Below are 112,631 nucleotides of genomic sequence, written 5' to 3'. Positions count from 1 at the left end.
CCAGGTCGTTGTAGCACGGCGTCAGGCCAGCCTGGGCGTTGCTCTGGTAACCCAGGTCGCTCATGCGCAGGCTGGTGGCGTACGGCAGGTACAGGGTGTCGGCGTCCAGCACTTCCAGCTGATGCGAGCGACCACGCAGGAAACCCGCGTCCAGGGCCGGCGAGGCGCCGAACAGGTACATCAGCAGCCAGCTGTAGCGGCGGAAGTTGCGGATCAGCGCGATATAGGCCGTGGACTGGTAGTCACGGTCGGTACCCACGTAGCCTTCGGCTTCCTTGAGCAACGGCCAGAGGTCTTCCGGCAGGGAAAAGTTGTAGTGGATCCCGGCGATGCACTGCATGGTCTTGCCGTACCGCAGGGCCAGGCCCTTGCGATACACGTACTTGAGCTGTCCGATGTTGGAGGTGCCGTAGTAGGCAATCGGAATATCTTCCTCGGCCGGCAACGGGCACGGCATCGATGGACTCCACAGGTACTCGTTGCCGAGCTTGCTGTAGGCAAAGCGATGGATCTTGTCGAGGCTGCTCAGGGTATCGGCCGGGTTGGGCAACGCCGGTGTGATGAACTCAAGCAGCGACTCGGAATAGTCGGTGGTGATCTGTTCGTGGGTCAGTGCAGCGCCCAGCGCCTCGGGATGCGGCGTTTGTGCCAGTCGGCCTTCACCGGTGACGCGCAGGCATTCGCGCTCGATGCCGTGCAGGCATTGCTCGAGCAAAGAGAGGTGTTCGTGCTTGCCGAGCAGGGCCAGGCGGCGGTTGAGAAGTTCGCTCAAGTTGGATTCCTTCACGCGTCAGTCGCCCCAATATGGGGGTGGGCAGGACGGTCTACAAGGGTGAAGTGGAAACTGGCGTTATCGCCTGGTTTTCGAGCCGGATTGACCCACTCTGAAAGAGCCGCCTTCGTCCCTGAATCTGGCTATCGCGCACGAGGAAAAGTTCGGCGCAACTTTCGAAGCGCCGAAATTAACTCAAATCGATGACAGGGAGCTATAGGACAGCGAAGGTGCCTTGTGCTTTTGCGACCAGTTTTTCGTCCTGGTACACGTCCGCCTCGACCACCAGCGTACGCCGACCGGGGTGAATCACCCGGGCAGTGCACAGCACATCGCCGTCGGAAACGGCGCGGATGTAGTTGATCTTGCATTCAATGGTCGCGCTTTGCTGGTCGAAACCATGGGAGCTGGAACAGGCCAGCCCCATGGCAATGTCCACCAGGCTGAAGATCGCCCCGCCATGGAGCTTGCCAGCGCGGTTGCGCAACTGCGGCTCCAGGGTCATGGCCACCTCTGCAACCCCGGTTTCCAGGCGTTGCAGGCGGCAGCCAATGAGTTCGCTGAAAGCGCTGTGGGTCAAGCCGGCTGGCAGTTCCATTAACGTTTCTTCAGTTGTTTGGCGTTGGCGAACAGCGAGGCCATGGCGTTATTGGCCGGGGCTGGCGCGGCGGTTTCCTTGCGGGGTGCACTGCCTTGGGACTGGCGTGGCGCCGAGCCTGGGCGGGCGCCGCGGGCACCGTCGATTTTCTCGCCCGGGGTGTCGCTCATGCGCATCGACAGGCCGACGCGTTTGCGCGGGATGTCGACTTCCATGACCTTGACCTTGACCACGTCACCGGCTTTTACCGCTTCGCGCGGGTCCTTGATGAACTTCTCCGAAAGCGCGGAGATGTGCACCAAACCGTCCTGATGCACGCCGATATCCACAAACGCGCCAAAGTTGGTCACGTTGGTCACCACACCTTCGAGGATCATCCCCAGTTGCAGGTCCTTGAGGTCTTCGACGCCGTCCTGGAACTCGGCTGTCTTGAACTCGGGACGCGGGTCGCGGCCCGGTTTTTCCAGCTCTTGCAGGATGTCGGTGATGGTCGGCACGCCGAAGGTTTCGTCGGTGTACTTTTTCGGGTCCAGGCGCTTGAGGAACGCGGCGTCGCCGATCAGCGAGCGGATGTCACGGTCGGTTTCAGCGGCGATGCGTTGTACCAGCGGGTAGGCTTCCGGGTGGACGGCCGAGGAGTCCAGCGGGTTGTCGCCGTTCATGACGCGCAGGAAGCCGGCGGCTTGTTCGAAGGTTTTTTCGCCAAGGCGTGCGACTTTTTTCAGCGCTGCACGGGTCTTGAACGCACCGTTTTCGTCGCGGTGGGTCACGATGTTCTGTGCCAGGGTGGCGTTAAGGCCGGAAATTCGGGCCAACAGCGCTACCGATGCGGTGTTCACATCCACACCGACCTTGTTCACGCAGTCTTCCACTACTGCATCCAGGCCGCGTGCCAGTTTCAGCTGCGATACGTCGTGCTGGTACTGGCCGACGCCGATGGATTTCGGATCGATCTTCACCAGTTCGGCCAATGGATCCTGCAGGCGGCGAGCGATGGACACGGCGCCACGGATCGACACGTCGAGGTCCGGAAATTCCTTGGAAGCCAGTTCAGACGCGGAGTACACCGAAGCGCCGGCCTCGGAGACCATCACCTTGGTCATCTGCATGCCTGGGTATTTTTTGATCAGCTCGGCGGCCAGCTTGTCGGTTTCACGGCTGGCGGTGCCGTTGCCGATGGCGATCAGGTCCACTGAGTGCTTGGCGCATAAGGCGGCCAGGATCGCGATGGTCTGGTCCCACTTGTTGTGTGGCACGTGGGGGTAAACCGTGGCGTGATCCAGCAGCTTGCCGGTGGCGTCGACCACGGCAACCTTGCAGCCGGTACGCAAGCCCGGGTCGAGGCCCAGGGTGGCGCGTGGGCCGGCTGGCGCGGCCAGCAGCAGGTCGTGCAGGTTGTGGGCGAACACGCTGATGGCTTCGGTCTCGGCGCCGTCGCGCAGCTCGCCCAGCAAGTCGGTTTCCAGGTGGGTGTAGAGCTTGACCTTCCAGGTCCAGCGCACGACTTCACTGAGCCACTTGTCCGCAGGACGGTTCTGATTCTGGATGCCGAATTGTTGACCGATCATGCCTTCGCACGGGTGCATGGTGCCGGGCAGCTCGTCGCCGACCTTCAGTGCGGAGCTCAGGATGCCTTCGTTGCGACCGCGGAAAATCGCGAGGGCGCGGTGGGACGGCATGCTTTTCAGCGGCTCGTCGTGTTCGAAGTAATCGCGGAACTTGGCGCCTTCCTCTTCCTTGCCGGCGATCACGCGGGCACTGAGGGTGGCTTCCTGCTTCAGGTAATTGCGCAGTTTTTCCAGCAGGTTGGCGTCTTCCGCGAAGCGCTCCATGAGGATGTACTTGGCGCCTTCGAGGGCGGCCTTGACGTCGGCCACGCCTTTTTCGGCATCGACAAAACGTGCAGCTTCGGTTTCCGGGGCCAGGGACGGGTCGTTGAACAGACCGTCGGCCAGCTCGCCGAGGCCGGCTTCCAGGGCGATCTGGCCCTTGGTGCGGCGCTTCTGCTTGTACGGCAGGTACAAGTCTTCGAGGCGGGTCTTGGTGTCGGCGAGCTTGATGTCGCGTTCCAGTTGCGGGGTCAGCTTGCCTTGCTCTTCGATGCTGGCGAGGATGCTGATACGCCGTTCGTCGAGTTCTCGCAGGTAGCGCAGGCGCTCTTCCAGATGCCGCAACTGGATATCATCGAGGCTGCCGGTGACTTCTTTACGGTAACGGGCGATGAAGGGCACTGTGGAGCCTTCATCCAGTAGAGCGACGGCCGCTTCGACCTGTTGTGGGCGTACACCGAGTTCCTCGGCGATGCGGCTGTTGATGCTGTCCATAAAACCACCTGAAATTCTGAAAGCAGGCTCGCAGGCCCGGAAAACAAGGCTTGCGAGGCTGGTTGAGCGGCCCGACTGGCGCCGCTGCCTGGGTCAAGAGGCAGCCTATTGACCCTCGAAATCGAAAAAATCACTACAAGCGGGTGAAAAAAATCCCCTGGCAGTAAACGGCAACGAACTGACGTTGCCCTGCACAAAGGCGCCGCATTATAACCAGCGTTCCGCCCTTGGGGGGATTGCGGCCAAGGTTGTAGGGCGCGGGTTCGCTGGCGGTAGAGGAAAAATCTGCTAACAATGCACACGGTGCGTATAACGGCAGCTACGCCATAATGCGCGCCGAGATAAGAGGAGCATCTAATGAGCAGCACTGCACAAACTGCTGAAGGCGAAAAAATTCTCATCGTTGATGACGATCCGGGGCTGAGCAGCCTGCTGGAGCGTTTCTTCAACTCCAAGGGCTATCGCGCACGCGCGGTGCCAAACACCGAACAGATGGACCGCCTGTTGGGACGTGAAGTCTTCAACCTGGTGGTGCTGGACCTGATGCTGCCCGGCGAAGACGGCCTGACCGCCTGCAAACGCCTGCGCGGCGCCAACAATCAGATCCCGATCATCATGCTGACCGCCAAGGGCGATGAGCTGAGCCGTATCAAGGGCCTGGAACTGGGCGCCGACGATTACCTGGCCAAGCCGTTCAACCCGGACGAGCTGATGGCGCGGGTCAAGGCCGTACTGCGCCGCCAGGCTGCCCCGGTACCGGGTGCTCCAGGCAGCGAAGACGAAAGCGTGACCTTCGGCGACTACGAGCTGTCATTGGCCACCCGTGAGCTCAAGCGTGGCGATGAAGTGCACATGTTGACCACCGGCGAATTCGCCGTGCTCAAGGCGTTGGTGATGAACGCGCGCCAGCCGCTTACCCGCGACAAGCTGATGAACCTGGCCCGCGGCCGCGAATGGGACGCCCTGGAGCGCTCCATCGACGTACAAATCTCCCGTCTGCGCCGGATGATCGAACCCGATCCATCCAAGCCGCGTTATATCCAGACGGTGTGGGGCGTGGGTTACGTGTTTGTGCCGGATGGCACTGCAACCAAGTGACCGATGATTTGCAGAAGCGGGCTTGCCGGTGATGACTCGATAAGAGTCAGCCGGTTGCCCGGCGTTTGCAATTCTGCGAGCCTCGCTCGCTCCTGCAAGGTGTCTAGCTGTCTTCTATGAAAACCCCGTTGTGGTTCCCGCAAAGTTTCTTCTCACGCACCCTTTGGCTGGTGCTCATCGTCGTACTGTTTTCCAAGGCCCTGACACTGGTTTATCTGTTGATGAACGAAGACGTGCTGGTGGACCGGCAGTACAGCCACGGTGTCGCCCTGACCTTGCGCGCCTACTGGGCCGCAGACCCCGAGAACCGCGAGAAGATCGCCAAGGCCGCTACCCTGGTCCGGGTCGCGGGTGCGGGTGTGCCCGAGGGCGAGCAACATTGGCCCTACAGCGAAATCTACCAACGCCAGATGCAGGCCGAACTGGGTGAAGACACCGAGGTGCGGCTACGCATGCATGTATCACCGGCGCTCTGGGTGCGGGCCCCAAGCCTGGGCGAGGACTGGCTGAAGGTGCCGCTGTATCCGCATCCATTGCGGGGGCAGAAGATCTGGAACGTGTTGGGCTGGTTCCTGGCGATTGGTTTGCTTTCCACCGCGTCTGCCTGGATTTTCGTGCGCCAGCTCAATCAGCCGCTCAAACGCCTGGTGTTTGCGGCACGCCAGCTTGGTCAGGGCCGTAGCGTGCGGCTGCCCATCAGCGACACGCCGAGTGAAATGACCGAGGTGTACAGCGCGTTCAACCAGATGGCCGAGGATGTCGAACAGGCGGGGCGCGAGCGCGAGCTGATGCTGGCGGGGGTGTCCCATGACCTGCGCACGCCATTGACGCGTTTGCGGCTTTCCCTGGAACTGATGGGCAACCACACCGACCTTACCGACGACATGGTTCGAGACATCGAGGACATGGACGCGATTCTCGACCAGTTCCTCGCGTTCATCCGCGATGGCCGGGACGAGGTGGTGGAAGAGGTCGACCTGACGGACCTGGTGCGTGAGGTGGTGGCGCCCTACAACCAGAACGGTGAGCAGGTGCGCATGCGCCTGGAGCCGATCCAGCCGTTCGCGTTGCGTCGGGTCTCAATGAAACGCTTGCTGAACAACCTGATTGGCAACGCCCTGCATCACGCCGGTTCCGATGTGGAAGTGGCGGCCTACGTTTCCGGGGATACCAGTGCGCCATACGTGGTGCTGAGTGTCATGGATCGTGGCGCCGGTATCGATCCGGCAGAGCTGGAAGGCATCTTCAACCCGTTCACCCGTGGTGATCGTGCCAGGGGTGGCAAAGGCACGGGCCTGGGGCTGGCGATTGTGCGGCGGATTGCTTCGATGCATGGCGGCAATGTCGAATTGCGTAACCGGCCGGATGGCGGTTTGGAAGCACGGGTGCGTTTGCCGTTGGGGCTGATGTTGCCTAGGGACGCGGTCTAAATGTGGGAGCGGGCTTGCTCGCGAAGGCGGTGGGTCAGTCCATAGAAATGTTGACTGATCCACCGCCTTCGCGAGCAAGCCCGCTCCCACACTGGTTTTGCGGTGCTTTACAGGTTGGGAGTCCTCAACCTTTGCCTTTGGTCCTGGTCATATTCGGCCCACCACTCTTCTCCAGATGCTGAATGATGATCCCCGCCACATCCTTGCCGGTGGTGGTCTCAATCCCTTCCAGGCCCGGTGACGAGTTCACCTCCATCACCAGTGGCCCGTGATTGGAACGCAAGATATCCACACCCGCCACGCTCAACCCCATGACCTTGGCTGCCCGCAGTGCGGTCATGCGTTCTTCCGGGGTGATCTTGATCAGACTGGCACTTCCGCCACGGTGCAGGTTGGACCGAAACTCACCCGGCTTGGCCTGGCGCTTCATCGCGGCAATCACCTTGTCGCCCACCACGAAGCAGCGGATATCCGCACCGCCAGCTTCCTTGATGTACTCCTGCACCATGATGTTCTGCTTGAGGCCCATAAACGCCTCGATCACCGATTCGGCCGCTGTCGCGGTTTCACACAGCACTACGCCGATACCCTGGGTGCCTTCCAGTACCTTGATCACCAGCGGTGCACCGTTGACCATCTCGATCAGGTCGGGGATGTCATCCGGGGAGTGTGCAAAGCCGGTGACCGGCAAACCAATGCCACGGCGCGACAGCAGCTGCAGCGAACGCAGTTTGTCCCGCGAACGGGCGATCGCCACCGATTCATTGAGGGGAGAGACCCCCATCATTTCAAACTGGCGCAGCACTGCGCAGCCATAGAACGTTACCGAAGCACCGATACGCGGGATCACCGCATCGAAGCCTTCCAGCGGTTTGCCCCGGTAGTGGATCTGCGGCTTATGACTGGCAATGTTCATATAGGCGCGCAACGTATCGATCACCACCATCTCATGGCCACGTTCGGTGCCGGCCTCGACCAGGCGACGGGTGGAATACAGACGCGGGTTACGCGACAGCACAGCGATCTTCATGCAGCACCTGTGGCAGAGGTAGTAGAGACCGGGAACACCGGCTTGTCTTGAACGTATTTGACGCCGGGACTGACCACCAGTTGGCCGTCAATCAGGGCCTTGGAGCCCAGCAACAGGCGGTAACGCATGGCCTTGCGGCAGGCGAGGGTGAATTCTACCCGCCATACCCGATCGCCCAGGGCCAGGGTGGTGCTGATCACATACCGCACCTGGGCCTGGCCATTGGAGCTTTTAATGGTTTTCATCGCCACCAGCGGCGCTTCGCAGCGTCGGTGACGCAGTTGCACCACGCTGCCCAGGTGCGCGGTGAAGCGCACCCACTTTGCACCGTCGCGCTCAAATGGCTCGATCTCGGTCGCATGCAGGCTTGAGGTACTGGCGCCGGTGTCGATCTTGGCGCGCAGGCCTGCCACTCCCAAGTCGGGAAGTGCCACCCACTCACGCAGACCCACAACGGTCAAATGGTCAAATGTCTTCAATATGAATAACCAGCAATTAATTCGCCCAGGCCTCGGGTGATACCTTGGCCAGGGCTTTGAATGCAGGCTTGGCGAACCAGTAGCCTTGCATCAGGAAAATTCCACAGTCGGCGAGAAAGTCTCGTTCGCCGGCACTTTCGATGCCTTCGGCGATGACAGTAACGCCCAACTGCTCACAGATTGTGACAATCCCCCGGACGATCACCTGACGGACACGATCACGGTCGACATCGCGGATCAGCGCCATGTCGAGTTTGATCAGGTCAGGTTGGAAATCGGCCAGCAGATTCAGCCCCGAATAGCCCGCCCCGAAATCGTCGATGGCGGTCTTGAAGCCGAATTCGCGGTATTCACGCAGAATATTCGTCAAATGGCGATAGTTATCTACGTGCTCGCTTTCCAGTGTTTCGAAAATCAGGCGGTCCAGCGGAAAATTGTGCGCGCGAGCTGCCTCCAGGGTGCTGCGAATGCAAAGTTCCGGCCGATACACCGCGTTGGGCATGAAGTTGATTGAAAGGTGCGTCTGCATGCCCAGTGTCGAGGCGGTGGCAATCGCCTTGGTGCGGCATTGCTGGTCGAAACGGTAGCGATTGCTGTCGTTGACTTGATCCAGCACCGACAACGCGCCCTCACCGTTGACCCCGCGCACCAGGGCTTCATGGGCAAAGATCGACTGGTCCCGCAGGTCCACGATAGGCTGATACGCAAAATCAAACTCAAAACCCAGCGGTTCACTTTGCTGGCAACCCGCACAGCCTTGTTTGGGTGAGGTGAGTGAAACAGGAAAGTCGGTCACACGTTAACCTCGCGAAAACAGGATACTGCCTGGCGTATCTTAGGTGAGGTGAAGGGTTTATGCGTTGAAGGGGTTCAACGGTAAAGTTGCGACATTTTTCAGAGCGAGGAATTCAAGTGGCTCAGAAGCAGGAAGAGGAAGAAAAAGTCCGTTTGGACAAGTGGTTGTGGGCGGCGCGCTTCTTCAAGACCCGCGCCCTGGCCAAAGCGGCCATCGAGAGTGGCAAGGTGCATTGGCGCGGTGAGCGTTGCAAGCCCGGCAAGGAGCCGCGCATCGGCGATGAGTTCCAGATCCGTGCCGGGTTTGATGAGCGAACCGTCGTGGTCCAGGCGCTTTCAATTGTGCGAAAAGGCGCTCCCGAGGCGCAGGCGTTGTATACCGAAACCGAAGCCAGCATCGCCAAGCGCGAAAACGCGGCGGCCATGCGCAAGGCGGGCTCCCTGGGCATGACCACCGACGGCAAGCCGAGCAAGAAACAGCGGCGCGACCTGTTCAAGTTTCGCGGCAGTGGCAATGATGATTAACCGGCAGACTGCAGGAGCCAGGCCGGCTCCTGCAACTTCAACTCAAACGCTGCGAATCACGCTCAAGCGATTAACCAGCGGCACTCGCTGAAACCACTCAAACACCGGTCCCGTCAGCCGCAACAGCCCCCCTGAAACTTTCGCCGCAAAGGGCGTGTAGTAACCCCAACCCAGCGCCAACAGCGCCAGCAATACCCCGCCGATATAGTCGTCCTGCCCCCAATGCGCGCCGGCCACCAGCCGCGGCATCATGAACAGCAGCGCCAGGCCCCAGATCACCAGGACGTGCCCGAGGCGCTTGGCGAACACGCTCATGAACATCCCCCAGATCAACAACACCGAAGCATGATCCCCCGGGAAGCTCTGGCTGGAGCGGTCCTTCAATTCCCACGTTTTCTCAAGGCCTGGAAAATAGTCGCTCATCTGAATCGCCCCGCTGATCACCATCGACGGGCTATGGTGTTGCCAGCCCATCTGCGCTGCCAGCTTGGAAAACAGCATGCGGATAAACAACAACAGCAGCAGAATGCCCAGGAATCCAAAAAACGCCTGGCGCACTTCAATCGCCTTGAACACCCAGTCGCCGCGGATCAACAGCGCCAGCAGAATCACCCCCACCACGGCATCAAACGGGCGCAAACTGGCCACCGCCCACACATGCAACCACGCCTGGCTGCTCGCCAAGGGGTCGTTGAGCAGATGAAACAGCCACTCGTCGAAAACCACACAGAGCGCCTGGCCCGCTGGCCAGAGCCAAAAACACAGCAGCCCCACAGCGAATAAATTGCACAGGGCCAATCGCCCGAGGTTCCACCTGGCTTGGAACAAACCCGGATTGTTCATAAACTGTTTCCTCTTTGCTTTAAAGCGCTTCGTTTTCCTGAAGAAGGCCGCACCAAAATGGTGCTAAAGCGTGTAATTCTATAAACGTTGTCATCTTTTTGTCATCAATTCAGATACCCAGACCTATGACTGATCTACCGGATACCGACTTCACCCAACGCTTCATCTTCGACGACAGCGACGCCCGTGGCGAACTGGTCGCCCTGGAGCGCAGCTATGCCGAAGTCCTCGCCAAGCACCCCTATCCGGAGCCGGTCGCGCAATTGCTCGGCGAGCTGATGGCGGCTGCCTCGCTGCTGGTGGGCACCCTGAAGTTCGATGGCTTGCTGATCCTGCAGGCCCGTTCCGAAGGCCCGATCCCGCTGCTGATGATCGAATGCTCCAGCGAGCGTGAAATCCGTGGCCTGGCCCGATACGACGCGGACCGGATCGCTCCCGATGCCACCCTGGCTGACCTGATGCCTGACGGCGTGCTGGCACTGACCGTCGACCCGACTGAAGGCCAGCGTTACCAGGGCATCGTCGACCTCGACGGCGAAACCCTGTCCGACTGCTTCACCAACTATTTCGTGATGTCCCAGCAAGTCGGCACCCGCTTCTGGCTGAACGCCGACGGCAAGCGCGCCCGTGGCCTGTTGCTGCAACAATTGCCGGCCGACCGTATCAAGGATGAAGAAGACCGTGCCGACAGCTGGGCCCATATCACCGCCCTGGCCGGTACCTTGAAAGCCGAAGAACTGCTGGGCCTGGACAACGAAACCATCCTGCACCGCCTCTACCACGAAGAGGCCGTGCGCCTGTTCGACGTGCAATCCCTGCACTTCCACTGCAGTTGCTCCCGCGAGCGTTCGGCCACTGCCCTGGTCAGCCTGGGTCTGGAAGATGCGCAGGCCCTGGTGGTGGAACACGGTGGCAACATCGAGATCGACTGCCAGTTCTGCAACCAGCGCTACCTGTTCGACGCCGCCGATATTGCTCAATTATTCGCCGGCGCGGGCGTAGACACCCCTTCAGGCACCCGCCACTAAAACGTTTAAGCACAGGTAAATCACCTGACAAACGCCGGATTTCCGCCGTTCTGACCGGAGGGCCCTACTCTTTTTGGGCTTTTCTGGCATAATCCGGCCCACTTTTTTCGCGGTAGTAGTGCGCAACTTTCTACTACAAAACGTTTGGAGCACTCGGCCACTGGCCGACGGGGAACCTCATGACGCAAGCCAATAACGCCGTATACACCGATCTGAGTGTTGACGATCTGGTCAAAGAAGCCCTGCAGCGCGGTGAAGGCGTGCTTGCCGATACCGGCGCGCTGGTCGTAGAAACCGGTCATCGTACCGGCCGTTCGCCAGTCGACCGCTTCATTGTTGAAGAGCCTTCCACCCAGGCTGCCATTGCCTGGGGCCCGATCAACCGCAAGTTCCCGGCCGACAAGTTCGATGCCCTGTGGGCTCGCGTCGAGGCATTCAACAACGCGCAAGAGCATTTCGTTTCCCACGTTCACGTAGGGGCTGCAGAAGACCACTACCTGGCCGTGAAAATGACCACCCAGACTGCCTGGCAGAACCTGTTCGGTCGTTGCCTGTTCATCAATCCGGCCCAGTACAACCCCGCCGGTCGTGAAGAGTGGCAAGTGCTCAACGTAGCCAACTTCGAATGCGTGCCAGAGCGTGACGGCACCAACTCCGACGGTTGCGTGATCCTTAACTTTGCCCAGAAAAAAGTGCTGATCGCCGGCATGCGTTACGCCGGTGAGATGAAAAAAGCCATGTTCTCGGTGCAGAACTTCCTGCTGCCGGCCTCCGACGTACTGCCGATGCACTGCGCCGCCAACATCGGCGAAGCAGGCGACGTGACCCTGTTCTTCGGCCTGTCGGGCACGGGTAAAACCACCCTGTCCGCCGACGAAAGCCGCTACCTGATCGGCGACGACGAACACGGCTGGGGCGAAGGCGTTGTGTTCAACATCGAAGGCGGTTGCTATGCCAAGTGCATCGACCTGTCCGAGAAGAACGAGCCGGTTATCTGGAAAGCCATCAAGCACGGCGCCGTGCTGGAAAACGTCGTCATCGATGACGCCAAGCACGCCGACTACGCTGACGTCAGCCTGACCCAGAACAGCCGCGCCGCCTACCCGCTGGAACACGTTGCCAAGCGCTCCGAGAAAAACTTCGGTGGCGAGCCAAACGCCGTGATCTTCCTGACCTGCGACCTGACCGGCGTACTGCCGCCAGTCTCGATCCTCAGCGAAGAACAAGCGGCCTACCACTTCCTGTCCGGTTACACCGCACTGGTGGGCTCGACCGAAATGGGTTCGGGCGCCGGCATCAAGTCGACCTTCTCCACCTGCTTCGGCGCACCGTTCTTCCCGCGCCCGGCTGGCGAATACGCAGAACTGCTGATCAAGCGCATCCGCGGCTTCGGCTCCAAGGTTTACCTGGTCAACACCGGCTGGACCGGCGGCGGCTACGGCGTTGGCAAGCGCTTCAACATCCCGACCACCCGTGGCGTGATTGCAGCGATCCAGAGCGGTGCGTTGATTGGTGCCGAGACCGAGCACCTCGACACCATCAACCTGGACGTGCCATTGGCTGTACCGGGCGTCGAGACTGGCCTGCTGAACCCACGTAACACCTGGGCTGACAAGGCTGCTTACGATGAAGCCGCCAAGGCGCTGGCGGGTCTGTTCGTTGAGAACTTCAAGAAGTTTGAAGTGAGCGATGCGATCAAGGCTGCGGGTCCGAAGTTGTAAGATTCGGCCGTTGTGAAAAAGCCGCCCCTTGTGGGCGGCTTTTTTGTGGGCGAAGAATTAGTCGACGAGGTGCAATACCACAGCTCCGACCAACACCAGCACCACACCGGTTATTTGCACTGCCGACAGTCGTTCCTTGAAAAATACAAACCCCAGGATCGCGGCGATCCCGCCGGATAAGGTACTGATCACGGTCACTACCGAAACCGATCCCGCCATTGCACCCCACGAGAATGCCGAGAATCCACCCAGGTTCATCACGCTCGCGCCGGTCAGCGTTGCACAGTTTTTCAGCGGTGGGATTTTCAGGCCGTCTTTGACTTTGAGCACCATCAACACCAATACGCATAGCCCTACCAGGTAACCCAGCCAAAGCATCGTGACCGGTCCAAGCGTCGGCAGGGTGTAACGACCCTGCACCCAAAAACTGGTGCCGTAGAGCAACGCTGCGAGCATCGCGTAGCCGATCGAGCTGCTGGAGTTGTTGTGAGGCACGCCGTTGTCCTTGTGGATACTGGAAAGGATCACACCCACCACGCACAGGGCGATGCAGCCGAGCTGGCTCAGGCTGATGTGTTCGCCGCTGGCCCATGACAGCAAAGTAGTCACCACGCCGTAGGACGTCACCAGAGGCGCGACGATGGCCGCTTTGCCCAGAGCGAAGGCCTTGGACAGTGCGAGGGCGCCGGAGACGGTCAGCAGGGCTGCTGCGGCGCCCAGGAGCCAGACACTCAAAGGCGCCGCGAGGGATTTGACGAGGAAGGCCGGGAATATGACCAGCAGCAGGGTCATGATCAGGAAGCCCAGGGCCTGGCCGAAGTACACCGCGCGTTTGACGCCGACGGCTCGGGCGTTGAGGCCGACGAGGAAGTCCGTGCCGCCCCAGAGCAGGGCGGCCAGCAGGCCCATTAGTACGTCCATGTAAGGTCCTTGTTATTTTTTGAAGGCTGCGGTGTATCGGCTTATAGGTGTGTTGACTGTCCCGGCCTCATCGCGGACAAGCCCGGGTCCTACAGTTGATCTTCAGCGCGTTTGGGGTTTGTGTTCGCTCAGGTTTTCCAGGGTTTGGGTGTCCCAGCGTTGGGTCTTGATTGCGAGGTATAGCATGCCGACGGTCAGCGGGATTTTGTCGCCGCGGCCTTTGGCACGGTGTTTCAGGAAGACGTCGAAGGCGGGAGGTTGGAAGTAACGATAAGCGTCGAAGTCGTTCAGGTCTACGGCGAAGTCTTGTTCCAGCGCTTCCATGAATTGATTGGCTTCGGCGCCGTCGCAACCCAGGTCCAGGTTGATGGCCGTTTCAAGGCGCAGCGTCTTATGTTCAGGCAGGCCAATTTCTTCATGCAGCAGTTGCAAGAGCTGTTGCATGGCAAGGTCTTCAGGAAAGTTGGGGGCCAGGTTCATGGTGGTTACGCGTGAGTGGGCAGGGCGACTGACTTTATCGATCGAACCATGATCCTTCAAACGAAACAGTTCAAATGTGGGAGCCGGGCTTGCCCGCGATGGCGGTGTGTCAGTGGTAGAAGTGTTTTCTGACACACCGCTATCGCAGGCAAGCCAGCTCCCACATTTTTAGCTGTGTGGTTGCTCGGGTGGTGTTCGCTTGACGGCGGCTAGCGCGGGGTACTGATACACCGCTCGAAAATCGCCTCCAACCCCCGGTAATCACACGCCACCGCGTCGATATTCGCCAGTATCCACGCCGCGTTCTTCACCAGCCACCAATTCACCGAAAACCCGGCGTTGACGATGATCTGCTCGAACAGAATCCGCTGCGCCCGGCCGTTCCCTTCGCGAAACGGGTGGATCACGTTGAGGTCGCCATAGGCCTCGGCAATTTGCGTCACCAACTCTGCCTGCGTCACCCCGACAAACCAGTTGGCCTGCGCCATGTGCTGGATGATCTTGCTCGCCTCAGGCGGGATACGCTCCGGTGTGCAGAACAGCGTGTCGCCTTTCTGGATGTTGACCGTACGCAGTTCCCCGGCCCATTCGTAGATGTCCCCGAACAGGGTGCGGTGGATGTGTTGCAGGCGTTCAAGGTCGTAGGGCGGCGGATACAGCGGAAGGCTGCCGACGGCAATTTCAGACAATTCCCGTTCGGCCTGATGCAGGCGTTCTTCGTCGAACAAATCGAGGCGGTTGCGCAGGACGCTGCTACCGGGGTAGCAGTACGGGTCCTGGCCCACACCATATTTGTCGAGCATCAGCGTGGGGTGTTGCGGTACTTGGCGAGGACGGCTTCGCGGGTCGGCAGGGGTTTGTCGACATCGGCGGGCTGGGTGTCGAACCCCTCCAGGCGCAGGCTGGCCAGGTAGTTGGAACGGCGGATCTTGTGGTAGTGATCCTGCTTTTGCTCAAACGTCAGTTCGGCCATGACAGCGTCCTCTCGGTGCGAAGCTTGATTGTAGCGCAATGAGTTTCGAGATGCGTCCTGCGTAAAGGTGGAACGTTTCTTACGGGTGCCTACTCCACTTCCCAGGCTGTGTATCATCCAGACTCTTTTTTCCTTGCGACCTTTCTCGATTCGCTGAATGCGCTGGTCTATGTTTTGGGCTCGTTCAGCGGTCAATGGAGTGACAGCTTATGCACAACACCCTCCAACAGGTCTTTGGTTATCCACAGTTTCGTTTGGGCCAGGAGGCGGTGGTCAGTGCCGTGCTGGCCGGTCGTTCGGCGGCGGCGATTTTCCCCACCGGTTCCGGCAAGTCCCTGTGTTATCAACTTTCCGCCGTGTTGCTGCCGCACCTGACGCTGGTGGTGTCGCCGTTGCTGGCGCTGATGCAGGACCAGTTGGGTTTCCTGCAGCGCCACGGTATCTCGGCGGGCAGCATCGACTCGGCCCAGAGCCGCGATGATGCCAATGACGTCATGGCCCGGGCGCGTTCGGGCGAGCTGAAGATCCTGATGGTTTCCGTGGAGCGCTTGAAGAACGAGCGCTTTCGCAACTTCCTGCAAAGCGTGCCGATCTCGCTGCTGGTGGTGGATGAGGCTCACTGTATTTCCGAATGGGGCCATAACTTTCGCCCGGACTACCTGAAGCTGCCGGATTACCAACGCCAGTTCCGCATCCCCCAGGCGCTGCTGCTGACCGCCACGGCGACGCCCAAGGTGATCGCTGACATGCAGGCCAAGTTCGCCATTGCACCTGACGATGTGATCACCACCGGGTTCTACCGCTCCAACCTCAACCTGCTGGTTGAGCCCGTCAGTGGCCAGGACAAGCGACGACGGCTGGTGACGTGGATGCAGGAGCGAGCCAATCAGCCAAGCATCGTCTACGTCACGCTGCAAAAAACCGCGGAGCAGATTGCCGAGCATTTGAATCGCAATGGAATCCAGGCCGAGGCTTATCACGCGGGCCTGGCTCACGATAAGCGGGAAGCCATTCAGAAGCGATTCATGGGCGGGCAGTCCAACTGCATCGTCGCCACCATTGCCTTCGGCATGGGCATCGACAAAAGCGATATCCGCAACGTGGTGCACTTCGACCTGCCCAAATCCATCGAGAACTACAGCCAGGAAATCGGCCGTGCCGGGCGTGATGGGCAGCCGTCTGAGTGTCTGGTTCTGGCCAACCGCGACAGCCTGAATATCCTGGAAAACTTTGTGTACGGCGATACGCCGGAACAGGAAGGTATTCGCCGAGTCCTGGAGGAAATACAGGCGGTCCGAGCCGATGGACAGTGGGAGTTTATGCTCCGGTCACTGTCGGACCACAGCAACATCCGTGAACTACCGCTGAAGACCTTGCTCGTGCAGCTTGAGCTCAAGGGTGTGATCGCGCCGCGCTATGCGTTTTACGCCGAATACCGCTTCAAGTATTTGATTGAACCAGAGGCATTGCTGGCGCGTTTTACCGGCGAGCGGCAGCAGTTTGTCGCAGCGATTATCGAGGTCTGCAAACGGGCGAAAACCTGGGCGACGGTGGACTTCGACGCGCTGTATCAACAGCACCAGGCCGAGCGCAGCCGGGTGGTGAAGGCCCTGGATTACTTTCAGGAACAAGGCCTGATCGAGATGGAAAGCCGGCAGATGACCGAGGTCTACGCCCTGCTGAATACCGACTTCGATCCACAGGCGCTGAGCACGGAGTTATACACAGGCTTCAAGCAGCATGAGGTGACGGAGGTGGCACGGATTCACGCCATGCTGGATCTGTTCGCGACACAGGAGTGCCTGGGTTACCGCCTGGCGCATTACTTCGGTGATGAAAACGCGCCCCGGCAGTGCGGGCACTGCTCGGTATGCCACGGTAACGTCGCCCACTTGCCGGCGCCGCCGAGCTTGCCGCCGCTTGTGGATAAAAACTTTCTCGCGCTTTGCGGCGAATTTATCCACAGCCACCATGAGTACAGCGGCGACTTGCCAAGCGCGGAGCGGCTGACACGGTTTTTATGCGGTCTCAGCGTGCCGTTGTTTACCAAGCTGAAGGCACGAGGGATTCCAGGTTTCGCGGTACTGGAGGAGTATCCCTATGCAGAGGTTCGTGAATGGGCGGAGGCAGGGTTGGAGGCACTCTGATTTCCGGTCTGGAAGGTCGCGCTTTCCCTTCCAGTGGCAGACGCCGCCGACAGTCGGACCGTGCCCGCAGGTGAGAAGGTTTGATGCTCCACTTCTTCTGCAAAGGAATTGCCCATGGCTTTTGGATTTTCTCGTGGTGTTGTCCCCGGTGTCTTGCTGCTCGCCGGGTTGCTGGTCGCACAAGGCACGCTGGCCTCGGTCATCCCGTTGAGCGTGAATGACTGTCGGCAGATGCAGCTTCGCCACACCATCACCGCCACCAATCCGTTGCCCTGCGCCCGCCTGGCGCGGGTGACGTTCAGCTACGTGGACTTTGGCGGAGTGCTGCATAACAACGGGCAGCTAGTGGTGTTGGATGCCATCGCGCCCCATGTGGAGGAAATCTTCAGGCAGTTGCTGCAACGTCGGTTCCCGGTGCATCAGGCGGTCAGGCTGGAAACCTATCGAGGCAATGACAAGGTCTCGATGGCCCGCAACAATACCAGTGGTTTTAATGGGCGACAGGTCAGTGGCGCTTCGGGGTGGTCGCTGCACGCCTACGGCGCCGCAATTGACCTTAACCCTCTGCAAAACCCATTCGTTTTGTTCGGGCGTAACCCGCGAGGTGAATTCACCGGCCAGGCCACTGTTGAGCCCAAGGCAAGTACCGCGACTGCCGTTAATCGCCTGGATGCTCGCCCCGGCAAGCCGGCGCGCCCGGGGCGGGCGGAAGAGGTGATTGACCTGTTTGCCGAACACGGCTTTTTGACCTGGGGTGGCTATTGGGATTTTCCGCTGGATTACCAACATTTCCAGATCGGCCGGCGTTCGTTCGTGGAGTATCTGGCGCGTGTTACGCCACAGCAGGCCAGCGCCGCAGTCGAGGCCTATATCAGCGCCTATCACCAGTGCCTGCAGCAATCGGCCGAGACGGATCAAACACTCAGGCGTATGGCGTGCGTCCAGCAAACGATTGAGCAAAGCCCAACCTAGGCTTGCGGGTCATGCTTGAACCCAGTATCAAGAGAGCCTCTTCTTGCCCGGGTTTTACCGATGACCAACGCCATGCCACAACGCGCCGATTACCGCCACTTCCAGCCGATCATCACGCGCTGGCACGACAACGATGTATATGGCCATGTGAATAACGTCACCTACTACAGCTTCTTCGACACGGCGGTGAATACCTACCTGATCGAGCAGGGCGGGTTGGATATTCATGATGGCGAAGTGGTTGGGTTTGTGGTGAGTTCGGCGTGCGACTATTTCGCCTCGATTGCCTTTCCGGACCGCATTGAGATCGGCCTGCGGGTGGGCAAGTTGGGCAACAGTTCGGTGCAGTATGAGCTGGCGGTGTTCAAGGCGGGAGAAGACGATGCCTGCGCAGCGGGGAGGTTTGTGCATGTGTTTGTGGATCGGGCGTCGAACCAGCCGGTGGCGATTCCGGGGATATTGCGCGACGCGTTACAGCGATTGGTGGTCTGAATACGATCTGCGAAACAATGAAAATCAAATGTGGGAGCGGCGGTGCGACGATTCGACTTGCTCGCGAAGGCGGCGGATCAGCCAATACATCCGGCGACTGACCCAGCGCTTTCGCGAGCAAGTCGAATCGTCGCACCGCCGCTCCCACATTAAATCCGCTGTGTTCTTTCGATTCGCGTGTTACCGGTGGTGGCGATAGTGATGCTTGTTCTTGCGATGCCCATAAGCATGGCCGCGCCCGCGATGGTCGTCGCGGTCATAGCGGCGGTTATCGCGCCCGCGGTAACGACGATCATCGTCATCGCTCTTGTTGCCCATGTAGTTGCCCAGCGCGCCACCAGCGCCACCGCCGGCGGCTGCGCCGATCAGGCTGCCGGTGCTGCCGCCGACACTGCGGCCTACAACGTTACCGCCGGCTGCGCCCAATGCGCCGCCAATGGCAGCTTCGCCGCGGCTGCGCTTGTCTGCGCCGACCGCACTGCCGCCTGCGCCGCCAAGAGCCGCACCGATGGCTGAACCGGTGTTACCGCCCAGTTGCTGACCTACGACCGAACCTAGAACCCCGCCCAATGCGCCGCCCACACCGGCTTCGGTGGTGCCACCGGCCATGGCTGCGCCACTGACCAGGCCAAGGGACAACAAGAGAATCGAGGAGAACTTCATAGAGGAACCTCAAGAGGATGACGGCGCGATCCTGAGGTTGTATCGAGACGGTGACAATCGAAACCCGACCAGTGGTATGAGTTGTATACAATTCTCTAAGTTGCTGTTTTTTATGGGGAACTTAAGTTGTATTTGCGAGTCTTTAGTTACTTCGGAACGGCCGCTTTTATGCAAAAGCGGCCTTTTTTGTGCCTGTAAAAAACTCGGGTGCTGTCTGTGGCGAGGGAGCTTGCTCCCGTTGGGTTGCGCAGCGGCCGCAAAATTTCTACGGGCGCTACGCACCCGAACGGGAGCAAGCTCCCTCGCCACAATGAGGTGTCGCTTAGGCCGACTTCGCCATGATCAAGCCGGTTGCACTCGCTGCTTCCAGGCGGATCGCCACAAACTTCGAGGTTGGCGTATGGCTGCCATCCCCAGTGCTTTCCAGCGGCACCAGCGGATTCACTTCCGGGTAATAAGCCGCAGCCTGGCCCGCCGGAATATCAAACGCCAGCAAGGTAAAGCCCTTCACCCGGCGCTCACGGCCGTCATCCCAGATCGACACGATATCGGCCTTCTGCCCCGGCTTGAAGCCCAGGCGGATGATGTCGGCTTCGTTGACGAACAACACATCCCGCTGGCCCTTGACCCCGCGATAGCGGTCGTCCAGGCCATAAATCGTGGTGTTGTACTGATCGTGGGAGCGCATCGACTGCATGATCAGGTCTGGCAATTGCCCGGTGTTGCGGGTGCGTTCGTGCACCAGGTCCTTGGGCAGGATATTCGGGCGGAAGTTGGCACGGCCCGACGGGGTGTTCCAGCGACGTGCACCGGCCGAGTTGCCCAGGTAGAAACCGCCCGGGTTTTTCAGGCGTTCGTTGAAGTCCTTGAAGCCTGGAATGGTGTCGGCGATCAGGTCGCGAATGCGGTCGTAATCGGCCACCAGCCAGTTCCAGTCCACCGGCTTACTGCCCAATGTAGCGGCGGCAATGCCCGCCAGAATCGCAGGCTCGGATTTCATCTGTTTCGACAATGGCTGCAGCTGGCCGTTGGAGGCATGGACCATGCTGAAGGAGTCTTCCACGGTCACCGCTTGCGGGCCTTCGGCCTGGATGTCGATGTCGGTACGGCCCAGGCACGGCAGGATCAACGCGTCCTTGCCGTGCATCAGGTGGCTGCGGTTGAGCTTGGTGCTGATCTGTACGGTCAGGTCGCAATTGCGCAGTGCTTCAAAGGTGCGCGGGCTGTCCGGCGTGGCTTGGGCAAAGTTGCCACCCAGGCCGATAAATACCTTGGAGCGGCCTTCGAGCATGGCGTGAATTGCTTCCACCACGTTGTGGCCATTGTCCCGCGGTACCTGGAACTGGAAGCGACGCTCCAGGGAGTCGAGGAACGCCACCGGTGGCCGTTCGTTGATGCCCATGGTGCGGTCGCCCTGCACGTTACTGTGGCCACGCACCGGGCACAGGCCTGCGCCCGGGCGGCCGATGTTGCCGCGCAGCAGCATCAGGTTGGCGATTTCCTGGATGGTCGGCACCGAGTGGCGATGTTGGGTGATGCCCATCGCCCAGCACATGATCACGTTCTTGCCTTTGGCGTACATGCGCGCCGCTTGCTCGATCTCCACCAGGGTCAGGCCGGACTGCTCGACGATCTCATCCCATGAGGTGTCGTCGATCTTGCCCAGGTAATCCAGCACGTTGGCGGTGTGTTCATTAAGGAAGTCGTGGTCGAACACGGCCTCTTTGCCTTCGGCTTGGGCCTGGCGTTCCCACAGCAGCAGGAATTTGGCCATGCCCCGTAGAATGGCCATGTCGCCACCCAGCGCCGGGCGGAAGTAGGCTGTGTTGGTTGGCTTGTCACCGTTGGTGAGCATTTCCAGCGGGTGTTGCGGGTGCTGGAAACGTTCCAGGCCACGCTCTTTCAGCGGGTTGATGCACACCACCTGGGCGCCGCGTTTTACCGCTTCGCGCAGTGGCTCCAGCATGCGTGGGTGGTTGGTGCCGGGGTTCTGGCCCCAGACGAAAATCGCGTCTGCATGCTCGAAGTCATCGAAGGTTACGGTGCCTTTGCCCACGCCCACGCTTTGCGCCAGGGCGACGCCGCTGGCTTCGTGGCACATGTTCGAGCAGTCCGGGAAGTTGTTGGTGCCGTAGGCACGCACGAACAGTTGATACAGATAAGCCGCCTCGTTGCTGGCCCGGCCCGAGGTATAGAACTCGGCCATGTCCGGGTTTGGCAGCGCATTGAGGTGCTTGCCGATCAGGTCGAAAGCCGACTCCCAACTGATGGGTTTGTAGCGATCGGTTTCGGCGTCATAGCTCATCGGCTCGGTCAGGCGGCCCTGATATTCCAGCCAGTAGTCGCTCTGCTCCAGCAGCGCGCTGACGCTGTGCTTGGCGAAGAAGGCCGCATCGACCCGGCGCTTGGTGGCTTCCCAGTTGACTGCCTTGGCGCCGTTCTCGCAGAACTTGACCATGCCGCTTTCCGGCGAATCACCCCAGGCGCAGCCCGGGCAGTCGAAGCCGCCGTTCTGGTTGGTCTTGAGCATCATGCGGATGTTTTTCAGCGCGTTGTCGCTGGTCAGCCAGGCTTGCGCCACGCTGATCAGTGCGCCCCAGCCACCGGCCGGGCCTTTGTAGGGCTTGTAGCGCGGGGTAGGTTTGTCGTCGGCTTGATGATGAGTGCTCACGCTTGATTCTCCATCGCAGGGCTATAGACCCGCGGCGCACTTTTCTGCGGCAGGTGGATGAGATTGAGGTTGTGCCGGCGGGCCCATTGCAGCGCCAGGCCGGTGGGCGACGACAGGCTGACCAGGGTCTGGATGCCAGCGCGCAATACTTTCTGGATCAGTTCGAGGCTGCAGCGACTGGTAACAATCGCCAGGCCACCGTCGGTCGGGATCTTTTGGCGGATCAACGCGCCGATCAGCTTGTCGAGGGCGTTATGCCGGCCGATGTCTTCACGGCCCAGCAGCAATTCGCCCTGATTGTTCATGAACACTGCCGCGTGCACCGCGCCGCTGTACTGGCCCAACGGTTGGAACGCGCTGATGCGCTGGCGCAGGCCGTCCAGCCATTCGGCGGGCGGCAGGGGCGCGCCGGGCAGCACCTTGAGGTCGGGCAGCGCTTGCTCCACGGCTTCTACGCCGCACAGTCCACAGCCGCTGGTGCCAGCCAGTTGCCGGCGCTGCTGCTTCATATTCCAGAAGGCGCGGCTGGAAATCTGCACCTGGGCGTATTGGGTCGAACCCGAGCCGCTGATTTTCAGGTCATAAATGTCGCTAACGTCTTCGATAATGCCGCTACCGATGCTGAAGCCGACAATGAAGTCTTCAAGGTCGGTCGGCGTTACCAGCATCACCGCCTGGCTGATGTCGTTATAAGCAATCGCCAACGCCACTTCCTCGGCGAGCGCGGTGCTGGCCGATTCGGTGTGTTCGAGATTACAAAACTGGTAGCTCTGGCTGGCGGCGGGCGCGGGCGTTTCGAGGGCGGGCGCCGCGCAGACTGGGCGCTGGGCGTTCATTGGGCATTACCACCGGAAGTATTCAGCTGTAAGACTAGGCGCGACAAAGGGTCGCGTCTAATCGTCAGTACTGATCTACCGATAGATGACGTCGATCAAGGTTCGAGCAGCGATTTCTGGTACAGCGCAAAACAGGCTTCTGCCAGCGCGGAGCGGGGCGCACTGCGGCGCATGATCAGCCCCAGGCGGGCCAGCGTGTGAGCGTCTTCAATGGGTTGCAGGCGCAGGTGCTCGGTGAGGGCATCGAGGCCGCCGTCCAGTGGCATCACCGCGCAACACAGGCCGCCGTGCACAGCTTGTAACAATTGATGGACGGCATCGGTCTGCAACAGCGGCTGCGGGTTGAGGCCACGGCTGTGGAAGTTGTGGTCGATGGACTGGCGAAAGTGCATGCCGCTGGTGAGCATGCCCAACGGCAGTTCGATCAGCGCTTCCCAGCTCAACGGCTTGTCACCGAAGCTGAAGAACCGTTGGTCGTACAGCAGGCCCATGCGGGTTTCGCCTAGGGCCAGGGAGTCGAAACGCTCGGCGTCCAGGCGTTCGAGGTACGACACGCCGAGGTCCAGGCGATTGCTCGCCAGTTGTTCGAGGATTTGCTCGGAGCTTAACGCGGACAACTCAAAGCGCAGGCTCGGGTGTTCCTTGTGCAGCTTCTGCATCAATGCCAGTGGATCGAAACTCGACAACGGCACCACCCCCAGGCGCAAGGTACCCACCAGGTTGCCGCGACAAGCAGCGGCCTCGGCTTGCAAACCGTCATAGGCCGCCAGCACCGTGCGCGCCCAGGCCAGCACGCGTTCGCCGGGGGCGGTAAAGCCTTCGAAGCGCTGGCCGCGATTGACCAGCGGCAGCTGCAGCTCTTCTTCCAGGCTGCGCAGGCGCATCGACAGGGTCGGCTGGGTAATGTGGCAGCGCGCCGCCGCCTGGCCGAAGTGACGGGTTTCGTCGAGGGCGATGAGGAATTTCAGCTGTTTGATGTCCATCTTCGCTCCGGGCTTATTCCAATGCGGTGGGATTCTAGCGTGTTTGGGTCTTTGGTCAGGCTGGAACCCAATTCTGTAGGACTGGTCTAGTCTTTGGCATCTGGAAATTAAATCCCAAGGAGAGCGCACCATGAGTATTTTTAGCTTTGTTAAGGAAGCGGGCGAGAAGCTGATTGATCTGTTGACGCCGGGTAATGCCAACGCGAGCGAGCAGTTAAAGGATCACGTGGCCAAGGTCGGGTTGGGTAACCCCAATGTGCAAACCACCGTCGACGGTGACAAGGTGACCGTGACAGGTGAAGTCGCCAGCCAGGAAGAGAAAGAGAAGATATTGCTGGCGCTGGGCAACATCGCCGGCGTTGCGAGTGTTGATGACCAGATCACTGTTTCCGGTCCGGTTGTCGCTGCCGCCCGCTTTGTAGTGGTGAAAAAGGGCGACACCCTGAGTGCGATTTCGCTGGCGGTGTATGGCAACGCCAACCAGTACAACAAAATCTTCGAGGCCAACAAGCCGCTGCTGTCCCATCCGGACAAAATCTACCCAGGGCAGACGCTGCGTATTCCTGAGTAATACGCGGACCAAATGTGGGAGCGGGCTTGCTCGCGAAAGCGGTGGATCAGTCAATATATTCAGTGGCTGAAACACCGTATTCGCGAGCAAGCCCGCTCCCCCATTGGATCTTCAGCGTTGTTACAAACCTACGATCAATTCCCGGTAATCCCCAACCGCTGCAAACTCCGCCGTGTCCTTGGGCCCCTTCCGGCTGTCCGGTTCCTTCACCGCCAGCAAGTGCCCCACGCCAAAGGCCCGGGCGCTGCGCAGGATTGGCAAGGTGTCGTCGATAAACAGGCTGCGGGCCGGGTCGAAGGCGATGTCGGCGTGCAGGGCGTCCCAGAACTGTGGGTTTTCCTTGGCAAAACCATAATCATGGGAACTGATCAGTCGCTCGAAATAAGGCGCCAACTCGATGCGTTCTAGCTTCAACGACAGCGAATCCCGATGGGCGTTGGTGATCAGGATCACCCGCTTGCCGGCCTGTTTGATCGCCGCCAGGAACGTATCGGCATCCGGGCGCAAGGCGATCAGGTGCGCGGTTTCCAGCTTGAGTTCGCGCACCGGGATCTTGAGTTCGGCGCTCCAGAAATCCAGGCAATACCATTGCAACTGTCCGGCGTTACGCTCGAACAGTGGTTGCAACTCCATCTCGGCCATGGCCCGGCTCACACCATGCAACTCGGCATAGCGCTGGGGCAGGTGCTCCATCCAGAAATGGTTGTCGAAGTGCAGGTCGAGCAAGGTGCCGTCCATGTCCAGCAGGACGGTGTCGATGGCGTGCCAGGGCAATGGAGGCATAAAGAACACTCATGTAAGAAAAGATATCCGACACAGACAATCGGAAAAGCCACGGTATAGTAACCCGATCACGCCAAGGAGCCGCTCATGCGCCAGAAACCCACCGTCCTCGCCCGCGAAATAGTCGCCAGTAGCCGTTTGTTCCGCGTGGAGGAAGTGCAATTGCGCTTTTCCAATGGCGTGGAGCGGACCTACGAGCGCCTGGTGGGCAGGGGGGCCGGTTATGGCGCGGTGATGATTGTGGCGATGATCGACTCGGACCATGCGTTGCTGATCGAAGAATATTGCGGCGGCACCGACGAGTATGAGCTGTCACTGCCCAAGGGCTTGATCGAACCGGGCGAAGACGTGTTGGCGGCAGCAGACCGTGAGCTCAAGGAAGAAGCCGGTTTTGGCGCCCGACAGTTGGAACACATCACCGAGCTGTCGCTGTCCCCCGGCTACATGAGCCAGAAAATCCAGGTGGTGCTGGCCACCGAACTGTATGAAGAACGCCTGGAAGGCGACGAGCCGGAGCCCATGCGTGTCGACCGGGTCAACCTGCGGGAGCTCTCGCAGTTGGCGCAGAACGAGCAGTTCAGCGAGGGCCGTGCCTTGGCGGCGCTGTATCTGGTGCGCGACCTGTTGACTCAACGCGGGGCGTTCCAGCCATGAGCGAACTGTTCCTGGGTCACCCGTTTATTGCCCCCGTGATCGAATTGGCCCGCCAGGCCGGTGAAGTCATCCTGCCGTATTGGCGCGCCGATGTTGCCGTGACCACCAAGACCGATGATTCACCGGTCACCGCCGCCGATCTGGCTGCCCATCACTTGATCCTCGCCGGGCTTACTGCCCTGGACCCGAGCATTCCGGTGCTCTCGGAGGAAGACGCCGACATTGACCAGAGCGTGCGTGCCGGTTGGCAGCGCTGGTGGCTGGTGGACCCGCTGGATGGCACCAAGGAGTTCATCTCCGGCAGCGAGGAGTTCACCGTCAACATTGCCTTGATCGAAAAAGGCCGCGTGGTGTTCGGCGTAGTGTCGATGCCCACCAGCGGTCGGTGCTACTTCGGTGGTGCCGGTCTGGGTGCCTGGCGTTCCGATGTGGGCGCTGCGCCCAAGCAAATCCAGGTGCGCCAGACACCGGCGACGGGTGAAGCGTTTACCGTGGTTGCCAGTCGTCGCCACACGAGCCCTGAACAGGACCGCTTGCTCGCTGGCTTGAGCGCCGGATTGGGTGAGTTGAAGCTGGCGAATATCGGCAGTTCATTGAAGTTTTGCCTGTTGGCCGAAGGCAGCGCCGATTGCTACCCGCGTCTGGCGCCGACCTCGCAGTGGGACACCGCCGCGGCGCAGGGCGTACTGGAAGGGGCGGGCGGTGAAGTGCTGGAATTGAATGGGCAGCCGTTCAGTTATCCGGCGCGGGAATCGCTGTTGAATCCGTTCTTTTTGGCACTGCCGGCCAAGGCTGAATGGCGTGAGCGGTTGCTGACTCTGGCCCGTTCTTAAACACAGCGCCGATCAAAAGTGTGGGAGCGGGCTTGCTCGCGAAGGCAGTGTGTCAGTCACCAGATGTATTGGCTGATCCACCGCTTTCGCGAGCAAGCCCGCTCCCACATTTGTTATGTGTGCAGGACGTACTGCCCGGTAAAGGCCACGGCTCGCTCTTCACTGCCCTCGTTGACGATCCATGTCTCCAGCGCCAAGCGCGCCCGGCCATACCGTTTATAGGTTGCCAAAAACCGCTTCCACACCTTGTCATCCGGTGCCTGGCAAATCGCCGTCGCATCGGTAGTCACCGGCAGCGGATAACTGATCTGCCCTTCCTGAATCACGATGTGCCCGTCTTCGATCCCTTCCTCACGCAACTGCAAATGCAACCAACCCCAACCCGCAAGCACGGCGCCGCAATACAGGCTGCCACCAAACATGGTGCTCTTGTGGTTGATGTTGGCGTCCAGCGGCAAGTGCAGTTGCAGTCGCCGGTCCTGCCAGTCGATAACCTTGAGGCCCATTTCCCGGGTCAAGGGAATGTCGTGGTGAAGGATCGACTCCAGGTAACGGCTATCGCGACTCATGGTGGCCTCGTGGCAGGTGGAAAAGGGTCATTCGTCGTCAGCGTGACTGTTGCCGCTGTCAGCGAAATTCAGTCCGTGCTTGCGCAGTTTGTCGTGCAGGGTTTTACGCGGCACACCGAGGGCTTCGGCAAGACTGCGCATGGAGTTGTGGGTGCGTGCCAGCTCTGCGGCGATCAGGCTTTTTTCAAACTGCTCAACCTGTTCGCTCAAACCCCCGGGCGTGCTGGTCAGGAGACTGGCTGAAGGGCTGTCCGAGGTGCTGTCCAGCGCCAGCTCAAGGCCCAGGGCGAAACGCTCGGCGGCGTTTTGCAGCTCGCGCACATTGCCCGGCCAGCTGTGACGCAGCAGCAGCGCGCGTTGCCCCGGTTGCAGCTCTTTCATCGGTAGCCCATGACGGGTGCTGGCTTCGTCTGCAAAGTGCTGGAACAGCATCAACGCATCCTCGCCCCGCTCACGCAGCGGCGGAATGCGCAACGGCGCGACGTTGAGGCGGTAATACAAGTCGGCCCGGAATCGCCCCTGGTCGGCAGCTTGGCGCAGGTCTTCCTTGGTGGCGGCGATGATGCGGATATCCAGCGGGATCAGCTGATTGCCGCCAAGACGTTCCACCACGCGCTCCTGCAACAGTCGCAGCAGCTTGACCTGCACATCCAGGCTCATGCTTTCGATTTCGTCGAGAAACAGCGTGCCGCCATTGGCGAATTCGAATTTGCCGATGCGCCGCTTCTGGGCGCCGGTGAAGGCACCTGGCTCATGGCCAAACAACTCGCTTTCCACCACCGACTCGGCCAGTGCGCCGGCGTTGATCGCCACAAACGGGCCGGTGCGCCGGTTCGACAGATCGTGCAGCGCACGGGCCACCACCTCTTTGCCGGCGCCGGTCTCGCCGAGGATCAACACGTCAGCCTTGGTCGCCGCCAAAGCACCAATCTGTTCGCGCAGGCGCAGCATTTGCGGGGAGTGCCCCACCAAGCGGGTGCTCAATTGTTGGCGGTCGCTCAAGGCCAGGCGCAGGCTGCGGTTGTCCAGCACCAAACGGCGCAAGGCCAAGGCACGGCGCACGCTGTCGAGCAGGGCGTCGCTGGCGAAAGGTTTTTCCAGGAAGTCATAGGCGCCGGTACGCATCGCTTGCACCGCCAGTGGCACGTCGCCGTGGCCGGTAATCAGCAGCACCGGCAGTTCCGGGTCCTGGGCGTGGAGCTCCCTCAACAGTTCCAGGCCGTCCATGCCGGGCATGCGGATGTCGCTCACCACAACCCCCGGCCAGTCCCGGGACAGGCGCGCGGTCAAGCCTTGGGCTTCGCCGAGAGTCAGGACCTTCAGCCCGGCCAGGTCCAGGGTCTGGCACAGGGCCTGACGCAGGTGTGGATCATCGTCGATCAACACCACCTGAATCTGGTTATCGATACTCATACACTGCGGTCCTCGGACGGTTGCAGACTGACACCCGGTGCTCCGGCGCGCAGTTTCAAGGTTAACAGCGCGCCGCCTTCCTTGTGGTTGGCGAACAACAGTTCACCGCCAAAGGCGCGCATCAGGGTGTCGCAGATCGCCAGGCCCAACCCCAGGCCCTGGGTGCGGGTCTTGGTGGTGTAGAAGGGCTCGCTGGCGCGGCCCAAGGCTTCCATACAGAACCCCGGGCCGTTGTCGCGAATGTACAGGTTGACGCCCTGTTCGGTGGTTTGGGCACTCAACCAGAGTTTGCGCGGCGGGCCTTTTTCGGTCAGGGCGTCCAAAGCGTTGGCCAGTAGGTTGCCCAGCACCTGGCGCAGGCGGGTTTCGCCGGCTGCGACCCACAAGGTGGCTTCGGGCAAATCGCGGATCAACTCGACTTCCATGGACCGCCTGCGCTTGGCCAGCAGCGCCAGGGCATCGTCCAGGGCCGGTTGCAGGGCCACACTTTCCGGTGCGTGGCGGTCGCGTCGGGCGAAGGCGCGCAAGTGGGCGATGATCGAGGCCATGCGCCCGGTCAACTCGCTGATCAGCTTGAGGTTGCCACGGGCGTCGTCGGTGCGTTGGTGGTCCAGCAGGATCCCGGCGTTTTCCGCGTAGCTGCGAATCGCCGCCAGGGGCTGGTTGAGTTCATGGCTGATACTCGCCGACATGGTACCCAGCGCCGACAATTTGCCGGCCTGCACCAAGTCATCCTGGGCGCGCACCAGTTCCTGCTGGGCATGTTCACGTTCCAGCACTTCCTGTTTCAAGCGCCGGTTGAGGCCTTCCAGGTCGCTGGTCCGCTCGATCACGCGCATCTCCAGCTCGCGACGGGCCTTGGCTTCGAAGGCGATGCGTTCCAGGTAGTGACGACGGCGCTGCATTATCAGGCCGAGCAACAGCATCAGCACCAGCAGGGCGGCGCCACCCACCGCGACCACGGTACGCACCGGGCGGCTGATCAAGGTACGGGGCGCGAGAATCTCGACTTTCCAGCCGGTTTCGGCGATGTCCGTGGATTGGCGCACCCACGCCGTCGGGCTGAGGCTCAGCGGCTGCGGGTCGCGGGTCGGATAGGGCTGGATGGCGATGATGGCGCGGCGTTCTTCGTCCGTCAGCGGCCGGGTGGCGCGGAATCGCCATTGCGGGCGCGAGGTGAGGATCACCACGCCGTTATGGTCGGTCACCAGCAGTTGTTCCGGTGTGTTGCCCCACAGGCTTTCGGTGTGGTCCAGGTCGACCTTGACCACCAGCACGCCGATGATCCTGTCGCCATTGCGCACGGCGGCGGCGAAGAAGTAGCCGCGCTTGGCCGAGGTGGTACCCAGTCCGAAGAAGCGTCCCAGGCGCCCGGCCATGGCTTCGCTGAAGTACGGGCGAAAGGAAAAATTACGCCCGACGAAGCTGTCCTGCTTGTCCCAGTTGGACGCGGCGAGGGTCTTGCCGGTGGTGTCCATCAGGTACATCACTTCCACCCCGGCCTGGGCGGCGACGTCCTTGAGCAGGTGGTTGGCGTTGACCAGGTTGGTGCTGACCTGGGGCGCATCGATGGCGGTGCGCAGGGCCGGCAGGTCGCCGAGAATTTGTGGCAACACTTCGTAGCGGTGCAGGGTGCCCAGCAGGTTGGCGACGTACAGGTCCAGCGTCTGACGGTTCTGACCGGCCAGTTCGCTGCGGTAATAACGCTCGGCCAGGTGCTCCAGCGGCCACAACAACGGTGCCAGGCACAGCGCCAGCAACGCCAGGCTGCGCCAGCGGGGTCTTCGTGGAAGGGGTGGAGTCATGGGAGTCATGCGCCTGTGGGTACAGGCGCATTATGCCTAGTGCTGCTCGGCAAGACACTCGCGCAATGCGTCGTGCCACTGCGGTTGCGAGACGTGCCACTGCTGTTGCAGGCGGCTGCAATCGAGGCGCGAGTTCAACGGTCGCTTGGCCGGGGTCGGATAGTCGCTGGACGGAATCGGTTCCAGCTCGGCGCAGGCACGGCCGCTGGCCCGTAGTTGCTCGCCGATGGCCTGGGCAAAACCGAACCACGAGGTCTCGCCTTGGGCGGTCAGGTGATAGACACCCCAGTCCCCTGCCTGGCCTGCTTGCCAGCGTTCGATCAAGGCACGGGTGCTGTTGGCGATGGTCCCGGCCCAGGTTGGCGCGCCGATCTGGTCGGCGACGATGCGCATCTGCGGCTTTTCCTGCAGCAAGCGCTGCATGGTCAGCAGGAAGTTCTTGCCGTGGGTCGAGTAGACCCAACTGGTGCGCAGAATCAGGTGTTCACCGCCGACTGCGGCGATCGCCTGTTCACCGGCCAGCTTGCTTGCGCCGTAGACGCCCAGCGGGTGGGTGGCGTCGCCCTCGTTGTAGGGCACAGCCTTGCTGCCGTCGAATACATAGTCGGTGGAGTAGTGGATCAGCGGGATGCCCAGTGCCTTGGCTTCCTCGGCGAAAACGCCGGGCGCGGTGGCGTTGATGGCGAAGGCCACGTCCGGTTCGCTCTCGGCTTGATCCACCGCCGTGTGGGCGGCGGCATTGATGATCAGGCCGGGGCGATGGGCCTGCACTTGCTGGCGGATCTGCTCGGGATGGGTCAGGTCCAGCTGGTCTCGGCCCAGCACGATCAACTCGCCCAGGCCCTGGAGGCGCTGTTGCAGCTCCCGGGAGACCTGGCCGTGTTGGCCGCTGATGAGGATTTTCAACGGGCTGCTCATGGGAACAGGTCGGCTTCTTTGAGGCTCATGCCGTTCTGGTCCTTGCTGGACAAGGTAGGCGCGCTGGTCAGTTGCCAGTCGATGTTGAGGTCCTGGTCGTCCCAGCGAATGCACCGTTCTGCCGAGGGTGTGTAGTAATCCGTAGTTTTATAAAGGAACTCGGCGTAGTCGCTGAGCACCACAAAACCATGGGCAAATCCCGGTGGAATCCACAGCTGGCGATTATTCTCGGCGGACAAGCGTGCGCTCGCCCATTTGCCGAAGTTCGGTGAGCTGCGGCGGATATCCACCGCCACGTCCAGCACTTCACCAGCCGTTACACGCACCAGTTTGCCCTGGGCGTGCTCGACCTGATAGTGCAGGCCACGCAGCACACCTTTTTGCGAGCGCGAGTGGTTGTCCTGCACGAACTCTTGTTGCAAACCAGTCGCCTGGGCGAAAGCCCGAGCGTTGAAACTTTCATAAAAAAAGCCGCGTTCATCGCCAAAAACCTTCGGCTCGATGATCAAGACACCGGGCAGTTCAGTGGCGGTTACATTCATTTAGTTTCCCCAGCGAGAGTGAACAAGTATTGACCATAGCCGGTTTTGCCAAAATATTTGGCCCGTTCCAGCAAGTGATCACGGTCGATCCAGCCGTTCTCGTAAGCGATTTCTTCCAGGCACGCCACTTTCAGACCTTGGCGGTGCTCGATGGTCTGCACGTACGTCGAGGCTTCCAGCAGGCTGTCGTGGGTGCCGGTGTCGAGCCAGGCAAAGCCACGACCGAAGCGTTCCACATGCAGGTCACCGCGCTGGAGATAGGCGTTATTGACGTCGGTGATCTCCAATTCGCCCCGTGGCGATGGCTTGACCGCCTTGGCGATCTTGATCACATCATTATCGTAGAAATACAGGCCGGTCACCGCGTAGCTCGACTTCGGCTTGGCGGGTTTTTCCTCGATGGAAAGCGCGCGGCCCTCGCTGTCGAAATCAATCACGCCGAAACGCTCTGGATCCTTGACCCAGTAACCGAACACCGTGGCACCGGACGGGCGCTCAGCAGCCGTGCGCAGTTGGTCGCCGAAGTGTTGGCCGTGGAAGATGTTGTCGCCCAGGATCAAGCACACCGGATCATCACCGATAAACTCTTCGCCAATCAAAAACGCCTGGGCCAGGCCGTCCGGGGACGGCTGCTCTGCATAGGTGAAGCGCACACCAAACTGGCTGCCGTCGCCCAACAGATTGCGGTATTGCGGCAAGTCCACCGGGGTGGAAATCAGCAGAATGTCCTTGATCCCGGCCAGCATCAGCACCGAGATCGGATAGTAGATCATCGGCTTGTCATACACCGGCAACAGCTGCTTGGATACGCCCAAGGTAATAGGGTGCAAACGAGTGCCGGAGCCACCGGCCAATACGATTCCCTTCATCATGCGATCAAATCCTTAACGTCAGTGTTGCCCAATCGTTCGCCCTGATAACTGCCGTCCTGGACCCTGCGGCACCATTCCAGATTATCGAGGTACCACTGCACGGTTTTGCGCAGGCCGGTTTCAAAGGTTTCTTCAGGCACCCAGCCCAGTTCGCGTTCGATCTTGCTGGCATCGATCGCGTAGCGCTGGTCGTGGCCCGGACGATCCTTGACGAAGGTGATCAGGTCGGTAAATTTTTCAACGCCGGCCGGACGCTGAGGGGCCAGCTCTTCCAACAGGCCGCAGATGCTGCGCACCACGTCGATATTCTTCTGCTCGTTATGGCCGCCGATGTTGTAGGTCTCGCCTACCACACCTTCAGTCACCACTTTGAACAGCGCGCGGGCGTGGTCTTCGACGAACAACCAGTCGCGCACTTGCAGGCCATCGCCATATACCGGCAACGGTTTACCGGCCAGGGCATTGAGGATCACCAGCGGGATCAGCTTCTCGGGGAAGTGGAACGGCCCGTAGTTGTTCGAGCAGTTGGTCAGCAATACCGGCAGGCCATAAGTTCGCTGCCAGGCGCGTACCAGGTGATCGGACGCGGCCTTGCTCGCGGAGTACGGCGAGCTGGGCGCGTAAGGCGTGGTTTCGGTGAACAGGTCATCGACGCCATGCAGGTCGCCATACACTTCATCGGTGGAAATGTGGTGGAAGCGGAAGGCGCTTTTGGCCGGCTCTTCCAGCTTCTGCCAATAGCCGCGCGCAGCCTCCAGCAAGCTGTAGGTGCCAACGATGTTGGTCTGGATAAAATCCGATGGGCCGTCGATGGAACGGTCCACATGGGACTCGGCCGCCAGGTGCATGATCGCGTCGGGCTCAAAGCGCGCCAGCACGGCGCTGACGGTGGCCTGGTCGATGATGTCGGCCTGGACGAACTCATAGCGGCTGTTGTTCGCGACGCTGGTCAGCGACTCGAGGTTGCCTGCATAGGTGAGTTTGTCCAGGTTGAGCACTTCGTGCTCGGTGTGTTGAATCAGGTGCCGGATCAGAGCGGAACCGATGAATCCGGCGCCGCCGGTGATGAGAATGCGCATGTCGGAAGCCCTTTTCCTTAGACGGACATTAAGCGAATGGAGCATAGCTTGAGTTGTGGCGCGAGACGGTGCAAGGGGCGATGGCAATTTGCGTGCCGAAACACCGCATTTGCGGGGCTGCATAACCTCCGTCAACAATGGCGATATAAGCGAATGGCGATATAAGCGCCTGGTAAAGACTCCGGGGGGCGTCACATGTTGCTCGCCACGTTGATTCATCGCGCCAGTCTGCCATGCCCGCACGTCGGGCCGGGGAGGGGGCTATAACAATAAACTCGATTGTTATCGGTAAACTTTGAACATTTTTCGATAAACGGATATTTATTAGCTTCAAAAGCCGATTTTTATCCGCTATAAAGGCGTCCACTTGCCCGCCGCCGAGGAGATGATTCATGAGCCGTATCGTTACCGTTGCCGCGACCCAGATGGCCTGTTCCTGGGACCTTGAAGCCAATCTCGAGACCGCTGAAAGGCTGGTGCGTGAGGCCGCAGCCAAGGGCGCGCAGATCATCCTGATCCAGGAGCTGTTCGAGGCGCCGTACTTCTGCCAGAAGCCGAACCCGGACTACCTGCAACTGGCGACCACGGTTGAAGACAACATCGCGATCAAGCACTTCCGGAAAGTCGCCCGGGAATTGCAGGTGGTGCTGCCCATCAGTTTCTATGAACTGGCCGGCCGCGCGCGTTTCAACAGCATCGCGATCATCGATGCCGACGGCTCCAACCTCGGGATTTATCGGAAAAGCCACATCCCGGACGGCCCGGGCTACCATGAAAAGTATTACTTCAACCCAGGTGACACCGGCTTCAAGGTGTGGAATACCCGCTACGCGAAGATCGGCGTGGGCATCTGCTGGGACCAGTGGTTCCCGGAGGCCGCCCGCAGCATGGCGCTGCAAGGCGCGGAAATCCTGTTCTACCCGACCGCCATCGGCAGCGAGCCCCATGACAAGACAATTTCGTCCCGCGCCCACTGGCAGCGGGTACAGCAAGGCCATGCCGGTGCCAACCTGATGCCGCTGGTCGCCAGCAACCGCATCGGCAATGAAGAGCAGGACGGCTACGACATCACCTTCTATGGCTCGTCATTTATCGCCAACCAGTTCGGCGAAAAAGTTGCAGAACTCAACGAAACCGAAGAGGGCATCCTGGTGCACCACTTCGACCTCGATGAGCTTGAACACATCCGCAGCGCCTGGGGTTCGTTCCGCGACCGCCGTCCGAACCTGTATGGTGCGCTTAAAACCCTCGACGGTTCCCTGGAGTCCTGAATCGCCATGACCACTTTGCACAGCACCCCCCGCGCCGACGGCTTCTACATGCCTGCCGAATGGGCGCCACAGACCCAAACCTGGATGATCTGGCCCGAGCGTCCGGACAACTGGCGCCTGGGCGGCAAGCCAGCGCAAGCCGCCCACGTGGCGGTGGCCAAGGCCATTGCACGCTTTGAGCCGGTGACCGTAGCGGTCTCGGCCGGCCAGTACGAAAATGCCCGGGCGCGCCTGGACGTGCCGAATATCCGCCTAGTGGAAATGTCCAGCGACGACGCCTGGGTACGTGATACCGGGCCGACCTTTTTGATCAACAACAGCGGCGAAGTGCGTGGCGTGAACTGGGATTTCAACGCCTGGGGCGGCTTCGACGGCGGCCTGTATTCGCCGTGGAACCGCGACTCCCAGGTGGGCGGCAAGATCCTCGAGATCGAACGCAGCCCGCGTTACCGCACCGAGGGTTTTGTGCTGGAAGGCGGTTCGATCCACGTCGACGGCGAAGGCACCCTGATCACCACCGAAGAATGCCTGCTCAACCGCAATCGCAACCCGCACCTTCAGCGTGAGGAAATCGAAGCGGTACTCAGCGCCAATCTGGCGGTGGATAAGATCATCTGGCTGCCGGATGGCCTGTTCAACGACGAAACCGACGGGCATGTGGATAACTTCTGCTGCTACGTGCGCCCGGGCGAAGTGTTGCTCGCCTGGACCGACGAGCCGCAAGACCCGAACTACGCACGCTGCCATGCCGCCATGGACGTGCTGCAAAGCAGCACCGACGCCCAGGGCCGCTCGTTCACAGTGCATAAAATGCCGATCCCGGGGCCGCTGTACGCCACCGAGGAAGAATGCGCCGGTGTCGACCCGGTAGACGGCACCCAAGAACGCAATCCCACGGTGCGGTTGGCGGGTTCCTACGTCAACTTCCTGATCGTCAACGGCGGCATCATCGCGCCGAGCTTCGATGACCCGCTGGACAGCCGCGCCAGGGAGATCCTGCAGAGCCTGTTCCCGCAGCACGAAGTGGTGATGGTGCCGGGCCGCGAACTGTTACTGGGGGGCGGCAATATCCACTGCCTGACCCAGCAACAGCCGGCCCCGCACAAAAACTGAGTGCACTTGTAACAGCCTGATGCCGGGTTGAACGGCAATCGAGCGCGCTACGGTATGCGCGCTCACACCAAGCCCACGGCCCGTCAGGTTCGTGGGCTTTTTTGTGTCCAGGTCCCCACAAACCGGGCACATTGGCATAGCTCTTGTATCGCTGTTGGGACATAGAGCACGGTGTATGACTAAGCGGTTCTGTCATAAACCTTGAGTAAGTTAGCCGCTCAAGCAGTCGGAGAGAGCGCTGAAATGAATGCCGATATCAACCTGATGTACACGCGCACGTTCCACCCTTTGCGGGTGAACGGTGACGCGATTCATGCGCTGGCGCTCTGGTTGAAGGAAAACGGTTCGAGGCAGATCAGGACGCCCGACCCGCGCCGGGTGATGAGCGAACGGTACCCGGTGGGGTTGTTCAGCGAGGATGAAGTGCAGGCGTTGTGTGAGTTGATGCAAGACTGAAGAGGAGAGGGATATTCGACCGATTCTCGAAACAGTCTGAAAGCCAATCCAGGGTTTTTCCTAACTGTGCGTGAGACTAATCTGGCGGGCATCAACGTCCATCGGAGCCCGTCATGTCGGCAGCCACGCTTCACTACATTTACGACCCGCTGTGCGGTTGGTGTTACGGCGCCGAGCCGCTGCTGAACGCCGCCCGCAGCGTGTTACCGATCCAGTTGCACGGCGGCGGCATGATGACCGGCGCCAATCGCCAATCCGTATCGCCACAGTTGCGTGACTACGTCATGCCTCATGACCGGCGCATCGCCGAGTACACCGGGCAACCGTTTGGCGAGGCGTATTTCGAAGGCCTGCTGCGGGACCACGACGCGGTGTTCGACTCCGCCCCGCCGATCAGCGCCGTGCTGACCGCAGAAAAAATCGCAGGTCGAGGCCTTGAACTGCTGGCACGTTTGCAAACGGCCCACTACGTCGAAGGTCGCCGAATCGCCGATCACGATGTGCTGCTGACCCTGGCCGAATCCATCGGTTTGGATCCCCGTGCCTTCAACGCCGCCTTCAATGAAATCCTGGGTGCTGAAACTCAAGCGCACATCAACGACAGCCGCCAATGGCTGGCAAAAATCGGCGGCCAGGGCTTTCCCACGTTGGCCTTGGAGCAGAATGGCCAGCTGCAATTGCTCGACATCAGCCCTTGGCTGGGCAAGCCCGAAGCCTTTTCTGAATGGCTGAGACAAAGAGTCGCAATTTCGATTCAACCCACCCAATCGAGTGCACCAATGTGTGGCCTGCAGGGGTGTGAAGATCCAAGAAGCGCTTGATAGAGCCTTGCGCGATGATGGCTATTTAATGTTTCTTAGACTTTTTTAGCCTAAATACAGAAGATTCACGAAATTGACACACAGTAAAGGGCGCGGATAGGATTCGCCCCAACGCCTGTGGCTAACCGCCATGACTTCTCCAATAAAAAAAGGCCCGCGGCATATTCAGTCGTCCGCGGGCCTTTTTTTATCTGGGAGAGTCGACACCAGAAAAGCAACACGGAGCCTGGTGTCACAGCGCGTACTCAACCAGTAATAAGGAATATAAGAAAATGTTGAAGCAACGGATGGGGCTGATCGCTCTGGGGATTTTGAGCGCTACGCAAGCAATGGCTGACGACCAATCCCAATCGAAGGGTTTTGTTGAAGACAGCCACCTGAACATCGCGGCACGCAACGCGTACATCAGCCGCGACTACAAAAACGGCAAGCAAGACAAAGCCGAATGGGGCCAGGGCTTCATCGGCAAGTTCGAGTCCGGCTTCACCCAAGGCACCGTCGGTGTGGGTGTGGACGTGATCGGTCAATACGCCATTCGCCTGGATGGTGGTAAAGGTCGCAGCGGCGCGGGTGGCATCAACTTCTTCAAGCAAGGCGACAGCGGCGAAGCGGCAAGCGACCTGGCCAAGGGCGGCGCAGCCGTCAAGGCGCGCATCTCCAACACCGTGATCAAATACGGTCAGCAGATGCCAGCCGTGCCGGTCCTGGAATACGACAACTCCCGTCTGTTGTCGGAAACCTACGAAGGTACTTCGATCGTTTCCAAAGAGATCGCTGGCCTGCAACTGGACGCTGGTCACTTCACCAAGCAAGCCCAGAAGGGTGCTGAAGGCAGCGACAGCGGCCATCTGAAAAGCATCAACTACATCGGTGGCAGCTACAAATTCACCGAAAGCCTGTCGGCTGCACTGTACGCCTCCGACATGGAAGACGTGCTGAAGAAACAATACGTCAACGTCAACTACGTGCTGGCCCTGCCAGAAAAACAATCGTTGACCTTCGACTTCAACGGCTACAAAACCAAGCTGGACAAGAGCTTCGCCCAGCTGACCCAAGGCGATGCTGACGCCCGTGACAACAACATCTGGAGCCTCGGCGCCACCTGGGCCGTTGGCCCGCACAGCTTCACCCTGGCCCACCAGCGCAGCACCGGTGACACCGGTTACCTGTACGGCGGCTATCGCAACAACACCAAGGACAGCGGCATCGGCGACGGTGGCAACACCATCCTGTTGGCCAACTCCTACTGGTCTGACTTCAACGGCAAGGACGAGCGCTCCTGGCAAGCAGGCTATGGCCTGGACTTCAGCGCCTTCGGCGTGCCTGGCCTGACCTACAACATCGCCTACGTGCGCGGCACCAACATTGACGACGGTTCCAACCGCGGCAGTGGCACCGAGCGTGAGATCTTCAATCAGTTCAAATACGTGGTACAAAGCGGCCCGGCTAAAGACCTGAGCCTGCGTGCCCGTGCGTCGTGGTTGCGCGTTTCCAACAACGCCAGCAACTACAACGTGGGTGGTAACGAAATCCGCCTGTTCGCCGACTACCCGATCAACGTTTTCTAATTGATTCGGCGTCGCGCCTGATTCAAGGCGATAAAAAACCCCGACTGGTTCGGGGTTTTTTTATGCCTGCGGTTCGGGCTATTGATTACACCGCATCACTAATGAAGTACTCCGCTCCACCTTTATCCACTTCAAGCAACCTCATAAATTGGCCTCACTGCCTGCCCACCACACCGATGGGCACGTCACTGGAGCCTTGCCATGCCATTTGTCAGCGTACGTATCACCCGCGACGGCGTCACCTCGGAGCAGAAAGCCCAGGTCATTGCCGAAATCACCGAAACCCTCGAGCGCGTCCTTAACAAACGCCCCGACCTGACCCACATCGTCATCGAGGAAGTCGACACCGATAACTGGGGCTACGCCGGCATCACCACCACCCAGTACCGCAAGCAGCTCGCGGAAAATCCGTCATGAGCACGCCCGTCACCATCGACTTCATCTCCGACGTGGTCTGCCCATGGTGCGCCCTGGGCGCCACTGCCCTGGAACAAGCCATCGACAACCTGGCGGGCGAAGTGAAGGTTGAACTGACCTTCAAACCCTTCGAACTCAACCCCGACATGCCGGCCGAAGGTGAAAACGCCGTCGCCCACATGATGCGCAAATACGGGCGCAGCGCTGAAGAAGTTGCCAGCGGGAAGAGAATGCTGATGGAGCGCGGCGCGGCGATCGGCTTCACCTTCGACCTGGAAAAACGCAGCCACTTCTACAACACCTTCGACGCTCATCGGTTGCTGTTTTGGGCGTTGCAGCAAGGGCGACAGATCGAGCTGAAAAAGGCGCTGCTGCATGGGTATTTCACCGATGGCCAAAACGTCAGCGACCACGAAACCCTGGCCCGTTTAGCCGCCGAAGCCGGGCTGGAAATCGAAGGCGCACGACGGGTGCTGGGCTCTGCCGCCTACGGCAATGAAGTGCGCGAGCTTGAAGCGTTCTACCGCGAGCACGGCATCAACTCCGTACCGGCCATGGTCCTCAACGGCCGCCAGTTGGTCTCCGGATCGCAATCCGTCAGTTACTACGAACAGATGCTGCGGGAAATGTCCGCCGCGGCTGCTTGAACCATCCCCTTTTCTATATAGAGGTTTCATCATGAGCAATTCGAAAAAAGTCGTTGTGATTACCGGCGCATCCCAAGGCCTCGGCGCGGCTGCGGTCAAGGCTTACCGCGAGCTGGATTACCGCGTGGTTGCCACCTCCCGGTCGATCAAACCGTCGACGGATCCGGACATCCTCACCGTGGCGGGCGACATCGCCCACCCGGCCACCGCCGAGCGCGTGATCCGCGAAGGCGTGGCGCGTTTTGGCCGCATCGACAGCCTGATCAACAACGCCGGCATCTTCGTCGCCAAACCCTTCACCAGCTACACCCACGAAGACTACGTGAACGTGCTGGCCGTGAACCTCAACGGGTTCTTCTACATCACCCAACTGGCGATTACCGAGATGCTGAAACAGGGCGCCGGGCACATCGTCAACATCACCACCAGCCTGGTGGACCACGCGATTGATGGCGTGCCCTCGGTGCTGGCTTCGCTGACCAAAGGCGGACTGAACTCGGCGACCAAATCCCTGGCGATTGAATACGCCAAGCGCGGGATTCGCGTGAACGCGGTGAGCCCAGGGATTATCAAGACGCCGATGCATGGCGAAGAGACGCATGCGGCGTTGGGAAGCCTGCATCCGGTTGGGCATATGGGAGAGGCGCGGGATATTGCGCAGGCGATTGTCTACCTGGAATCGGCTGGGTTTGTGACAGGGGAAATTCTGCATGTGGATGGTGGGCAGAGTGCTGGGCACTAAGCGATACGGCTGAATAAAAAACGCCCCAAACCGTGATGGTTCGGGGCGTTTTCGTGGGTGACGGCTTCAAGCCAGGCACTCTAGAACAAACAACAAAGATCAAATGTGGGAGCCGGGCTTGCCCGCGATGGCGATGGCCCAGCCAACACATCCACAACCTGACACACCTACAGATTATTGCCCGGCGACTCCAACACCTTCACCACATCATCAATCACCGCCTTGCTCATCTCTTGCAGATAGTGCGAAGCCCAGGCGTATCGGTCCGTATTCCGAATCATCGCCGCATCTTCTGCCAGCAGCTTGGCCACATGCAGCAAATCGGAAACGTGAGACAGCGCTTCCCGCAGGGAAACCCCGCTGTTAACGCGGAACAAAGGCTGATCAGAGTGAAACGAGAAAGGGGTAACGCCGAGGGTAGTGAAGCCAGACGGATTTGGAGCGCTCATCGGTAAAACTCCCATATCAAGTGAGAGCTACCACGTTCGTTATCAGGCGAATGGGTGGCAGCTGTGCGCAGGCTGATAAACCGGAGATACAGGAACCCGGCAGACCCGAAGGTCTCCCACGCACAGCCGCCATTGCACGAAATGGTGGGCGTAAAAAAACGCCTGCACATCGTGGTTGTGGGGCGCTGTTGCGCCTGCATCTTGCCGGGTTATCAGGCCCGGTCGCTGAATTTGCAGCGACCGGAGGAGGGTAGCGTGGTGGTGGGGTGGGCGCAACAGGGGAAATAGTTGTTTGGTTTTGCTGCCGCAATGTTCGGTTTTGGGGATGGGAAGATGAGTCTGTCGCGTTTTCTCAGGAAGCGGAGCTTGAAGGGCTGGTGCGCCATTTCTACCGCCCGTTCCGGACGCAAAATCATGCTGCTCGTGCGGTATGCTTTTTTAAGCGTGAAGGGGCCGGATTTATTTATCGCTCTGCACGGTTCCGCCTAAACCCAAAATCTCGCATACAAAGATCGATGCGAGCGTGGTTACAGGAGTCGGGGCTTTCGAAAGGTTTGCAGAGGGGCGTGGGAGCAGGTAGGTGATCAGCAGGAAAGTAGTGAGGCTGCCAGATCAGGATCTGCGGTAGGGACACCCCAGAAACAACAAAGCCCTCACATTTCTGCGAGGGCTTCGTTTTATATGGTGCCGGCACCAGGAGTCGAACCCGGGACCTACTGATTACAAGTCAGTTGCTCTACCAACTGAGCTATACCGGCGTGTTAGGGCGACGATTATAGCGATTGGCAAGCTCCTGTAAACCCCTGAATTCTGACTATTTTTGCAGGTACAGAGGTTTTCTTGCATCCAGCTCATTTTGACCACTGGGGATGGCTTCCTCAGCCCGAAGGCCATCCAGCGTCAGCCCGTATAAGAATGTGCATCGATCAGCTGCCTTCGTTACACGAATCCGCAAACTTCATGTACTCAAACACCCGCTTCTGCCCATGGGAATCCAGGTAGGTCATCCGCGCATTCACCACGCCGCATGCCGCGCCGCCATCGTCCACGGTCGACAGCACTTGCTGAATATCCAGCTTGGGGCTGGCCTCGGCCTGGGCCGAGAAGGCGGCGATGTTGAGCAAGGCAAACAAACCGCTGGCGATGAAGGTGTTCCGGTTCATGGTGGTGTCCTCTGAGGTCCAATAGGAGTGTGTTGCGTTGGAGCCTATTGAGCGCCTGGGAGGTATCCGCCCTGTGTCATGCACCTCGGGGTTTTGCCTCGGCATGTATAGGAGATGGATTTCATACAACTTGATACACGAGCACCGCCATCAGAGGTATTTGCGGACATTCTCCGATGCGGCGAAGACTAGTCATTAAATTGACCATTTACCGTTCGTCGTAAAGATTTCTTCAGAAACACCAAAATAATGACACTTTCATTCCTTTGTCACAGAATGCGTACACAAAGGCGCCCACAAAAAGACCTGCGGTAAGCATCAGTACAGCTGACCTTTCACGTCTTTAAGATGCGTCGTGATGGAGTGTTGGCGATGAGCCGTACTGACGAACTTTTTGAGTTGTTTAATAAGACAACTGCCAATGATGTCCAGGGAATGGATTCGATGCTGCAATTCTTCGAAGACATGCCCATCGACGACAGCGCCAGTCTCAACATGGGCAGCGGCGCGTCGTTCTCCCGGCATTCCCCCTGTGCCAACGAGCAGTCCCGCGAAGCCGCGACCATTCGTGCGAATGTGGTGGCGCTGGTGTCGGTCAACGGCGGCGTCGGTCGCAGCACCCTGGCCACGGCGCTGAGCAGCGGTTTGCAGCGACTGGGGCGGTCGGTGGTGGCGCTGGACCTGGACCCGCAAAATGCCCTCTATCACCATTTTGGCCTGAGCCACAGCTTGCCCGGCATCGGGCGCACCAGCCTGCAGAACGAGCGCTGGAGCCAGATCCTTCATTCGGGCTTCGCCGGTTGCCAGGTGATCACTTTTGGCGAAACCGATATCCGCCAACAGGAAGACCTGCAGCGTTGGCTCAAGCAGGAACCCCAGTGGTTGGCGCAGCACCTCTCGGCCCTCGGTCTGAGCGAGCAGGATACGGTGATCATCGACACCCCGGCGGGCAACAACGTCTACCTGCATCAGGCACTGAACGTGGCCGATGTGGTGCTGGTCATCGCCCAGGCGGATGCGGCCTCCCTCGGCACTCTGGAGCAGATGGAGCAGTTGCTGGCGCCACACGTTGATCGTCAGCCGGCGCTGCGGTGCCACTTTGTGATCAACCAACTCGACGAGACTTCCGGCTTCAGCCTGGACATGGTCGAGGTGTTCAAGAAGCGCCTGGGTGAAAACCTGCTGGAAGTGGTGCACCGGGATTCGGCGATCAGCGAGGCTCTGGCCTTTGGCAGCGACCCGCTGGATGGCGACGCCGCAAGCATGGCCTGTGACGATATCAACGAGCTTTGCCGCCTGTTGATTACCCGCTGAAAAGACCGGGTTATGCCGCTAACGCCAGATGCTTATGCACAATCGGTTGGTTCAACCTGTCACGAAACAGCAATTTTGCGGAGGCGTTCTCATCACGCTACAACTGCCTGTTTTGCGTGCGTTTTATTTTGTGAATAAAAAATGACCAGTCAGCATTTTGCCCTGTAAAGCTTGCCGCCAGGGCTCGCAACAGAATTCCATCAACAGACTTATCCACAGGGCACGCTGCGACAAATTGCCCTTTAATTGCGCTCGGCAAGCAGCATCAGGTTACGCGGGGTCAGCGGTGTTTCGCAGAAGCTGCCGACTTGAACCCTGTAGCCGTTTTCTTCGAGCAACAATGCCCGGTCCAGCACTAGCCACATTTCCAACGGGCGCCGAAACAAACCACGCAGCAATTCCAGGTTTCGCACGTGAGCCAAGCGCTGCCAGCCTTGAGCCTCCAGAACCGACCAATCCTGCTCGCCTGTGGATAATCCCTTGAGCACAGCCAGTTCCCGGCAGTAGTCGGCGAACGGCTTGGTCAGCCAGCTTGCAGGCAATGACGGGGTCGGCAGGTACTCGTCGCAACCGCGCAGCTGCCGCTGCAGCACATCAAAGCCCAACCGCCTGGCCATCGACGTATCGCGCTGCTGGCGTACGCGCGCGCCGGCGGTGACGGTTTCGCTCAGCGGCAGGCCGAGGTCCTCCACTGATAAACGTAGTGATGAAGCCTGGGCCGCAATCGACAGCGGCTGATATTCCTCGGCGCGGATGCGGTTGTAGCAGCAGGGCGCCACAGCCAGTTGCTGGCAGCCGGCGGCGCTGGCCAGCTGGAGCAGGCGTACATGCAAGTCGCCGCACGCATGCAGCGCGACCGGGGTTTGGTCGCGGCTGATCTGCACGTCGGCCATCACGTCTTGCAGGCGATGGGTGACGGGCAATCGATGGTGCTCGCTGAGTGTTTGGCCTGAAGCAATCAGTGCCGGGTCATATTCCAGGCAGGTCAGTTGCTGCCCGGGTTGCAGCAGGCGGCGGCCGAGGTGGCCCTTGCCGGCGCACCAGTCGAGCCAGTGTTGGGGTGTTTTAGAAAATTGCAGGGCGGCGCCGAAGGCTTCTATCTGCTGCCATTTGCGGCCGGGTACATCGACGTTTAAGCGGTGGTGGGCGGCCGGTAGCGCAGTGAACGGTAAGTTATCCACAGCACCGAGACTCAGCGACTGGGCCGCCAGCTCGGGAAACGGCGCGGGCGCCGGCAGGTTATGAGGTTGGTTATGGCTGCTTTCCGCCTCAGCCAGCGAGCGTTGGCGCAGCCAGTTGGCCAGCTCGGGATGCTGCGCTTCCCAGGGCAATTGCAGGTGGGTAAAGGGCCGTGGTCGCCACAGCCCTTGATGCTCGGTGAGAAACGCGTCCAGTGCCTGGAAGCGGGCGAGCAACGGCTCACCCGTCAACACGGCGTCAGCGCCCTTGGCAGGCATCGACCCGCAACCAGCGTTCCAGCAGCTTGAAGAAGCGCACCAAAACGTACGACATCAGCAGGTAGAACAACCCGGCAGCGAAGAAGATTTCCACCGGCAAGTAGGTGCGGGCAATGATCGTGCGGGCCATGCCGGTCAGTTCCAGCAAGGTCACGGTACTGGCCAGGGCGCTGGCCTTGAGCATCAGGATCACTTCGTTGCTGTAGGCCGGCAGGCCGATGCGCGCCGCACGTGGCAGGATGATATAGAACAGCGCCTTGGGCTTGGACATGCCCAGCGCCCGCGCCGCTTCGATTTCACCCGGCGGGATGGCCTGGATCGCGCCGCGCAGGATCTCGGCGATATAGGCGGCGGTGTGCAGGGTCATGGTGGCGGTGGCGCACCAGAACGGGTCCCGCAGGTACGGCCACATGAAGCTTTCACGCACGGCGTCGAACTGCGCCAGGCCGTAATACACCAGGAACAATTGCACCAGCAGCGGCGTGCCCCGGAAGAAAAAGATGTAGCAGTAGGGCAGGGTGCGCACGTACCACAGGCGCGAAGAACGCGCGATGCCCAACGGGATTGCCAGCAGCAGACCGGCGATCACGGCGATGGCCACCAGTTCCAGGGTCAGGGTCGCGCCCTGGGCCAACCGGGGCAGCCACTTGATGATGACGGCCCAGTTCAGGCCCAGGTCGAAATGCGACAGCCAGCTGTAGTCGCCACTCATTGCGTGCTCCTCGCAAAGCCGCGCGCGGCACGTTTTTCCAGGAAGTGCATGCCGGTCATCGCCAGGACGGTGAGGCCCAGGTACATGAAGGCCGCAACCATAAAGAAGGTGAAGGGCTGCTTGGTGACGGTCACGCCGATCTGCGCGTGGCGCATGATTTCTTCCAGGCCGATCACCGAGACCAGCGCGGTGTCCTTCATCAAAATCATGAACAGGTTGCCCAGTCCGGGCAGGGCGATGCGCCACATCTGCGGCATGATCAACCGGGTGAAGATCCGAAACTTCGACAGGCCCAGCGCGACACCGGCTTCACGGTGACCCTTGGGAATGGCGAGGATCGCGCCGCGGAACACTTCCGTGGCGTAGGCGCCAAAGCACAGGCCCAGGGCGATAACACCGGCGGCAAAGGCACTGAGGGACAGGTCGGGGTTGCCGAAATACTCCCCGAGGGAGCGCATCAGGTTGACCGTACCGAAGTAAATCAGCAGTACCCACAGCAGTTCCGGAATGCCGCGAACCAGGGTGGAGTAGGCGCCGCCAAGCCATTGCAGCGGCTTGTACGGGGATGTCTTGGCCAGGGCGCCGGCCAGGCCGAGCACCAGCCCGAGGCACAGGGCGGTGAGCGCCAGCTTGACGGTCATCAGCGCACCAGCGGCAAGCGCCGGGCCGAATCCGTAGAGGTCGAAATTCATGGTTTAGTCGTTTCGCAAGGCAAAGCTCAGGACCGGCGCACTCAAGCGAGCGCGCCGGGCAGGCCATTCAGAATCACTCGATACTGAAAGGGAAGTACTTGTCGTTGATCTTTTTGTAGGTGCCGTCGGCTTTGATTTCTGCCAGGGCTTTGTTCAAGCGCTCACGCAGTGGGTCGCCTTTGCGTACGGCGATACCGATCTTGTCACTCTCGACCACCGGGTCGCCCTTGAATTCGTAGGCGGAGCCGTCTTTGCTTTTCAGCCACTCGTACTGCACGTACTTGTCGGCCAACATCCCGTCCAGGCGGCCGGAAGTCAGGTCGAGGTAGGCGTTTTCCTGGGTGTCGTAGAGCTTGGCGGTGGTGTCCGGCAGCTTGTCTTCCAGGTAGGTGCCGGCCAGCGTCGCGCGTTGAGCACCGATGATCTTGCCCTTCAGGTAGTCCGCGTCGGTCTTGAAGTCCTTGGTGGCTTTAGGCGCGATGAACTGCAGCTTGTTGGAGTAGTACGGGTCGGTGAAGTCGACGGCCTGCTTGCGTTCATCGGTGATGGACAGCGAGGAGACCAGGAAGTCGAACTTCTTGGCGTTCAGGGCCGGGATGATGCCGTCCCAGTCCGAGACATACACTTCGCACTTCTCGACTTTCATCTTGGCGCACAGGGCGTCGCCGATGTCCTTGTCGAAGCCGACAACGTTGCCGCTGGCATCTTTATTGTTGAACGGCGGGTAGGCCGCTTCGATCCCCATTTTCAAAGTCTCGGCCATCGCCGTGGCGCTGAACGCCATCGAAACGGCGGCAGCCAGGAGGAATTTTTTATAGTTCTGCATGCATGTTGCTCCGTTAGCGGTTGCTGGACATGAATTGTTTGCAGCGCGCCGAAAGCGGGTTTTCAAACACCTGCTGTGGCGATCCTTGCTCTTCGACCAGGCCCTGGTGCAGGAACACCACTTCACTGGACACCTGGCGGGCGAAGCCCATTTCATGGGTGACCAGCAGCATGGTGCGGCCTTCTTCGGCCAGTGCGCGGATCACATTAAGTACTTCCTGAACCATTTCCGGGTCAAGGGCCGATGTCGGCTCGTCGAACAGGATGACTTTGGGCTGCATGGCCAGAGTGCGGGCGATCGCGGCGCGTTGCTGCTGGCCGCCGGACAGTTGCGCCGGGTAGGCGTGGCGCTTGTCGCTGATGCCGACCTTGGCCAGCAAGGCTTCGGCGATTTCGATGGCTTCGGCCTTGCTCTGGCCGAGCACGCGGCGCGGGGCCTCGATGATGTTGTCGAGGACGCTCATGTGCGGCCACAGGTTAAAGTTTTGAAACACAAAACCGATTTCGCTGCGCAGGCGGTTGATCTGTTTGCCGTCGGCGGCTACCAGCTCACCGTTTTTCGCGGCCTTGAGCTTGAGCTCTTCGCCAGCCACCAGGATTTGCCCCTGATGTGGGTTTTCCAGGAGGTTGATGCAGCGCAGGAACGTGGACTTGCCGGAACCGGAGGAACCCAGGATCGAGATCACATCGCCGTCGCGGGCGGTCAGCGAGATACCTTTAAGCACCTCCAGCTCACCATAGCGTTTATGCAAGTTGCGGATTTCAAGCGCGGGCGTGGCCTCAGCCATGTGCGGTCCTCATTGTGTTCATTGCGCTCCTGCTGTTGGCCCGCCTTCCTGGCGAGGCGCCAAGCTAGCATAGCGTTTGGATGACAGCCAACAGCCCTGCAGGCGGTAAACAGACGGTCTGCGGCAGGGTGTCGCATCGGCACAGCAGTGTGTCGCGCCATCAACAACCGAACAGCCGTTTGAACCCGGATGCCTACAGGCTTCGCGTAAAAAAGGGCGCGATGGTGCCAGCTTTGGCCGGGTGTTGGAAGGGTTAAACCGGCGAACGGTCCTTATCAGCCCTTTAATGGAGCGTCACGCACAATTTGTGTGTGTTTTTGGTGCGTCCGTTCGTACTTCAAGTGGGTCGCACAGTAACGCTATAGCGGAATGCCATTAGTGTCAGTGACTTACGAGAGCTGTTGAGTTTCCCTACAGGCCGCGTCAATCGCGGCCCTGTAACATTTTGGCGCAAATCTTGCGTAAAAAATAAAGAACGCCCCGTTGGTTTCTTTTCACGAGAAAGACGTCAGGCCGGGTGGACCGTATTCGCAATTCCTCGTAAAGGTGTGTCAATGAGTAGTACGCAAAGCTCCAATGACCTCGAACAGGGGCTCAAACCGCGTCACGTCACCATGCTGTCGATTGCCGGCGTTATCGGTGCCGGGTTGTTTGTCGGCTCCGGCCACGCGATTGCTGCCGCAGGCCCGGCCGTGCTGCTGGCGTATGCGGCCGCCGGTACGCTGGTGGTGTTGGTCATGCGCATGCTGGCCGAGATGGCCGTGGCATCCCCGGACACGGGTTCGTTCTCTACTTATGCCGACCGTGCGATTGGTCACTGGGCCGGTTTCACCATCGGCTGGCTTTATTGGTGGTTCTGGGTGCTGGTGATTCCGCTGGAAGCCAACGCCGCCGCGACCATCCTCCACGCCTGGTTTCCCAGCGTGGCGATCTGGGCATTCACCCTGATCATCACCTTGCTGCTGACCGCGACCAACCTGTTCAGCGTGAAGAACTACGGCGAGTTCGAGTTCTGGTTTGCGCTGATCAAAGTGGTGGCGATCATTGGCTTTGTGATCCTCGGCATCCTGGCGATTTTCGGCTTCTTGCCGGGCAGCCAGGTCAGCGGCGTTTCGCACCTGTTCGACACCCAGGGCTTCCTGCCAAACGGCATGGGCGCGGTGTTGGCGGCGATCCTGACCACGATGTTCTCGTTCATGGGCACCGAGATCGTGACCATCGCGGCCGCTGAATCGAAGAACCCTGGCCAGCAGATCTCCAAGGCCACCAATTCGGTGATCTGGCGGATCGGCTTGTTCTACCTGGTGTCGATCTTCATCGTCGTGGCCCTGGTGCCATGGAATGATCCTGCGCTGGCAGCGGTCGGTTCCTACCAGACGGTGCTGGAACGCATGGGCATCCCGAATGCCAAGCTGATCGTTGACCTGGTGGTGTTGGTGGCTGTGACCAGTTGCCTGAACTCGGCGCTGTACACCGCTTCACGCATGATGTTCTCCCTGGGCCGTCGCGGTGATGCACCGGCGGTGTCCAAGATCACCAACAAGAGCGGCACGCCTTACTGGGCGGTGTTGCTGTCTACCGGCGCGGCGTTCCTGGCGGTATTCGCCAACTACGTGGCCCCGGCGGCGGTGTTTGAATTCCTGCTGGCCAGCTCCGGCGCCATCGCGCTGCTGGTGTACTTGGTGATCGCCGTGTCGCAACTGCGCATGCGCCAGAAGCGCACGGAAGCGGGCGAGAAGATTGCCTTCAAGATGTGGCTGTTCCCGGGCCTGACGTATGCGGTGATCGTGTTCATCGTGGGCGTGCTGACGATCATGCTGTTCCAGGAAGCGCACCAGGTGGAGATCATGGCCACCGGGATTCTGAGCTTGCTGGTGGTTGCGGCCGGGCTGATGGTGTCGCGTCGGCGCAAGGGCCGGAAGATTGGGGCGGCGGTGCTGAATTGATGGATTGAAATACGATTCATCAAACACTGCAAAAAACTGTGGGAGCCGGGCTTGCCCGCGATGGCGGTGTGTCAGTCAACACATGTATCGACTGACACACCGCCATCGCGGGCAAGCCCGGCTCCCACATTTCGTTTTGTATCAGTCTTCGGAGCTAACCAGCGCCTGTGACGCCGCGACGTAATCGGCCTGGAACTCCGGCGATTCAATCCACGCCAGCGCTGCCGCTTCATCCTCGGTATCCGTGGCCCACTGGCGATACTCGATCAGTGCCGCGAGGATAAAGTCGGTCGCTTCCTCTTCACCTTCCTGCTCCAGCACCACCGCCAACAGCGGGTGCGCCAGGAACACCGCACACAGCGCCTGTTGGCTGGTTTCGCCAGCGGTGCGCATCTCCAGGAACAGCTCGGTCAAATCCACCGACTCAAGATCAATGCGGCTGTCATCGCCAGCAAAAGCATCCGGCTTGGTAGCGACGGCGCGCTGGGTGCGGTTCTGCTTGGCCTTGGCTTTTGCCCGGTGGGCGCGTTTTTGCTGCTTGTTCGGCGAGGCCATGGGCTCACGTCCTTGGTGTCAGGATCTGGGAATGGGGTATTGAAGCGCAGGTCTGGGGAAATCCCAAGGCTTTCTAAGTGCGATCCGTCACTTGGCGCCCCGGAGTGCCTTGGGCCAGCTCTCCCCGCTGTAGCCATGCCAGCGCAATCGGCCACAACCGATCCTGATACTGGCTGCGAAAGAACGCGAAATGCCCGACCTCTTTTTCGCCGATATCTTCAGGGGCGATCCGCAGATGCGTGCGCTCGCTGCCTTTGAAATAACCCAGCAGGCGCTCGATTGCCGCCACCGTGCCAAACGGATCATCGGTAATGCTGATCGCCAATACCTGTGCCTTCACCCGGGAAAACGGCAACTCACCCAAGGCCCGCCCGCTGGGGCGCTGTTCATAACCCGGCGTCGGCGTGCTCCAATCGCGTACCACACCCGCCGGCGTATCCTCGAGCCAGCCCATGCGCTTGCCCGGGAAGTAGCCAAAAAACGCAGTTATCAATGGCATCACCACATGCCATTTGGCAAACATCCGCCAGCGCCAGCTCGCCTCGTAGTCGCGCCAGTAGGCAAACTGCGCGCCTACCGTCACCAGGCGCCGAATTACCGCGCCGGAAGCCCCGAGTCCCGCCGCACATCCGCCAAAACTGTGCCCGACCACATCAATCGGCTGGCCAGCGAACTCCCGCTGTGCTCGCTGCAGGATCGCTTCGAAGTCCAGCACGCCCCAATCCGACCATGAGGCCTTGAACCCCTTCAGCGAGCCGCTGCGGGATTCGCCGATGCCGCGGTAGTCGTAGGTGATGACGTCGAAGCCATTGGCAAACAGGTAATCGGCAAACCGTGAGTAGTGACGGCAGCGTACAGAGGTGGCGGCGTTGATGATGACGACCGGGCGTTCAAAGTCTGTGCGCGGATGGCGCCACGTGAAGCCTCCGATGGAATGCCCATCGGCTGTGGGCTCGCGGAATGCTTCGGCTTGAGGTCGGATTGGCAGGTTCATGAGCAGGCTCGATCATTGCGCTTTCGATGGGGTGTCAACGGCCCGTGCGCAGTTTTATAAGAAGTCGAAACTAACAAATTTCCGCTACGAACACCCCGGGGATTTTTCTGAGGCTCGACCTGAGCGGCACAGATGCCTAGGCTTAGACCCTTTCGCCCACCAGAGCCGGCCCATGACCCGCGACACCCTCGAACAAAACCAGATCCCGATCTACTTCGCCACCGTGCTGCTGGCTGCCATTGTCGGCCTGTTGGCGCCATCCATGGCCCAAGGCCTGGGCACCCTGGTGACACCTGCCATCGCCGTGTTGATGTATGCGATGTTCCTGCAAATCCCGTTTCTGCACCTGCGCCAGGGTCTGGGCAACAAACGCTTCATGGTCGCGTTGCTGTTGGCCAACTTCATCCTGATCCCGCTGCTGGTGTGGGCGTTGACCCGTGGCCTGGTGGAACACCCGGCGATTCTGATCGGCGCGTTGCTGGTGCTGCTGACGCCATGCATCGACTACGTGGTGGTGTTCACTCATATCGGCAAGGGTGACTCGCGGCTGATGCTTGCGGCGACCCCGGTTCTGTTGCTGCTGCAACTGTTGCTGTTGCCGGTGTATCTGGGAGTGATGTTGGGGGCGCAGTCGCAGGTGGTGGTGGCGGTGGGACCGTTTGTAGAGGCCTTCCTGCTGCTGATCGTTGTGCCCATGATTCTGGCGGTGCTGACGACTTCCCTGTCCCGGCGATCCACAGTCATCAGTGCGTGGAACGATGCCTGGGCCTGGTTACCCGTACCTGCCATGGCGCTGGTGCTGATGGTGGTGATCGGTTCGCAGATTACTGCTGTGGTCCGCGATATCGGCCTGCTGGCGCCGGTGATCCCGGTGTATATCGGCTTCCTGTTGCTGGCCCCGCTGATGGGGGCATTGGCTTCGCGACTGTTCAAGCTACCGGCGACCACGGCACGGGCGGTCACCTTCAGCGCGTCCACACGCAATTCCCTGGTGGTGCTGCCGCTGGCGCTGGCATTGCCTGAAGACATCCGCGGGCTTGCCGCCGCCGCAGTGATCATGCAAACCCTGGTGGAGCTGGTGGGAGAGCTACTCTATATCCGGCTGATTCCGCTGCTGATCTGGCCCGCTCGTCGTTAGGCGGATGAATGTTTGATTCCGTTCAGGGGGCATTCAGGGTGGGGTTCGGCAACATGGACCGGTTTACCCCACCTGACAGGCTGAATAATGGATCAACACAATCGCTTTCGAATGGAATCGCTGGGCATTTTCGTTATCGCCTTGCTGCTGTTTACCCTGGGCATCTGGGACCAGCAGCCACAAGGCTTCGACGGCCGCTGGGCCGTGTTCATGCAAGAGATGTTTCGCCACGGCGCGAGCCTGTTTCCTACCACCTACGGTGAGCCTTACCCGGACTACCCGGGCACCGCGACCTACCTCAGTTACCTCTTTGCCCGCTTGTTCGGCGCGCCCAACGACCTGGCTAACGTGATGCCCACCGCCTTGGCGTCTGCCGGGGTCATGGCGCTGATCTACCGCTTGCTGGTGCCGTCCGGCCGGGCGTGGGCGCTGCTGACGGTGCTGCTCACCGCACTGACCGCCCAGTTGCTGGAGAAGTCGCGCTCGGTATGCCTGGACCAGATGGTCTCGTTGCTGTGCCTCGGTGCTTTTTATCTGTTGCATACCGGCGAGCGCATAGGTTCGAGGCTGCGCCAATATGCGGTCTTTCCGTTGTTCGTGTTGGCGTTTGCCATTCGCGGGCCGCTGGGGCTGATCGAGGTGTGCGGGGTGGTGTGTGTCTACTGGGCACTGGGCCCCGCTCGTACGCGGCAAGAGCGAATTGGCGTGCTGAAAAAGGTCATTGCCCATGGCGTGATCGGCCTGATCCTGCTGGCCGGCTGTTGGTGGTTGCTATTGAAGCTGGCGCGGATCAGTGGTGGCGATGCTTTTGTCGATGATGTGCTCAGGATGCAGTTCGCCGGGCGCCTCGACGAATCCGGTGAGGCGTTCTACTTCTACTTCAAGCTGAGCCTGTACCGTTACTTCCCGGTGGTACCTCTGGCACTGGCAACGATGATTGCCCTGCGCCACAAATGGTCGATGCGTAACGAAGATGCCGACGTGCAGCTGATGCTGCGCCTGGCCGCCTGCGGCCTGATGATTTTAGTGGGCTTGTCCATCCCGCACTTCAAGCGCGCCTATTACATCGTGCCGATGGTCCCGATGTTTGCTGCGGTAGCCGCCTATGGCCTGCTCCAGGCCCAAGGCTGGCTGCTTGGGGTGCGTCGTGGCTATGAGTGGCTGGTGGCTGTGTTGCCGGTGCTGGGCATTGTGGTGGTGTTTGTCTGTCGGCACCTGTGGCACAAGCACGGTTACTGGCCGGACGTTTCAGTGCCTGCGTTGGTGGGTGTGCTGATGGTGTTGCAACTGGCAGCGGTGATTGCCTGGCGCCGTTTGCAGGGCCGTCTCGGCCAGCGTTTGGTGGTGCTCAGCCTTGTTGCGTTGGTCACCCAATGGCTGGTGCTCGTCGTGGTGGTGGAGCCGGCCAAGGACCTGCAATACGACACCAAGAACTTCGTTGGCGCGGTGGAGAAGCTGCGTGCCGATACGCCTGGAACCCTGGTGTTTGTGGATCTCGCCAAAGACACCTGGGCGATTCGCTACATCATGAACCTGGATCACGACGAGAAGCCGTTGTTCATTGGGCGCAACGAACCGTTGCTAGTGGACACGCTGCCGCGCCCCGCCTGGGTGATTGTGGAGCGAAAGCAAACCGCATTGCTGAGCGGCACGCCGCTGGAGCATATGGCGCCTGTGTTCAATGGGCGGTTGAATGACAACCCATTATTGGTGTTCCTGGTGAAGTAACCCGTTGCCCTGGTCGCCGCCTGGATGACCGGCTGGCCTGATTAAAGCGCTTTGCAGCCTACCTGCCAGGCTTTGGTACTTTCGTGGTGATCGACATCACGTCGCAATCACACGGCATAAAAAAACCTGCACGGGGCAGGTTTTTTGCAGGCGATGTTTTTGGCTGCGGTGACAGGCAGCCATCGATCACGCCGCTTCCAGCGTCGGGATCTGCATGCCGATTTTTGCCGAGGCAAAGTTGATGTCGCCACTGGCAATCGACTGTGCCTTGAAGCCTTGGCCGATCAAGTCCTTTATGTAGAACTTGTTGTAGATGAACGCAAACACGATGTTGCTGAAGCCCATCGTGATTATCGCGATCACGAATTGAAGCAGGCCGTATTTGAGGTCGCCGCGGAACAGTGCCGGGAAGCAACCGAAAAAGAACGTCGTCCACGAAAATCCGACAGGTGCTTCCTTCATCGAGCCCGTGTTCGGGTTTTTGAAAATGATCGATGTGTATGCCATTTACTTCTCCATATGCCCTGAGGGGTAGCAGTGCGCCGGGCTGTCGCAATACCGGGTAGTGCAACCGGGTGCGTGTTTATCGGTGTTAATCGACGACTTCCCAGATGATGTTGTCGTCATCGACCATCACTTTGAGGATCAGGCTTTCCTCGCCATCGGGGCCGTCGACCTCAAGAAGCCCGCGGTATTTGTTTTCTCCGCGTTTGATCAGCGTCAGCTCCTTGATCTTGTTCTCGCCAGGCGAAGTGGATTTATCCCACTCTTCTTGAATGCTCTCCCTGACCTCTTGGGCAAGTTCTTCATTGGCGGCATGAGCGGTGCCGAGGCAGAGCAGGGACGCAGAGAGTGCCAATGCGGCTTTGAGACTTCCTGTTGTGCGGATCATCCGGGTGTCCTTGATTGGGCGTGCCGGGCGCTGTCCTGCGCCCGTTCAGGGGTCAAGCCTGCTGGGTGTGGCCGCGCAGAATGTTTTGCTTTCTTTGCTCTTCAGGCAGGTCGTTGATGCAGTAGTTGATGTAGTAGACGCTCAGGAAGAAGGTGTAGAAGCCGTTCATTCTCAGGTCGATCTGGAATTCGTTCAGCGCATATTCCGACAATGCTTTCCTGGCTTTGAATGCCCAGACGACGTACAACGCGCCGCCTGCCAGGGAAAGAATGAGGCCCACCAGATCGAGGGACGATCCGGTCTTGGTAAAGGCGCCGCTCAAGCCAATGCATACCGCCAGCCAGATGATGTAGGTGTTGTCGACCAGGCGAATTTTTGTGGTTTCGCTGATGATCAGGTTGCTTCTGTACACCCACAGCAGAAGGTACAGCCCGGCCGTTGCGATGGTGAGCAACACCATGTTCACGGTTTTAGTGTCGATTTTGTCTTTTAGATCGTTGATGGTGGGCATAACTCTTCCGTGTCGATTGACGTCGAGGGCTTTGGGAACTGGCAGGGGAGGCGCAAACGCGTAGACCTGTTTTGGTTTGCAAATACCAAAGGTCGGCGGGGAGTACGGGAGGGGTGCATCCTTCTAGTATCGCTCGCCTGCCATGGCATTCGCCTGAATCATATCATAGTGCCATTATTTTGCGGCGCTGCAGGTCGGCTTGATCTTGTGTGTGCTGGGTGCACGGGGAAGCACTAAATCGCAGGCAATAAAAAACCCCAAGGAATCATCTTCGCTTGGGGTTTTTCGGTATTAGTGGTGCCCAGAGACGGAATCGAACCGCCGACACGGGGATTTTCAATCCCCTGCTCTACCGACTGAGCTATCTGGGCAACGGGGCGCATTAAACGGGTTTTTCAGGGGGTCGTCAAGCAAGTTTTCAAAAAATATTTAATTATTACCGTCGCTTACGGGCCAACCCCCACATTTGATCAATTATTCAGCAGGTGGCACGTAGCCGTCGGCCTTGGCGTAATCTTCGCCGGAAAAAAACTTGTCCATCTCGCCCTGCAGGTATTTGCGGTCTTCGGCGTTCATCATGTTCAGGCGTTTTTCGTTGATCAGCAGGGTCTGGTGCTTTTGCCAGTCAGCCCAGGCCTTGGCGGAGACGTTGTCAAAAATGTCCTGGCCCTTGGCGCCAGGGAACGGGGCGCGCTCCAGGGCGGGCAGTTCTTCGTGGTACTTGCGGCAGATGATGGTGCGGGTCATGACGGAACTCCTGCGTTCAATACTTCAGCCGCGCGCTTCAGCAGTTTTTTCACCGGGGCGGCAAGGCCCAGGCGCGGCGGGGTGGCGAGGTTATACCAGAGCCAGTCAGCCTCGGCCACGTGATGGGCAGACTCCTGGACCTGGACCAGCCAGGGTTCGATAGCCAGTTGGAAGTGGCTGAAGGTGTGGATCAGGCTCGGCAGTTCCTGTTGCTCGCCCAGCGCCAGCGAGTGCTGGTTGGCCAGGTGCTCCAGATCGCTCAGGTCATCCAGCTCGGGCAAGCTCCACAAACCGCCCCACAGGCCCGTGGAAGGGCGACGGTAAAGCAGGATCGCGCCCTCGCCATTGGCCAGCAACGGCATCAGCGTGCGCTTCTGGGGCACGGTCTTGCGTGGCTTGGGGATCGGGTAGCGGGTTTCCAGGCCGAGCATGTGGGCTTCGCAGCCCTTTTCCAGCGGGCACAGCAGGCAACTGGGTTTACTGCGGGTGCAAAGGGTGGCGCCCATGTCCATCATCGCCTGGGTGTAGGCGTTGACGCGGTCGTGGGGCGTAAAGCGCTCTGCGGTGGCCCACAGCTGCTTGGCGACCTTCGGCTCGCCCGGGTAACCCTCTTGCGCGGTAAAGCGCGCCAGCACGCGTTTGACGTTGCCATCGAGGATCGGCGCCCGCAGGCCCATGCTCAGGCTGGCAATTGCGCCAGCGGTGGACAGGCCAATGCCCGGTAACTCGGTGAGCTTTTCGACGTCACGGGGAAACTCGCCGCCGTATTCGGCCACGACGATCTTTGCGGTCTTTTGCAGGTTGCGCGCTCGGGTGTAGTAACCCAGCCCGGTCCACAGGTGCAGCACCTCGTCTTCCGGCGCGGCAGCCAAGGCTTCGACCGTCGGCAATGACGCCATGAACCGATCGAAGTAGTTCAGCACCGTGCTGACCTGAGTCTGCTGCAACATGATCTCCGAGACCCACACCCGGTAAGGCGTGATGCCCTGTTGCCAGGGCAGGTCGTGGCGACCATGGCGGTCGTACCAGTCCAGCACCGCCGTTGAAAATTCCTCGTTTTTCATCGATTGAACAGGCCTTTCAAAGCGTCTTTCAACTGTGGATTGACCTTGTCGAGCTTCTGCTCAAGCTTCTCGCTGAGCTTGTTGCCCGCCGCTTTGATCGCGACCTGGCTCAAGCCGTCCTTGTCCAGGCGGCAAGCCTTGGCGCCCAGTTCCAGCGGGCCACGACAGCGCAACGGGACTTCGATGTTCTGGAAATTGGAGCCCACCTGGCAAGCCGGGTCCGGCACGTCGCGCTGGTCGCCTTCGACGATGATGCCGACCCGGTAGTCCATACCCAGCACGCGCAGGTCGATGTCGCCGTTGCCGTTGACGGCCAGGCCCGGGATGCGCACTTTCAGGTCAGGGTTACTGGCCACGCCGTTACGGAAGGTCAGGTTGCCCTTGAGCTCCTGGAACGGGGTGTCCTTGCCGCGCTGGTCGCCGCTGAGGGTCTTGCGGTTGAGCAGGGCGATGCCCGTGCACAGCTGTTGCTCGATGTTGGCGTTGAGCAGCACGCCATTGTTGATCGCGAAGCTGGCGGTACCGTTGAGGCTGTCGATCAGGGCTTTCTGGCTATTGCCGCGACCGTTGAGGTTGCTGTCGAGGGTGAGCTGGCCCTTCACCGGCGGGTTTTGCCCCTGGGCTTGCAGGATGCGTTCGACGGGTACTTGCTTGATGCGGGTTTGCAGCGCCAGCAGCGGGACGTCCTGGCGCACGTCAAGGTTGCCGTTGGCCTGGAAGGTGCCGTTGTAGAGGCCGCCGCTCAACGTGTCGAGCTTGAGCTGACCATCGAGGCCGGAAGCTTTCAGGGCGGCGTTCTGGATCGGCAGCTTGCTCAGGGTCAGTTGGCCGAAGGACAGGTCGGCGTTCACGTCCAGGGTACGCAGGCGGGTCAGTGGCAGCAGTTTGTCGGTGCTCCAAGCGGCCTTGGTCGGCGCATCCGGCAGTGGTGTGGTGCCACCGGCCGCCATGGCGCCGGCTTCGCTGTTCTGCACTTCAGCCTGGCGTGCGGCCGCAGCGCCTTTGGCGGCTTCGGACTTGGCCGGCAGGTAGTTGTCGGCGTTGAACGTATCCGCCTTGAGCTGCACTCGCAGGGATTGCTTGGCGAAATCATCCACGGCCACGCGCCCGGTAAAGGTGCTGTCGTCGAGTTTCAGGTTGAGGTCTTCAAGCGCCAGGCTGGTCGGCGTGCCCTTGAGGCGGCTGACCAGTTCGACCTTGCTCAGGCTGCCTGCGGCCATCGGTGGCAGCGGGTTGCCGACGCTGTCGAGGAACTTGGCCAGGTCAAACTGGGCAATCGACAGGGCACCATTAAGCTGCGGAGTCTTGTCCAGGTCATTGACCTTCAGCTCGCCCAGGGCGCGCAGTTGGTTCAGCGACAGCTTCATATTGGTCCATTCGGCGATGTTGGCGGCAAGGTCCACCAGCAATTGGCCCTGGGTCGAAAAGGTTACGGTCTTGCCTTGCAGTGGCTCGCCCGTGGCTTCGCCACTGAGTTTCATGTCTTCGAACTGGTAACGCTGGAGGGCGCGTTGAATGCGCAGGTTGCCGTTCAACTCGGTCTTGACGCGCATCAGCGGCTGGTTGGTGCCGAGGAATGCGGTGAGTTTCAGTGGGATGCTTGCACCTTCGTGCACCGCGCCGGCGCTCAACTGGATGCTTTCGGCGCTGAACTGCTTGCCGGTCTGCTCATCGTTGTATTCGACGCGGGCGTTGTTGATGGTCAGGCTGTCGATGTCCAGGCGGATCGGCTGCGGCGGCTTTTCAGGCTTGGGCGGCGTGGCCGCTTCAGTGACGGTGGGCGCATTGGTGGCGGTGGCCGGGTCCGGCACATTCTTGCCGATGTCTTCCCAGTTGCCGTGGCCATGCACGTCTTTGTTCAGGCGCAGGTTCAGGCCTTCGACGCGCACGTCGCTCATCTGCACTTCGCGGCGCAGCAGCGGCAGCACGCGAACCGACAGGCCGAGCATCTGCAAATCGGCAAACGGTTGGGTCGGGTTGGTCAGGGTCGCAACGCTGGCCTCGTGCAATTCAAGACCGAGCCAGGGGAACAGGCTCCACCCGATGTCGCCATTGAGCGTCAGCTCGATGTGGGCCTTGTCGCGGGCAATCTGGCGAATCTCGTCTTTGTAGTCGTTGGGATCGAAGAGATGGGTCAGGGCAAAGCCTAGAGCCACAATGATCAGCAACAGCCCGAGAAGTACCAGACCCAGGATTTTGCCGAACGCTTTCATGGGCGAGTCCTTGTATGTCGATTTAAAATTTAGCCGAAGAGTATAACGCCCGAAGGCTTACGTCAGTTCGCGGATAGTTACATTGTATCCACGGTCGGAAAAACGGGATTTTGGCGTCAAATAAGTCAGATAACCTGGAGAAGGTGATGGCAGTTTGGTTTTTCTGTCATCCACAGATGCTAATCTCTGCGTGTTCGTCCGCCTTCTGCGGCTAAACGTCGCGCCAAAATGGAGCTTTACTCAAAAAAACGGCCACGCTTTGCGTGCAAGGCTGAAGGAGAGAGCGCCCGACGGACACATACTAATAACTGGGGGAAACACCAATGAGCACTAGCACTGCGGCGGGTCATACTGCTGCACAGCCTGCGTTCCTGTCCAAGGAGCGCATTATCGCCAAGCCCGGGTTCAACCGTTGGCTGGTACCACCAGCCGCCCTGGCCATCCACCTGTGTATCGGCATGGCCTACGGCTTCTCGGTGTTCTGGTTGCCGTTGTCCAAGGCGCTGGGTATCACCGCACCGGTCGCCTGTGCGCCGGACATGAGCTTTATCAGCCAGGTCTTCTCGTCGCAATGCGATTGGCCCATCTCCATGCTGGGCTGGATCTACACCCTGTTCTTCATCTTCCTGGGTTGCTCGGCAGCCATTTGGGGCGGCTGGCTGGAACATGCCGGGCCACGTAAAGCCGGCGTCGTGTCGGCCTTGTGCTGGTGCGGCGGCCTGCTGATCTCCGCATTGGGGATCTATACCCACCAGATCTGGCTGATGTGGATCGGCTCCGGGGTCATTGGTGGTATCGGCCTGGGCCTGGGTTATATCTCGCCGGTCTCGACCCTGATCAAGTGGTTCCCGGACAAGCGCGGCATGGCCACCGGCATGGCGATCATGGGCTTCGGCGGCGGCGCGATGGTGGGTGCCCCGTTGGCAGCCGCCCTGATGGGCCACTTTGCCTCGCCGACCAGCGTGGGCGTGTGGCAGAGCTTTGTGGTCATGGCCGCGATCTACTTCGTGTTCATGATCGGCGGTGCCTTGTCCTACCGCGTTCCGCCGACCGGCTGGAAGCCCGAGGGCTGGACTGCCCCGGCGAAAAAAGCCAGCAACGCGATGATTACCCACCGTCACGTGCACGTAAACGTGGCCTGGAAAACCCCGCAATTCCGCCTGGTGTGGCTGGTGCTGTGCCTGAACGTATCGGCCGGTATCGGCATCCTCGGCATGGCTTCGCCGCTGCTGCAGGAAGTGTTCGGCGGCAAATTGCTGGGTAACGGCCTGACGTTTGGCCAGCTGGATGCCGGTCAACTGGCGTCCATCGCAGCCATTGCCGCCGGCTTTACCGGTCTGTTGAGCCTGTTCAACATCGGTGGCCGGTTCTTCTGGGCATCGTTCTCCGACTACCTGGGCCGTAAAAACACCTACTTCGTGTTCTTCGCATTGGGATTTGCCCTGTACGCGTTGATCCCGAACCTGGGCCACCTGGGCAACGTCGCGCTGTTCGTGGCTGCGTTCTGCATCATCCTGTCGATGTACGGCGGTGGTTTTGCGACCGTCCCGGCTTACCTGGCGGACCTGTTCGGTACGCAAATGGTGGGCGCGATCCATGGTCGTCTGCTGACGGCGTGGGCAGCGGCGGGTGTGTTGGGTCCGGTACTGGTGAACTACCTGCGTGAGTACCAGTTGAGCATCGGCGTTGAACGCGCTGCGGCCTACGACATCACCTTGTACATCCTCGCCGGCCTGCTGGTGCTGGGCTTTATCTGCAACCTGCTGGTACGGCCGGTGGCAGACAAGTACTTCATGACCGACGCGGAACTGGCTGCCGAACAGGCGCTTGGCCACGACAAGGGCGCCGATTCCAGCACCGTGCTGGAATGGAAAGCCTCATCCGGCAGCGTGCCATTGGCGGTTGCCGCCTGGCTGGTGGTGGGTATTCCGTTGGCGTGGGGCGTGTGGGTCACCCTGCAGAAAACCGCAGTATTGTTCCACTAACACCGCGTAAACCTTGTGGGAGCGGGCTTGTGTGGGAGCGGGCTTGCTCGCGAATGCGATGGATCAGTCAGCACATGTATTGGCTGACACACCGCTTTCGCGAGCAAGCCCGCTCCCACACAAAGCTGCTCCCACGCTTGTACTGACATGTCTATCCTCGACACTCCATCAGTCTTATCCCCTCCGATGTTTCTGTTTAGCGCCCGCGCCCCTATAATGGCTGCCTTTTTCGCCCAATGATTTTGCGGAGCTGGTGATGGCCGAACGTAAGGCGTCCGTCGAGCGCGACACTCTGGAAACCCAGATCAAAGCCTCGATTAACCTGGATGGCACCGGAAAGGCCCGATTTGATATCGGTGTACCTTTTCTTGAGCACATGCTGGACCAGATCGCCCGTCACGGGCTGATCGACCTGGATATCGTCAGCAAGGGCGACCTGCATATCGACGACCACCACACCGTGGAAGACGTCGGTATCACGTTGGGCCAGGCATTTGCCAAAGCCATCGGCGACAAGAAAGGCATCCGTCGCTATGGCCACGCCTATGTCCCGCTGGATGAAGCGCTGTCGCGTGTGGTCATCGACTTCTCCGGCCGCCCAGGCCTGCAGATGCACGTGCCCTACACCCGCGCCACCGTGGGCGGCTTCGACGTCGACCTGTTCCAGGAGTTCTTCCAGGGCTTCGTCAACCACGCGCTGGTCAGCCTGCACATCGACAACCTGCGTGGCACCAACACCCACCACCAGATCGAGACCGTGTTCAAGGCTTTCGGTCGTGCCCTGCGCATGGCCGTAGAGCTGGATGACCGCATGGCCGGGCAAATGCCGTCGACCAAGGGCGTTCTGTAATGCAGACGGTCGCGGTTATCGATTACGGCATGGGTAACCTGCACTCGGTGGCCAAGGCCCTCGAGCACGTAGGTGCCGGCAAGGTACTGATCACCAGCGATGCCGACGTGATTCGCGAAGCCGACCGGGTGGTGTTCCCGGGGGTTGGCGCGATTCGCGACTGCATGGCCGAGATTCGCCGCCTGGGCTTCGACAGCCTGGTGCGTGAAGTCAGCCAGGACCGGCCGTTCCTCGGCATCTGCGTAGGCATGCAAGCCTTGCTCGACAGCAGTGAAGAGAACGCCGGCGTCGATTGCATCGGCCTGTTCCCGGGCCAGGTGAAGTTTTTCGGCAAGGACCTGCACGAAGACGGCGAACACCTGAAGGTCCCGCACATGGGCTGGAACGAAGTACGCCAGACCGTGGACCACCCGCTGTGGCACAACGTGCCGGACCTGGCGCGTTTCTACTTCGTACACAGCTACTACATCGCCGCCGGTAACCCGCGCCAGGTGGTGGGTGGCGGGCACTATGGCGTCGACTTCGCCGCTGCCCTGGCCGACGGTTCGCGCTTTGCCGTGCAGTTCCACCCGGAGAAGAGCCATACCCATGGCCTGCAATTGCTGCAGAACTTCGCCGCGTGGGACGGGCGCTGGTAATGGCCAAGAAGGTCAAGCCGCCGATCTTGAACCTCACTCCCCAGCAGGAGAGTGAGGCCACCGACAAGATCAAGCGTTTCATGGAAGACCGCTTCGAGCTCAAGCTCGGCTCGTTCGAGGTCGCAGAAATCCTCGAACTGTTCACCACTGAAATTGCTCCGCACTATTACAACAGGGCGATTTTCGACGTGCAGACGCACCTTAAAGAAAGGTTCGAAAGCATCGAAAGCGACTTGTGGGCGCTCGAGAAACCCTGATTTCCCGAGCAACGCTGAATATCGAATAAGGTTTGCCAGATGCTGATTATTCCCGCTATCGATCTCAAGGACGGCGCCTGCGTACGTCTGCGCCAGGGCCGCATGGAAGATTCCACGGTGTTCTCCGATGACCCGGTGAGCATGGCTGCCAAGTGGGTGGAAGGCGGTTGCCGTCGTCTGCATCTGGTGGACTTGAACGGTGCGTTCGAGGGCCAGCCGGTCAACGGCGAGGTGGTGACGGCGATCGCCAAGCGCTACCCGAACCTGCCGATCCAGATTGGTGGCGGCATCCGCTCCCTGGAAACCATCGAGCACTACGTGAAAGCGGGCGTGAGCTACGTGATTATCGGCACCAAGGCTGTGAAAGACCCGGCCTTCGTCGCAGAAGCCTGCCGTGCGTTCCCCGGCAAAGTGATCGTGGGCCTCGACGCCAAAGACGGTTTTGTCGCCACCGACGGCTGGGCTGAAATCAGCACCGTCCAGGTGATCGACCTGGCCAAGCAGTTTGAAGCCGACGGCGTCTCCGCCATCGTTTATACCGACATCGCCAAAGACGGCATGATGCAAGGCTGCAACGTACCGTTCACCGCTGCGCTGGCCGCTGCTACCAAAATCCCGGTGATCGCTTCCGGCGGTATCCACAACCTGGGCGACATCAAGTCGCTGCTGGACGCGAAGGCGCCAGGGATCATCGGCGCCATCACCGGCCGGGCGATCTATGAAGGCACTCTGGACGTCGCTGAAGCCCAGGCTTACTGCGACGCCTACAACGGCTGAGGACTGACCATGGCGCTGGCCAAACGCATCATCCCTTGCCTGGACGTCGACAACGGTCGCGTGGTCAAGGGCGTCAAGTTCGAGAACATCCGTGACGCCGGCGACCCGGTGGAAATCGCCCGTCGCTACGACGAACAGGGTGCTGACGAGATTACCTTTCTCGACATCACCGCCAGCGTCGATGGTCGTGACACCACGCTGCATACCGTGGAGCGCATGGCCAGCCAGGTGTTTATCCCGCTGACCGTGGGCGGTGGCGTGCGCACCGTGCAGGACATTCGCAACCTGCTGAATGCCGGCGCGGACAAGGTCTCGATCAACACCGCCGCCGTGTTCAACCCGGAATTTGTCGGCGAAGCTGCGCAGCACTTCGGCTCTCAATGCATCGTCGTCGCCATCGACGCCAAGAAAGTCTCCGGCCCGGGCGAAACCCCGCGCTGGGAGATCTTCACCCACGGCGGGCGCAAGCCGACCGGGTTGGATGCCGTGGAGTGGGCGATGAAGATGGAAGCCCTGGGCGCCGGTGAAATCCTGCTGACCAGCATGGATCAGGACGGCATGAAAAACGGCTTCGACCTGGGCGTGACCCGTGCCATCAGCGATGCGCTGGGTATCCCGGTGATTGCTTCCGGCGGCGTAGGCAACTTGCAGCACCTGGCCGACGGCGTGATCGAAGGCCACGCCAGCGCGGTACTGGCAGCGAGTATTTTCCACTTTGGCGAATACACCGTTCCTGAGGCCAAGGCCTACATGGCGGCGCGCGGTATCGTCGTACGCTAAACGTCACTGGACACCATGGCAGGCTCGCGGCACTCTCTGGGCTTGCCATGGATTCCGGTAACTTTCATGTTCAGAGACCTGCTGCTCGCCCTCGCCAGTACCACCGTTCTATTGACGGGTTCGGCCCATGCCGATGAACCGTCCGGCGGCGCTTCCCTGGTGCTGCTGACGGAAAACTTCCCGCCGTACAACATGGCGAAAAACGGCAAGAACTTCGCCAAGGAAGAGAACATCGAAGGCATTGCCGTGGACATCGTCCGCGAGACCTTCAAGCGTGCCGGCATTTCCTACAACCTCACTCTGCGTTTCCCCTGGGAACGAATCTACAAACTCGCCCTGGAAAAACCCGGCTACGGCGTGTTCGTGATGGCGCGCCTGCCGGACCGTGAGGCGCTGTTCAAATGGGTCGGCCCCATCGGCCCGGACGATTGGGTGTTGCTGGCCAAGGCTGACAGCAAGATCCAACTGAGCGACCTTGAGCAGGCGCGGCGCTACAAGATCGGCGCCTACAAGGGCGATGCCATCGCGGAAAGCCTGGAGAAACAGGGGCTCAAGCCGGTGATCGTGCTGCGGGATCAGGACAATGCGCAAAAACTGGTGGATGGCCAGATCGACCTGTGGGCCACCGGGGACCCGGCGGGCCGTTATCTGGCACGCCAGGTCGGGGTGACCGGGCTCAAGACCGTTCTGCGCTTCAACAGCGCGCAGTTGTACCTGGCACTGAACAAGAACGTGCCGGATGAGGTGGTGGCGAAACTCCAGGCGGCCCTCGATCAGTTACGGCAAGAGGGTGTCGTCGATGCCATCATGGGGCGTTATCTCTAGGTTGTTTTCTGTGGGCTCGGGCACCTCTTCTGGTACTTCCTGTGGTTCCTCAACAGCAGTAACTGCCGCTTCAGGTTGCAGCAGCTCGCTGAAGTAGACGTTATCTCCGCTGGCATAGGTAAGGGTTGGCCCGAGCTGGCTGCCGTCAACCCGCAATAGCTCGTATCGGCTTTTGACCAGGTAGGCAGCGATGGATTTATTCGCCGGGATGTAAGCCATCACATCCGCCACGCTCTCCCGTTCCCAACCTTGTGCGGTCAAGCCCGTATGCGTGAAGTCGCGATTGAGGCTGGCACTGACACTCAACGAATGACGGGGTGTCCATGCAGCCTTTATATCGATATCGGTCACGTAGCGCAGACCCATGGAGAAGTCACTGATTTCCCCTTTTGCGAAGACCCAACTGAAGGTTTGGCTTGCTGGCGTGGTGTTTTGACCGCTGGCCACCAAGCTGTATTGGTCGATTCTTTTGAGCCGATAAACCGGGCACGTTTGCAGTTTTTCCAAGGGCGTCAAGGTCGGGTCGTTCACGGTAAACCAGGGCAGTTCGCACACATGAGTGCCTTCTGTTACCTGCTCCGGCATCGTGCGTCCTGGTGCCATTTCGCGTGGAAGTGGCGGCAGATCCTCGGAATGGAGCGCAAGGTCCAGCCGCAGGGCGTGCACCGGGCTTTGCCTGGTTGGCTTGGCATAGCCCTCGGCGCCGGTAAAGGTGCCCGGTGCCAGGTAGGCTTGTCCAGGAGCTGCCTGCGACGGGGAAACGCCCCAGGCGCTGAAGTCCTGGTGGGCGCCGCTGCCTTGGTCGCTCCAGATCAACTGGTCGACATAGGCCTGAGTCACCAGGTCTTCTCTGACACAGCGGATGGTATTGCGTGGTGGTTTGTCATTACCGAGGCCACAGACCAGCCCCATCGCCACATAACCTTCTGGAGCGGTGGGCTGCCAGATTGAGAAATTGGCGCGTGCCCTTGGTCCTGAATGTTCCCAGACCCTCTCGAAATCGACGGGGGGCCGCAACGCGGTGCCATTCTCCCGGTCAACTTCGCTGACAACGGCCACGATTTTCAGTTGATTGATGTTGTGGTAACCCGCTACCGCCACATCACCCAGCGAGACGAAGTTGCCCAGCGCGTCGGAAGATGTGCTCGGGCGCCAGAAGGTCACGGGCTTTTCGGCGCGGGTGCCTTTGTCGTTCCATACAGGAACGAACTCGGTGGTGAAGTTGATCAGCAGGTCTTTGTATTGCAGTGAGTTCATGTACAGACTCTCCAGTTGATAAGAAGATCGACTATCGGAGAGTCCGCTCGGTCAGGCGCGGTAGCTATATAGCACTAGCGGTAAGTGCCGTTTTTTCCGTGCCCGGCCATGGCCTGGTTGCTGCGCAGGCTGATCATCAACTTGATGTCGATCCACTCGACGCCCTGGGCCTTGAGCTTGGGCAGCTCTCGTTCCAGTACCGCCAGCGTCTGTGGATAAGGGTGGCCGATCATCACCGCAGAACCCTGTTTGTGGGCCAGCTTGATCGCGGTCTGCAATTGAGTGGTGATGGCCGCTTCGGTGCGTTCGTCATCAAGGAACACATCCCGCGAGACGCTGGCCAGACCAATCTTTTGTGCCTCGGCGGCGGCGACGGTTTTAGCGCTGGTGCGGCTATCGACGAAGAACTTGTGGCGCCGTTGCAGCTCACCCATCAACCAGGCCATGGCCTCTGGCTGCGCCGTCATGCGGCTGCCCATGTGGTTGTTGATGCCGGCGGTATAAGGCACGGCCTTGAAGGCCGCGTCCAGGCGTTTGCCGAGTTCTTCGATGGGCAGGTCGGGGTGCCAGGCGAACGGGCCGGTGGCCGGGTCCATGGGCATGTGCAGGATGACGATTTTGCCCGCCTTGTGGGCTTCGCGGGCGAATTCGGCGGCATGGGGTGTGTCGGGCATGATCGCCGTGGTCACCGGGCCGGGCAGGGCGAGCACGCGACGATCCCTGGGCAGGTTTTGCCCGAGGTCGTCGATGATCAGGGTCAGGTAGGCTTTGTGTTCAGCAGGGGCTGCACTGGCGGGGTTGCCTTGGGCAGCTCCCGCCAGACAGCACAGCAAAGCGATGATCAGGCCACGGCGCATATCAACGGCTGCGCGTAATGCTCAGGCCCTTGAGCAGGCTCAGCGCCTGGGCCAACTGATAATCGTCGTCCTGCGGCATCGGCTTGGCTTTCGAGCCGCTGCCGGTTGGCTGGTCGGCGCCGCCGTTGCCATTGCCCAGGTGGCCCTGCAGGTCAGCTTCCTTGTAGAACTCGCTGTCCGCTTCGTTGGTGATCTTGGCCTTGCGCACCTCGATGTCCGGCACGATGCCCTGGGCCTGGATCGAGCGACCGTTCGGCGTGTAGTACAGCGCCGTGGTGATCTTCAATGCGCGGTCGTTGTTCAGCGGCAGCACGGTTTGCACCGAGCCTTTGCCGAAGCTGGTGGTGCCCATCAGCACGCCGCGCTTCTGGTCTTGCAGGGCGCCGGCGACGATTTCCGAGGCCGAGGCGCTGCCGCCGTTGATCAGCACAACCATCGGCACGCCTTCGCTGAGGTCGTTACCGGTGGCCGAGAAGCGCAGTTCGGAGTTGGCAATACGGCCCTTGGTGTAGACGATCAGGCCCTTGGTGATGAAGTGATCGACCACTTCCACCGCCGCCTGCAACACGCCGCCCGGGTTGTTCCGCAGGTCGAGCACGATGCCGCTGAGTTTCTTGCCGTTGTCTTTGCGCAGCTTGGCCAGGGCCTTGGCCACTTCGTCGCCGGTCTTGACCTGGAACTGGGTGATACGGATGTAGCCGTAGCCCGACTCCAGCAGCTGGCTCTTCACGCTCTTGACCGTGATGGTGGCGCGGGTCAGGGTCACGTCGAACGGCGTGCCGCCGTCGCGCACCAGGGTCAGGGTGATTTTCTGACCGATCTTGCCGCGCATCTTGTCGACGGCTTCGGTCATGGTCTGGCCGCGGGTCGGCTGGCCGTTGATCTTGACGATAAAGTCGCCGGCCTGGATGCCGGCCTTGGACGCCGGGGTATCATCGATCGGCGAGACCACCTTGATGTTGCCGTCGTCGGCGCCGACTTCGATGCCCAGGCCACCGAACTCACCGCTGGTACTCTCCTGCAGCTCGGCAAAATCTTCCGGGCCCAGGTAGGCGGAGTGCGGGTCAAGGTTGCTGAGCATGCCCTTGATGGCATTTTCCAGCAGGGTCTTGTCGTCCACAGGTTCGACATAAGCGGCCTTGATCCGGTCCATGACCTCGGCGAAGGTGCGCAACTCGTCCAGCGGCAGCGGGGCCTTGGTGGTCGCGGCCGTGGCTGACTGGGCGGTCTGGTCGGCGAATGCCAAAGGCGCGCCGATCACCAGGGCGATCGTCAGGGCCAGCGATGTGAGGCGGGACAAATGCAGCATGTCGAACGAACTCCTAATGTAGATGCGCCCCTTATCCTTGGGTGCGGCACCATTGTGCCGGGTCGCTCGGGCGGCCCTGCTGACGAATAGCGAAGTACAGCGCCGGAGTGTCCTGGCCACCACTGTTACCGACAGTGGAGATGGATTCACCGGCTTTTACAACATCACCTGCCGCTTTAAGCAAAGTTTGATTGTGGCCGTAAAGGCTCAAATAGCCATTACCGTGGTCAAGAATCACCAACAAACCTGCGCCGCGCAGCCAATCGGCGAACACCACACGGCCGCCGTGAATGGCGTGGACCTGAGTGCCGGCACCGGCACTGATCATCACACCGTCCCACTTGGCGCGGGTGTCGTCGCCACGGGTTTCACCAAAGCGTGCCAGTAATCGACCATCAACTGGCCATGGAAGTTTTCCCCGGGCTGAAGCAAAAGGTCCGCCAAACGATTCGCCGGCGCTGGAAACCAGCGGGCCAGGCGCTGCACGCGCCGGTTTACGCGGGGCCGGGGCATCGGTGGCGCTGGCAACGGCCTCGGCCGCCTCACGCTCGCGCTTTTTTTCGGCTTCCTGCTGGGCGATCAGCGCTTTTTGCCGCGCTTCTTCGGCCTCGCGGGCCTGGCGAGCCAGGGTTTCCTCGATGGTTTTCAGGACTTTGGCCAGGTCGGCCTGGTCTTGCTCGCGATTCTTGAGCTTGGCATCCCGGGCCTTTACGTCGTCATTCAGCTTGGCCAGCGCCTGCTGGCGCTCCTTGCGAACCTTGTCCAGCTCGTCGCGCTGGCTGTCGAGGGCGCTTTTCTGGTCGAGCAACTGCGACTGCTGGTTAGCTATTTCCTGCTCGACATTGGCCAACTGGCGCAGGGTCTCGTTGAAGCTTTTCAGTTGCTCCAGGCGGGCCTTGCTCAGGTAGTCGTAATAGGTAAGGGTACGAGCGAATTTTTCCGGGTTCTGCTGGTTGAGCAGCAGCTTGAGGTATTCCTGGCGGCCATTCTGGTAGGCGGCGCGGGCCTGGATCGCGATCAGGCGTTGCTGTTCAACGCGGGCGCTCTGGAGTTTTTTTTTCTCAGCGTCGAGTCGCTCCAGTTCCGACTCGCTCTTCTTTAGTTCTTTTTGCAGCTCCTGGACTTGCTTCTCCAGCTTGCCCATCTCGGTTTCCGTGCCGCGCAGGTCTTTCTGCACACCGGATTTCTCTTCCTGGAGCTTGCCGAGCAGCTTCTTCAGCTCGGTAATGTCCTGACGCGTAGCGTCCAACTGTTGTTGGGTTTGTGCGCGCTCATCGGCAAATGCCGGTTGGAGCAGGCAGACAAGAGCAAGGGTAATCAAGGCGCGAAGCATAGAGGCGGGCGACACCAGGGAAAGGGACGGCCTAGTATGCCCGCCAAGCGCTGCAAAAAAAACGCCTCAAAGCCAACTGCTTTGAGGCGTTCGTCATAAAAAGCCGTTTCGGGCGATTTAATCGGGCGGTTTTGCTATTAAACCAATATCGAAGTGCCAGTCATCTCTTTCGGCTTCTCCAGCCCCATCAGCATCAACATGGTCGGTGCCACGTCGGCCAGTACGCCGCCGTCACGCACTTTCAGGTCGCGTTTGCCGACGTAGATGAACGGCACCGGCTCGGTGGTGTGGGCGGTGTGGGCCTGGCCGGTGGATTCGTCGGACATTTGTTCGCAGTTGCCGTGGTCGGCGGTGATCAGTGCTTCGCCGCCTACCTTGTCCAGGGCGTCGACGATGCGGCCGACGCACAGGTCCAGGCATTCCACGGCTTTTACCGCCGCTTCCAGGTTTCCGCTGTGGCCCACCATGTCGCCGTTGGCGTAGTTGACCACGATCACGTCGTAACGCTGGTGCTCGATGGCGTCGACGATCTTGTCCGTGACTTCCGGGGCACTCATTTCCGGCTGCAGGTCGTAGGTGGCGACTTTCGGCGACGGGATCAGGATGCGCTCTTCACCCGGGAACGGTTCTTCACGACCGCCGGAGAAGAAGAAGGTCACGTGGGCGTATTTCTCGGTTTCGGCAATGCGCAGTTGGGTCTTGCCGTTTTTCGCCAGGTAATCCCCCAGCACGTTTTCCAGGCTGCCCGGGGCGAATGCCGAGGGGGCCGGGATGTTGGCGGCGTATTGGGTCAGCATCACGAATTCGACTTTCGGCTGGCGGGCGCGCTCGAAGTCCTTGAAACCGGCATCGACAAACACATGGCTCAGCTCGCGGGCACGGTCGGCGCGGAAGTTCATGAACACCACGGCGTCGCCATCTTCGACTTTTACCGGTTCACCGATGGTGGTGGCCTTGACGAATTCGTCACTCTCGCCACGGGCGTAAGCGGCCTCCAGGCCTTCCTGGGCAGTGGCGGCGTTGAATTCGGCCTGGCCGTCGACGATCAGGTTGTAGGCCTGGGCCACGCGATCCCAACGGTTGTCACGGTCCATCGCGAAGTAACGGCCGACCAGGCTGGCGATGCGGCCCTTGCCGAGGGTCTTGAAGGTTTCGTCCAGCAGTTCGATGGAGGACTGGGCGCTTTTCGGCGGGGTGTCGCGGCCGTCGAGGAACGCATGCAGATAGATCTTCTCGGCGCCGCGCTTGAAGGCCAGTTCGGCCATGGCGATCAGGTGGTCCTGGTGGCTGTGGACGCCGCCGTCCGACAGCAGGCCCATGAAGTGCACGGCCTTGCCAGCCTTGACTGCCTTATCCACTGCCGCGCAAAGAGTCGGGTTCTCGAAAAACTCGCCGTCGCGGATCGATTTGGTCACGCGGGTGAAGTCTTGGTATACCACTCGTCCGGCACCGAGATTCATGTGGCCGACTTCCGAGTTGCCCATTTGGCCGTCCGGCAGGCCAACATCCATGCCCGACCCGGAAATAAGGCCGTTCGGTACGGTAGCGCTCAGACGGTCCAGTACTGGCTTCTTGGCCGAGTACACAGCGTTGTCGTGGTGGCTTTCACTGTGTCCGAAGCCATCGAGAATTATCAGGACCAAAGGTTTAGGCGTAGTAGTCATAGATCCTCTCGCGGCGGTAATGAATGAAGGCAATTGAAAAGGGAGTGGCAGTTTAAAGCGAAGTTCCGACCACGTCACCGCTTTACGGGGGTTGGCCGACCATGACGGCTGTGTATACTTACCGCCATTTTAACGCCCTGGAACCTCCTTGATGGTTGATCACCTGATTGCATTTGCCACTACCCACTATTTGCTCGCTGGTGCGTTCGTCGTACTGCTGGCGCTGCTGATCGCTCACGAAATGAGCCGCGGTGGCCGCAGCCTCAGCACGTCCGAGCTGACCGCCCTGGTCAACAAGGATGAGGCCGTAGTGGTGGACATTCGTCCCGCCAAGGATTTCGCCGCCGGTCACATTGTCGGCGCGCTGAACATTCCCCAGGACAAGCTGATTTCGCGCCTGGCCGAGCTGGAAAAGCACAAGGCCAAGACCATCATCCTGGTCGATGCCCAGGGCCAGCACTCCGGCACTCACGCCCGCGAGATGCTGAAGGCCGGCTTCAACGCCGCCAAACTGTCGGGTGGTATTTCCAGCTGGCGTGGCGATAACCTGCCGCTGGTGAAGTGATATGAGCCAGGTTGTCGTTTATTCCAGCGATTATTGCCCTTATTGCATGCGGGCCAAGGCCCTGCTTGAGAAAAAGGGCATTGCCTTCGAAGAGATCAAGGTTGATGGCAAGCCCCAGGTGCGCGCCGAGATGACCAAGAAAGCGGGACGCACGTCCGTGCCGCAGATCTGGATCGGTGGCAAGCATGTCGGTGGATGCGATGACCTGTTCGCACTTGAGCGCGCCGGTAAACTGGATGCGCTGCTTCACGTCTGACTCCTAACCCCTAAAAGACCCCAAGATCACGAAGGATCTGCGATGACTGACCAACAGAACACCGAAGCGGCAGCAGAAGAGGCTCAAGGCCCACAATTTTCCCTGCAGCGTATTTACGTACGTGACTTGTCGTTCGAAGCGCCAAAAAGCCCGGCCATCTTCCGTCAGGAATGGACCCCGAGTGTTGCGCTGGACCTGAACACCCGTCAAAAGGCGCTGGAAGGTGACTTCCACGAAGTCGTGCTGACCCTGTCGGTCACCGTCAAGAACGGCGAAGAAGTGGCCTTCATTGCTGAAGTGCAACAGGCTGGTATCTTCCTGATCCAGGGCCTGGACGAAGCGTCCATGAGCCACACCCTGGGCGCGTTCTGCCCGAACATCCTGTTCCCGTATGCCCGTGAGACCCTGGACAGCCTGGTCACCCGTGGTTCGTTCCCGGCGCTGATGCTGGCCCCGGTGAACTTCGATGCCCTGTATGCGCAAGAGCTGCAGCGCATGCAACAGGAAGGTTCGCCAACGGTTCAGTAATTTCGAACCCGACGCAGGACTAAATGTGGGAGCGGGCTTGTGTGGGAGCTGGCTTGCCTGCGATAGCATCACCGCGGTGTGACTGACACGCCGAGGTGTTTGCATCGCGGGCAAGCCAGGCTCCCACACAAGCCCGCTCCCACATTTGTTATGTGCGCTATTTGAAACCGAGTTGCCGCCAACCCTCATAGACGGCCACGGCCACGGTGTTGGACAGGTTCAGGCTGCGGCAGCCTTCGCGCATCGGCAGGCGCAGGCGGTGGCCGTCGGGCAGGGCGTCGAGGACGTCCGCTGGCAAGCCCCGGCTTTCCGGGCCGAACAGGAAGGCGTCGCCTTCGGCAAAGCTGGCATCATGGAATGGCCGCGAGCCCTTGGTGGTAAACGCGAACAACCGTGGGTGGTTCAGGCTTTCCAGGCAGCTGGCGAGGTCCGCGTGGCGTTGCAGGGTGGCGTACTCGTGGTAGTCCAGCCCGGCGCGGCGCAGGCGCTTGTCGTCCATGTCGAAACCCAAGGGCTCGATCAAATGCAGGTGGCAGCCACTGTTGGCGCACAGCCTGATAACGTTGCCGGTATTCGGCGGAATTTCTGGTTGAAAAAGGATGACGTGAAACATGCACGGCTCCGAAGGCAAAGATGCGCTGCATTCTACCCCTGAAGAAGACCCCAGGCCGAAGCTATTGCCACGGGTTTTAGGCTCGTTGGCCATTGTCGGCTTGATGGTGGGCCTGATGATCGGCCGTCTGACCACGCCAGACCCGGTTGAGCTGCAGCAGGTGGAGCCTTCGGCCGATGGCCTGGTGGTGTGGTTCAACAGCGAGCCCAAGCTGCACGGAGAGCATATCGACGGCACGGTGGCGCTGCTGTTCGATGCGCTCGGCAAGGCTCAGGGCGGGCAACTGAAGGTCAATGACAAGGACGTGAACTGGCGCGTACGCAAGACCGATGGCGGCTTGCTGCTGAACCTGGTGGCGGCTCGGCCGTTGCGCGGGGAGTGGTCGGGGGCGAAGGTTGAGGGACGCTGGCGGGTGGAGATCCATCTCCAGGAGCAATAAAAGAGGGAATCCCCGGCCTGCCTGTACCAAGGTTCCCAAAACGGGCTAGGGCTATGGGCGCGTTGCCTCATAAGCCCCGGGTGTAAAGAAGGGAGTTCCCGGCCTGCCTGTACCAGGGCTCCCAAAACGGGGTGAAGCCAAAGGCTTCGGTGTTAAAGAGGGAATCCCCGGCCTGCCTGTACCGAGGTTCCCGAAACGGGTGTGGGGCGCGACGCGATTCGCATCAAGCACCCCGGGTGTAAAGAGGGGATTCTCGGCCTGCCTGTACCAAGGTCCCCGAAACTGGGTAGTAACAAGGTTATTGCAGGGCGCGTGCCAGAATTGCGAAGTGGCGCCAAAAAATCTCTTCAGAAAGCGCAAAGCCCCGGAATACGGGGCTTTGGCTTTTTTGGGTTTTAATATTTTCTTAACAAGGTTGGCGTTTCAAGCGTTGGATCTGTGCGCGATGCCGGTTCGTGGTGCATTGAAGCGGTGCACGGTCGTTAGTCTGGTACAAAACAAATGTGGGAGCTGGCTTGCCTGCGATGGCGCTGTGTCAGTCGATACATCCAGTGACTGACACAGCGCCATCGCGGGCAAGCCCGGCTCCCACATTAGATCTTCAGTGGATCAGGGATTAGTGATCAGGCTTCATCACCCTCATCATCGTCACCGCCGTCGACCTTCATCCCCAGCTCTTTGATCTTGCGAGTCAGGGTATTGCGGCCCCAGCCCAGCAGCACGGCAGCATCGCGACGACGACCGGCGGTATGCTTGAGGGCGGTTTCGATCATGATCCGCTCGAAGGCCGGCACAGCGCTGTCCAGCAGGTTCGACTGGCCACGTGCCAAGGCCTGGTCGGCCCACTGGCGCAGCGCCTGCTCCCAGTTGGTCACCGGCGCCGAATCCTGCGGCAGGCTCAACAGCTCAGGCGGCAGGTCGCTGATATGCACTTCGCGACCCGAAGCCATCACCGTGATCCAGCGGCAGGTGTTCTCCAGCTGACGCACGTTGCCCGGCCATGGCAGGTTTTTCAGGTATTCCTCGGTCTCGCTTTTCAGCAGCTTCGGCTCGACGGCCAGCTCCTGGGCGGCGCGGCTGAGGAAGTGACGGGCCAGGGTCGGGATGTCTTCGCGGCGGTCCGACATCCGTGGGATGTGGATGCGGATCACGTTCAGGCGGTGGAACAGGTCTTCACGGAATTTCCCGGCATGCACCAGGGTTTCCAGGTTCTGGTGGGTCGCTGCGATGATGCGTACATCGACCTTGACCGGCGTGTGCCCGCCTACGCGGTAAAACTCGCCGTCGGCCAGGACCCGCAGCAAGCGCGTCTGGGTGTCGGCCGGCATGTCGCCGATTTCATCGAGGAACAGCGTGCCGCCATCGGCCTGCTCAAAACGGCCGCGGCGCAGGTTGGCCGCGCCGGTGAACGCGCCTTTTTCATGGCCGAACAGTTCCGACTCCATCAGGTCCTTCGGAATCGCCGCCATGTTCAATGCGATGAACGGCGACGCGGCCCGTGGGCTGTGACGGTGCAGGGCGTGAGCCACCAGTTCTTTACCGGTACCCGACTCGCCGTTGATCAGCACGGTGATGTTGGAGTGGCTCAAACGCCCGATGGCGCGAAACACTTCCTGCATCGCCGGCGCTTCGCCGATGATTTCCGGGGTGCGGGTCAGGGCCGGCGGAGCTTCCTGGTTCTGCTGTTCCTGGGCGTGCTGGTTGGCGCGTTTTACCAGCGCCACCGCTTCGTCCACATCGAACGGTTTTGGCAGGTATTCAAAGGCACCGCCCTGATAGGACGCGACAGCGCTGTCCAGGTCCGAGTGCGCGGTCATGATGATCACCGGCAAGCGCGGGTGCTGCTCGCGAATCCGCGCCAGCAAGTCCAGGCCGCTGGCGCCGGGCATGCGGATGTCGGAGATGATCACGTCGGGCTGCTGGCGAGCCAGGCGGCTCATCACCCCGTCGGCGCTGTCGAAGCTCTGGGTGGTCATGCCTTCCTGTTGCAAGGCTTTCTCCAGGACCCAGCGGATAGAACGGTCGTCATCGACGATCCAGACAGTTTCACTACGGCTCATGTCGATGGGGCTCCTTGTTCCAGTGGCAGAAAGATCGAGAAGGTGGTGTGACCGGGATGGCTCTCACATTCGATCAAACCCTGGTGCTGGCTGATGATGTTCTGGGTAATGGCCAAGCCGAGCCCGGTACCGTCCGGGCGGCCGCTGACCATTGGGAAAAAGATGGTTTCCTGCAGTTCTGCAGGGATGCCTGGGCCGTTGTCGATGATCTCGACCTTGGTCACCAGGCGATGGCGCACGTGGCCGATGGTGAACTGGCGCAGCGCGCGGGTGCGCAGGCTGATGCGGCCAAGGCGCAGTTCGTTCTGGCTGCTGATGGCCTGCATGGCGTTGCGTACGATATTGAGCACCGCCTGGATCATCTGCTCGCGGTCGATCAATACGTCGGGAATGCTCGGGTCGTAGTCGCGCACCAAGGTGATGCAGCCCTGGCTTTCGGCCTCTACCAACTGGCAAACCCGCTCCAATACTTCGTGGACGTTAGTCATCGCCAGCGACGGCAGCTTGTTGGAGCCGAGCATGCGGTCCACCAGGTTACGCAGGCGGTCGGCTTCCTCGATGATGACGTTGGTGTAGTCCTTGAGGTTCTCGTCCGGCAGCTCGCGGGCCAGCAACTGTGCGGCGCCGCGAATCCCGCCCAGGGGGTTCTTGATCTCGTGGGCCAAGCCACGCACCAGCATCTTGCTGGTTTCCTGCTTGGACAGTTGCGCCTCTTCCTTGGTAATGCGCAGCAGGCGATCCCGGGGGTGCACCTCCAGCAGGAGCAAAGTGGCACCGTGGCTCAGGATCGGTGTAACCGCGTAGTCGACCGTCAGGGTCTGGCCGGTGAGGGCGGTGAGCATCGCTTCGCGCTTGGTGAACGGGTGCGCCTGCTCCACGGCCTGGCGCAATGAGCTCAAGGCCTCGGCCGACTCAGTGAACAGTTCACTGATGAATTGCCCATGGCTGCGCTGTCCGCTGATGGCCAGCAGCATTTCCGCCGCCGGGTTCATGTACTCAAGGCGCAGTTCGTCATTGAGCAGAATGGTCGCGGTGGTCAGGTTGTCGAGTAGCAGGCGGTGCAGTGCGTCGCTGATGGTCATTAGGACCTCTTTTGGAGCAAGGCGCGGCCTTGAGGCATGCGCTGATACAAGGAAAATGCAAAAACCAAACCAAAGCTCCGAAAAGAAGCGTTAAAGCCCTGAAATGGGAGGTTAAGGCGCGAAACTGTGGCGTTCTGCCAGCTTGCGCGGGAAGTTTCGAACCAAAATGGGTTGCGTAAGTGGGAAGGGTGCAGCGTATCGCACCAATATAGTGCGGTTTTGAAAGATCTGTTCAGGAAGCTGGTGGCAACGACTGATTGACTGAATGGGTCTGATCTAAATTGTGGGGGCGGGCTTGCTCGCGAAGGCGGCGTGTCAGTCATGCATATATCAACTGACACACCGCCTTCGCGAGCAAGCCCGCTCCCACATTTTGATGGGGTTCGCAATTTTAGATTTTATAGAGGCACAGCTCGGCGGTGGCGCGGATCATCGTCAGTTGGTGCATTGGGTCATGTGCGGCCGCGTGATTGGCCTGGGCCAGCCATTGTGGACATTGCGGGTTGCTGCGCTCCGGGGTGAAGTCTGCCAGCTGTTGCAGCAGGCGTTTTTGCAGCAGGTCCAGTTTAGGGCGGATTTGCCCGACCAAATCAGGGCGTGGATCGTTAGGGGCTTTGCCTTGCAGTTGCCAGTCGGACAAGTGGGCGTACTGCACCAATTTGTTCGCCTCGATCTGGGCTGAGAAAAACTGCTCGGCCTGGGCCGGTGCCAGTTTGTAGCTCGGCGCCTGGGCGACGACGCTGGCGATTACGTCCTGCTCCCGCGCACGGTCCTCGACGGGCTTGTGGCTGTCCCATTTGCTCAGGGCCACCTGGTCGGCAATCGCCAGTCGTTCTGCGATGCTGTCGAGCAGTGGGGCGAGGGTGGGTGGTGCGGCGAATACATTGGCGCTGAAGCACAGCAGGGCGAACGCAAGTCGACGTTTCAACGGTGATCTCCTTGTGGGAGCGGGCGTGCCCGCGATGACGGTGTGTCAGTCAATACAACAGATGGCTGACTCTGCGCTATCCCGAGGCAAAAAAAAGACCTCCCGAAGGAGGCCCTTTTTCATCACGCCACGTTAAGCAGCGCTACCGGATCAGCAGCTGTAGTACAGCTCGTATTCCAGTGGGTGTACGAAGGTGCGGACCTTGATTTCTTCTTCGCTTTTCAGGGCGATGTAGGCATCGATAAAGTCGTCGCTGAACACGCCGCCTTTGGTCAGGAACGCACGGCCCTTGTCCAGCTCTTCCAGGGCTTCTTTCAGGCTGCCACACACTTGTGGGATCTCTTTGGCCTCTTCAGGCGGCAGGTCGTACAAGTTTTTGTCGGCGGCGTCGCCAGGGTGGATCTTGTTCTGGATACCGTCCAGGCCCGCCATGACCAGAGCAGCGAAGGCCAGGTATGGGTTGGCTGCCGGATCCGGGAAACGGGCTTCGATACGGCGAGCGCGAGGGCTGGACACGTAAGGAATACGGATCGAAGCGGAACGGTTGCGAGCCGAGTAGGCCAGCATCACTGGCGCTTCGAAACCTGGGACCAGACGCTTGTAGGAGTTGGTCGACGGGTTGGTGAAGCCGTTCAGGGCCTTACCGTGCTTGATGATGCCGCCGATGAAGTACAGGGCGGTGTCGGACAGGCCGGCATAACCTTCGCCAGCGAAGGTGTTCTTGCCTTCTTTGGCGATGGACAGGTGAACGTGCATACCCGAACCGTTATCGCCGTACAGAGGCTTAGGCATGAAGGTAGCGGTACGGCCGTAGGCATCAGCCACGTTGTGAACGCAGTACTTCAGGGTCTGTACTTCGTCAGCCTTGGCAACCAGGGTGTTGAACTTCACACCGATTTCGTTCTGGCCGGCAGTCGCCACTTCGTGGTGGTGAACTTCGATGACCAGGCCCATCTCTTCCATGGCGTTGCACATGGAGGTACGGATTTCGTGGTCGTGGTCGAACGGAGGAACCGGGAAGTAGCCGCCTTTGATACCTGGACGGTGGCCTTTGTTGCCGCCTTCCACGTCCTGGTCGGACATCCACGAACCTTGTTCGGAGAAGATCTTGAACATGGAGCCAGAGATGTCGGACTTGAACTTGACCGAATCAAAGATGAAGAATTCTGGTTCCGGACCTACGAATACGGTGTCGCCGATACCGGTCGACTTCAGGTATTCCTCGGCACGCTTGGCGATCGCACGTGGGTCACGGTCGTAGCCTTGCATGGTCGAAGGCTCGATCACGTCGCAGACGATGATCAGCGTTGGGTCTTCGGTGAACGGGTCGAGTACGGCGGTGCTGTCGTCCGGCATCAGAATCATGTCGGAAGCTTCGATGCCTTTCCAGCCGGCAATGGAGGAGCCGTCGAACATTTTGCCTTCTTCGAAGAAGGCGTCATCCAGCGCGTCGCGAGCCGGCATGGTCACGTGGTGCTGAGTGCCTTTGGTGTCCGTGAAGCGCAGATCAATCCATTTGACGTCATGATCTTTGATGAGTTGAACCGACTTCGACATAGTGTCCTCCGGGTGGCTTCGGGCTGGGGTAGTGGAGTAGCCCTTAGAATGTGGGTGATGCCGGCGCGAATACTCGACCAAGGCAACCTGCCTCACAAGAGAGCAAATTGCATGCCAGTGCCCCGACATGGGTTTTTTGCCACAAAAACGCCCTTATAAAGGTGCAATCCGCTGAAGCGGAAGAAAATGCGCACCGCAATGTAGCGCGAATTTTCGTTTATGACCCGTTTTGGTGCGCGAAAGGTTCGATGCATATTAACTGGTTAAACCTTGAGCGATTTCCGCTATAATCCGCGCCCCCCTTTTTCGGCTGGGCCTGCGCGCGCTGTTTTCATGAAATTAATCGTTAAAGTCTTCCCCGAGATCACCATCAAGAGCCGACCGGTCCGGATGCGTTTCATCCGTCAATTGGCCAAGAATATCCGTGCCGTGCTCCGCGATCTGGACCCGGCTGTGGTGGTGAACGGTGTGTGGGACAATCTCGAACTGGAAACCCGCCTCACAGACCCCAAGGCCTTGAAGGACATGACCGAGCGCCTGAGCTGCGTGCCGGGCATCGCGCATTTCCTGCAGGTCGACGAGTACCCGTTGGGTGACTTCGACGACATCACCGAAAAGTGCAAACAGCACTACGGCGATGTGCTGGCGGGCAAGGTTTTTTCGGTGCGTTGCAAACGCGCCGGCAAGCACCCGTTCAGCTCCATGGATGTCGAGAAATACGTGGGCAGCAAGCTGCGTCGCGAGTGCGGCGCCGCCGGAATTTCCCTGAAAGCGCCACAAATTGAAGTGCGGATGGAAATTCGCGACCAACGGTTGTTTGTGATCCACAGCCAGCACGACAGCATCGGCGGCTACCCGCTGGGTGCCCTGGAACAGACCCTGGTCTTGATGTCCGGCGGTTTCGATTCCACCGTCGCGGCCTACCAGATCATGCGCCGCGGGCTGATGAGCCACTTCTGCTTCTTTAACCTGGGCGGACGTGCACACGAATTGGGCGTGATGGAAGTCGCGCATTACATCTGGAAGAAGTACGGCAGCTCGCAACGGGTCCTGTTTGTCAGCGTTCCGTTCGAGGAGGTCCTGGGAGAAATTCTCGGGAAAGTCGATAACAGTCATATGGGCGTAGTATTGAAGCGTATGATGTTGCGCGCTGCGTCCCGAATCGCGGATCGGCTGGAAATCGACGCATTGGTCACCGGTGAAGCGATTTCCCAGGTGTCCAGCCAGACCCTGCCGAACCTGTCGTTGATCGACTCTGTGACCGAGAAGCTGGTATTGCGCCCGCTGATCGCCAGTCACAAGCAAGACATCATCGACCTGGCGACCCAGATCGGCACGGCGGATTTCGCCAAGCACATGCCGGAATATTGCGGGGTCATCTCGGTGAACCCCAAGACCCACGCCAAACGCAACCGCGTGGAGTACGAAGAACAACAGTTCGACATGGCGGTGCTCGAGCGAGCGCTTGAGAACGCCAAACTGGTGCCGATCGATCGGGTTATCGACGAATTGGGCCAGGATTTGCAGATCGAAGAAGTCAGCGAGGCTCTGGCCGGTCAGATCATCATCGACATCCGTCACCCGGATGCCGCTGAAGACGAGCCGCTGGAAATTGCTGGCATCGACGTACAAACGCTGCCGTTCTATGCATTGAATGCGCGTTTCAAGGAACTGGATGACAGCCGTCAGTACCTGTTGTATTGCGACAAAGGCGTGATGAGTCGCCTGCATGCCCACCATTTGCTCAGTGAGGGGCATGCCAATGTGCGCGTTTATCGACCGAGCTAAGAGCCCGGGGCTGTTTGCCTGTGGCCTGCGTCACCGGCCCCCCGACTCTGCCGTCAAGCTGTAACGGCAAGGCCTGACTCTACTGTTAATCGCTGCCACGACCTGTCAGCACACCGAATCCTCTGATCGAGATACACAAGTGATCGAAAATCTACGCAACATCGCCATCATTGCTCACGTTGACCATGGTAAGACCACCCTGGTAGACAAACTCTTGCGTCAATCCGGCACCCTGGAGCGCAACGAGCTCAACGACGAGCGCGTGATGGACTCCAACGACCAGGAGAAAGAGCGCGGTATTACCATTCTGGCGAAAAACACCGCCATCAACTGGAACGGCTACCACATCAACATCGTGGACACCCCGGGCCACGCCGACTTCGGCGGCGAAGTTGAACGCGTAATGTCGATGGTTGACTCCGTTCTGCTGCTGGTTGACGCTCAAGACGGCCCTATGCCGCAAACCCGTTTCGTGACCAAGAAGGCTTTCGAAGCCGGCCTGCGTCCAATCGTGGTCATCAACAAGGTTGACCGTCCAGGCGCGCGTCCGGACTGGGTTCTGGACCAGATCTTCGACCTGTTCGACAACCTGGGTGCTACCGAAGAACAGCTGGACTTCAAAGTCGTCTACGCCTCGGCCCTGAACGGCATTGCCGGTCTGGAACACACCGACATGGCTGAAGACATGACCCCGCTGTACCAGTCGATCGTCGACAACGTACCTGCGCCGAAAGTCGACCGCGATGGTCCGTTCCAGATGCAAATCTCCGCACTGGACTACAACAGCTTCCTGGGTGTTATCGGCGTTGGCCGTATCGCTCGTGGTCGCATCAAGCCGAACACTCCGGTTGTCGCTATCGACGCCGACGGCAAGAAGCGCAACGGTCGTATCCTGAAGCTGATGGGTCACCACGGCCTGCACCGCATCGACGTTGAAGAAGCAGCTGCCGGCGACATCGTCTGCATCAGCGGCTTCGACCAGCTGTTCATCTCCGACACGCTGTGCGACCCACTGAACGTCGAAGCGATGAAGCCGCTGACCGTTGACGAACCAACCGTTTCCATGACCTTCCAGGTAAACGACTCGCCTTTCTGCGGTAAAGAAGGCAAGTTCGTGACCTCCCGGAACATCAAGGAGCGTTTGGACAAAGAGCTGCTGTACAACGTTGCTCTGCGCGTTGAAGAAGGCGACTCGGCTGACAAGTTCAAAGTCTCCGGCCGTGGTGAGTTGCACCTCTCGGTACTGATCGAAACCATGCGTCGCGAAGGCTTCGAAATGGGTGTTGGTCGTCCGGAAGTGATCATCCGTATGGTTGACGGCGTGAAGCACGAACCGTACGAAAACGTGACCATCGACCTGCCGGAAGAATCCCAAGGTTCGATCATGGAACAGATCGGTATCCGTAAAGGCGACCTGACCAACATGGTTCCGGATGGCAAGGGCCGTGTGCGCCTTGAGTACAACATCCCGGCTCGTGGCTTGATCGGTTTCCGTAACGAGTTCCTGACCCTGACCTCCGGTGCAGGCATCCTGACCTCGATCTTCGACCGTTACGACGTGATGAAGTCCGGCGACATGTCCGGCCGTCAGAACGGCGTGCTGGTTTCGGTAGCTACCGGTAAGGCGCTGACTTACTCGCTGGAAACCCTGCAAGCTCGCGGCAAACTGTTCCTGGGTCACGGTGAAGACGTGTACGAAGGTCAAATCGTCGGCATCAACAGCCGCGACAACGACCTGGGCGTTAACCCAACCAAGGGCAAGAAGCTCGACAACATGCGTGCTTCGGGTAAAGACGAAACCATCGCTCTGGTTCCGCCTATCCGCTTCACCCTGGAGCAGGCTCTGGAATTCGTTCAAGAAGACGAATTGTGCGAAGTCACTCCTAAGTCCATCCGTCTTCGTAAGAAGATCCTGGGCGAAAGCGAGCGTACCCGCGCTGCGAAAAAAGCTGGTAACTAAGTCTTTTAGTTAGCTGCAAAAAAAACGCCCCCGACCGCAAGGTCGGGGGCGTTTTTGTTTGTCTGGGGATTGTGTGGTGACTGTGCCGGCCTCTTCGCGAGCAAGCCCGCTCCCACAGTTGGAATGCATTTCAAATGTGGGAGCGGGCTTGCTCGCGAAAGCGGTCGTTCAAGCAATAAAGAATTCGGATCAAAACTTATCGAGCGTGCGCAACTTGGTCTCGCGCACCACTTCCTTCGGCTTGTACGCGCAATACCCCGGACGCGGTCCGATTTTCGGGTGATTGCGGCAAGTATCCGGGCGCTTGTCATAAATAGTGCAGAAGCGGCTCTTACGATCCAGGTACAGGCAATCGTTGTTGCTCATGCGCTGCAGGGTGAAGATCTCGGATTTGGCATTGAAGCGCTCGACGATACCTTCCTTCTGCAAGCGCTTGGCGATGTTCTTCGGCGGGTCGCCACGCTCGAATTCATCGACGATGCCGATGCGGATCAGGTCCTTGATCTTCACCTCAACCGGTAGGGTGCAGCAGCTTGACACACAGCCGCCACACATATGGCTTGAGTATTTCTGCCAGGTCTCGAGACGGTCGAGTTCCGCGGCGGCGATCAGTTGAGGCTTCATCAGGTTTCCAAGAGGGGTGTTATCCGGCGCGGGATCATACCGGAATTGGTGGTTTTTTGAACAATATCTTCCAGGTTTCAGCTCTAAGGCTGTGACGGGCTACAAACGGGCACGGCCCCTGCATCTAAATCATGCAAAGGTGAATGAGTTAAAAAACTGCCGAACCAGAGCGTCTACCGTCTGTCAGACCGTCTAGGCTCTAGCAACTCCTTCTATCTCGCCCGAGGTCGCATCGATGTCTCAGGAACCGCTTGTACGAGAAGCAGAGGTAGCCGCATTTCGCGATGCCGTCTTGACCAAACTGACCTATGCGGTGGGCAAGGACCCCGATCATGCCTTCGACCACGACTGGTTCGAAGCTATCGCACTGGCCGCCCGCGACCACATGGTCGACCACTGGATGGACCACACGCGACACATCTACCGCAAGGGACAGAAGCGGGTCTATTACCTCTCGCTGGAATTCCTGATCGGCCGTCTGCTCTACGACAGTCTGAGCAACCTCGGCTTGCTGGACGTGGCCCGTGAGGCCATGAGTGAGCTCGGTGTGGACATGGAGCGCATTCGCCTGCTGGAGCCCGACGCGGCCCTGGGCAACGGTGGTCTTGGCCGCCTGGCGGCGTGCTTCATGGAAAGCATGTCGACACTGGGCATTGCCGGCCACGGCTATGGCATTCGTTATGAGCATGGGCTGTTCCGCCAGGCAATTGTCGACGGCTGGCAGCAGGAACAAACCGAACGCTGGCTGGATTTCGGCAACCCTTGGGAGTTCGAGCGCGCCGAAGTGATCTACCCGATCGGCTTTGGCGGTGGTGTGGAAACCGTGCTGGACGCGTCCGGCAAGTCGATTCAGGTGTGGTCACCGAATGAAACTGTACGCGCGGTAGCGTATGACACCCCGGTGGTCGGCTGGCGCGGCGCAAGTGTCAACACCTTGCGCCTGTGGCGTGCCCGTGCGGTGGAAGACCTGCACCTGGAACGCTTCAACGCCGGTGACCACCTGGGCGCTGTCGCCGAAGTGGCCCGCGCCGAAAGCATCTCCCGAGTGCTCTACCCGGCCGACAGCACCGAAGCGGGGCAGGAACTGCGCCTGCGCCAGGAATACTTCTTCGTTTCCGCCTCGTTGCAGGACTTGCTGCGTCGCCACAAAAACATGCACGGCTCGGTGCTGAGCCTGGGCGAACACGCGGCCATCCAGCTCAACGACACGCACCCGTCGATTGCGGTGGCCGAGTTGATGCGCCAGTTGGTGGACCTGCACGACATCCCGTGGGATGCCGCCTGGGACGTGACCGTCGAAACCCTGTCGTACACCAACCACACCTTGCTCCCCGAGGCTTTGGAAACCTGGCCGGTCGGCCTGATGGAACGCATGCTGCCGCGGCACATGCAGATCATCTACCTGATCAATGCCCAGCACATCGACTCGCTCCGGGCCAAAGGCATCCACGACTTCGACGTACTGCGCGCCGTCTCGTTGATCGAGGAAGACAACGGCCGCCGCGTACGCATGGGCAACCTGGCGTTCCTCGGCTCCCACAGCGTGAACGGCGTGTCGGGCCTGCACACCCAACTGATGCGCAGCACGGTGTTCTCTGAACTGCACAAGCTCTACCCGGACCGCATCAATAACAAAACCAACGGCATTACGTTTCGCCGCTGGTTGTTCCAGGCGAATCCAAAACTCACCGCGATGCTGGTGGAAGCGCTGGGTCCGGACATTCTCGACAACACCGAAACCCGTCTGGTTGAGCTGGAAACCTTCGCCGAGAAGCAAGCGTTCCGCAAAGCCTTCGCCGAGCAGCGTCTGCATAGCAAAAGGGCGCTGGCCGACATCATTCACGAGCGCCTGGGGGTTTCGGTCAACCCGGCGGCGATGTTCGATGTGCAGGTCAAACGGATCCACGAGTACAAGCGCCAGCTGTTGAACCTGCTGCACACCGTCGCGCTGTACCAGGCGATCCGTGCCGAGCCGGGCACCGATTGGGTGCCGCGGGTGAAGATATTCGCCGGCAAGGCAGCGGCCAGCTATCACCAGGCCAAGCTGATCATCAAGCTGACCAACGACATCGCCCGCACCGTCAACAACGACCCCACCGTGCGTGGGTTGCTCAAGGTGGTGTTCCTGCCCAACTACAACGTCAGCCTGGCGGAAAGCATCATTCCGGCGGCTGACCTGTCGGAGCAGATTTCCACTGCCGGCTTTGAGGCGTCGGGCACCAGCAACATGAAGTTCGGCCTCAACGGTGCACTGACCATCGGCACCATGGACGGCGCCAACGTCGAGATGCACGAGCGTGTCGGCGCGGATCACATGTTTATCTTCGGCCTCAGTGCCGAGCAGGTTGAAGCGCGCAAGCATGCCGGAGAGTTCAATGCCGGGCCAGACGTTGCCGCGTCTCATCGCTTGAATGACGTACTGCAAGCGATTCGCGGCGGGGTGTTCTCGCCGGATGATCCGGGCCGTTATGCCGGGTTGGTGGATTCGCTGATCGACTACGACCGCTTCCTGGTCTGTGCCGACTTTGATTCCTACTGGGATGCCCAGGCGCGGGTCGAGGCTCATTGGCACGATTCCAAGGAATGGTGGCGCTCGGCGGTGCTCAATACCGCGCGCATGGGGTGGTTCTCGTCGGACCGGACCATCCGGGAGTATGCGACGGAGATCTGGAAAGCTCTGGACTGAGTTTTTCTTAATCTGTGCCCCAAGGCCCAACCTGTGTTGGGCCTTGTCGATATACTAAGCGCCGGTTCCGCCCGCTTCGGGCTGCTTAGGGATATCCACCATGCAATGGATTTTCATGCTGATTGGCCTGGTGCTCGGCTGGACGCTCGATGAGTCGTTCAGTGATGCGGGCATTGGTGCGTTGCTCGGTTTGGGCATTGGCCAGGCGATTCGCCTGTCGATGCTTGCCTCGCGTACGGAGGAGCAAGGCCGTCAGCTGGAGTCGGCCCGGAACGCCCTGAAGGTGGTCGAGCAACGCCTGGCTCTGCTGGAAAGGCCTGCCGCCGTTGAAGCCCCTGAACCTGTCTTTGTCGAAGAGCCGCTGCCGGTAGCGGCGCCGCCCGAACTCGTCTGGGAATTACCCGCCGACCTGGAACCTGCCTACGCAACCGTGGTGGCCGAGCCCAGCCAGCCATTGCCGGCTGACGTGTGGAGGGCTGAGCCGAGCGCCAGCATCCCTGAACAACCCGCCGCGCCTGCGTTACCTCGCGGCCCCAACTTCATCGAACGCGCCATCAGCGGTGCCCGCAACTGGCTGTTCGGTGGCAACACCGTGCTGCGGGTCGGCGTGGTGCTGTTGTTCCTCGGTCTGGCGTTCCTGCTGCGTTATGCCACTGAAGGCATGGTGGTGCCGATCGAGCTGCGTTATGCCGGTGTTGCCGGCTGTGCGTTGGCCTTGCTGGGCCTGGGTTGGTGGCTGCGGCTGCGCAATAGCAACTACGGGTTGATGCTGCAAGGCACCGGTATTGCCGTGTTGTACCTGACGGTATTCGCCGCGATGCGCCTGCATCCGTTGCTTGATCCCGGTGCAGCCCTCGGCTTGCTGGTGGCTGTCACGGTGTTCTCGGCGATCCTGGCGATCACCCAGGACGCCCTCGGCCTGGCCTGCGCCGCCGCCCTCGGCGGTTTTGCCGCACCTATTCTTACGTCTACCGGCGCTGGCAATCATGTGGCGCTGTTCAGTTACTTCGCCCTGCTTAACGCGGGCATTCTCGCCATCGCCTGGTTCAAGGCCTGGCGCCTGCTCAACCTGATCGGTTTTGTCGGCACCTTCGGTATCGGCTTCGCTTGGGGCATGCGCTCTTATACGCCGGAGTTGCTGTGGAGCACCGAGCCGTTCCTGATTCTATTTTTCCTGATGTACCTGGGCATCGGCCTGTTGTTCGCCCGGCGCAAGTTGCTGGAGATGCGCGACGCGCCGGACGATGACAGCCGTGGCGCGCTGCTGCGTTGGTCAGCGGCCAAAGGTGATTACGTTGACGGCAGCATGCTGTTCGGTCCGCCGCTGGTGGGCTTCGGTTTGCAGTTTGCGCTGGTGCAGCACCTGGAGTTTGCCGCCGCGTTCAGTGCGCTGGCCCTGGGCATTACCTACATGGGCCTGGCCCGTTTGTTGAGCGGCGGGCGCGCCTTGCTGCTGGCGGAAACCTGCCTGGCGCTGGGCGTGATCTTTGCCAGCCTGGCGATTCCCTTGGGCCTCGACGTACGCTGGACCGCGGCGGCCTGGGCCGTGGAAGGCGCCGGGATCTTCTGGCTCGGCCTACGCCAGCAACGGCCGTTGGCGCGGGCGTTTGGCTTGCTGTTGCAAGTCGGCTCCGCGCTGGCGTTCCTCAGCGAATTGCGGGTGGGCGAGACCAGTCTGTTGGATGGCGCACCGTTGGGTGCGTTGTTGCTGGGTGCGGCATTGCTGTTCAGTTTCTTCCAGTTGCGCAAGGCGCCGGTGGAGCAAGCGGCGCAGTGGGAGCGTCGTGGCTTGCCGGTGTTGGCCAGCGTCGGCCTGGGTTTCTTGTACCTGCTTGCGCCGCTGCTGCTGTCGACCCAAGGCACCGCCATCAGTTGGGCGATAGCGGGTCTTGCGACCCTGCTGGTCGGGCTGCGCATCGGCTCGCGCACGTTCCTCTTTACCGCGTTTGCCGTGCAACTGCTGGGTGGGGCGCTGTTCCTGCTGCGGTTGCGGACGGGCGCCGATTCCGGCGCGGTGTTCAGTGCGGGATGGAGCGGGCTGCTCACGGCTTCGCTGATTGGTCTGGCGTTGATTGGCGGCATGCTGCTAGCCGCGCGGGACACCATGGTGCGCAGCGATGCGCGGTTGTTGCGTGGCCTGTCGGTGGTGTTGCTGGCCGGGCTGGTGCTGATCAACCTGGCGGTGCTGTTCGTGCTGCCGTGGGAAACCGCCAGCGGCGTGTGGGCGGCCAGTGGTTTGTTGATCATCTGGCTGAGCCTGTATCTGCAACAACGCGTCAGTTTTGTCTTCGGGTTGTTGCTGCAAGTGATCGGTGGCGCTTCGTTCCTGATCGCGGTGCCGGACCTGCTCGGGCCGCTGGCCAGCGAGGGTTTGCGTCCTTTGGGCCATAGCGGTTTCTGGACGCCAATGGTGCTCGGGCTGGCAGCGCTGGTCGGTGCCTGGCGCTTGCAGCGCCGGCCACATGCACCGGTGTTCGAAACGCTGAGTTTGCAGCGGCTGTCCGACGTGCTGCTGGTGTGGGGCGCGGGCTGGTGGACGCTGGCGTTGGTCAGTGAAGTGCTGCGTTTTGCGCCGTCGATGCTGCAAGGTACCTGGCTATTGGCGGTGGCGGCGGTGAGTGTGGCGATCTGGGCCGTATTGGCCTTGCGGCTGCAATGGGCGTCGCTGGGCTTGCTTTGCACGCTGTTGATGCCGGCGGCGGGCGTGGTGTTGCTGGGCGCGTGGGGCTCGCGTTATCACCCGGCGGCGAATTTCGCCTGGCTGGCGTGGGCAGCGGTATTTGCGGTGCACTTCATGTCGCTGCGGCGCCTGGCGTTGGTCATCCCGGAAAAAGCCCTGGGCGCCGCGCACGTGCTCGGTTGCTGGCTGCTGATCGGCGTGCTGGCGCTGGAGTTGCGCTACGGCCTGTTGCTGCTGTCCGAGGAATACAACGCCTGGCGCTGGCTGGGCTGGGCGATTCTGCCGAGCCTGTATCTGGTGCTGGCCGCTGCGCCGCGCAGTTGGCCGTGGCCGGTGTCGGCGTACCCACGCGAGTACCGGTTGTATGCCGCGCTGCCGCTGGCGGTGCTGATGCTCGGCTGGTTCTGGCTGGCGAATATCTTCAGCGACGGCACCGCCGAGCCGTTGCCGTATGTACCGCTGCTTAACCCGTTGGATCTGGGATTGTTGTTCGCACTGCTGGGTGTGTACCTATGGTCTCGCAGTGCCGCACCAGAACGCGGGCCGCGCGCCGAGCTGGTCGCCCAGGCGGTCGCCGGTGCGTCGTTGTTCGCCTTCTTCACCACGCTGGTGATGCGCACGGCTCACCATTGGGGCGGCGTGCCGTTCCATCTGGATGCGTTGCTGGAGTCGATGCTGGTGCAGGCCGGGTTGTCGATCGTCTGGACCTTGATTGCCCTGAGCCTGATGATCGGTGGCCATCTGCGTCACCGGCGTGAGGTGTGGTTGATCGGTGCGGCGTTGATTGCCGTGGTGGTCGCCAAATTGTTCTTCGTCGAATTGAGCAACCGCGGCGGGCTGGCGCGGATCGTATCGTTTATCGGTGTGGGCGGGCTGTTGCTGGTGGTGGGCTATTTCGCCCCGCTGCCGCCCAAGCGCCCCGAGCCGGTGGTTGAAACTGAAGGAGTGGCCTCTTGATGGGCAAGCTGAGTGTGGCGCTTTTGGGGATGTGCACTACGTTATCGGCCTGGGCCCAGGAAACGCCCGCCGACTTCACCACGCGGGTGCCGCTGACGGTCAGTGGTGGAGGCCCGTGGTACCGCCTGGAGCTGCCGTTGGCGGTGCAATTGAGCGCCCGTCAGGCCGACCTGAGTGATGTGCGGGTGTTCAACGCAGCCGGCGAACCCCAGGCCTACGCGCTGGCGCGGCAGTCGGTGCAAAGCACCGAAAGCCGCAGCCTGTCCAACGTGAAGTGGTTCCCGCTGTACGCCGCGGCCGACTCCGCTGAAGCCGTGCCCAGCGTGCGTGTGCAATCCACTTCCACCGGCACGTTGGTGCAAGTGCAGCCGCCTAGCCAATTGGAGGCAGGCGAAGAGGTCCTGCGCGGCTGGCTGCTCGACGCCAGTGGGATCAAGGCGCCGTTGCAGCAACTGGTTCTCGACTGGACCAGTGAGCGCGACGGCTTCCAGCGTTTCAGCATCGAAGCCAGCGACGACTTGCAGCACTGGCGTGCCTGGGGCGAAGGGCAGGTGGCGCGACTGTCGTTTGCCGATGAGCGGGTCGAGCAGCACGAAGTGAGTTTGCCTGGGCAGTCGGCGCGGTACCTGCGCCTGCTCTGGAAAGGCCAGGCCGCACCGACACTGACGTCGGCGCAGTTGGAGAGTGTCAGCGCCCATAGCCTGCCGTTGCCGCTGGTGTGGTCGCAGCCATTGTCGGGCAGCCGTCTCAAGGCCGGGGAATACAGCTGGCAGTTGCCCAGCGCACTGAATGTCGAACGTCTGCGTATCGACCTGAGCCAACCCAACAGCCTCGCACCGGTCACTCTGTCGGGCCGCCGAGAGAGCAATCAGGCCTGGCAGCCTTTGAGCAGTGGCTTACTCTATCGACTGACGCAAAATGGCCAGGACGTTTTACAGAACGAATTGCAGTTGCCCGGGCAGGCCGTTGCGCAGCTCAAGCTCAACGTGGACGAACGCGGCGGTGGCTTGGGTGTGGAGGCGCCGACGCTGAGCTTTGCGGTGCGGGCCACGCAGTTGGTTTTTCTGGCACGGGGCGAGCCACCGTTCACGTTGGCGTTGGGCAATCCGTCGGTGAAAGGCGCGAATTTGCCGCTGTCGACGTTGATCCCGGATTACAGTGCTGAACGCTTCGCCACGCTTGGGCAGGCCAACGTGGCGGGCGAAGCGGTGGTGACTTCGCCTGCGGTTGCGACCCCTGTTGATGCCGGGCCGAACTGGAAAAAGCTCGGTCTTTGGGCCGTGCTGCTGCTCGGTGTGGCGGCGCTGGGCGCCATGGCCTACAGTTTGCTGCGCAAGCCGCCGGTGGCACGTTAAATAAAGTCCATGAACTCTATTGGGTTTAAATCCTCTGATAGGAGGAAATACGCCCCGACTCGCGTTAAACTGCGCGGGTTTTTAGCCCCCACTTTCCGGAGCCTTCCATGTCCCGCGTTACCCTGAGTCGCTATTTGATCGAGCAGACCCGCAGCAACAACACGCCTGCCGATCTGCGCTTCCTTATCGAAGTGGTGGCGCGTGCTTGCAAGGAAATCAGCCACGCCGTCTCCAAAGGCGCATTGGGTGGTGTCCTGGGCAGCATGGGCACTGAAAACGTACAAGGCGAAGTGCAGAAGAAACTCGACGTGATTTCCAACGAAATCCTGCTGGAAGCCAACGAATGGGGTGGTCACCTGGCCGGCATGGCGTCCGAGGAAATGGACAATGCCTACCAGATCCCGGGCAAGTACCCGAAAGGCGCCTACCTGCTGGTATTCGACCCATTGGACGGTTCGTCGAACATCGACATCAACGCGCCGGTTGGCACCATCTTCTCGGTACTGCGTTGCCCGAACGAATACCTGAGCCAGAACGAAGCCCTGAACGAAAAGGCTTTCCTGCAGCCAGGCACCGAGCAGGTCGCTGCCGGTTACGCGATCTACGGCCCGCAGACCATGCTGGTGCTGACCCTGGGCGACGGCGTCAAAGGCTTCACCCTGGACCGTGAAATGGGCAGCTTCGTGCTCACTCACGAAGACATCACCATTCCCGCGTCCACCCAGGAATTTGCGATCAACATGTCCAACCAGCGCCACTGGGAAGAGCCGGTTACCCGCTATGTGGGTGAGTTGATGGCAGGCGAAGAAGGTCCGCTGAAGAAGAACTTCAACATGCGCTGGGTGGCTGCGATGGTCGCCGACGTGCACCGTATCCTGACCCGTGGTGGTTTGTTCATGTACCCACGTGACAGCCGCGAGCCGTCCAAGCCGGGCAAACTGCGCCTGATGTACGAAGCCAACCCGATGTCGTTCCTGGTTGAGCAGGCGGGCGGTGCGTCCACCGACGGCCACCAGCGCATCCTCGACATCCAGCCTGAAGGCCTGCACCAGCGTGTGGCGGTGTTCCTGGGGTCGAAGGAAGAAGTTGAGCGTGTGACCGGCTACCACAAGGCGTAAGTCTTTGCGGTAAGCAAAAGCCCCGAAACGTTTCAGCGTTTTCGGGGTTTTTTGTTTTCGCTCGTCGGGAACCAGACACCCCTTTTCCCTTCTAAGCTTCTGGCAGACCCCCAAGCTGCTTCGTCTCTCCAGGAGTTATTCCATGTCGTTACGCCGTCTCGCCCTGTTGTCGTTTTGCGTGCTTCTGGCCGCTTGCAGCAAGGTCACCCAAGAAAATTACGCAAAACTGTCGGCCGGCATGCCCAAGGCCGAAGTGGAGTCGTTGCTGGGTAAGCCGACTGATTGCTCTGGCGCGCTGGGTATGTCCAGTTGCACCTGGGGCGATAAAAACAGCTTTATCAGCGTGCAATACGCCGGTGACAAAGTACTGATTTTTTCCGGGCAAGGCCTGAAGTAAACCGGGGCGAAAGCCTGCGGGAGAAAAACAACATGATGCGTTTCGTTCTATACCTCTGCGCCAGCCTGTTTTTGGCGGGCTGCGCCAGCCATTCTGGCGATGATCTGCAACCCAAGACTGTCGGCAGCGTCAACCTCAAGCGTTACCAGGGCACCTGGTATGAGTTGGCCCGTTTGCCGATGTACTTCCAGCGCAATTGCGCACAGTCCGAAGCCCGCTACACGCTGTTGCCCGACGGCAATATGTCGGTATTCAACCGCTGCCTGACGCCTGAGTGGAAATGGCAAGAAGCCAAGGGCACGGCCACGCCGCAGGTCGCCGGCAGGACCGACAAACTGTGGGTGGAATTCAATAACTGGTTCACCTCGCTGTTGCCGGGCGTGGCCAAGGGCGATTACTGGGTGCTGTACGTCAGCGATGACTACAAGACCGCCATTGTCGGCAGCCCTAGCCGGCGCTACATGTGGTTATTGTCGCGCACGCCGACGGTCAGCGCCGACACCCGCGAAGACCTGCTGAGCAGGGCGCGACAACAGGGGTATGACACCACGCGCTTGATCTGGCGTACGTCGGACAAGCAGATGGCGAAGACTTCGCAGTAACGGAAGAACGCCATCGTTCCAATGGGGGAGCTGGCTTGCCTGCGATAGCGGTGTTGGATTCACCATCGCTATCGCAGGCAAGCCAGCTCCCACATTTTGTTATGTGTCGTCTGTTAGCCCAGCAAATCCCGCAGGACCTGGGTAAACGCCCGGCTGCTGTCTTCTTCGGCGGCGTGATGCCCATCGCGAATCACCCACTGGCCGTTCACCAGCACATCGCGCACCTGGCGATCACCACCGGCAAACAGCCAGCGATTGAGAATCCCGTCTTCGTTTGCCGTCGCCAGGTACGGATCGTTGCCATCCAGCACCAGCCAGTCCGCACGCTTGCCGACTTCCAGGCGTCCAATCGGCTGCCCCAGCGCTTCGGCACCGCCGTCCAGCGCGGCATCGAACAGCGTACGGCCGACCATCGGTTGATCGCTGCGATACAGCCGGTTGCGCCGCTGGTCCCGCAGCCGCTGCCCATATTCCAGCCAGCGCAATTCTTCCACCACGCTCAGCGATACATGGCTGTCGGAACCAATCCCCATGCGCCCGCCTTGGGCCAGGAAGTCCACCGCCGGGAAAATTCCGTCCCCCAGGTTGGCTTCAGTAGTCAGGCACAGCCCGGCAATCGCCCGGCTCTTGGCCATCAACGTCACTTCTTCCGGGTTGGCGTGGGTGGCGTGCACCAGGCACCAGCGCTGATCCACTTCAACATGGTCATACAGCCATTGCAGCGGACGCTGGCCGCTCCAGGCCAGGCAGTCGTCGACTTCCTTTTGCTGCTCGGCGATATGGATATGCACCGGGCACGTCTTGTCGCTGGCGGCCAGCACGTCGCTGATCTGTTGGGGTGTTACCGCGCGCAGCGAGTGGAAGCACAGGCCCAGCTGTTGCGCCGGTTGCGCAGCCAGAATCGGTTGCAGGCGTGATTGCAGGTTCAGGTAATGCTCGGTGCTGTTGATAAAGCGCTGCTGGCCTTCATTGGGCGCCTGGCCGCCAAAACCGGAGTGGCTGTAGAGCACCGGCAGCAAGGTCAGGCCGATACCGCTGCTGGCGGCGGCCTGGCTGATTTGTTGCGACAGCTCGGCGGGGTCTGCATAAGGCTGGCCGCTGACGTCGTGGTGCACGTAGTGAAATTCGGCCACCGAGGTGTAGCCGGCCTTGAGCATTTCGATATACAGCTGGCGCGCGATGATCTGCAGTTGGTCGGGGCTGATCTTGCCAACCATCCGGTACATCAGGTCACGCCAGGTCCAGAAGCTGTCATTCGGGTTGCCGGCCACTTCCGCCAGCCCGGCCATCGCCCGCTGGAACGCGTGGGAATGCAGGTTCGGCATGCCCGCCAGCACCGGGCCCCTGAGCCGTTCGGCACCGTCTGCACTGGCGTTGGGCTCAACCTTGATCAGCAGGCCATCGGCGCTGACTTCAAGACGTACATCGTTGGCCCATCCATTAGGCAGCAGCGCGCGTTCGGCAAAGAAAGCGGACATGATTCAGGCACCCCGGTCGTGTGTTTATTTGTATATACATATACAGACGTTTGCCTGCTCGGTAAACTCCGGCAAGCTATGCTTCTTTTTCACCTACAAGGATTTCTCGTGCCGACTCCGCCTGCCAAGTCTCCACTGGCTGCCCACATGGACGAAAGTCCGGCGCCCTTGTACGCCCGCGTCAAACAGATGATCAGCCAGCAGATTCTCAACGGCAATTGGCCGCCGCATTATCGCGTGCCGTCGGAAAGCGAACTGGTCAACCAGCTGGGCTTCAGCCGCATGACCATCAACCGCGCGCTGCGCGAATTGACCGCCGAAGGCCTGCTGGTGCGCATGCAAGGTGTGGGCACCTTTGTCGCCGAGCCCAAGAGTCAATCGGCGCTGTTTGAAGTGCACAACATTGCCGATGAGATCGCCTCTCGCGGTCATCGTCATACGTGCAAAGTCATCACCCTCGGTGAAGAAGCCGCCGGTTCCGAGCGCGCTGTCGCCCTGGAAATGCGCGAAGGCGGTCGGGTGTTCCACTCGTTGATCGTGCACTACGAAAACGACATCCCGGTGCAAATCGAAGACCGCTTCGTCAACGCCCTGGTCGCGCCGGAATACCTGCAGCAGGATTTCACCCAGCAAACGCCTTATGCCTACCTCAACCAGGTGGCGCCGCTGACCGAAGGCGAGCACGTGGTGGAGGCGATCCTGGCCGACGCCGATGAATGCAAGTTGCTGCAAATCGAAACCAGCGAGCCATGCCTGTTGATTCGCCGTCGCACTTGGTCTGGCCGCCAGCCGGTCACGGCTGCGCGTTTGATCCACCCCGGTTCCCGTCATAGCCTGGAAGGACGTTTCAGTAAATGAGTTCGATGAAAGTCTGGCGCGCCGCCGATTACATCCGCATGCCGTGGAAAAACGGTGGCGGCAGCACTGAAGAAATCACCCGTGACGCGGGCGAGGGCCTGGACGGTTTCGGCTGGCGCCTGTCGATTGCCGATATCGCCGAGTCGGGCGGGTTCTCCACCTTTGCCGGGTATCAGCGGATCATCACCGTGCTGCAAGGTTCGGGCATGGTGCTGACGGTGGACGGCGAGGAGCAACTCGGGTTGTTACCGCTGCAGCCGTTCCCGTTCAAGGGTGACAGCCAAGTGGCCTGCCGATTGATCGGTGGGCCGATCCGCGATTTCAACCTCATCTATTCGCCGCAACGCTATCAAGCGCGGTTGCAATGGATGGACGGTACGCAGCGCTTCTTCAGCGCCGCCCACACCGTGCTGGTGTTCAGTGTGGCCGATGAGGTGAAGGTGCTCGGCGAGCGGCTGAACCGTCACGACTGCCTGCAACTGGACGGTAACACCGGCCTGCTGGACGTCAGCGTCACCGGCCGTTGCTGCGTCATCGAACTGACTGCACGGGCTTGAACAAGTGGGGGGGCTTCCCCCCACATCGTGTTTCCAAGACCCCGCACCAACTTGTTACCGAATGCCCCAGCATGGCGCAAAAGCCTGCCTGAGTAACAAGCCTCCCTCGCTGTAAAAAACTCCTGCAAGAAAATTCATCAAGCTGCTAAGCCTTGTTCTTAAAGGCTTGCGCTCCCGTTCGCAAAAAATCTGCAGCGGCCCTCAGCCAAGTTGGCCGCTTGATTGCATATGCTTGTATGTACAAGTAAAGATGTGTGCGTAAGAGTCCATGAACATCCTCTTCGCACCAATCATGTTCGCGCATTGATCGTTGAGGAGTTTTTTGTGACCAAGCCTACCAAGTACCGTGACGTTGAAATCCGCGCTGCCCGTGGCAACAAGCTCACCGCCAAAAGCTGGCTGACTGAAGCGCCGTTGCGCATGCTGATGAACAACCTCGACCCACAGGTGGCCGAGAACCCGAAAGAACTGGTGGTGTACGGCGGCATCGGCCGTGCCGCGCGCAACTGGGAATGCTATGACCAGATCGTCGAAAGCCTGACCAACCTCAACGACGACGAAACCCTGCTGGTGCAATCCGGCAAACCCGTCGGCGTATTCAAGACCCACAGCAATGCCCCGCGCGTACTGATCGCCAACTCCAACCTGGTGCCGCACTGGGCCAGCTGGGAACACTTCAACGAACTCGACGCCAAGGGCCTGGCCATGTACGGCCAGATGACCGCTGGCAGCTGGATCTACATCGGCAGCCAGGGCATCGTGCAGGGCACCTACGAAACCTTCGTCGAAGCCGGCCGCCAACACTACAACGATGACCTCAAGGGCCGTTGGGTCCTGACCGCCGGCCTCGGCGGCATGGGCGGCGCCCAGCCGCTGGCCGCGACCCTCGCTGGCGCCTGCTCGCTGAACATCGAATGCCAGCAGGTCAGCATCGATTTCCGCCTGAGCAGCCGCTACGTCGACGAGCAAGCCACCGACCTCGACGACGCACTGGCGCGCATCGAGAAATACACCAAGGAAGGCCGCGCGATCTCCATCGCCCTGCTGGGCAACGCGGCGGAAATCCTGCCGGAACTGGTCAAGCGCGGTGTGCGCCCTGACATGGTCACTGACCAGACCAGCGCCCACGACCCGCTCAACGGTTACCTGCCCGCCGGCTGGACCTGGGACGAATACCGCGCCCGCGCCAAGACCGAACCGGCCGAAGTGATCAAGGCCGCCAAGCAATCCATGGCGGTGCACGTTCAGGCGATGCTGGACTTCCAGAAAATGGGCGTGCCGACCTTCGACTACGGCAACAACATCCGCCAGATGGCCCAGGAAGAGGGCGTGAAAAACGCCTTTGACTTCCCGGGTTTCGTACCGGCCTACATCCGCCCGCTGTTCTGCCGTGGCATCGGCCCGTTCCGCTGGGCTGCGCTGTCGGGCGACCCGCAAGACATCTACAAGACCGACGCCAAAGTCAAAGAGCTGATCCCGGACGACGCCCACCTGCACAACTGGCTGGACATGGCCCGCGAGCGCATCAGCTTCCAGGGCTTGCCGGCACGTATCTGCTGGGTTGGCCTGGGTCAGCGCGCCAAGCTCGGCCTGGCATTCAACGAAATGGTGCGCAGCGGCGAGCTGTCGGCGCCGATCGTGATTGGTCGCGACCACCTGGACTCCGGCTCGGTGGCCAGCCCCAACCGTGAAACCGAATCGATGCAGGACGGTTCCGACGCCGTGTCCGACTGGCCACTGCTCAACGCCTTGCTCAACACCGCCAGCGGCGCGACCTGGGTTTCGCTGCACCACGGCGGCGGCGTCGGCATGGGCTTCTCCCAGCACTCCGGCATGGTGATCGTCTGCGACGGTACCGACGAAGCGGCCGAGCGCATCGCCCGCGTACTGCACAACGACCCGGCCACCGGCGTGATGCGTCATGCCGATGCGGGTTACCAGATCGCCATCGACTGCGCCAAAGAGCAGGGCCTCAATCTCCCGATGATCAAGTAAAGACAGGCTCGGTCCTGTGGGAGCCGGGCTTGCCCGCGATGCAGACGACTCGGTTTTTCAGTAAGACCGAGGTGATGCCATCGCAGGCAAGCCAGCTCCCACAGAAGAGCAATCCGCATCCAGAACAATCCATCAGAGGTTGAACATAAATGGCTGTAACAGACGCTCGTGCAAGCACCACCCCGTTGATCGAAAGGCGTTCGATCGACTACATCCCGGAAGCGGAAAGACACGGCCGTCTATTGAGTCAGTTCACCCTGTGGTTGGGTGCCAACCTGCAAATCACCGCGATTGTCACCGGGGCCCTGGCCGTGGTGCTGGGCGGTGATGTGTTCTGGTCGTTGATCGGTCTGTTGATCGGTCAACTGCTGGGTGGCGGCGTCATGGCGCTGCACGCAGCCCAGGGCCCGCAATTGGGCTTGCCACAAATGATCTCCAGCCGCGTGCAGTTTGGCGTTTATGGCGCGGTGATCCCGCTGGTGCTGGTGTGCCTCATGTACATCGGGTTTTCCGCCAGCGGCTCGTTGCTGGCGGGGCAGGCGGTGGCGCAGTTGCTCCACGTCGAAGACTGGGTCGGCATCGTGTTGTTCGCGGGGCTGATTATGGTGTTCACGATCTTCGGCTACCGGGTGATCCACGGTATCGGTCGCATCGCCAGCGTGCTGGGGGTGGTTGCCTTCGTGTACCTGTTCTACAAGCTGCTGGCCGGTAACGACATCGGTGCGTTGCTGGGCAACAAGCATTTCTCCCTGAGCAGTTTCCTGCTGGCGATTTCCCTGTCGGCGTCCTGGCAGATTGCGTTCGGCCCTTACGTGGCGGACTACTCGCGCTATTTGCCACGCAGCACGCAAGCGTCGAAAACCTTCTGGGCCGTGGGCCTGGGTTCAGTGATCGGCGCGCAGGCTTCGATGGTGTTTGGGGTGTTTGCGGCGGCCCTGGCCGGATCGCAATTCGCTCACCATGAAGTGTCGTTTATCGTCGGCTTGGGCGGCACCGGGGTCGTCGCAGCGCTGCTGTATTTCAGCATCGCTTTCGGCAAGGTCACCGTGACCACCCTGAATGCCTACGGCAGCTTCATGTCCATCGCGACGATCATCAGCGGCTTTCGTGGCAGCCGACATATCGGCAGTGGCACGCGCCTGTTGTACATCTTCGTCATGGTGTCGCTTGCCGCCGCGCTGGCGTTGTTGGGCAAGGACTCGTTCCTCAAGGATTTCTCCGCGTTCATCCTGTTCCTGCTGGCGTTTTTCACGCCCTGGAGCGCGATCAACCTGGTGGATTTCTACTGCATCACCAAAGAACGCTACGACATCCCGGCGCTGTCCAATCCCGACGGCCGCTACGGTCGCTGGAACCTGATGGGCATCAGCATCTACGTGTTTGGCGTGCTGATTCAGATGCCGTTCATCTCCACGCATTTCTACACCGGGCCACTGGTCGCCAGCCTCGGCGACACCGATATCTCCTGGATCATCGGCCTGGTTGTGCCGGCTGCGCTGTACTACTGGGCTGCCAAGAAGTGGCACAGCGCAATACCTGAACACTTGATCCTGCCGGTAGAGCAGGGCGCTGCACCAACGACAAACGGGCTGGCTGCACAGGCCTGATGGGACGTGGACAGGGCAGGATGCCTACTGACTGCCGTAATCCATTTCAAGATTGGGAGCGTCACAACAATGAAAATGAATAAGACCCTGTTGGCCACTTTGCTTTCGGCAGGCTTGCTGGCTTCTGCTGGCGCCCAGGCGGCCGGTTGGTGCGAGTCCGGCAAACCGGTGAAATTTGCCGGTTTGAACTGGGAAAGCGGCATGTTGCTGACCGACATCCTGCAAACCGTGCTGGAAAAAGGCTATGACTGCAAAACCGACAGCCTGCCGGGTAACTCCATCACCATGGAAAACGCCCTGAGCAGCAATGACATCCAGGTATTCGCCGAGGAGTGGGTAGGCCGCAGCGAAGTCTGGAACAAGGCTGAGAAGGCCGGCAAGGTCGTCGGTGTCGGTGCTCCGGTCGTGGGTGCTGTCGAAGGTTGGTACGTGCCGCGCTATGTGATCGAAGGCGACGCCAAGCGCAAGCTGGAACCCAAGGCACCGGACCTGAAAAGCATCGCCGACCTGGCCAAATACGCCTCGGTGTTCAAGGACCAGGAAGAGCCGTCCAAGGGCCGTTTCTATAACTGCCCGGCCGGCTGGACCTGTGAGCTGGACAACAGCGAGATGCTGAAAAGCTATGGCCTGGAAAGCACCTACACCAACTTCCGCCCAGGCACCGGCCCGGCGCTGGATGCGGCGGTGTTGTCGAGCTACAAGCGTGGCGAGCCGATCCTGTTCTACTACTGGTCGCCCACCCCGTTGATGGGCCAGGTCGACTTGGTGAAGCTGGAAGAAAAGCCCGGTGTGGATAAAAGCGTGAGCATCAAGGTCGGTCTGTCCAAGACCTTCCACGAGCAAGCCCCGGAATTGGTGGCTGTGCTGGAGAAGGTCAACCTGCCCATCGACCTGCTGAACCAGAACCTGGGCCGCATGGCCAAAGAACGAATTGAATCACCAAAACTGGCGAAAATTTTCCTCAAGGAACATCCTGAAGTCTGGCACGCATGGGTGAGCGACGACGCAGCCAAGAAAATCGACGCGGCCTTGTAGGTTGAGCGTTTCCGGTTGCCCTCGCAGGCAACCGGACGCCCGGCCACAACCCACTGGATCGAGAGCACACTATGTTTCCTGAGAGTTTTACGTTTTCCATCGCCGATTGGGTCAACAGTTGGGTTGATTCGCTGGTGACCAACTACGGCGATGTGTTCCGGCACATCTCCGACACCCTGTTGTGGGCCATCGTCAATCTTGAAGGTGTGCTGCGCGCAGCACCCTGGTGGCTGATGCTGGCAATTGTCGGCGGTATCGCCTGGCACGCCACGCGCAAGGTCGTCACTACAGCGGTAATCGTCGGTTTGCTGTTCCTGGTGGGCGCTGTTGGCCTGTGGGACAAGCTGATGCAAACCCTGGCGCTGATGATGGTGGCCACGGTGATCTCGGTGCTGATCGGCATTCCCCTGGGAATATTGTCGGCCCGTAGCAATCGCCTGCGTTCGGTGCTGATGCCGCTGCTGGACATCATGCAAACCATGCCCAGCTTCGTGTACCTGATCCCGGTGCTGATGCTGTTCGGCCTGGGCAAGGTCCCGGCGATTTTCGCCACCGTGATCTACGCCGCTCCTCCACTGATTCGCCTGACCGACCTGGGCATTCGCCAGGTAGACGGCGAAGTCATGGAAGCGATCAACGCCTTCGGTGCCAACCGCTGGCAGCAACTGTTCGGCGTGCAACTGCCGCTGGCCCTGCCGAGCATCATGGCCGGGATCAACCAGACCACCATGATGGCCCTGTCGATGGTGGTCATCGCCTCGATGATCGGTGCTCGTGGACTGGGTGAAGATGTATTGGTCGGTATCCAGACGCTTAACGTTGGACGTGGCCTTGAAGCCGGTCTGGCGATCGTGATTCTCGCAGTGGTCATCGACCGCATTACCCAGGCCTATGGTCGTCCACGGCATGAGGCGAGCAAATGACTACCGTCAGCAAGATTGAAGTCAAAAACGTATTCAAGATCTTCGGCAATCGTTCCAAGGAAGCGCTGGCGCTGATTGGCCAGGGCAAGACCAAGGACCAGGTGCTGGCCGAGACCGGTTGCGTGGTGGGTGTGAACGACCTGTCCCTGAGCATCGGCACCGGCGAGATCTTCGTGATCATGGGCCTGTCGGGTTCCGGCAAGTCGACCCTGGTGCGCCACTTCAACCGCCTGATCGACCCCACCAGCGGCGCGATCCTGGTGGACGGCGAAGACATCCTGCAACTGGACATGGAAGCCCTGCGCCAATTCCGCCGGCACAAGATCAGCATGGTGTTCCAGAGCTTCGGCCTGCTGCCCCACAAGAGCGTGGTGGACAACGTCGCCTACGGTCTGAAAGTGCGCGGCGAAACCAAGCAAGTGTGCACCGAGCGTGCGCTGCACTGGATCGAAACCGTGGGCCTCAAAGGCTACGAAAACAAATACCCGCACCAGCTGTCCGGCGGCATGCGCCAACGGGTGGGCCTGGCTCGCGCCCTGGCGGCCGACACCGACATCATCCTGATGGACGAAGCGTTCAGCGCCCTCGACCCGCTGATCCGCGCCGAGATGCAGGACCAGTTGCTGGAGCTGCAAAAGACCCTGCACAAGACCATCGTCTTTATCACCCACGACCTCGACGAGGCCGTGCGCATCGGCAACCGCATTGCGATCCTCAAGGACGGCAAGCTGATCCAGGTCGGCACGCCCCGGGAAATCCTGCATTCGCCGGCGGATGAATATGTGGACCGGTTTGTTCAGCGGCGGGCTGCGGTGGTTTGACCCGCGATGTGTGGTGAGTTGACTGGCGCTATCGCAGGCAAGCCCGCTCCCACATTTGAAATGCATTCCCCTGTGGGAGCGGGCTTGCCCGCGAAGAGGCCGGTAAGGCTGCACAAGAATTGAAGAAGGTACAAAGATGTCCCAGGCTGAAAAAATCATCATCGCCGACGCCCCGATGCGTTGGCAGGACGTGGTCGCCGTGGCCCGCCACGGTGCGATCCTCGAACTCTCGGGCCACGCCTGGGCTCGCATCGACAATGCCCAGGCCATCGTCCAGCGCATCGTCAGCAGCGGCGAGCGCGCCTATGGCATCAATACCGGCCTGGGCGCCTTGTGCAATGTGTCGCTCAAGGACGAACAACTGAGCCGGCTGTCGCGCAACACCTTGCTCAGCCATGCCTGCGGCGTCGGCGCGCCACTGAGTGTGGAGCAAACCCGCGCGATCATTTGCGCGGCGATCATCAACTACAGCCACGGCAAATCCGGCCTGCATCCGCAGGTGGTGCATTCGCTGCTGGGGCTGCTCAACCATGGCATCACGCCGCAAGTGCCGTCCCAGGGCTCGGTGGGTTACCTGACCCACATGGCGCACATTGGCGTCGCCTTGCTCGGCGTCGGCGACGTCAGCTACCGGGACCGTATCGTTCCGGCGCATCAGGCGCTGACCGAAGAAGGTTTGCAGCCGGTGGTGCTCGGTGCCAAGGACGGGCTGTGCCTGGTCAATGGCACGCCGTGCATGACCGGCCTCAGTTGCCTGGCCTTGGCCGATGCGCACCGCCTGCTGCAATGGGCCGACGTAATCGGTGCCATGAGTTTCGAAGCTCAGCGCGGCCAGATCGACGCCTTCGACGAAGAAATCATTGCCCTCAAGCCGCACCCGGGCATGCAGCAAGTGGGCATCAACCTGCGGGCGTTGCTGGACGGCAGTGAAGTGATCGCCAGCAGCAAAGGCATTCGTACCCAGGACGCCCTGAGCATCCGTTCGATTCCCCAGGTGCACGGCGCCGCCCGCGACCAACTGGAACATGCCACCCGCCAGATCGAAACCGAACTCAACGGCGCCACTGATAACCCACTGGTGCTCGGTACCCCGGACGACTACCGCGTGGTGTCCCAGGCCAACCCTCACGGACAGTCCGTGGCCCTGGCGGCAGACATGCTCGCCATCGCCATGGCGGAAATCGGCTCCATCGCCGAGCGCCGCCTGGACCGCCTGATCAACCCGCATGTCAGCGGCCTGCCGGCGTTCCTGGTGAGCAACCCCGGGGTCAACTCCGGGATGATGATCGTGCAGTACGTCGCGGCCTCGCTGTGCGGGCAAAACCGCCAGCTGGCGCAACCGGCGGTGCTCGACAACTTCGTCACCTCGGGCTTGCAGGAAGATCACCTGAGCATGGGCACCAACGCCGCGCTGAAGCTGTATTCGGTGCTGGAAAACGTCACCCAGATCCTCGCCATCGAGTACCTGCTGGCGGCCCAGGCGTTCGAATTTCTCCAGGAGCAACGCTTCGGCGCCGGCACCGACGCCGCCTGGGGTTTGTTGCGTGAACACGTCCCGGCCTACGACCAGGACCGCTGGCTGGCGCCGGACATCGCAGCCACCGCCGCGTTGCTCAAGGCTTCCGATTTGTTGAACCGTGTTTTACCGAATTTGCACTGAAACCTAATTCAAAAGGAGTATGAATGTGACTGCGCTAAATCTGATTCCAGGCCAACTGAGCCTTGCCCAACTGCGGGCCATCTACCAGCAGCCGGTAACCCTCAGCCTGGATGACAGCGCCTCGGCCCAGATCGAAGCCAGTGTTGCCTGTGTGGAGCAGATTCTCGCCGAGAACCGCACCGCCTACGGCATCAACACCGGTTTCGGCCTGTTGGCCTCGACTCGCATCGCCAGCGAAGACCTGGAAAACCTCCAGCGTTCCCTGGTGCTGTCCCACGCCGCTGGCGTGGGTGAGCCCATCAGCGATGCGCTGGTGCGGCTGGTCATGGTGCTCAAGGTCAACAGCCTGAGCCGTGGTTTCTCCGGGATTCGCCGGCAGGTCATCGACGCGCTGATCGCCCTGATCAACGCCGAGGTGTACCCGCACATTCCGTTGAAAGGTTCGGTGGGTGCCTCCGGTGACCTGGCGCCATTGGCCCACATGTCGCTGGTGCTGCTGGGCGAAGGCAAGGCCCGTTACAAAGGCGAATGGCTGGGAGCCACCGAGGCGCTGAAAGTCGCCGGCCTGACGCCGCTGACCCTGGCCGCCAAAGAAGGCTTGGCCCTGCTCAACGGCACTCAGGTGTCCACCGCTTATGCCCTGCGCGGCCTGTTCGAAGGCGAAGACCTGTTCGCCGGTGCATTGGCCTGTGGCGCCCTGACGGTGGAAGCCGTACTGGGTTCGCGCTCGCCGTTCGACGCACGCATTCACGCTGCCCGTGGCCAGCGTGGCCAGATCGACTCTGCCGCCGCGTATCGCGCCCTGCTGGGTGAGAGCAGCGAAGTGTCCCAGTCCCACGAGAACTGCGACAAGGTCCAGGACCCGTACTCCCTGCGTTGCCAGCCGCAAGTCATGGGCGCCTGCCTGACCCAGTTCCGCCAGGCGGCCGAAGTGCTGGTGGTGGAAGCCAACGCCGTATCGGATAACCCGTTGGTGTTTGCGGCTGAAGGTGACGTGATTTCCGGCGGTAACTTCCACGCTGAACCGGTGGCCATGGCCGCTGACAACATGGCGTTGGCCATCGCGGAAATCGGCTCCCTGAGCGAGCGTCGTATCTCGTTGATGATGGACAAGCACATGTCGCAACTGCCGCCATTCCTGGTGGGCAACGGCGGTGTGAACTCCGGCTTCATGATCGCCCAGGTGACTGCGGCGGCATTGGCCAGTGAGAACAAGGCCCTGGCCCATCCCCATAGCGTCGACAGCCTGCCGACTTCTGCGAACCAGGAAGACCACGTATCCATGGCGCCGGCTGCGGGCAAACGCCTGTGGGAAATGGCCGAGAACACCCGCGGTGTATTGGCGGTGGAATGGTTGGCGGCGTGCCAGGGCCTGGACCTGCGCAATGGCTTGAAAACCTCGCCTGCCCTTGAAAAGGCGCGCGGGATCCTGCGCAGCAAAGTGGCGTTTTATGAGAAGGACCGGTTCTTTGCGCCGGACATCAACGCCGCCAGTGAGTTGTTGGCAACACGTTGCCTGAATGAGCTGGTGCCGGCGAAGTTGCTGCCGAGCTTGTAAGAGCGACACCGGTCCAGTGTGGGAGCTGTCGAGCCCCGGTGAGGCTCCCACATTTGATCTTCTACAGATTCGAACTTTCTCAGGATAAAAATAATTAAGGACGAGAAATGCACCAGCAAGAAAAGACGCTAAAACGCGGGCTCTCCGCCCGACATATTCGCTTCATGGCGCTCGGTTCCGCCATCGGCACCGGGCTGTTCTACGGCTCCGCCTCCGCCATCCAGATGGCCGGCCCGGCCGTACTTCTGGCCTACCTGATCGGGGGCGCCGCCGTCTTCATGGTGATGCGCGCCCTCGGTGAAATGGCCGTGCACAACCCGGTGTCCGGCTCCTTCGGCCAGTACGCCAGCACCTACCTGGGCCCAATGGCCGGCTTTATCCTCGGCTGGACCTACGCCTTTGAAATGATCATCGTCTGCCTCGCCGACGTCACCGCCTTCGGCATCTACATGGGCTTCTGGTTTCCCGAAGTCGCGCGCTGGGTCTGGGTGCTCGGCATCGTGTTGCTGATCGGCGGCCTGAACCTGTGCAACGTCAAAGTCTTTGGCGAAATGGAGTTCTGGCTGTCACTGCTCAAGGTCGGCGCCATCGTCGCGATGATCCTCGGCGGCTTCGGCATCATGTTGTTCGGCATTCACTCGGCGGGCGAAGCGCCGGCTACCGGCCTCAGCAACCTGTGGGCCCACGGTGGCTTCATGCCTAACGGCGTGGGCGGCTTGATTGCGTCCTTCGCGGTGGTGATGTTTGCCTTTGGCGGCATCGAAATCATCGGCATCACCGCCGGCGAAGCCAAGGACCCGCAACGGGTGATCCCCAAGGCGATCAACGCCGTGCCACTGCGCATCCTGCTGTTCTACGTGCTGACGTTGTTTGTGTTGATGGCGATCTACCCGTGGCCGCAGATCGGCAGCCAGGGCAGCCCGTTCGTGCAGATCTTCAGCAACCTGGGGATAGGCTCGGCGGCGACCATCCTCAACATCGTGGTGATCTCCGCCGCCGTCTCGGCCATCAACAGCGACATCTTCGGCGCCGGTCGCATGATGTACGGCCTGGCCCAGCAAGGGCAGGCGCCCAAAGGCTTTGCCCAACTTTCGAGCCAGGGCGTGCCATGGATGACCGTGGTGGTGATGGGCGCCGCGTTGCTCGGCGGTGTGGTGCTCAACTACCTGATCCCGGAAAACGTGTTCCTGGTGATCGCCTCGATTGCGACTTTCGCCACGGTATGGGTGTGGCTGATGATCCTGGTCACTCAGGTCGCCATGCGTCGCTCGATGACCAAGGAACAGATTGCCGAGCTGAAATTCCCGGTGCCGTTCTGGCCCTACGCGCCAGCGGCGGCCATCGTGTTCATGCTGTTTATCTTCGGCGTGCTGGGTTACTTCCCTGACACCCAGGCCGCCCTTATGGTCGGTGCCGTGTGGATCGTCTTGCTGATCGTTGCCTATCTGCTGTGGGTCAAACCCTCCGCCGGGCAAGCAGCCAAGGTTCATTACGACCCGGCTTTGTCTCATCGATAACCCAACGGAGGCGTTGATGAAAACGCTTTGGCAACACTGCCACGTCGCAACCATGGCCCAGGGCAAATACTCGATCATCGAGGATGCCGCCATCGTGACCTCGGGCACGCTCATCGAGTGGATCGGCCCGCGTGCCGAACTGCCGAAGGCGGACTACGCAACCACCCATGACCTGCAAGGGGCGTGGGTCACGCCCGGGCTGATCGACTGCCACACCCACACGGTGTTCGGTGGCAATCGCAGCGGCGAGTTCGAGCAGCGTCTGGAAGGCGTGAGCTACGCCGAGATCGCAGCGGCCGGTGGCGGTATTGCCAGCACCGTGCGCGCCACCCGGGCGGCGACCGAAGATGAACTGTTTGAAAGTAGCCGAAAGCGCCTGCGCAGTTTGCTGCGGGATGGCGTGACCACTGTGGAGATCAAGTCCGGCTACGGCCTGGACCTGGCCAGCGAGCGCAAGATTCTGCGGGTGATCCGCCGCCTCGGCGCCGAGCTGCCGGTGAGCGTACGCAGCACGTGCCTGGCAGCTCACGCGTTGCCGCCGGAGTACGTGGACCGTGCCGATGCTTACATCGAGCACATCTGCGCCGAGATGCTGCCGGCGCTGGCAGCGGAAGGCCTGGTGGATGCAGTCGACGCCTTCTGTGAATACCTGGCGTTCTCGCCGGAGCAGGTGGAGCGGGTCTTTATCGCTGCACACAAGCTTGGCTTGCCGGTGAAGCTGCACGCCGAGCAGTTGTCGTCCCTGCACGGCTCCAGCCTGGCGGCGCGTTATCAGGCGCTGTCGGCGGACCACCTGGAATTCATGACCGAGGAAGACGCCATCGCCATGGCCGCTTCCGGCACCGTCGCGGTGTTGCTGCCGGGGGCGTTCTATTTCCTGCGGGAAACCCAGTTGCCGCCGATGGACGCCCTGCGCAAGCACGGTGTAAAGATCGCCATCGCCAGCGATCTCAACCCGGGCACCTCGCCGGCGTTGTCGGTGCGCTTGATGCTGAACATGGCCTGCACGCTGTTTCGTATGACCCCGGAAGAAGCCCTGGCTGGCGCAACGCAACATGCGGCTACCGCCTTGGGTCTGGGGGACAGCCACGGTTCGCTGGAGGTGGGTAAGGTCGCGGATTTTGTCGCCTGGCAGATTGATCGTCCCGCTGACCTGGCCTACTGGCTGGGTGGCGAGCTGGATAAACGCGTCGTGCGCCACGGCGTCGATGTCACCGTTTAAGGAGTACTGCTGTGGATAAGGTTCTGAACTTCAAACAAGGCCGTGTACCGCTGCTGATCAGCATGCCCCACGCGGGCCTGCGCCTGACGCCGGCGGTGCAAGCCGGGCTGATCCCCGAGGCGCAAAGCCTGCCGGACACCGACTGGCACATACCCACGCTGTATGACTTCGCCGAAGAACTGGGCGCCAGCACCCTGGCGGCGGAGTATTCGCGCTTTGTCATCGACCTGAATCGGCCCTCCGACGACAAACCGCTGTACGTCGGCGCCACCACCGGCCTGTACCCGGCGACGCTGTTCGACGGTGTGCCATTGTTCCGAGAAGGCCTGGAGCCTTCCAAGGCCGAGCGCGTCACGTACCTGGAGCAGGTGTGGACGCCGTATCACCGCACCCTGCAGAACGAGCTGGCCCGGCTCAAGGCTGAGTTCGGCTATGCACTATTGTTTGATGCGCACTCGATTCGCTCGGTGATCCCGCACCTGTTCGAAGGCAAGCTGCCGGACTTCAACCTTGGCACCTTCAACGGTGCGGCCTGCGATCCGCAACTGGCCAGCCAATTGGAAGCCATCTGCGCCGGTCACCCGCAGTACAGCCATGTGCTCAACGGGCGCTTCAAGGGCGGCCATATCACTCGACACTATGGCAACCCGGCCGAGAACATCCACGCGGTGCAGCTGGAGTTGGGGCAGTGCACGTACATGGAAGAGTTTGAGCCGTTTCGTTATCGCGCCGACCTGGCCGAGCCGACGCGGGCGGTGTTGAAGGAGCTGCTGGAAGGGTTCCTGGCGTGGGGCAAGCGGCATTACTCCTGATTGGCGTCGCTGCTGAGATAGCCTTCGCGAGCAAGCCCGCTCCCACATTCGACCGTGTTTCTTCAGGAGGAACACGGTCGAATGTGGGAGCGGGCTTGCTCGCGAAGAGGCCCTCAACAGCAACACACCTCCCAAGTCGTCTGTGTGCAAATCCCTGTCGCCACAGGTCGCTTTGATCGAGGTCTCGCTGGGTAAGGTGTTGAGCACGGCGCGTCAGACGCCACTCCCACAATAAAAACTGCCGAGTGAGACCGCATCGATGAAAAGACTGTTCAACCGTTGTCTGTTGATTCTCACCGGCACCGCACTTCTGAGCGCCAATGCGATGGCCGCCGACCCGGCCTCGTGCAAGGTCGTGCGCATGGGCGTGGTCAGCTGGACTGACGTGATCGCCACCAGCGGCATGGCCGATGTGCTGCTCAATAGCCTGGGCTATGACAGCAAGCAAACCAATGCCGTGCAGCAAATCATCTTTGCCGGCATCCGCGACAAGCGCCTGGATATCTTCCTGGGCTACTGGAAACCGGCGATGGACAACAACATCGCACCATTCCTCGCGGCCAAGCAGGTCAAGGTGTTCGACAAGCCGAGCCTGTCCGACGCTCAAGCGACGCTTGCGGTGCCGCAGTACGTTGCCGACGCGGGCCTGAAGACCTTTGCCGACATTGCCCGCTTCAAGGACAAACTGGGCGGCAAGATCTATGGCATCGAGCCGGGCAGCGGCGCCAATACCGATATCCAGAAAATGATCGACAGCAACCGCTTCGGCCTCGGCGGCTTCAAGCTGGTGGCCTCCGGCGAGGCGGGCATGCTGGCAGCCGTGCAGCGGGCGGTGAATCGCAAGGAGTTCGTGGTGTTTGTCGGTTGGACCCCGCACCCGATGAACATCAACATGAAAATGGCATACCTGACCGGCAGTGAGGATGTGTTCGGCGCCAACGAAGGCATGGCCACGGTCTCCACGGTGACGGCGCCGGATTACGCCGAGCGTTGCCCCAACGTGACCCGCCTGCTGGAAAACCTGACCTACACTGCGGCCCAGGAAAGCCAGTTGATGGTACCGATCATGGATCGCAAGACGCCGCAGGAGGTGGCCAAACAATGGTTGCGCGACAACCCCGAGGATTTGCAGCGCTGGCTGGCGGGTGTGACGACGCTGGATGGCAAAGACGGCGTGGCGGCGGTCCAGGCCAGCCTCAAACCCTGAGCAAATGAAGATCAAAATGTGGGAGCGGGCTTGCTCGCGAATGCGGTGGATCAGCCACACATGTATTGACTGACCCACCGCATTCGCGAGCAAGCCCGCTCCCACATGGGATTTGTGGCGGCTGTTAAATCTTTATCTTCAGGACGATCCTTTGATGTCCCATTACCCGATTTCCCCGCAGATGTGCGCCTTCGTCGAAAAAACCGAATCCTTCACCAGCGACGACACATCGCTGGCCGGATTGCGCCGGAGCTATGACCGCATGTGCCAGGCGTTCACCCCGGCGCGGCCCGAAGGGTTACAGGTGTCAGACGTTTCCCTGAATGGCGTGGGCGTACGCATTTATCAACCGGCGACGCCAACCCCTGATGGCGGCTGGCCATGCATCCTTTATATGCACGGTGGCGGCTGGGTGGTGGGCGGGCTGGATTCCCACGACTTTATCTGCGGTGAGCTGGCCGACGCGCTGCAGGTGCTCGTCATCGCCATCGATTACCGCCTGGCACCCGAACACCCGTTTCCGGCGGCCTACGACGATTGCCGTGCGGTCTGGCAGGCGATTCTGGCGGGTCAAGCGCCTTGCCCCGTCAACCTGCAACGCGTGGTGGTGG

106 protein-coding genes and 2 tRNA genes (2 of these 108 cut by a window edge) are annotated in these 112,631 nt (G+C 60.4%); 56 read left to right on the top strand and 52 right to left on the bottom strand.

What is annotated here, in order from left to right:
* The 3 genes from gshA to BLU46_RS14780 all read right to left on the bottom strand — a co-directional run.
* Positions 1–772, bottom strand: the 5' end (the start) of a protein-coding gene (gshA, locus tag BLU46_RS14790; protein WP_093202882.1) for a glutamate--cysteine ligase. 812 nt of this gene lie to the left of the window's left edge; only the first 772 of its 1,584 coding nucleotides appear in the window; its start codon is at positions 770–772; its stop codon lies off the left edge, out of view.
* Positions 773–986: 214 nt separating this feature from the next.
* The gene (locus BLU46_RS14785) at positions 987–1,370 is read right to left on the bottom strand and encodes a PaaI family thioesterase (RefSeq protein ID WP_008435797.1); all 384 of its coding nucleotides are present in this window, start codon (positions 1,368–1,370) and stop codon (positions 987–989) included.
* Positions 1,370–3,694, bottom strand: a complete 2,325-nt coding sequence (locus tag BLU46_RS14780; protein ID WP_093202878.1) for a Tex family protein — start codon at positions 3,692–3,694, stop codon at positions 1,370–1,372. The genes BLU46_RS14785 and BLU46_RS14780 overlap by 1 nt, the downstream gene beginning before the upstream one ends.
* 357 nt (positions 3,695–4,051) lie before the next feature.
* On the opposite strand from BLU46_RS14780, the gene ompR reads away from it, so the two are divergent.
* Entirely contained in the window at positions 4,052–4,792 is a 741-nt protein-coding gene (gene ompR, locus BLU46_RS14775; protein ID WP_003213175.1) for an osmolarity response regulator transcription factor OmpR, read from the top strand.
* Positions 4,793–4,908: 116 nt separating this feature from the next.
* The gene (locus BLU46_RS14770; protein ID WP_003213176.1) at positions 4,909–6,222 is read left to right on the top strand and encodes an ATP-binding protein; all 1,314 of its coding nucleotides are present in this window, start codon (positions 4,909–4,911) and stop codon (positions 6,220–6,222) included.
* A gap of 124 nt (positions 6,223–6,346) precedes the next feature.
* Here BLU46_RS14770 and rimK read toward each other — a convergent pair whose 3' ends face one another.
* The 3 genes from rimK to rimA are packed head-to-tail and all read right to left on the bottom strand — an operon-like array spanning position 6,347 to position 8,527.
* Entirely contained in the window at positions 6,347–7,252 is a 906-nt protein-coding gene (gene rimK / locus BLU46_RS14765) for a 30S ribosomal protein S6--L-glutamate ligase (RefSeq protein WP_003213178.1), read from the bottom strand.
* Positions 7,249–7,731 (bottom strand): retropepsin-like aspartic endopeptidase RimB, encoded by a 483-nt coding sequence (gene rimB / locus BLU46_RS14760; protein WP_003213181.1) that lies wholly within the window; start codon positions 7,729–7,731, stop codon positions 7,249–7,251. The genes rimK and rimB overlap by 4 nt, the downstream gene beginning before the upstream one ends.
* Positions 7,732–7,747: 16 nt before the next feature.
* Positions 7,748–8,527, bottom strand: a complete 780-nt coding sequence (rimA, locus tag BLU46_RS14755; RefSeq protein ID WP_063033587.1) for a S6 modification regulatory phosphodiesterase RimA — start codon at positions 8,525–8,527, stop codon at positions 7,748–7,750.
* A 116-nt stretch (positions 8,528–8,643) separates the two neighbouring features.
* Between rimA and BLU46_RS14750 the strand changes: the two genes are divergently transcribed.
* Positions 8,644–9,051, top strand: a complete 408-nt coding sequence (locus BLU46_RS14750; protein ID WP_017478112.1) for an RNA-binding S4 domain-containing protein — start codon at positions 8,644–8,646, stop codon at positions 9,049–9,051.
* A gap of 42 nt (positions 9,052–9,093) precedes the next feature.
* Here the strand turns inward: BLU46_RS14750 and BLU46_RS14745 are convergent, their stop codons facing one another.
* A complete protein-coding gene (locus tag BLU46_RS14745) occupies positions 9,094–9,894 on the bottom strand; it encodes a phosphatase PAP2 family protein (protein ID WP_093202875.1) in 801 nt (266 codons plus the stop codon).
* Between the two features lie 125 nt (positions 9,895–10,019).
* On the opposite strand from BLU46_RS14745, the gene hslO reads away from it, so the two are divergent.
* Together hslO and BLU46_RS14735 are read left to right on the top strand one after the other, a co-directional pair.
* On the top strand, positions 10,020–10,922 hold the full coding sequence (hslO, locus tag BLU46_RS14740; RefSeq protein WP_063033585.1) for an Hsp33 family molecular chaperone HslO: 903 nt from the start codon (positions 10,020–10,022) through the stop codon (positions 10,920–10,922).
* A 179-nt stretch (positions 10,923–11,101) separates the two neighbouring features.
* Positions 11,102–12,643, top strand: coding sequence for a phosphoenolpyruvate carboxykinase (locus BLU46_RS14735; protein ID WP_093202870.1), 1,542 nt, complete (start codon positions 11,102–11,104; stop codon positions 12,641–12,643).
* Positions 12,644–12,700: 57 nt separating this feature from the next.
* Here BLU46_RS14735 and BLU46_RS14730 read toward each other — a convergent pair whose 3' ends face one another.
* From BLU46_RS14730 to BLU46_RS14715, 4 genes are all read right to left on the bottom strand, one after another.
* Complete coding sequence (locus BLU46_RS14730; protein WP_093202865.1) at positions 12,701–13,552, bottom strand: DMT family transporter; 852 nt, start codon at positions 13,550–13,552, stop codon at positions 12,701–12,703.
* A gap of 114 nt (positions 13,553–13,666) precedes the next feature.
* Positions 13,667–14,044 carry a DUF1493 family protein gene (locus BLU46_RS14725; RefSeq protein ID WP_093202860.1) on the bottom strand — a complete coding sequence of 126 codons (378 nt, stop codon included), beginning with the start codon at positions 14,042–14,044 and terminating at the stop codon, positions 13,667–13,669.
* 209 nt (positions 14,045–14,253) lie between these two features.
* Positions 14,254–14,847 (bottom strand): putative adenosine monophosphate-protein transferase Fic, encoded by a 594-nt coding sequence (locus tag BLU46_RS14720; protein WP_093202855.1) that lies wholly within the window; start codon positions 14,845–14,847, stop codon positions 14,254–14,256.
* Entirely contained in the window at positions 14,847–15,017 is a 171-nt protein-coding gene (locus BLU46_RS14715; protein WP_017478120.1) for a YhfG family protein, read from the bottom strand. Before BLU46_RS14715 ends, BLU46_RS14720 begins: the two co-directional genes overlap by 1 nt.
* Positions 15,018–15,226: 209 nt before the next feature.
* Here BLU46_RS14715 and BLU46_RS14710 point away from each other — a divergent pair, with 209 nt between their 5' ends.
* The 3 genes from BLU46_RS14710 (at position 15,227) to BLU46_RS14700 (ending at position 18,628) form a co-directional block, all read left to right on the top strand.
* Positions 15,227–17,164 (top strand): RecQ family ATP-dependent DNA helicase, encoded by a 1,938-nt coding sequence (locus BLU46_RS14710; protein ID WP_093202851.1) that lies wholly within the window; start codon positions 15,227–15,229, stop codon positions 17,162–17,164.
* Between the two features lie 114 nt (positions 17,165–17,278).
* On the top strand, positions 17,279–18,136 hold the full coding sequence (locus tag BLU46_RS14705; RefSeq protein ID WP_093202846.1) for a M15 family metallopeptidase: 858 nt from the start codon (positions 17,279–17,281) through the stop codon (positions 18,134–18,136).
* 60 nt (positions 18,137–18,196) lie between these two features.
* Positions 18,197–18,628 (top strand): acyl-CoA thioesterase, encoded by a 432-nt coding sequence (locus tag BLU46_RS14700; RefSeq protein ID WP_093202841.1) that lies wholly within the window; start codon positions 18,197–18,199, stop codon positions 18,626–18,628.
* A gap of 180 nt (positions 18,629–18,808) precedes the next feature.
* Here BLU46_RS14700 and BLU46_RS14695 read toward each other — a convergent pair whose 3' ends face one another.
* The 4 genes from BLU46_RS14695 to BLU46_RS14675 all read right to left on the bottom strand — a co-directional run bounded on the left by BLU46_RS14695 (position 18,809) and on the right by BLU46_RS14675 (position 23,781).
* Positions 18,809–19,291 (bottom strand): glycine zipper domain-containing protein, encoded by a 483-nt coding sequence (locus BLU46_RS14695; RefSeq protein ID WP_008435777.1) that lies wholly within the window; start codon positions 19,289–19,291, stop codon positions 18,809–18,811.
* Positions 19,292–19,613: 322 nt separating this feature from the next.
* Entirely contained in the window at positions 19,614–21,962 is a 2,349-nt protein-coding gene (locus BLU46_RS14685; RefSeq protein WP_063033578.1) for an FdhF/YdeP family oxidoreductase, read from the bottom strand.
* Complete coding sequence (gene fdhD / locus BLU46_RS14680) at positions 21,959–22,798, bottom strand: formate dehydrogenase accessory sulfurtransferase FdhD (protein WP_017478125.1); 840 nt, start codon at positions 22,796–22,798, stop codon at positions 21,959–21,961. The genes BLU46_RS14685 and fdhD overlap by 4 nt, the downstream gene beginning before the upstream one ends.
* A gap of 95 nt (positions 22,799–22,893) precedes the next feature.
* On the bottom strand, positions 22,894–23,781 hold the full coding sequence (locus BLU46_RS14675) for a LysR family transcriptional regulator (RefSeq protein WP_017478126.1): 888 nt from the start codon (positions 23,779–23,781) through the stop codon (positions 22,894–22,896).
* A 130-nt stretch (positions 23,782–23,911) separates the two neighbouring features.
* Between BLU46_RS14675 and lysM the strand changes: the two genes are divergently transcribed.
* Positions 23,912–24,352: a peptidoglycan-binding protein LysM gene (gene lysM / locus BLU46_RS14670; RefSeq protein ID WP_010168967.1), complete on the top strand. Its 441-nt coding sequence runs from the start codon at positions 23,912–23,914 to the stop codon at positions 24,350–24,352.
* Positions 24,353–24,472: 120 nt separating this feature from the next.
* Here the strand turns inward: lysM and yrfG are convergent, their stop codons facing one another.
* On the bottom strand, positions 24,473–25,135 hold the full coding sequence (gene yrfG / locus BLU46_RS14665) for a GMP/IMP nucleotidase (RefSeq protein WP_063033576.1): 663 nt from the start codon (positions 25,133–25,135) through the stop codon (positions 24,473–24,475).
* 87 nt (positions 25,136–25,222) lie between these two features.
* Here yrfG and nudE point away from each other — a divergent pair, with 87 nt between their 5' ends.
* Complete coding sequence (gene nudE, locus BLU46_RS14660) at positions 25,223–25,789, top strand: ADP compounds hydrolase NudE (protein ID WP_003213218.1); 567 nt, start codon at positions 25,223–25,225, stop codon at positions 25,787–25,789.
* Entirely contained in the window at positions 25,786–26,622 is an 837-nt protein-coding gene (gene cysQ / locus BLU46_RS14655) for a 3'(2'),5'-bisphosphate nucleotidase CysQ (RefSeq protein WP_017478129.1), read from the top strand. Before nudE ends, cysQ begins: the two co-directional genes overlap by 4 nt.
* A gap of 113 nt (positions 26,623–26,735) precedes the next feature.
* Here the strand turns inward: cysQ and BLU46_RS14650 are convergent, their stop codons facing one another.
* The 7 genes from BLU46_RS14650 to rfbB are packed head-to-tail and all read right to left on the bottom strand — an operon-like array spanning position 26,736 to position 33,820.
* The gene (locus BLU46_RS14650) at positions 26,736–27,191 is read right to left on the bottom strand and encodes a YiiD C-terminal domain-containing protein (protein ID WP_093202830.1); all 456 of its coding nucleotides are present in this window, start codon (positions 27,189–27,191) and stop codon (positions 26,736–26,738) included.
* Between the two features lie 27 nt (positions 27,192–27,218).
* Positions 27,219–28,604: a sigma-54-dependent transcriptional regulator gene (locus tag BLU46_RS14645; protein WP_063033574.1), complete on the bottom strand. Its 1,386-nt coding sequence runs from the start codon at positions 28,602–28,604 to the stop codon at positions 27,219–27,221.
* On the bottom strand, positions 28,601–30,409 hold the full coding sequence (locus BLU46_RS14640) for a sensor histidine kinase (RefSeq protein ID WP_063033573.1): 1,809 nt from the start codon (positions 30,407–30,409) through the stop codon (positions 28,601–28,603). Before BLU46_RS14640 ends, BLU46_RS14645 begins: the two co-directional genes overlap by 4 nt.
* Positions 30,410–30,445: 36 nt before the next feature.
* Positions 30,446–31,327, bottom strand: coding sequence for a dTDP-4-dehydrorhamnose reductase (gene rfbD / locus BLU46_RS14635; protein WP_093202826.1), 882 nt, complete (start codon positions 31,325–31,327; stop codon positions 30,446–30,448).
* Positions 31,324–31,869, bottom strand: a complete 546-nt coding sequence (gene rfbC / locus BLU46_RS14630) for a dTDP-4-dehydrorhamnose 3,5-epimerase (RefSeq protein ID WP_093202821.1) — start codon at positions 31,867–31,869, stop codon at positions 31,324–31,326. Before rfbC ends, rfbD begins: the two co-directional genes overlap by 4 nt.
* Positions 31,866–32,741: a glucose-1-phosphate thymidylyltransferase RfbA gene (gene rfbA / locus BLU46_RS14625; RefSeq protein ID WP_093202817.1), complete on the bottom strand. Its 876-nt coding sequence runs from the start codon at positions 32,739–32,741 to the stop codon at positions 31,866–31,868. Before rfbA ends, rfbC begins: the two co-directional genes overlap by 4 nt.
* On the bottom strand, positions 32,738–33,820 hold the full coding sequence (rfbB, locus tag BLU46_RS14620; protein ID WP_093202813.1) for a dTDP-glucose 4,6-dehydratase: 1,083 nt from the start codon (positions 33,818–33,820) through the stop codon (positions 32,738–32,740). Before rfbB ends, rfbA begins: the two co-directional genes overlap by 4 nt.
* A gap of 392 nt (positions 33,821–34,212) precedes the next feature.
* Between rfbB and aguB the strand changes: the two genes are divergently transcribed.
* From aguB to BLU46_RS14580, 8 genes are all read left to right on the top strand, one after another.
* Positions 34,213–35,091 carry an N-carbamoylputrescine amidase gene (gene aguB, locus BLU46_RS14615; RefSeq protein ID WP_093202809.1) on the top strand — a complete coding sequence of 293 codons (879 nt, stop codon included), beginning with the start codon at positions 34,213–34,215 and terminating at the stop codon, positions 35,089–35,091.
* Positions 35,092–35,097: 6 nt separating this feature from the next.
* Positions 35,098–36,204 (top strand): agmatine deiminase, encoded by a 1,107-nt coding sequence (gene aguA, locus BLU46_RS14610; RefSeq protein ID WP_093202804.1) that lies wholly within the window; start codon positions 35,098–35,100, stop codon positions 36,202–36,204.
* Positions 36,205–36,447: 243 nt separating this feature from the next.
* A complete protein-coding gene (locus BLU46_RS14605; protein WP_017478139.1) occupies positions 36,448–36,660 on the top strand; it encodes a hypothetical protein in 213 nt (70 codons plus the stop codon).
* 113 nt (positions 36,661–36,773) lie between these two features.
* Complete coding sequence (locus BLU46_RS14600; RefSeq protein ID WP_093202795.1) at positions 36,774–37,481, top strand: DsbA family protein; 708 nt, start codon at positions 36,774–36,776, stop codon at positions 37,479–37,481.
* 272 nt (positions 37,482–37,753) lie between these two features.
* Positions 37,754–39,049, top strand: a complete 1,296-nt coding sequence (locus BLU46_RS14595; RefSeq protein ID WP_063033566.1) for an OprD family porin — start codon at positions 37,754–37,756, stop codon at positions 39,047–39,049.
* A gap of 201 nt (positions 39,050–39,250) precedes the next feature.
* A complete protein-coding gene (locus BLU46_RS14590; protein WP_003218111.1) occupies positions 39,251–39,466 on the top strand; it encodes a tautomerase family protein in 216 nt (71 codons plus the stop codon).
* On the top strand, positions 39,463–40,113 hold the full coding sequence (locus tag BLU46_RS14585) for a DsbA family oxidoreductase (RefSeq protein WP_063033565.1): 651 nt from the start codon (positions 39,463–39,465) through the stop codon (positions 40,111–40,113). The genes BLU46_RS14590 and BLU46_RS14585 overlap by 4 nt, the downstream gene beginning before the upstream one ends.
* Before the next feature lie 31 nt (positions 40,114–40,144).
* Positions 40,145–40,855 (top strand): SDR family NAD(P)-dependent oxidoreductase, encoded by a 711-nt coding sequence (locus BLU46_RS14580; protein ID WP_063033564.1) that lies wholly within the window; start codon positions 40,145–40,147, stop codon positions 40,853–40,855.
* A 167-nt stretch (positions 40,856–41,022) separates the two neighbouring features.
* Here the strand turns inward: BLU46_RS14580 and BLU46_RS14575 are convergent, their stop codons facing one another.
* From BLU46_RS14575 to BLU46_RS14560, 3 genes are all read right to left on the bottom strand, one after another.
* A complete protein-coding gene (locus BLU46_RS14575) occupies positions 41,023–41,304 on the bottom strand; it encodes a DUF3077 domain-containing protein (RefSeq protein WP_063033563.1) in 282 nt (93 codons plus the stop codon).
* A gap of 682 nt (positions 41,305–41,986) precedes the next feature.
* A tRNA-Thr gene (locus tag BLU46_RS14565) sits at positions 41,987–42,062 on the bottom strand.
* 168 nt (positions 42,063–42,230) lie between these two features.
* Positions 42,231–42,467 carry a DUF2790 domain-containing protein gene (locus tag BLU46_RS14560; RefSeq protein WP_063033525.1) on the bottom strand — a complete coding sequence of 79 codons (237 nt, stop codon included), beginning with the start codon at positions 42,465–42,467 and terminating at the stop codon, positions 42,231–42,233.
* Positions 42,468–42,839: 372 nt separating this feature from the next.
* Between BLU46_RS14560 and bcsQ the strand changes: the two genes are divergently transcribed.
* Positions 42,840–43,781 carry a cellulose biosynthesis protein BcsQ gene (gene bcsQ, locus BLU46_RS14555; protein WP_093202790.1) on the top strand — a complete coding sequence of 314 codons (942 nt, stop codon included), beginning with the start codon at positions 42,840–42,842 and terminating at the stop codon, positions 43,779–43,781.
* 242 nt (positions 43,782–44,023) lie between these two features.
* On the opposite strand, the gene BLU46_RS14550 is transcribed toward bcsQ, so the two are convergent.
* The 5 genes from BLU46_RS14550 to BLU46_RS14530 form a co-directional block, all read right to left on the bottom strand.
* Positions 44,024–45,238, bottom strand: coding sequence for a methyltransferase (locus BLU46_RS14550; RefSeq protein ID WP_093202786.1), 1,215 nt, complete (start codon positions 45,236–45,238; stop codon positions 44,024–44,026).
* On the bottom strand, positions 45,219–45,908 hold the full coding sequence (locus BLU46_RS14545; RefSeq protein ID WP_026078053.1) for an ABC transporter permease: 690 nt from the start codon (positions 45,906–45,908) through the stop codon (positions 45,219–45,221). The genes BLU46_RS14550 and BLU46_RS14545 overlap by 20 nt, the downstream gene beginning before the upstream one ends.
* A 38-nt stretch (positions 45,909–45,946) precedes the next feature.
* On the bottom strand, positions 45,947–46,642 hold the full coding sequence (locus BLU46_RS14540) for an ABC transporter permease (protein ID WP_093202781.1): 696 nt from the start codon (positions 46,640–46,642) through the stop codon (positions 45,947–45,949).
* A gap of 73 nt (positions 46,643–46,715) precedes the next feature.
* Entirely contained in the window at positions 46,716–47,468 is a 753-nt protein-coding gene (locus tag BLU46_RS14535) for an ABC transporter substrate-binding protein (protein ID WP_063033521.1), read from the bottom strand.
* A gap of 13 nt (positions 47,469–47,481) precedes the next feature.
* A complete protein-coding gene (locus tag BLU46_RS14530; protein WP_017478155.1) occupies positions 47,482–48,255 on the bottom strand; it encodes an ABC transporter ATP-binding protein in 774 nt (257 codons plus the stop codon).
* Between the two features lie 554 nt (positions 48,256–48,809).
* On the opposite strand from BLU46_RS14530, the gene gabP reads away from it, so the two are divergent.
* Positions 48,810–50,201, top strand: coding sequence for a GABA permease (gene gabP / locus BLU46_RS14525; RefSeq protein ID WP_093202776.1), 1,392 nt, complete (start codon positions 48,810–48,812; stop codon positions 50,199–50,201).
* 141 nt (positions 50,202–50,342) lie between these two features.
* Here the strand turns inward: gabP and BLU46_RS14520 are convergent, their stop codons facing one another.
* Positions 50,343–50,756: a hypothetical protein gene (locus BLU46_RS14520; protein ID WP_063033519.1), complete on the bottom strand. Its 414-nt coding sequence runs from the start codon at positions 50,754–50,756 to the stop codon at positions 50,343–50,345.
* Positions 50,757–50,829: 73 nt separating this feature from the next.
* Complete coding sequence (locus BLU46_RS14515) at positions 50,830–51,750, bottom strand: alpha/beta hydrolase family protein (protein WP_093202771.1); 921 nt, start codon at positions 51,748–51,750, stop codon at positions 50,830–50,832.
* 172 nt (positions 51,751–51,922) lie between these two features.
* Here BLU46_RS14515 and BLU46_RS14510 point away from each other — a divergent pair, with 172 nt between their 5' ends.
* Both BLU46_RS14510 and BLU46_RS14505 read left to right on the top strand, forming a co-directional pair.
* A complete protein-coding gene (locus tag BLU46_RS14510; RefSeq protein WP_093202767.1) occupies positions 51,923–52,888 on the top strand; it encodes an arsenic resistance protein in 966 nt (321 codons plus the stop codon).
* A gap of 87 nt (positions 52,889–52,975) precedes the next feature.
* The gene (locus BLU46_RS14505; protein ID WP_172834538.1) at positions 52,976–54,616 is read left to right on the top strand and encodes an ArnT family glycosyltransferase; all 1,641 of its coding nucleotides are present in this window, start codon (positions 52,976–52,978) and stop codon (positions 54,614–54,616) included.
* Positions 54,617–54,802: 186 nt separating this feature from the next.
* Here the strand turns inward: BLU46_RS14505 and BLU46_RS14500 are convergent, their stop codons facing one another.
* The 7 genes from BLU46_RS14500 to BLU46_RS14470 all read right to left on the bottom strand — a co-directional run bounded on the left by BLU46_RS14500 (position 54,803) and on the right by BLU46_RS14470 (position 60,043).
* Complete coding sequence (locus BLU46_RS14500; RefSeq protein WP_093202759.1) at positions 54,803–55,123, bottom strand: hypothetical protein; 321 nt, start codon at positions 55,121–55,123, stop codon at positions 54,803–54,805.
* Positions 55,124–55,208: 85 nt separating this feature from the next.
* Positions 55,209–55,508 carry a hypothetical protein gene (locus BLU46_RS14495; RefSeq protein ID WP_017478162.1) on the bottom strand — a complete coding sequence of 100 codons (300 nt, stop codon included), beginning with the start codon at positions 55,506–55,508 and terminating at the stop codon, positions 55,209–55,211.
* Positions 55,509–55,560: 52 nt separating this feature from the next.
* Positions 55,561–56,019 carry a hypothetical protein gene (locus BLU46_RS14490; RefSeq protein ID WP_063033515.1) on the bottom strand — a complete coding sequence of 153 codons (459 nt, stop codon included), beginning with the start codon at positions 56,017–56,019 and terminating at the stop codon, positions 55,561–55,563.
* Between the two features lie 295 nt (positions 56,020–56,314).
* Positions 56,315–56,390 (bottom strand) — tRNA-Phe (locus BLU46_RS14485).
* Positions 56,391–56,493: 103 nt separating this feature from the next.
* Positions 56,494–56,766 carry an oxidative damage protection protein gene (locus BLU46_RS14480; protein WP_010169058.1) on the bottom strand — a complete coding sequence of 91 codons (273 nt, stop codon included), beginning with the start codon at positions 56,764–56,766 and terminating at the stop codon, positions 56,494–56,496.
* Positions 56,763–57,830, bottom strand: a complete 1,068-nt coding sequence (gene mutY, locus BLU46_RS14475) for an A/G-specific adenine glycosylase (protein WP_093202754.1) — start codon at positions 57,828–57,830, stop codon at positions 56,763–56,765. The genes BLU46_RS14480 and mutY overlap by 4 nt, the downstream gene beginning before the upstream one ends.
* Complete coding sequence (locus BLU46_RS14470; protein WP_093202749.1) at positions 57,827–60,043, bottom strand: AsmA family protein; 2,217 nt, start codon at positions 60,041–60,043, stop codon at positions 57,827–57,829. The genes mutY and BLU46_RS14470 overlap by 4 nt, the downstream gene beginning before the upstream one ends.
* A 323-nt stretch (positions 60,044–60,366) precedes the next feature.
* Between BLU46_RS14470 and BLU46_RS14465 the strand changes: the two genes are divergently transcribed.
* The 7 genes from BLU46_RS14465 (at position 60,367) to BLU46_RS14435 (ending at position 66,155) form a co-directional block, all read left to right on the top strand.
* Positions 60,367–62,028 (top strand): OFA family MFS transporter, encoded by a 1,662-nt coding sequence (locus BLU46_RS14465; protein ID WP_017478167.1) that lies wholly within the window; start codon positions 60,367–60,369, stop codon positions 62,026–62,028.
* A 256-nt stretch (positions 62,029–62,284) separates the two neighbouring features.
* On the top strand, positions 62,285–62,878 hold the full coding sequence (hisB, locus tag BLU46_RS14460) for an imidazoleglycerol-phosphate dehydratase HisB (RefSeq protein ID WP_003218037.1): 594 nt from the start codon (positions 62,285–62,287) through the stop codon (positions 62,876–62,878).
* Positions 62,878–63,516: an imidazole glycerol phosphate synthase subunit HisH gene (hisH, locus tag BLU46_RS14455; protein ID WP_017478168.1), complete on the top strand. Its 639-nt coding sequence runs from the start codon at positions 62,878–62,880 to the stop codon at positions 63,514–63,516. Before hisB ends, hisH begins: the two co-directional genes overlap by 1 nt.
* Entirely contained in the window at positions 63,516–63,773 is a 258-nt protein-coding gene (locus tag BLU46_RS14450; RefSeq protein ID WP_003218033.1) for a DUF2164 domain-containing protein, read from the top strand. The genes hisH and BLU46_RS14450 overlap by 1 nt, the downstream gene beginning before the upstream one ends.
* 39 nt (positions 63,774–63,812) lie before the next feature.
* Positions 63,813–64,550, top strand: a complete 738-nt coding sequence (gene hisA, locus BLU46_RS14445) for a 1-(5-phosphoribosyl)-5-[(5-phosphoribosylamino)methylideneamino]imidazole-4-carboxamide isomerase (RefSeq protein ID WP_003187784.1) — start codon at positions 63,813–63,815, stop codon at positions 64,548–64,550.
* A gap of 9 nt (positions 64,551–64,559) precedes the next feature.
* Complete coding sequence (hisF, locus tag BLU46_RS14440) at positions 64,560–65,330, top strand: imidazole glycerol phosphate synthase subunit HisF (protein WP_017138643.1); 771 nt, start codon at positions 64,560–64,562, stop codon at positions 65,328–65,330.
* Between the two features lie 66 nt (positions 65,331–65,396).
* Entirely contained in the window at positions 65,397–66,155 is a 759-nt protein-coding gene (locus BLU46_RS14435; RefSeq protein WP_093202745.1) for a substrate-binding periplasmic protein, read from the top strand.
* Here BLU46_RS14435 and BLU46_RS14430 read toward each other — a convergent pair.
* The 5 genes from BLU46_RS14430 to gpmI all read right to left on the bottom strand — a co-directional run bounded on the left by BLU46_RS14430 (position 66,108) and on the right by gpmI (position 72,575).
* A complete protein-coding gene (locus tag BLU46_RS14430) occupies positions 66,108–67,412 on the bottom strand; it encodes a Vps62-related protein (RefSeq protein WP_093202741.1) in 1,305 nt (434 codons plus the stop codon). The genes BLU46_RS14435 and BLU46_RS14430 overlap by 48 nt on opposite strands.
* A gap of 74 nt (positions 67,413–67,486) precedes the next feature.
* On the bottom strand, positions 67,487–68,269 hold the full coding sequence (locus BLU46_RS14425) for a divergent polysaccharide deacetylase family protein (protein WP_003218025.1): 783 nt from the start codon (positions 68,267–68,269) through the stop codon (positions 67,487–67,489).
* 1 nt (position 68,270) lies between these two features.
* A complete protein-coding gene (locus tag BLU46_RS14420) occupies positions 68,271–69,578 on the bottom strand; it encodes a S41 family peptidase (RefSeq protein ID WP_017478172.1) in 1,308 nt (435 codons plus the stop codon).
* A gap of 31 nt (positions 69,579–69,609) precedes the next feature.
* The gene (locus tag BLU46_RS14415) at positions 69,610–70,911 is read right to left on the bottom strand and encodes a murein hydrolase activator EnvC family protein (RefSeq protein ID WP_093202736.1); all 1,302 of its coding nucleotides are present in this window, start codon (positions 70,909–70,911) and stop codon (positions 69,610–69,612) included.
* 137 nt (positions 70,912–71,048) lie between these two features.
* Positions 71,049–72,575: a 2,3-bisphosphoglycerate-independent phosphoglycerate mutase gene (gene gpmI / locus BLU46_RS14410; RefSeq protein WP_063033507.1), complete on the bottom strand. Its 1,527-nt coding sequence runs from the start codon at positions 72,573–72,575 to the stop codon at positions 71,049–71,051.
* Positions 72,576–72,726: 151 nt separating this feature from the next.
* Here gpmI and BLU46_RS14405 point away from each other — a divergent pair, with 151 nt between their 5' ends.
* Genes BLU46_RS14405 through secB form a run of 3 tightly spaced genes read left to right on the top strand, consistent with a single transcriptional unit; the run spans position 72,727 to position 73,924 of the window.
* Positions 72,727–73,140 (top strand): rhodanese-like domain-containing protein, encoded by a 414-nt coding sequence (locus tag BLU46_RS14405; protein ID WP_093202731.1) that lies wholly within the window; start codon positions 72,727–72,729, stop codon positions 73,138–73,140.
* A gap of 1 nt (position 73,141) precedes the next feature.
* Complete coding sequence (grxC, locus tag BLU46_RS14400) at positions 73,142–73,396, top strand: glutaredoxin 3 (RefSeq protein WP_093202727.1); 255 nt, start codon at positions 73,142–73,144, stop codon at positions 73,394–73,396.
* Positions 73,397–73,438: 42 nt separating this feature from the next.
* Complete coding sequence (gene secB, locus BLU46_RS14395) at positions 73,439–73,924, top strand: protein-export chaperone SecB (protein ID WP_003218009.1); 486 nt, start codon at positions 73,439–73,441, stop codon at positions 73,922–73,924.
* Between the two features lie 157 nt (positions 73,925–74,081).
* On the opposite strand, the gene BLU46_RS14390 is transcribed toward secB, so the two are convergent.
* Positions 74,082–74,537, bottom strand: coding sequence for a tRNA (cytidine(34)-2'-O)-methyltransferase (locus tag BLU46_RS14390; protein WP_003218007.1), 456 nt, complete (start codon positions 74,535–74,537; stop codon positions 74,082–74,084).
* On the opposite strand from BLU46_RS14390, the gene BLU46_RS14385 reads away from it, so the two are divergent.
* Complete coding sequence (locus BLU46_RS14385) at positions 74,536–74,976, top strand: hypothetical protein (protein ID WP_093202723.1); 441 nt, start codon at positions 74,536–74,538, stop codon at positions 74,974–74,976. The two genes, BLU46_RS14390 and BLU46_RS14385, sit on opposite strands and share 2 nt — an antisense overlap.
* A gap of 623 nt (positions 74,977–75,599) precedes the next feature.
* Here the strand turns inward: BLU46_RS14385 and ntrC are convergent.
* The 4 genes from ntrC to glnA form a co-directional block, all read right to left on the bottom strand.
* Positions 75,600–77,036: a nitrogen regulation protein NR(I) gene (gene ntrC / locus BLU46_RS14375; protein WP_008435682.1), complete on the bottom strand. Its 1,437-nt coding sequence runs from the start codon at positions 77,034–77,036 to the stop codon at positions 75,600–75,602.
* Entirely contained in the window at positions 77,033–78,118 is a 1,086-nt protein-coding gene (gene glnL / locus BLU46_RS14370; RefSeq protein WP_003218001.1) for a nitrogen regulation protein NR(II), read from the bottom strand. The genes ntrC and glnL overlap by 4 nt, the downstream gene beginning before the upstream one ends.
* A gap of 391 nt (positions 78,119–78,509) precedes the next feature.
* Complete coding sequence (locus tag BLU46_RS14365) at positions 78,510–79,046, bottom strand: chorismate mutase (RefSeq protein WP_063033504.1); 537 nt, start codon at positions 79,044–79,046, stop codon at positions 78,510–78,512.
* 150 nt (positions 79,047–79,196) lie between these two features.
* On the bottom strand, positions 79,197–80,603 hold the full coding sequence (glnA, locus tag BLU46_RS14360; RefSeq protein ID WP_003217999.1) for a glutamate--ammonia ligase: 1,407 nt from the start codon (positions 80,601–80,603) through the stop codon (positions 79,197–79,199).
* Between the two features lie 333 nt (positions 80,604–80,936).
* Between glnA and thiI the strand changes: the two genes are divergently transcribed.
* A complete protein-coding gene (thiI, locus tag BLU46_RS14350) occupies positions 80,937–82,391 on the top strand; it encodes a tRNA uracil 4-sulfurtransferase ThiI (RefSeq protein ID WP_063033503.1) in 1,455 nt (484 codons plus the stop codon).
* A gap of 139 nt (positions 82,392–82,530) precedes the next feature.
* The gene (gene typA, locus BLU46_RS14345; RefSeq protein ID WP_063033502.1) at positions 82,531–84,351 is read left to right on the top strand and encodes a translational GTPase TypA; all 1,821 of its coding nucleotides are present in this window, start codon (positions 82,531–82,533) and stop codon (positions 84,349–84,351) included.
* 189 nt (positions 84,352–84,540) lie between these two features.
* Here the strand turns inward: typA and BLU46_RS14340 are convergent, their stop codons facing one another.
* Positions 84,541–84,975, bottom strand: coding sequence for a YkgJ family cysteine cluster protein (locus tag BLU46_RS14340; RefSeq protein WP_076018122.1), 435 nt, complete (start codon positions 84,973–84,975; stop codon positions 84,541–84,543).
* A 235-nt stretch (positions 84,976–85,210) separates the two neighbouring features.
* On the opposite strand from BLU46_RS14340, the gene BLU46_RS14335 reads away from it, so the two are divergent.
* The 6 genes from BLU46_RS14335 to BLU46_RS14310 all read left to right on the top strand — a co-directional run bounded on the left by BLU46_RS14335 (position 85,211) and on the right by BLU46_RS14310 (position 94,770).
* On the top strand, positions 85,211–87,661 hold the full coding sequence (locus BLU46_RS14335; RefSeq protein ID WP_063033500.1) for a glycogen/starch/alpha-glucan phosphorylase: 2,451 nt from the start codon (positions 85,211–85,213) through the stop codon (positions 87,659–87,661).
* Positions 87,662–87,761: 100 nt separating this feature from the next.
* Complete coding sequence (locus BLU46_RS14330; protein WP_093202710.1) at positions 87,762–91,298, top strand: DUF2339 domain-containing protein; 3,537 nt, start codon at positions 87,762–87,764, stop codon at positions 91,296–91,298.
* Entirely contained in the window at positions 91,298–92,653 is a 1,356-nt protein-coding gene (locus BLU46_RS14325) for a DUF3999 domain-containing protein (RefSeq protein WP_093202707.1), read from the top strand. The genes BLU46_RS14330 and BLU46_RS14325 overlap by 1 nt, the downstream gene beginning before the upstream one ends.
* A 107-nt stretch (positions 92,654–92,760) precedes the next feature.
* Complete coding sequence (locus BLU46_RS14320) at positions 92,761–93,771, top strand: class 1 fructose-bisphosphatase (protein ID WP_003217989.1); 1,011 nt, start codon at positions 92,761–92,763, stop codon at positions 93,769–93,771.
* A gap of 142 nt (positions 93,772–93,913) precedes the next feature.
* The gene (locus tag BLU46_RS14315) at positions 93,914–94,168 is read left to right on the top strand and encodes a hypothetical protein (RefSeq protein ID WP_003217986.1); all 255 of its coding nucleotides are present in this window, start codon (positions 93,914–93,916) and stop codon (positions 94,166–94,168) included.
* Positions 94,169–94,200: 32 nt separating this feature from the next.
* Positions 94,201–94,770 (top strand): lipocalin family protein, encoded by a 570-nt coding sequence (locus BLU46_RS14310; RefSeq protein WP_017478186.1) that lies wholly within the window; start codon positions 94,201–94,203, stop codon positions 94,768–94,770.
* A gap of 113 nt (positions 94,771–94,883) precedes the next feature.
* Here the strand turns inward: BLU46_RS14310 and BLU46_RS14305 are convergent, their stop codons facing one another.
* Positions 94,884–96,248 carry a formimidoylglutamate deiminase gene (locus BLU46_RS14305; protein WP_093202704.1) on the bottom strand — a complete coding sequence of 455 codons (1,365 nt, stop codon included), beginning with the start codon at positions 96,246–96,248 and terminating at the stop codon, positions 94,884–94,886.
* 147 nt (positions 96,249–96,395) lie between these two features.
* Here BLU46_RS14305 and hutC point away from each other — a divergent pair, with 147 nt between their 5' ends.
* The 14 genes from hutC to BLU46_RS14230 form a co-directional block, all read left to right on the top strand.
* Positions 96,396–97,106 carry a histidine utilization repressor gene (gene hutC / locus BLU46_RS14300; protein WP_003217980.1) on the top strand — a complete coding sequence of 237 codons (711 nt, stop codon included), beginning with the start codon at positions 96,396–96,398 and terminating at the stop codon, positions 97,104–97,106.
* The gene (locus BLU46_RS14295; protein ID WP_093202700.1) at positions 97,103–97,663 is read left to right on the top strand and encodes a HutD/Ves family protein; all 561 of its coding nucleotides are present in this window, start codon (positions 97,103–97,105) and stop codon (positions 97,661–97,663) included. Before hutC ends, BLU46_RS14295 begins: the two co-directional genes overlap by 4 nt.
* A gap of 324 nt (positions 97,664–97,987) precedes the next feature.
* Entirely contained in the window at positions 97,988–99,658 is a 1,671-nt protein-coding gene (gene hutU, locus BLU46_RS14290; protein WP_093210159.1) for a urocanate hydratase, read from the top strand.
* A 149-nt stretch (positions 99,659–99,807) separates the two neighbouring features.
* Positions 99,808–101,265 (top strand): purine-cytosine permease family protein, encoded by a 1,458-nt coding sequence (locus tag BLU46_RS14285; RefSeq protein ID WP_093202697.1) that lies wholly within the window; start codon positions 99,808–99,810, stop codon positions 101,263–101,265.
* 69 nt (positions 101,266–101,334) lie between these two features.
* A complete protein-coding gene (locus BLU46_RS14280) occupies positions 101,335–102,300 on the top strand; it encodes an ABC transporter substrate-binding protein (RefSeq protein ID WP_063033493.1) in 966 nt (321 codons plus the stop codon).
* 71 nt (positions 102,301–102,371) lie between these two features.
* The gene (locus BLU46_RS14275) at positions 102,372–103,223 is read left to right on the top strand and encodes an ABC transporter permease (RefSeq protein ID WP_017478193.1); all 852 of its coding nucleotides are present in this window, start codon (positions 102,372–102,374) and stop codon (positions 103,221–103,223) included.
* A complete protein-coding gene (locus BLU46_RS14270) occupies positions 103,220–104,044 on the top strand; it encodes a quaternary amine ABC transporter ATP-binding protein (RefSeq protein ID WP_063033492.1) in 825 nt (274 codons plus the stop codon). The genes BLU46_RS14275 and BLU46_RS14270 overlap by 4 nt, the downstream gene beginning before the upstream one ends.
* Positions 104,045–104,180: 136 nt before the next feature.
* Positions 104,181–105,704, top strand: coding sequence for a histidine ammonia-lyase (gene hutH / locus BLU46_RS14265; protein ID WP_093202694.1), 1,524 nt, complete (start codon positions 104,181–104,183; stop codon positions 105,702–105,704).
* A 19-nt stretch (positions 105,705–105,723) separates the two neighbouring features.
* Positions 105,724–107,262, top strand: a complete 1,539-nt coding sequence (gene hutH, locus BLU46_RS14260; protein ID WP_093202690.1) for a histidine ammonia-lyase — start codon at positions 105,724–105,726, stop codon at positions 107,260–107,262.
* A gap of 107 nt (positions 107,263–107,369) precedes the next feature.
* Positions 107,370–108,779: an amino acid permease gene (locus BLU46_RS14255; RefSeq protein ID WP_063033490.1), complete on the top strand. Its 1,410-nt coding sequence runs from the start codon at positions 107,370–107,372 to the stop codon at positions 108,777–108,779.
* A 16-nt stretch (positions 108,780–108,795) separates the two neighbouring features.
* A complete protein-coding gene (gene hutI, locus BLU46_RS14250; protein WP_093202686.1) occupies positions 108,796–110,001 on the top strand; it encodes an imidazolonepropionase in 1,206 nt (401 codons plus the stop codon).
* An 11-nt stretch (positions 110,002–110,012) separates the two neighbouring features.
* Positions 110,013–110,813 (top strand): N-formylglutamate deformylase, encoded by an 801-nt coding sequence (hutG, locus tag BLU46_RS14245; RefSeq protein ID WP_093202681.1) that lies wholly within the window; start codon positions 110,013–110,015, stop codon positions 110,811–110,813.
* Between the two features lie 259 nt (positions 110,814–111,072).
* On the top strand, positions 111,073–112,020 hold the full coding sequence (locus BLU46_RS14235) for a choline ABC transporter substrate-binding protein (protein ID WP_093202672.1): 948 nt from the start codon (positions 111,073–111,075) through the stop codon (positions 112,018–112,020).
* 154 nt (positions 112,021–112,174) lie between these two features.
* Positions 112,175–112,631, top strand: the beginning of a protein-coding gene (locus BLU46_RS14230) for an alpha/beta hydrolase (RefSeq protein WP_093202667.1). It continues 479 nt past the right edge of the window; only the first 457 of its 936 coding nucleotides appear in the window; the start codon lies at positions 112,175–112,177; its stop codon lies beyond the right edge, outside the window.

This window comes from Pseudomonas yamanorum, from assembly GCF_900105735.1.
Taxonomy (GTDB): Bacteria; Pseudomonadota; Gammaproteobacteria; order Pseudomonadales; family Pseudomonadaceae; genus Aquipseudomonas; species Aquipseudomonas yamanorum.
The sequence above is the reverse complement of the archived record's forward strand: the minus strand, read 5'-3'. Positions and strand labels throughout refer to the sequence as shown.

What these genes read in the sequence shown, in the direction of transcription:
- BLU46_RS14785 (WP_008435797.1), bottom strand. Translation starts at nt 1,370, where the DNA reads ATGGAACTGCCAGCCGGCTTGACCCACAGCGCTTTCAGCGAACTCATT.
- BLU46_RS14780 (WP_093202878.1), bottom strand. Translation starts at nt 3,694, where the DNA reads ATGGACAGCATCAACAGCCGCATCGCCGAGGAACTCGGTGTACGCCCA.
- ompR (WP_003213175.1), top strand. Translation starts at nt 4,052, where the DNA reads ATGAGCAGCACTGCACAAACTGCTGAAGGCGAAAAAATTCTCATCGTT.
- BLU46_RS14770 (WP_003213176.1), top strand. Translation starts at nt 4,909, where the DNA reads ATGAAAACCCCGTTGTGGTTCCCGCAAAGTTTCTTCTCACGCACCCTT.
- rimK (WP_003213178.1), bottom strand. Translation starts at nt 7,252, where the DNA reads ATGAAGATCGCTGTGCTGTCGCGTAACCCGCGTCTGTATTCCACCCGT.
- BLU46_RS14745 (WP_093202875.1), bottom strand. Translation starts at nt 9,894, where the DNA reads ATGAACAATCCGGGTTTGTTCCAAGCCAGGTGGAACCTCGGGCGATTG.
- hslO (WP_063033585.1), top strand. Translation starts at nt 10,020, where the DNA reads ATGACTGATCTACCGGATACCGACTTCACCCAACGCTTCATCTTCGAC.
- BLU46_RS14735 (WP_093202870.1), top strand. Translation starts at nt 11,102, where the DNA reads ATGACGCAAGCCAATAACGCCGTATACACCGATCTGAGTGTTGACGAT.
- BLU46_RS14730 (WP_093202865.1), bottom strand. Translation starts at nt 13,552, where the DNA reads ATGGGCCTGCTGGCCGCCCTGCTCTGGGGCGGCACGGACTTCCTCGTC.
- BLU46_RS14725 (WP_093202860.1), bottom strand. Translation starts at nt 14,044, where the DNA reads ATGAACCTGGCCCCCAACTTTCCTGAAGACCTTGCCATGCAACAGCTC.
- BLU46_RS14720 (WP_093202855.1), bottom strand. Translation starts at nt 14,847, where the DNA reads ATGCTCGACAAATATGGTGTGGGCCAGGACCCGTACTGCTACCCCGGT.
- BLU46_RS14715 (WP_017478120.1), bottom strand. Translation starts at nt 15,017, where the DNA reads ATGGCCGAACTGACGTTTGAGCAAAAGCAGGATCACTACCACAAGATC.
- BLU46_RS14710 (WP_093202851.1), top strand. Translation starts at nt 15,227, where the DNA reads ATGCACAACACCCTCCAACAGGTCTTTGGTTATCCACAGTTTCGTTTG.
- BLU46_RS14705 (WP_093202846.1), top strand. Translation starts at nt 17,279, where the DNA reads ATGGCTTTTGGATTTTCTCGTGGTGTTGTCCCCGGTGTCTTGCTGCTC.
- BLU46_RS14700 (WP_093202841.1), top strand. Translation starts at nt 18,197, where the DNA reads ATGACCAACGCCATGCCACAACGCGCCGATTACCGCCACTTCCAGCCG.
- BLU46_RS14695 (WP_008435777.1), bottom strand. Translation starts at nt 19,291, where the DNA reads ATGAAGTTCTCCTCGATTCTCTTGTTGTCCCTTGGCCTGGTCAGTGGC.
- fdhD (WP_017478125.1), bottom strand. Translation starts at nt 22,798, where the DNA reads ATGAACGCCCAGCGCCCAGTCTGCGCGGCGCCCGCCCTCGAAACGCCC.
- BLU46_RS14675 (WP_017478126.1), bottom strand. Translation starts at nt 23,781, where the DNA reads ATGGACATCAAACAGCTGAAATTCCTCATCGCCCTCGACGAAACCCGT.
- lysM (WP_010168967.1), top strand. Translation starts at nt 23,912, where the DNA reads ATGAGTATTTTTAGCTTTGTTAAGGAAGCGGGCGAGAAGCTGATTGAT.
- yrfG (WP_063033576.1), bottom strand. Translation starts at nt 25,135, where the DNA reads ATGCCTCCATTGCCCTGGCACGCCATCGACACCGTCCTGCTGGACATG.
- nudE (WP_003213218.1), top strand. Translation starts at nt 25,223, where the DNA reads ATGCGCCAGAAACCCACCGTCCTCGCCCGCGAAATAGTCGCCAGTAGC.
- cysQ (WP_017478129.1), top strand. Translation starts at nt 25,786, where the DNA reads ATGAGCGAACTGTTCCTGGGTCACCCGTTTATTGCCCCCGTGATCGAA.
- BLU46_RS14650 (WP_093202830.1), bottom strand. Translation starts at nt 27,191, where the DNA reads ATGAGTCGCGATAGCCGTTACCTGGAGTCGATCCTTCACCACGACATT.
- BLU46_RS14645 (WP_063033574.1), bottom strand. Translation starts at nt 28,604, where the DNA reads ATGAGTATCGATAACCAGATTCAGGTGGTGTTGATCGACGATGATCCA.
- BLU46_RS14640 (WP_063033573.1), bottom strand. Translation starts at nt 30,409, where the DNA reads ATGACTCCACCCCTTCCACGAAGACCCCGCTGGCGCAGCCTGGCGTTG.
- rfbD (WP_093202826.1), bottom strand. Translation starts at nt 31,327, where the DNA reads ATGAGCAGCCCGTTGAAAATCCTCATCAGCGGCCAACACGGCCAGGTC.
- rfbC (WP_093202821.1), bottom strand. Translation starts at nt 31,869, where the DNA reads ATGAATGTAACCGCCACTGAACTGCCCGGTGTCTTGATCATCGAGCCG.
- rfbA (WP_093202817.1), bottom strand. Translation starts at nt 32,741, where the DNA reads ATGATGAAGGGAATCGTATTGGCCGGTGGCTCCGGCACTCGTTTGCAC.
- rfbB (WP_093202813.1), bottom strand. Translation starts at nt 33,820, where the DNA reads ATGCGCATTCTCATCACCGGCGGCGCCGGATTCATCGGTTCCGCTCTG.
- aguB (WP_093202809.1), top strand. Translation starts at nt 34,213, where the DNA reads ATGAGCCGTATCGTTACCGTTGCCGCGACCCAGATGGCCTGTTCCTGG.
- aguA (WP_093202804.1), top strand. Translation starts at nt 35,098, where the DNA reads ATGACCACTTTGCACAGCACCCCCCGCGCCGACGGCTTCTACATGCCT.
- BLU46_RS14605 (WP_017478139.1), top strand. Translation starts at nt 36,448, where the DNA reads ATGAATGCCGATATCAACCTGATGTACACGCGCACGTTCCACCCTTTG.
- BLU46_RS14600 (WP_093202795.1), top strand. Translation starts at nt 36,774, where the DNA reads ATGTCGGCAGCCACGCTTCACTACATTTACGACCCGCTGTGCGGTTGG.
- BLU46_RS14595 (WP_063033566.1), top strand. Translation starts at nt 37,754, where the DNA reads ATGTTGAAGCAACGGATGGGGCTGATCGCTCTGGGGATTTTGAGCGCT.
- BLU46_RS14590 (WP_003218111.1), top strand. Translation starts at nt 39,251, where the DNA reads ATGCCATTTGTCAGCGTACGTATCACCCGCGACGGCGTCACCTCGGAG.
- BLU46_RS14585 (WP_063033565.1), top strand. Translation starts at nt 39,463, where the DNA reads ATGAGCACGCCCGTCACCATCGACTTCATCTCCGACGTGGTCTGCCCA.
- BLU46_RS14580 (WP_063033564.1), top strand. Translation starts at nt 40,145, where the DNA reads ATGAGCAATTCGAAAAAAGTCGTTGTGATTACCGGCGCATCCCAAGGC.
- BLU46_RS14575 (WP_063033563.1), bottom strand. Translation starts at nt 41,304, where the DNA reads ATGAGCGCTCCAAATCCGTCTGGCTTCACTACCCTCGGCGTTACCCCT.
- BLU46_RS14560 (WP_063033525.1), bottom strand. Translation starts at nt 42,467, where the DNA reads ATGAACCGGAACACCTTCATCGCCAGCGGTTTGTTTGCCTTGCTCAAC.
- bcsQ (WP_093202790.1), top strand. Translation starts at nt 42,840, where the DNA reads ATGAGCCGTACTGACGAACTTTTTGAGTTGTTTAATAAGACAACTGCC.
- BLU46_RS14550 (WP_093202786.1), bottom strand. Translation starts at nt 45,238, where the DNA reads ATGCCTGCCAAGGGCGCTGACGCCGTGTTGACGGGTGAGCCGTTGCTC.
- BLU46_RS14540 (WP_093202781.1), bottom strand. Translation starts at nt 46,642, where the DNA reads ATGAATTTCGACCTCTACGGATTCGGCCCGGCGCTTGCCGCTGGTGCG.
- BLU46_RS14535 (WP_063033521.1), bottom strand. Translation starts at nt 47,468, where the DNA reads ATGCAGAACTATAAAAAATTCCTCCTGGCTGCCGCCGTTTCGATGGCG.
- BLU46_RS14530 (WP_017478155.1), bottom strand. Translation starts at nt 48,255, where the DNA reads ATGGCTGAGGCCACGCCCGCGCTTGAAATCCGCAACTTGCATAAACGC.
- gabP (WP_093202776.1), top strand. Translation starts at nt 48,810, where the DNA reads ATGAGTAGTACGCAAAGCTCCAATGACCTCGAACAGGGGCTCAAACCG.
- BLU46_RS14520 (WP_063033519.1), bottom strand. Translation starts at nt 50,756, where the DNA reads ATGGCCTCGCCGAACAAGCAGCAAAAACGCGCCCACCGGGCAAAAGCC.
- BLU46_RS14515 (WP_093202771.1), bottom strand. Translation starts at nt 51,750, where the DNA reads ATGAACCTGCCAATCCGACCTCAAGCCGAAGCATTCCGCGAGCCCACA.
- BLU46_RS14510 (WP_093202767.1), top strand. Translation starts at nt 51,923, where the DNA reads ATGACCCGCGACACCCTCGAACAAAACCAGATCCCGATCTACTTCGCC.
- BLU46_RS14505 (WP_172834538.1), top strand. Translation starts at nt 52,976, where the DNA reads ATGGATCAACACAATCGCTTTCGAATGGAATCGCTGGGCATTTTCGTT.
- BLU46_RS14500 (WP_093202759.1), bottom strand. Translation starts at nt 55,123, where the DNA reads ATGGCATACACATCGATCATTTTCAAAAACCCGAACACGGGCTCGATG.
- BLU46_RS14495 (WP_017478162.1), bottom strand. Translation starts at nt 55,508, where the DNA reads ATGATCCGCACAACAGGAAGTCTCAAAGCCGCATTGGCACTCTCTGCG.
- BLU46_RS14490 (WP_063033515.1), bottom strand. Translation starts at nt 56,019, where the DNA reads ATGCCCACCATCAACGATCTAAAAGACAAAATCGACACTAAAACCGTG.
- BLU46_RS14480 (WP_010169058.1), bottom strand. Translation starts at nt 56,766, where the DNA reads ATGACCCGCACCATCATCTGCCGCAAGTACCACGAAGAACTGCCCGCC.
- mutY (WP_093202754.1), bottom strand. Translation starts at nt 57,830, where the DNA reads ATGAAAAACGAGGAATTTTCAACGGCGGTGCTGGACTGGTACGACCGC.
- BLU46_RS14470 (WP_093202749.1), bottom strand. Translation starts at nt 60,043, where the DNA reads ATGAAAGCGTTCGGCAAAATCCTGGGTCTGGTACTTCTCGGGCTGTTG.
- BLU46_RS14465 (WP_017478167.1), top strand. Translation starts at nt 60,367, where the DNA reads ATGAGCACTAGCACTGCGGCGGGTCATACTGCTGCACAGCCTGCGTTC.
- hisB (WP_003218037.1), top strand. Translation starts at nt 62,285, where the DNA reads ATGGCCGAACGTAAGGCGTCCGTCGAGCGCGACACTCTGGAAACCCAG.
- hisH (WP_017478168.1), top strand. Translation starts at nt 62,878, where the DNA reads ATGCAGACGGTCGCGGTTATCGATTACGGCATGGGTAACCTGCACTCG.
- BLU46_RS14450 (WP_003218033.1), top strand. Translation starts at nt 63,516, where the DNA reads ATGGCCAAGAAGGTCAAGCCGCCGATCTTGAACCTCACTCCCCAGCAG.
- hisA (WP_003187784.1), top strand. Translation starts at nt 63,813, where the DNA reads ATGCTGATTATTCCCGCTATCGATCTCAAGGACGGCGCCTGCGTACGT.
- hisF (WP_017138643.1), top strand. Translation starts at nt 64,560, where the DNA reads ATGGCGCTGGCCAAACGCATCATCCCTTGCCTGGACGTCGACAACGGT.
- BLU46_RS14435 (WP_093202745.1), top strand. Translation starts at nt 65,397, where the DNA reads ATGTTCAGAGACCTGCTGCTCGCCCTCGCCAGTACCACCGTTCTATTG.
- BLU46_RS14430 (WP_093202741.1), bottom strand. Translation starts at nt 67,412, where the DNA reads ATGAACTCACTGCAATACAAAGACCTGCTGATCAACTTCACCACCGAG.
- BLU46_RS14425 (WP_003218025.1), bottom strand. Translation starts at nt 68,269, where the DNA reads ATGCGCCGTGGCCTGATCATCGCTTTGCTGTGCTGTCTGGCGGGAGCT.
- BLU46_RS14420 (WP_017478172.1), bottom strand. Translation starts at nt 69,578, where the DNA reads ATGCTGCATTTGTCCCGCCTCACATCGCTGGCCCTGACGATCGCCCTG.
- BLU46_RS14415 (WP_093202736.1), bottom strand. Translation starts at nt 70,911, where the DNA reads ATGCTTCGCGCCTTGATTACCCTTGCTCTTGTCTGCCTGCTCCAACCG.
- gpmI (WP_063033507.1), bottom strand. Translation starts at nt 72,575, where the DNA reads ATGACTACTACGCCTAAACCTTTGGTCCTGATAATTCTCGATGGCTTC.
- BLU46_RS14405 (WP_093202731.1), top strand. Translation starts at nt 72,727, where the DNA reads ATGGTTGATCACCTGATTGCATTTGCCACTACCCACTATTTGCTCGCT.
- grxC (WP_093202727.1), top strand. Translation starts at nt 73,142, where the DNA reads ATGAGCCAGGTTGTCGTTTATTCCAGCGATTATTGCCCTTATTGCATG.
- secB (WP_003218009.1), top strand. Translation starts at nt 73,439, where the DNA reads ATGACTGACCAACAGAACACCGAAGCGGCAGCAGAAGAGGCTCAAGGC.
- BLU46_RS14385 (WP_093202723.1), top strand. Translation starts at nt 74,536, where the DNA reads ATGCACGGCTCCGAAGGCAAAGATGCGCTGCATTCTACCCCTGAAGAA.
- BLU46_RS14390 (WP_003218007.1), bottom strand. Translation starts at nt 74,537, where the DNA reads ATGTTTCACGTCATCCTTTTTCAACCAGAAATTCCGCCGAATACCGGC.
- ntrC (WP_008435682.1), bottom strand. Translation starts at nt 77,036, where the DNA reads ATGAGCCGTAGTGAAACTGTCTGGATCGTCGATGACGACCGTTCTATC.
- glnL (WP_003218001.1), bottom strand. Translation starts at nt 78,118, where the DNA reads ATGACCATCAGCGACGCACTGCACCGCCTGCTACTCGACAACCTGACC.
- glnA (WP_003217999.1), bottom strand. Translation starts at nt 80,603, where the DNA reads ATGTCGAAGTCGGTTCAACTCATCAAAGATCATGACGTCAAATGGATT.
- thiI (WP_063033503.1), top strand. Translation starts at nt 80,937, where the DNA reads ATGAAATTAATCGTTAAAGTCTTCCCCGAGATCACCATCAAGAGCCGA.
- BLU46_RS14340 (WP_076018122.1), bottom strand. Translation starts at nt 84,975, where the DNA reads ATGAAGCCTCAACTGATCGCCGCCGCGGAACTCGACCGTCTCGAGACC.
- BLU46_RS14335 (WP_063033500.1), top strand. Translation starts at nt 85,211, where the DNA reads ATGTCTCAGGAACCGCTTGTACGAGAAGCAGAGGTAGCCGCATTTCGC.
- BLU46_RS14330 (WP_093202710.1), top strand. Translation starts at nt 87,762, where the DNA reads ATGCAATGGATTTTCATGCTGATTGGCCTGGTGCTCGGCTGGACGCTC.
- BLU46_RS14325 (WP_093202707.1), top strand. Translation starts at nt 91,298, where the DNA reads ATGGGCAAGCTGAGTGTGGCGCTTTTGGGGATGTGCACTACGTTATCG.
- BLU46_RS14320 (WP_003217989.1), top strand. Translation starts at nt 92,761, where the DNA reads ATGTCCCGCGTTACCCTGAGTCGCTATTTGATCGAGCAGACCCGCAGC.
- BLU46_RS14315 (WP_003217986.1), top strand. Translation starts at nt 93,914, where the DNA reads ATGTCGTTACGCCGTCTCGCCCTGTTGTCGTTTTGCGTGCTTCTGGCC.
- BLU46_RS14310 (WP_017478186.1), top strand. Translation starts at nt 94,201, where the DNA reads ATGATGCGTTTCGTTCTATACCTCTGCGCCAGCCTGTTTTTGGCGGGC.
- BLU46_RS14305 (WP_093202704.1), bottom strand. Translation starts at nt 96,248, where the DNA reads ATGTCCGCTTTCTTTGCCGAACGCGCGCTGCTGCCTAATGGATGGGCC.
- hutC (WP_003217980.1), top strand. Translation starts at nt 96,396, where the DNA reads ATGGACGAAAGTCCGGCGCCCTTGTACGCCCGCGTCAAACAGATGATC.
- BLU46_RS14295 (WP_093202700.1), top strand. Translation starts at nt 97,103, where the DNA reads ATGAGTTCGATGAAAGTCTGGCGCGCCGCCGATTACATCCGCATGCCG.
- BLU46_RS14285 (WP_093202697.1), top strand. Translation starts at nt 99,808, where the DNA reads ATGGCTGTAACAGACGCTCGTGCAAGCACCACCCCGTTGATCGAAAGG.
- BLU46_RS14280 (WP_063033493.1), top strand. Translation starts at nt 101,335, where the DNA reads ATGAAAATGAATAAGACCCTGTTGGCCACTTTGCTTTCGGCAGGCTTG.
- BLU46_RS14275 (WP_017478193.1), top strand. Translation starts at nt 102,372, where the DNA reads ATGTTTCCTGAGAGTTTTACGTTTTCCATCGCCGATTGGGTCAACAGT.
- BLU46_RS14270 (WP_063033492.1), top strand. Translation starts at nt 103,220, where the DNA reads ATGACTACCGTCAGCAAGATTGAAGTCAAAAACGTATTCAAGATCTTC.
- hutH (WP_093202694.1), top strand. Translation starts at nt 104,181, where the DNA reads ATGTCCCAGGCTGAAAAAATCATCATCGCCGACGCCCCGATGCGTTGG.
- hutH (WP_093202690.1), top strand. Translation starts at nt 105,724, where the DNA reads ATGAATGTGACTGCGCTAAATCTGATTCCAGGCCAACTGAGCCTTGCC.
- BLU46_RS14255 (WP_063033490.1), top strand. Translation starts at nt 107,370, where the DNA reads ATGCACCAGCAAGAAAAGACGCTAAAACGCGGGCTCTCCGCCCGACAT.
- hutI (WP_093202686.1), top strand. Translation starts at nt 108,796, where the DNA reads ATGAAAACGCTTTGGCAACACTGCCACGTCGCAACCATGGCCCAGGGC.
- BLU46_RS14235 (WP_093202672.1), top strand. Translation starts at nt 111,073, where the DNA reads ATGAAAAGACTGTTCAACCGTTGTCTGTTGATTCTCACCGGCACCGCA.